Consider the following 115,343-nt stretch of genomic DNA (forward strand, 5'->3'; position numbering starts at 1 on the left):
TTTTACAATAATGGATATTTAAAAAACAAAAAACAGCATACCCATTAGCTACCTATTGTTTTTAATGTATTGATATGTAGGTGTTTATTTGTAATTATATTTAAAAAAAATATTGCTAACTAAGAGCGGCAGTTTGGAGAAATCAAAGAAGTTGAGCCTTTCATATTAAGAGGAAACAACGTTCAAGCGTAAGATTTCTTTTACAATAAAATAAAGAATGCCCCGGTAAAAACCGGGGCATTTTTCATGAACTTTAATTTTTTAATTTGTTTATTTTGGTTTTTTTAAAAAATTCATTGATTTTTTTTAGAATGTACCAAATTAATTCCTCTATAATAAATTATGGTATTTGTTTTAATTATTATTTTAGATTGTCAATAATTGGCTTTACTTGGTTTTAATTTGTTATTTTTGTTATTGTATTTACGAAAAACACAATTGAAATGAAAAACACTATATTGAAGTTATATTGTTCTATGTGGATATATATTCATAAAAGAAAAATACACTTAAGGAGGGTCAGAAGCACTTCCAGGAACTTTATGCAAAATATGAGAAAAACGCATAAATGCAAAAAAACAGAAGGAATTCTTCCTGTTTTACAATGAAGAGGATTACAAAAGAACCATGGATTTATAATCAATATTTCAAAATTTTTTTTGTAGAATCATCTGAAGAACCCGTCCCATAAATACCCTTCATTCTTTGAATAAAAAACTACTTTTTATTTTGCTGAGTATTCCGGTAATCATATTATTGAATAATGTGATGTATTCTGTATTTTCTCATGTTAAAAAAGAACTTTATGAAAAGACGAAATACAGTATCACACGGAGTAATTTCAGAAAATCTGAAACCATATGCTTTACAGAAAAAGATCTTAAAGAAGCAGAATGGAAAGAAGAAAAAGAGTTTACACTTCACGGATTTTCATATGATGTCATCAAAATCAATATAGTCAAAGGGAAGAAATATTTTTTCTGTTATATTGATAAAAAAGATGTTATCATCAATTCTCTATTGGACTTTTCAAAAAAACTGGCTGTCAAAAAAACATATTTACGGCTGCAGATAGGCCTTCCCGGTCACAACAAAAATCTGTTTAAAATACCAGGCTCATTTGCCATTGTTGATAGAAAAGAATTCTGTTTTTTTTCAAATTATTTTTCAGAAACAATTTCAAAATATTCCTATCAGCAGGAAAATACTCATTATTTAACCATTATTTTTCCACCACCGGAAATGTGCTCTATAATAAAGAGAATATAATATTAATGGTAACACAAATTTTGAATAATGAAACAATATATATGCATGGCAGTTGTACTAGGCTGTACTCTTGCACATGCTCAGCAAGCACAGGAAGGATCAATTGATGAAGTCAATATCCTTGGAAGAAAAAAGATTAAACAAGAACGTGCAGAATTCAAAAGACACGCACAATCTGTAGAAACCCTCTCTGAAGAAGACCTTAACAGAAATAATCCTGCTGCGATAGATCAGACGTTATCTACAATGCCGGGACTTCAGGTAGATAAAAGAACAAATTTTGGAGGTCAGAGACTTGTATTGAGAGGATATGGAAACGATCAGAAATTTAATAACTGGGGAGTAAAGGCATATTGGAACAACATGCCTTTAACGAATGCCGAAGGAATCACTGTTTTGGATGATGTAGATTTTGCTTATGTAACAAATGTTGAAGTGATCAAAGGCCCGGCAGCAACTATGTACGGCGGTGGAGCAGGTGGAGCTGTCCGCTTCTATACCCGTCCGGATTTTACAAAAGGAGCATCAGTTTCAGAAAATGCGATGTTTGGTGACTTCAAAACCTTTCAGTCAAGAACACAGTTGAATGTCGCTGACGATAATTATTCAGTAAGTGCGGTATACGGACATCTTGAAACAGATGGATACAGGCCCAATGGAGGAGGATTGAAAAACTTTTTCAATGTAAATGGTACTGTAAAATTAAGCAAAAAAGACCAATTAAGTTTCTTTGCAAGCCAGGCTTATTCCTACGAACATACTTCAGGACAAATTTCCTACGATGATTATTACGCAGGCATTGATAATGGAAATCCTGCTTACATCCGGAAAAATTCAGGAACGAAGATAAAATCAACAAGAGTAGGATTAAGTAATACCGTAAGTCTTACTTCAAATTTAAGAAACTATACAACCCTGTTTTACTATAACGCAAATACAGAAAGTGTTTCGGCAGGAGCCTACGGTATTACAAGCGCTCCGAATGTAGGATTGCGTTCCACTTTTACATTAAAGAACGAGTTTAAAGACTTTGAAAACCGTTTAGATTTTGGAGCTGAGATACAGAATTCTGTATCTACTACTTCAAGTTACCGTTTTACCGGGTCTGAAACGGAACCTTTGCAGACAACAGGAATGCCCGGAGCATCTTATTTCAAATACAATAACAATCAATCCACCTATTTTGTCATCGATTATCTTACGTATAAGCCCTGGGGACTTACCTTACTGGCTGGTGTGAGTGGAAACAGAACCAATTATGACAGAAAAGATCTATATGCACTTCCAGGTTTGATCGCTGGTCGTAAGGATCAGTCATTCAACAAAAAATATGACATGGCCTATACCCCTCACTTTGCATTACAGAAAGAATGGAAACACCAGATCTTTAATCTAAGTTATAGTGAAGGATATAATTCTCCTACTGCAGCTTCTTCATTTATTACAGCTACCAATACAGCAAATGATGATTTAAAACCTGAACGTGCAAGAATGCTTGATTTCAGTGTGCATGGGCTTTTGCTCAATACAAAATTAGATTACCGGATTTCTGTATTCAGAATAGAATATTCTGATAAACTTACACAGCTCGTCATTCCTAGCAGCACTACTCCTGGACAAACTTATTGGACGAATACCGGAAGCCAGAAAAATACAGGATTAGAAGTTAGCGTAGGCTATCAGTACAGAACGGATCATTCATTTATTGAGAGAATTGTACCATTTGTGAATCTTTCTTATTATGATGCGAAGTATAAAGATTTTACAACAATTGTTGGAGGAAGAAAGGATAGTTATGATCATAAAACAGTAGTAGGAGTTCCAAGGAATAAATATGCTGTAGGATTGGATATCTTTACCAAACCGGGGTTCTATCTTGTAAATACCTATAATTATCTGGGAAATGTGTACTCAGACTTTAACAATACAAATCTGGTAAAAGGATTTGGGCTGCTCAATTCCAAACTAGGATTTAAAAAATCTTTTAATAAGATTGATTTAGATGTGTATGTAATGGGGAACAACCTTACCAATCAGATCAATTATACCTTCCTGTTCTTAGGAAACAGCATCAATGATTCTGATGTGGGCAATGGCTATCCTAAAGGAGTAAGTACAGATCTTAATCCGGGACCTGGAAAAGCCTATTTCTTCTATGGATTCAATGTTAAATACAGATTTTAAAGCAGTTTTATCACGCATAAACTTGTTTTAGAAATAAAACGCCCTGGTAAAAAGCCTGGGCATTTTTTATGATCTAAATTTTGTAAAATATTAATAAAACCCAACTTGTGAATTGTTAATTTTATTTAATAAAATAAAATTATATAATAACGATATATCAATTTTATATCTTTGTTTAAGAAAAAGCAGAAAATATAAGATATGATTGATAACTCGTTCGCTGTAAGTAAATTTGGCTTTTTAGGTGCTGATTTTTTATCTGAGCTGGAAAAGCATGCTGTTGCCATTGATATAAAAGCAAAAACTGAAATCATAAGAGAAGGGCAGAAAAATAAGTTTGTACCCTTCTTAATAAAAGGTTCTATCAAGGTTTTTACCCTTAATGATGGAAGAGAACTCATCTACTATTATATTAAGCCTAAAGATAGCTGTCTGATGACCTTTTCGTCTATTCTGACAGATTATATCAGCAGGGTATACGCCATTGCAGAAGAAGATTCGGAAGCGATTCTCATTCCCGTATCTATTATGCATGAATGGCTCATCAGATTTCCGGAAATCAATAAGCTCTTTTACCACGAATATGACCGTAGGTTCTCAGAAGTGATGAACATGGTGAATGATGCCGTTTTTCACAGGCTGGATAAGCGTGTTCTGAATTATATCAAACAGCAGATTTCATCCACAGGAAACAATCCTATTAAGATTACCCACCGTGAAATTGCAAGCAGTTTGGGAACTTCAAGAGAAGTTGTAAGCAGAGTTTTGAAAAAAATTGAAAGTGAAGGCGAAATTGTTCAGACTAAAGAAGGTATAAAAGTTCCTGTAAATGAAAATGTTAGGATGATCTAATTTTATTTGTTTGAAAAGTTTATCTCCGTCATTGATAAAAACAATTTGACTGGTGACTTTTATCACCTATTTTTGAATTGAGAACTCGATAAGTTTGTTATATCATAATTTAATTCAAATTGTATATGACAAAAACTCTCTTATTTTTGTCAATATTTTCTTCAGGTCTTGTCTTTGCACAGGAAGACCTGCTGAAAGATATTGACACCGTTAAAACCAATACGGAAACCTCACAACCCGCCTTCAAAGCCCTTCAGATTGTTACCGGACAATCTACAAAACTGGCTGCCAAAAAAGAATGGTACATTATCGTTGCCCATAGATTTGGAGATATAAGCGCAGGATTTAAAGACTTTTTCGGTCTGGATCATGCTTCCACCAAATTAGGGGTTATCTACGGTATTTCAGATGCCGTTTCGGTAAGTCTTTCCAGAGAAACGAATATGAAAACGTTTGAAGGAGCAGTGAAATACAGACTGGTAAGGCAAAATGAAAATTTCCCGGTAGATATTGTGGGGTACAATGTAATGGGTGCCAATACTGAATTGAGTAAAGATACTTATCCACACCTTAAATTCAGCGACAGGCTTTCTTATCTTACACAGGCATTGATCTCAAGAAGGTTCAATGATAAGCTTTCATTGCAGCTTACACCTTCCTTTGTTCATAAAAACCTTTACGAACCTACCATTGAAAACAAAAATCAGTTTCTGGCAGGTTTGGGGGGACGCTATAAAATTTCTAAAAGAGTTTCTGTGAATGCAGAATACTTTGTGAATTTCGACGATCATAGTTTTTATAAAAACCCACTATCATTGGGGGTAGATATAGAAACCGGGGGACATGTTTTCCAGCTTTTATTAACGAACTCCCAGATAAATTCAGATATCGGATATCTTACCAATGCAACAGGAGCATGGGGAAAGGGACATATTTTCTTTGGGTTTAATCTTTATAGAGTTTTTTAATATGAAAAAACGAACATCCTTATTGATATTGTCATCAGCAATTATACTGATGGCTTGTGACAGCAGAAGTTATGAAGAGATTTCTGATAATACACCAATTACTGCACCTGTAAAATATACTGCAGATGTAAAACCAATTGTAGATAACAGCTGTATAAGCTGCCATTCAGCAGGAAGTTTTAAACCGCTGGTTACCTATGATCAGGTGAAAAATAATATAGACGGAATTCTGGACCGTATTCAAAGACCTAATGGAGATCCCGGGAAAATGCCGCAGGGAGGATCATTGTCTGCATCCCAGATCAATATTTTCATCAAATGGAAAGCTGACGGATTAAATGAAAATTAAAATAATTGATATGAAAAAATTAGCATTATTAAGCGTATTACTCCTTTCTGCGGGGTACGCTTCAGCACAAAAATATAGCTCTAAAACTGGAAAATTAACTTTTGAAGCTTCTGTTCCTCTGTTTGATGATATTTTTGCTCAGGATGACAATAATGTTGTCATTCTCAATGCAGACAATGGTGAGATGGCATCGGTTTCAAACGTTAAAAACTTTCATTTTAAAACAAAATTAATGGAAGAACATTTCAATGAAAGTTATGCTGAATCTGCAAAATACCCGAAAACAACTTTCAAAGGGAAGATTGTGAACTTTGATAAAGCAAAACTTACTGCAAGCCCTCAGAAGTATACTGTTCAGGGAACACTAAACTTTCATGGAGTAGATAAAGCTATTACCTCTGCTGCTACTTTATATGCAAAAGATGGTAAGATCTATATGCAGGGCGGATTTGTAGCCAGACCTGTAGATTATAAAGTGACTATTCCTAAAATGGTTACCAAGAAAGTTGCGGAAAATGTCAATATCGAGTACAACTACGTAATGGTAAAACAATGAGAAACATAATCTTGGTATTAGGGATATTCCTGAGTTCATTGTTATCTGCCCAGGATAAGACAAAATCAATATTTGATATTGCCAGAAACGGAACAGTGGCTGAAGTACAGGAATTAATGAAACAAAATCCGGATATCATTAACCAAACTAATGAGAACGGATTTTCACCCCTTATTTTAGCTTGCTACAGAGGAAATAAGGCTGTTGCAGATTTTCTGATTGACAATGTAAAAGACGTCAACTACAAAAGCCGCGAAGGAACAGCATTAGCAGGTCTTGCCATTAAATACAACAAAGACCTGGTAGAGCATCTCCTAAAGAGAAAAGCAGATCCGAATATTGCAGATGAAACAGGATATACCCCTTTATTCTGGGCTGTGAAATCAGGAAATAAAGACCTTGTGGAACAGCTGCTTCAATACAAAGCTGATAAAACAAAAAAAGATTCAATGGGGATGACTCCTTTTGAATATGCATTACAAACCAATAACAAAGAAATTATTAACCTTTTAAAAAATTGATATGAAAAAAACTCTACTAGCACTTAGTTTAGCTCTTGCAAATTTTGCATGGGCACAGTTTTCGTCAGGAACGGTAAATCTACCGGCAACTTCCATGACGGTGAAATTAGATACGACTCCTACCGGAGTAACGATGACTGTGACAGGTGACAGCAACTCTATGATGGGAATTGGTTTTGGAACTACAGGAATGGCTCCGGGTTCAGACGGGTTTATCTACAACTCATCGGCAAACAGGGATTATACATTCATTGGAATGACAACACCTAATGCTGATGCTGCCCAGGACTGGACAGAAACTTCCAATACAGTATCCGGATCTACAAGAACTGTAGTAGCTACAAGATCACTTTCAGGGGGAGCAGGGGATTTTGCTATCGCCAATGCTGCAGGAACAATCAATATTTTCTATTCCCGTAAAAGTGGAGGAACTTCTTTAGGATACCATGATGCAGGAAGAGGATATGCCTCATTAACGATGACAGCTGCTACTTTATCTACCAACGAAATTGCAGCCAACAGCAAGAAGGTAAGCCTTTACCCAAATCCTGCTAAATCAACAGTTAATTTCAAAAACGTTGATAAGATAAAATCCGTTGATATTTACGAAGCAACAGGAAGAAAAGTACTATCCGTAAAACCGGAAGGAGAAAGCATCAGTGTTGAAAATCTGAAATCAGGAAGTTATTATCTTGAAATTCAGCTTAAAGATGGAAGTACATCTTATGAAAAACTGATTAAAGAATAATTTTTTTTAATACCCTAAATATTTAGTAATGAATACCTCTGATTTTTCAGAGGTATCATTTTTTCTTAAAGTCCCTATTTCAGGGAGATTGCTTTAAAATTCATATATTTGTCTATATCCCATTACTTAACAAAAGGCAGTTTCCTGACCTTATAATTTTTACAACCAATGGAATTTAAAACATTAGCCAATATCACAATAGACGAACTTTTATCAGTATTCAATCATTCATTTTCTGATTACGTAATTCCTTTTCATCTTACCAAAGAAGTGCTTGTTGCAAAAATAGCCGCCGAAAAACTGGATATGAATATTTCTGCCGGAGCATTTGAAAACGGAAAACTAGCGGGCTTTATTCTTCAGGCTGAAAAAGTTGAAAATGGTGAAAAGACTATTTATAATGGAGGCACAGGGGTAGTTCCGGAAAGCAGAGGAAAAGGATTGGTGAGAAAAATGTATGATTTTATCATTCCTGTATTGAAAGAAAGAAATGCTAATACATTACTTCTTGAGGTGATTGAGGGAAATCAGCCGGCAATCAGAGCCTATGAAAATTTAGGATTTACAATTGTTCGCAGGCTACTTTGCTTTAACGGAAATATTAAACATGGAAAAGTAAATACTGAAATATCCATAAAAGATCTGAAAATCTTTCAATGGGAGTTACTCTCTTCTTTCTGGGATATTGAACCTTCATGGCAGGGATCTGTTTTCGTATTGGAACCTATGCCGGAAAACTATATCACCTTAGGAGCTTATGACGGAGAAAAATTGGTGGGATATATTGTTTATGGTCCTGTTTCAAGAAAAATATATCAGATTGCGGTAGATAAAAATCATAGAAAACAGGGAATAGGAAAGATGCTTTTCAATGCTATTTTAGAAAAAAACGGTGGACAGGCTGTCGCATTGAACAATGTGGATGATTCTTCAGAAGAGATCAGTAAATTTCTTAGTGAAAAAATAGGACTGAACAATTGGCTGTCACAATTTGAAATGAAAAGACCTATTTAGCAGGTATTAATTTTGATTCAAAAAAAATAAGAGGTTTTAATATACTTTTAATCTCTTAAACTTTTCGGGGAGAAGTATAGGATGTAACTTTGCCGAAAATTTTAAAATAATGAAGCGAGGAATCCATTTTTTACTGCTGCTCATTTCCTTTACGGCTTTTGCGCAACAGGCAAATATTGATACTGCCCAGGTGGTTATACCGGGAAGGCAAAACAGTACGGAAGCACAGTCAAAACCCTATGTGATTATGATATCAACGGATGGTTTCCGTTATGATTATGCCCAGAAATATCATGCAGAAAACCTTTTGAAGCTGGCTAATGGCGGTGTAAAGGCTGAAGCAATGATTCCAAGTTATCCAAGTATTACTTTTCCCAATCACTGGAGTTTAATCACCGGACTTTATCCTTCACATCACGGTTTGATTGATAATTTTTTCTATGATTACAAGAGAAAGGAAACTTACGCAATGAGCAATAAAAAAAATGCTGAGGACGGTAGCTGGTATGGAGGAACTCCGCTATGGGGGCTTGCTGAAAAGCAGGGGATGGTATCAGCCTCTTTAATGTGGGTAGGATCTGCAAGCGATGCAGGAGGAATGAGACCTACTTATTATTATCCTTATCACGAAAAATTTACCCCATCTGAAAAAGTAGAAAAAGTAGTCAGCTGGCTGAAATTACCGGAAGATAAAAGACCCCATTTTATCACCTTATATTTTCCTGAAGTAGATGGAAGCGGTCATCATTATGGACCTGAAGCCAAAGAAACAGAAAATGCTGTTCATCTGATAGACCAGGCTGTTGGTGATCTTGTTCAGAAAGTAAATGGATTAGGCTTAAAAAATGTCAATTTTGTTTTTGTTTCCGATCACGGAATGATCAAAGTAGATGGAGGCACACCTCTGGAAATTCCGGCTATTCTTTTTGATAAAAACAGATTTGATTTTTACAATTCCCAGACATTGTTAAGAGTCTACGTTAAAAATCCTGATGAGGTAAAGGCAGTTTACAAGCAACTGAAAGCGAATAAAACAGATGATTACGAAGTATATCTTGATAAAAAACTTCCTAGATATCTGCACTTTGCAACAAAAGATGATCAATACAACAGAATAGGGCAGATTCTTCTCATTCCGAAAGCTCCGAAAATTTTTCTGGAAAAAGGGAAGAAATCATCGGTTGGAAAACATGGTTACAATCCTAGAGTTGTTCCGGAAATGAAAGCTACTTTCTTTGCCTGGGGCCCGGAATTTAAAAATAATCTTGTGATCAGTGAATTTGCTAACATCAATGTTTATCCTTTGGTTGCTGAAGTCTTAGGATTAAAAATAGATCAGCCTATTGATGGAAAGCTAAAAGTTTTAAAAGAAACCCTGAAAGACAAAAAATAATCTGAAGATTAAAATATAATAGTTAACAAAGTTTCGGCGCACCAAAGGTGCGCCGAAACTTGTTTTATTACTGATTTAGCATTTTAATTCCAGTCTTGAACTTTTATTTCAAGACAAAAGAAATTAAAATCTAGAAGAAAACTCCTTTGCAAAATCTTCTAACTTAACATTTCCTGCAATAGGAGAGCCATGATCAATAAAATCTTTCTGTACAACGCCTGTTCTTATTCCTCTACCCATTTCAACATAAAGCTTAGCCATATCTTCCGGTAATCCTGCCTGAAGCATTCCGTTTAAAGAATCTTCATCGGAGAATTCTACCCATGGAAGTTCAGGTTTATTAACAGAGGTTCCCAGAACTTTAGCAAAATCAGATGCTTTTCTTACATCGCTTACAATATATCTGATGTTATTGGTATTTCCGTCTTTTATCAGTTCTTCGGCGGCTGCTTTGGCAATATCATTAGGATGTACTACGGGTATTTCAATACCTGCAGGATAATTTCCCCCAATGATTCCTGCATTTTGAATTAAAGGAATATCATTGAAGAAATTATTGTAAAAATATCCAGCTCTTAAAAAAGTAAAAGAGGTGTTTTCTACTTCATTGTATATTTTTTCAATATTGTGAAGACCTGCAATCGGGCCATTTTCTACCGGAGATTCTGCGCCTACACTGCTTAGCATTACAGCTCTTTTTACATTCGCCTTTTTTAAAGCTTCAGCATAATTTTTTCCAGCATTGGTTGTATTTTCCACAATCTTATCCGGACTGATTGCTGGAGGAGTCATGACAAAGACAGCATCTGCTCCTTTGAATGTTTGTGTTAAAAAATCAACGTCTGTAATAGATCCTATGGCTGGTGTTGCTCCCAGAGATTCAATATCCTGTTTTCTGGCACTGCTGCTGCTTACTACTGTAATATGGTGCCCCTCGGCAATTAGCTGTTGAGCTAACGGTTTAGCTACATTTCCCAGTGATCCTGTGATTATAATTTTCATAGGTAAAATATTTTTTTATTTCTGGGAACAAAGTTATATTTGTACTTACTTTTATACAAGTACTTACCCTAAAGTATGTAGATATGACAGCCATCAAAGAAAGCTCAACCATTCAGGAGAATAAAAAGACATTACAGGATTGTCCTGTAATGTATGTTATGGAAAGAATTGGAGGATTCTGGAAACCGATTATCCTGTATAATCTTTACACAGGAGAAAAAAGATACAGTGAATTGAAAAAAGCAATTCCTGCAGTAACAGAAAAAATGCTCATTCAGCATTTGAAACAACTTGAATCAGATGGACTCATTATTAGGACAGCAAAACCTGTAGTGCCTCCTCACGTGACGTATAAGCTGAGTGAAGCGGGTAATGAGCTGGCTCCCGTGATTGATGCCATGGCGGCATGGGCTTTTCAGGATATGGAAAGAAATGATCACCAATGTGTCATGGGAAACAAATATATGGCGAATCAGGATCAGAATGATTTTAGTCAAAACCTGAAAAAATAAAAACAGGCTCTTCAATCCGAAGAGCCTGTTTCTGTTAATATCCTATAGAAGAATTATAAAGACTGCATGTCAATAACAAAACGGTATCTTACATCGCTTTTCAGCATTCTTTCATACGCTTCATTGATTTCCTGCATTTTGATCATTTCAATTTCCGAAACAATATTGTGCTCTCCACAGAAATCCAGTAATTCCTGAGTTTCAGCAATACCACCAATTACAGAACCGGCTACAGACTTTCTTCCCAAAATCATAGGAACTGTATTCAGAATAGGTTCTAAACCTCCAAGATATCCTACCAAAACATGAGTTCCACTGATATTTAAAGTAGTTACATACGGATTGATGTCATGTACATAAGGAACCGTGTCAATAATCACATCGAATTTCCCTTTTACAGAATCTATTTGTGCCTCATCTGTAGAAATCACAACATGATCAGCACCCAATTGTTTTGCATCTTCAGTTTTTCCCGGAGTTCTTGAGAATAAAGTAACTTCAGCTCCCAGTCCTTTTGCTAATTTAATAGCCATGTGACCAAGACCTCCCAATCCTACAACAGCTACTTTAGAACCAGGACCTACATTCCAGTGTTTCAAAGGTGACCAGGTTGTAATACCCGCACAAAGTAGTGGTGCTACGGCTGCTAGGTCAAGGTTTTCAGGTACTTTTAAAACATGGTGAGAATCCACAACTACTTTTTGAGAATATCCTCCAAAAGTATGACCTCCCAAATGTTTGTCTTTTCCATTGTATGTTCCGGTGAATCCGTTCAGACAATATTGTTCAAGATCATGCTTGCAGCTGTCACAATGTCCGCAAGAGTCTACAATACATCCCACTCCTGCAAGATCTCCAACTTTAAATTTGGAAACTTCGCTTCCTACCTTTGTAATTCTTCCTACGATTTCATGTCCCGGAACTGCAGGATAAAAAGATCCGCCCCAGTCGTTTCTTGCTGTATGAAGATCAGAGTGGCATACCCCGCAGTATAGAATTTCAATCTCTACATCTTTTGAGGTTACTTCTCTTCTTACAATATTCATTTCTTTCAGATCTGCTGTGGTAGACTCTGCACCATAAGCTTTTACTGTGATTGTACTCATTTTTTATATTTAGTTTATTTAGGTTTATAAATTATGATATTCTTCATCTGTTACAGGCTCCAGCCATTCTACAATCCCGTTTTGGGTATTAGGATTGATAGCAATATGGGTAAACTCACTATCCGGAGCTGCTCCATGCCAGTGAATGATATCAGGAGGAATATTAACAATATCTCCAGGGTTTAAAATTTGAGCAGGTTTTCCTTTTTCCTGATAATAACCTGTTCCTGAAGTTACGATTAAAATCTGTCCGCCTCCATGAGAATGCCAGTTATTTCTGCACCCAGGTTCGAAAATTACATTTCCGATCTGGCAATTCAGGTTATCTTCATTGGATTTCAGAATATGAACCCACGCTGTTCCTCCAGAGAAATAATCCGGAGAAGCTTTTTCCCCTTTTGGAAAAATATTGGTAGTAAAAGTTTCCATAACGGTACAAAAGTCGATACTTTCCGGTAAATCATACTTATACAGATTACCGAATTACTTACCAATTTTACAGACATCATTTCAGTTACAAATGAAAGTGGTAATTTTGAATAGCAATAAAAATATACTTCATGGAAAATCAGGAGGTTGAAATCTATAATACGGTCTCGGAATACAATAAAATGGCGAATCATGAAACCCTGCATCCGTTGGTAAGCATCATTGATTTTTCCAAATCCGATCCTATTTGCCAGTATAGAAGAAAATTTGGTTTTTATACCGTTTTTTTGAAAGATGTGATGTGTGGAGACATGCAGTATGGAAAACACAGCTATGATTATCAGGAAGGGACTTTGGTTTTTATTGCACCCGGACAGACCTATGGAATTTATAATAAAGACCGATTTGTTCAGCCTGCAGGTTTTGCCCTGATTTTTCATCCGGATTTAATCAAAGGGACCAACTTAGGGAAGAATATCAAAGATTATTCTTTTTTCTCTTATGATGTACATGAAGCGCTTCATCTCTCAGAAAAAGAAAGAGAAGTAGTATTGGACTGCTTTAAAAATATTAAGCTTGAACTTGAACAGGCTATTGATAAACACAGCAAATCTTTAATTGTTAATAATATTGAACTATTCCTGAATTACAGTATGCGTTTTTATGACCGCCAGTTTATTACGAGAGACCATATCAATCAGGGAGTCATCGGGAAATTTGAAAATCTGGTAGATGATTATTTGAAATCTGAAAATCCGAAGAATATAGGTTTTCCAATGGTCAATTACTTCGCAGAAAAACTGAATCTTTCCGCCAATTATTTCGGAGATCTTATCAAAAAAGAACTGGGTATTTCTGCACAGGAATTCATCCACAATAAACTTATTGATATAGCCAAAGAACAGATTTTGGATCAGGCAAAAACAATCAGTGAAATTTCCTATGATTTAGGCTTTAAGTATCCACAGCATTTTACAAGACTGTTCAAAACCAAAGTAGGAATTTCTCCGAGTGAATATAAAACGCTGAACTAGTTTTTTCAACACTAATAACACTAATCTTTTCACGAATAACACAATGATGATTTGTGAATATTTGTGTTTAAATAATTAAATTTAAAGAGAAAAGTTTCACAGTTTTAAAGATGACACCAAATCAGCAAGACACCACTATTTTTGAAACCCGTTTCGGAAGAATTTTAGCATTAAAAGAAGAAGGGATTATCAGGGCTAGAAGTATTCGCTATGCCCGTTCTGAAAGATTTAAAAGATCTGTTTCTGTAGAACCCTTATTATCTTCCCTTATTACTTCTCCGGAAAAAACGCCGGTATGCCCGCAGGCTTTAAGTCCGCTCGTGGAAAAAATGATAGGAGCGACACCTGTTGAAAGCTTCGAGGCTGATGAAGCGACACAATATCTTTCCATAACCCGTCCGGAAATTATAGCTGAAAATGAAAAACTCCCTGTTGTAGTCTGGATTCACGGAGGTTCTCATGAAATAGGCTGTGGAGATCTTGCCACCGCTGATCCTGCCGAATGGGTAAAAGAGCAACATATTATTGTAGTTACTGTTTCATATCGTTTAGGACTCTTTGGTTTTTTAGGTGGAGATGAAAACAGACCCGCCAATCTGGGATTGTTGGATATGATTGAAGCATTGAAGTGGATAAAAACCAATATTGCAGATTTTGGAGGTGACGAAAACAATATTACCCTTTTGGGGCAGTCTTCAGGAGGTGATGCCATTGCCCATTTAATGATATCAGAAGGTATAGACGGATTATTTCAACGTTTGATTATTCAGAGTGCTCCTTTGGGATTACGCCATAAAAGACAGAAAATGTCTGCAGAATTTCTAAGAAAAACAGAAGTGCTGAAAGATGAGGCCGATGTTTTGAAAATGATGGATGAGTATGGGAAATTGGTACCCTCTGTTATTAAATATGGTTTGAAAGCAGCGATGCCCTTTGGTATTCAATACGGTCATTTCCCTTTATGCAAAGAGGACAATTCTGTAGAAATGTGGAAAAAAAATGCTAAAAAATACGATGTGTTGATTGGTTTCAATAATGACGAAACTGCCTTTTATCTTAAAACCTCCGAGGCTTTAAATAAATATTTCGGGAAAGGATTTGGTTTAAAAATTATGGATAAAACCGTTGAAAAAACTACAGCACTTATCTATGGAAACCCGGCAAAACAATTTGCTCAGAATTTGGCCGATGCCGGTGGAAATGTTTATCTCTTCAGAATTCATTCAAAATTGAAAGATAATCATATTGGTGCACCTCATTGTATTGATCTCCCTTTGATTTTTGGTAATGAGTCAGCCTGGAAATCGTCCGAACTGCTTAGAAATATTCCCTGGAGCCGTATTTATGAGAATGGTAAAAAGCTGAGAGCGCTCTGGGCTGAATTTGCCCGCACCGGAAAGATATCTGATACCTCAGAAAGACCGGAAATCTTGGAACTGCGAAAGATGTAGCTCCATCCATATCAGCTTATCAAATTTCTAATCTTAACAAATATCCCAACGGAAGACGTAAACATTCCCCTCCCTCGGAGGGGTGGCAAAAATTCAAAGAATTTTTGACGGGGTGGTCAATATATTCATATTTTATCAATGAATTTTATATATTAAATCAGTTTTAGATGTGATATATGTATTCATAATTATAATTTTTAATGTATATTTAATAACTAAACCATAAAAAATAGCAATTATGAAAACAAACAAAGATTTTAAAGTAAGAAAATTGAACCGCCAGGAATTAAAGAGTTTAAAAGCCGGAGATATTAACAGAGGTAAGGTATGCTGTACTTCCAATGAAGACGGTCAATGCTGTGAATGGGCTAAAGATATTTGGTACTGCCAGTATATCTATTGCTAAAATATACCTTCTGATAAAGACAAGGCATAGCTGATCATCTGACCAGGTATGCCTTTTTATTTTTGCTGAAATTTAATCTTATTCAGGAACCCAGACACTCACATTTCCTGCCGGAGCAGGAAAATCTCCCCATCCGTTTTCATCAATGGTTACTTTCTCTTTGAATCGTTTCAACATATCTTTAAATTTTTTTCCGGCATAAAGAGTTCCTACTTCCATAGGTTTATTATAAGAATCTTTATTGCTCAGAACAACCGCACATCCGGTATGTTCATCATCGCCCATCCGTACCCATCCGATGCAGTTGGCATCTTCAAAATAATCATGCTGGTCACCATAGGCATGGTCTTTCCTTGCTTTTAATAACTCTTCAATACCATCTACTTTAGGCATAAATATTTCCTGATCATTGCCTTCTCTGTCTTTATCCACATAATGAGCCCCATAAAGATCCGGGTAAAATACACATGGATAACCATCTTTTCTCAATAAAATAAGAGCATAGGCAATAGGTTTGAACCATGGTTCTACCGGAGCTTCAAGATCCTGCAAAGGCTGCGTATCATGATTGGCTACCAAACTTACAGAATGTATAGGATCTGCCTGGGTAAGAGTTTCGTCAAAAATTCTTCGAAGATCGTAAGAACCTCCTTCTCTGGAGGCTGTATGAAAATTATTCTGCAATGAGCTGTCAAAAAGACTCATGCATCCTTCCGTCACTTCAATATATTTTTGAAGAAGATGAAGATATCCAGGAGCCCAGTATTCCCCAACAGCGAAAATATCTTTTCCGGAATTGGAACGGAGCAGCATAAGCCATTCTTTATAAAAATCAAAAGAAATATGTTTTAAAGCATCCAGTCTCACCCCATCAAAATCGGTCTGGTCAAAATACCATTTAGCCCAATTGTTGAGCTCTTCCCGTACAAAAGGATTCCGGTGCTCAATGTCATTATACATGAGGTAATCGTAATTGCCTTTCTCATCATCAATCATTTCTTCCCAGTCGTTTCCGTATTCTGACTGTATTTTAAAGATATGGGAATCCATACCTTCGGCGTAATCCACACCGCTGAAACAGGTGAAGTTCCATTCAAAATCAGAATATTGTTTTCCTCTTCCGGGAAAGGTGAATTTCGTGTAAGATTCTATTTCGATGACATCAGAAATTACTTTTTCCCTGTTCTCTTCATCTACTTTTACGACTTTAAATTTTTCCAGTTCGTCACCGCCGGCTTTATGCCCCAGAACAATGTCTACAATGACTTGTATATTGTGTTTCTTTAGGGCTTTAATGGCTTTTGTATAATCGTTTTTAGTGCCGTATTTGGTAGGAAGGGTGCCTTTTTGATCAAACTCTCCCAGATCATAAAGATCGTAGGCATCATATCCGATAGAATAACCTCCATTTGTCCCTTTATAGGCAGGAGGAAACCATACAGAAGTAATTCCAAGTTTTGCTAAGTATCCGGCCTGTTTTTCGGCTTCTTTCCACAATTTTCCGTCGCCTTCAGAATACCAATGGAAAAACTGAATCATGGTTGGGTTCATAAATTTGCTGATTTGGTTCATACAAGGTAGCGAAAAAATATGACCTATTCATTTTCGAATTCTTCAAACGGGATTTTTAGTTGAACTGAAACCTGCTTTTTTTCTTCCGTATTCAGTTGGGAGAGAGATAATCCGAGCAGACGTACCGCTTTATCAAAAGGACGAAGTTCCCAAAGTTTTTTTCCGGTATTGTAATACTGCTCGGGAGATGAAAAATAATCTTCCCGGGTTATACTTCTTGTGAAAAGAGAGAAATCTTTATATTTTATCTTTAGAGTTAAAGTTCTTCCGAGAATATTATTTTTCTGTAATCTTTGATGGATTTCCTCTGCAAGACTTTCCAGCTTTTCATTGATCTGCTGTTCATCCAGAAGATCCTCAAAAAATGTTCTTTCCACAGCCACACTTTTCTGAATACGATGAGGTTTTACTTCTGAAGTATGAATCCCGCGTACCACATTGTAATAATGCTGGCCGGACTTTCCAAAAAGCCTTACCAGGTCTTCAAGTGATCTCTTTTTTAAATCTTTTCCTTTATAAATTCCTAAACTAAACATTTTGTTAGCCGTAACTTTTCCAACACCATAAAATTTTTCCACAGGTAATTCTTCCAGAAAATGCTCCATTTTATCAGGATGAATGGTTTTCTGGCCATTCGGTTTATTAATATCAGAAGCTACTTTAGCCAAAAACTTATTGACTGAAATACCAGCAGAAGCTGTAAGGCCGGTCTGTTCAAAAATTTTCTGACGGATTTCTTTGGCGATGAGGTTGGCAGATTCCATTCCTTTTTTATTTTCGGTAACATCCAGATAAGCTTCATCAAGTGATAGGGGCTCTACCAGATCAGTATATTCATAGAAAATTTCCCGGATCTTTTTGGAAATTTCTTTATATCTGGCAAATCGGGGTGGAACAAAAATAAGCTGAGGACACTTTTCTTTGGCTGTCTTACTGGGCATTGCAGAACGCACACCATATTTTCTGGCTTCATAGCTTGCGGCTGCCACTACACCACGATGCTGCCCTCCTACAGCTATTGGCTTGCCTTTCAATGTAGGATTATCATGCTGCTCCACGGAAGCATAGAATGCATCCATATCCACATGAATAATTTTACGAAGAGGCAAAGAAAAATCCATATGCAAAGATATGGATTCCTTTATTTACGGTAAATTTTTTATAGAAAGGAAGTTTGAAGCTGGAGGCTGGAAGTTAATGTTATCGATAGAGGAATTTATGTCTTATTTATTGAAAGTTAATTAAAAAAAATAACGGATTATTCAACGTACTAAGATGACTTCCATCTTCGATTTTCCTGCTTCCATCTTTTTCTATTTCAGTCTCATGGTGAGAAGATGGGGTTCAAAACCTGCTTTTTCATAAGCTTTTATAGCAGATTCATTTTGAGCATATACGTCAAGTCTTATCTCGCTGATTCCTCTCGATTTTGACCAGGCAATAAGTTCATCGGTAATCACTTTATTGATTCCTTTTCCTCTGTGTTCTGGTTTTACATACATAAAGCCCAGATAAGAATATTTCTCAAATTGGTTGTAATATTTTTCTGACTTCTTGATCAGCGCATATCCTGATGCGATGATTTCATTATTCTCTTCGGCAACAATGACGGTGGCTTCCGGAGATTGTATCAGAGACTTTAAATCATAATAATGAATCTCTCCTTCAATCAATGTATTGTTGAAAGGTCTTTCTGCAGTAACAACTCCCTGTTCAAATTCTAAAAGAATTTCTAAATCCTGTTCTGTGGCTTCTCTTGTGATCATGGTGTTCAATATATAAAATTTTAAAACTCATTGAAATCTGATGATTTTCAATGAGTTTTCTATGTTTTTTGGATTAAAATAAATAAATATTATTTTAAAAGTTTGTCTATGGTTTGCTGAAGTTCAGGGTCTTCAGGGGATATTGCATAATATTTTGCAATCGAAGATTTCTGGTCAATCACCATATACCTTGGGATCCAGTTAAGGTCTACATAATTATTAAAATCATTTTTCCATCCGGAAGCAAACCAATAATTTTCTTTGTTTTTCATGTCAAATCTTTCAAGACTTTTTTCAAATCCTTCTTTTGAACGGTCTAATGACAGAAATACAAAATCAATATTCTTATTATTTTCTTCTAATTCTTTAGCTTTTGGAAGAGCATTTAAACAATCTCTACACCATCCTGCCCAAAAATCAATGACTAAAACTTTTCCTTTATGCTGTGCCAGAATCTGTTTGATGGTAATGGTTTTTCCATCTTCATCTTCCAGTTTCTGTTGTAAAGCTTCTTTTGAAAATCCTGTTTTAAGGACTGCAGGCACTTTTTGTGAATAGCTTATTCCAAAAATACCTATCATAAAAATTAATATCAACTTTCTCATCTTGTACAATTTCATTTGTACAAATCTAAACAATGAATTGCAATCTGAGATTGATTTCTTTGGAATTAGTAAAAATTTATAATATTGATGTATTCTATGGGGAAACCACCCCGTCAAAAATTCTGTTGAATTTTCGCCACCCCTCCGAAGGAGGGGAATGTTACGTCTTCAGTTGTAGTATTGGACTATTTTTACTGATAATTTTTAATCAAACCTTTGACAACAGCAATTACGTTGGGCATTGCTTTATTGGCAGCATTCAAAACTTCTTCGTGAGAAACAGCAAAAGCTACATCCGGCCCGCCAAGATCTGTGATGACAGAAATACAGAATACATTCATTCCCATATGTCTGGCAACAATGACTTCAGGAACGGTACTCATTCCTACCATATCACCGCCAATGGCTTTAATCATACCGTATTCGGCCGGAGTTTCAAAAGTTGGTCCTTGTAATGCTACATAAACTCCCTGATGGATTTTAATCTGATGATCTGCAGCAGCTTGTTCTGCTGTAACAATCATTTTTTTGTTATAAGGTTCACTCATATCCACAAAACGTGGTCCAAGCTCGTCAATATTTTTTCCACGTAAAGGATGCTCAGGCATCATATTGATGTGATCTTTCAGAATGACAATATCTGCAACGCTGTAAGCAGGGTTTACGCCGCCGCAGGCATTAGAGAGAATAAGATTTTGAATTCCCAGTAGATGAAAAACTCTTATCGGGAAAGTTACGGTTTCCATTGAATGTCCTTCGTAATAATGGAAACGTCCGCTCATCATCAGTACTTTTTTTCCTTCCAGAAGTCCGTAAATCAGTTTTCCTGTGTGGCCGGCTACTGTAGTTTGCGGAAAATGAGGAATGTCTTTGTACTCTAAAACATGGATCGGTTCTACTTCATTTTGTAATTTTCCAAGTCCGGATCCTAAAACAACTGCAAAATCAGGAGTTTCCTGAATAATATTTTTAATAAAATCTGCAGTCTCTTTAATTTTTTCTAACATAATCTAAGATGATTTGGTTGAATTCTTCTTTCTTATCAATAAGTACATTGATAGGCCAGTAGTAAACAATATCTCTAAGATAGTCAAAAGTTTTCAGACGTACGTAATCTTTCTCTGTGGTTAATATCAGTTTATATTCTCCTAGTTTTTTGTATTCGGCAACGATTTTTTTAATATCATCATCCGTAAAATTATGATGATCTCTGAACTTTAAATGTTTCACCCTTTTTGAGAATTTTGCCAGATGTTCCAGAAGCGGTTTAGGATTTGCAATTCCGGTAATCAGTAAAATATCATAATAATTCAGATTGTTATCCGGAAGCATTTTATCTTTTCCGTACACATTTTCGTCATAGCCGATGGATGAAAAGAATACTTTCTGCCCATAAGAAGGTCTTATTCTTGAAATATAATACCTTTTTGTTTCCTCAGTAAGTTCATCAGGACATTTGCTGACCATAATAATGTTTGCTCGCGAATAACCGGATCTTGATTCCCTGAGATCTCCTGCGGGAAGCAGATAATCTTTGAAAAACGGATCATTAAAATCGGTCATCAGAATATTGAATCCGGCCTTGATTGCCCTGTGCTGCATAGCATCGTCCAATACCAGAACTTCAAGATCCATATCCTCGATTACTTTTTTAGCTCCGGGAACACGTTCTTCCGAAACCGCAATGACAAAACGGTTTTTAAAACGCTCAAAAAGCTGCATGGCTTCATCGCCTACCATTTTGTAGTTACTTTCATAATTGGTTACTTCGTAGCCTTTGGTCAGCCTTCCGTAGCCTCGTGAAAGAACGCCGGTTCTGTAATGTTTGGATAAGAATTGGGCAAGATACATCACCATGGGTGACTTCCCGCTTCCGCCCACAGAAAGGTTTCCGACATTGATTATCGGTGTCTTGAATTTTGTCGACTTAAAAACTCCCAGATCATACATTGTGTTCCGGATACCCGTTACCAAATGATAACCAAGGGAAAAAGGATAAAGGTACCATCTTTTCATACGATTGCAAAAATAGGAATTTTCGTAAGCATTTTGTGTAATATTCTCAAAGACTTTTCAACAAATATTTCGTTAAATTAAAGTATTTTTGTGGAGTTATTACAATACATTGAGATACTTTATTGAATTTTCTTACAACGGAAAGAATTATTTCGGCTATCAGATACAGCCGGATGCCATTTCTGTACAGGAAGAACTGGAAAAAGCACTTTCCACAATTTTAAGGGAAGAGATTAAAACTACAGGTGCAGGAAGAACAGATACAGGCGTTCACGCTAAAAAAATATTTGCCCATTTTGATACGGAAAAAGAGTTGGATGATCAGCTTACACGCAGGCTGAACAGTTTTCTGCCGCCTGATATTTCCATTAAAAGGATTTTTCCGGTAAAAGATGATTTTCACGCCCGTTTTGATGCTACTTACAGAACCTACGAATATTATATCTCACTGGAAAAAAATCCGTTCACACAAGAATCTGCATGGCAGCACTGGAAAAGATCTCTGGATATCAATGCGATGAATGAAGCCTGTAAGATTCTTTTTGAATATGAAGATTTTACCAGTTTTGCCAAATTAAAAACCGACAACAAGACCAATATCTGCAAAATGTACAAAGCAGAGTGGGAGCAAAATGGATCGGAACTGAAATTCACTGTTTCTGCCAACCGTTTTCTAAGAAATATGGTTCGTGCTATTGTTGGCACTATGGTAGAAATCGGGACAGGAAAACTGAAACCGGAAGATCTTCGTAAGGTGATTGAAGATAAAAACCGCAACGCTGCAGGAACTTCAGCACCGGGACATGGGCTGTATCTGGTGGATGTAGGGTATGAATTTTAATACTAAAAAATAAGATGCTGTTACTTCTTTAGCAGCAGTAAGAAAATCATTTGGTTACAAACATATTTAAAACAAACCTCCTGAGTCCTTGGGAGGTTTGTTTTAAGGATGCAGGAGACTTCCGGAGTATTCCGGAAGTCACAAACAACTCTGTTTTAAACCAACGGAGTCCTCTGGAAGTTTGTTTCACTATTGTTTTAAGCCTCCGGAGATGCCGGGAGGTTTAAAACGGGGTTGTTTTACATATAGACCTGTTTAATTTTCCTGTTTAATAAGGGTTCATGATGGCTTAAAGGCCAAAAGATCAGTTTTCCAACAGGTTGAGGCTATTCATTCTATAAATGGCAGGTATCTGAAATTTTCTATGACGATTTGCAAAAGTTGTAAAGGCAGTCCGGTTATAAAGTATTATTTTTGCATAGAATTTTATTTTAATTCTTTCTTTCGATTCGTACAATGAAAAAACAAGATACCTGGGGAATTATAAAAAGGCTGTTCTTTATCGGAATGAAATTTCGTTCTTGGTTCATCCTTACCCTTATTATTTCCATATTCCTTTCTATCGTTTCTACTTACAGGCCTTATCTTACCATGCAGGTGGTGGATAATGATATTACGAAGCTGCATGACAAAGCTTTAATGATGAAACACATCTACATTCTTGTAGGATTGGTGTTTGCTGAAACTGTCTTAAACTTTTTCTTGGTTTATTTCTCAAATTTCATTTCGCAGAATGTGATCAGGGATATCAGAGAGCGTCTGTATGCCAAGCTGATTTACTTCAAAACTTCATTTTTTGATAAAACACCTATCGGGCAGCTGGTAACACGTGCAGTAGGGGATGTAGAGACTATTGCAACGGTATACACAGATGGTTTCCTGATGGTATTCGGGGATATTCTGAGAATTCTGTTTGTACTGATTATGATGTTCAGTACCAATGTTCACCTGAGTTATATTACACTGGCTATTTTACCTTTAATGGTATTAATCACAAGATTCTTCCAGAAAAGGCTGAAAAAAGCTTTTGGGGATGAGAGAAACTGGACAGCCAATCAAAACTCATTTGTTCAGGAGAGACTGGCGGGGATGCCAATTATTCAGGTATTCAACAGACAGGAATCTGAGTTTAAGAAATTTGATGATATCAATATTACCCTGAAAGGAGCATTGCTGAGAACCGTATTTATTTTCTCACTGTTCTTTCCTGTAGTGGAACTTATTTCTTCATTATTCATCGGGTTTATTCTTTTCTATGGAGGATATATCACGATCAGTGCCGGAGTGGTGATTGCATTTATCCAGTATATTTCAATGCTGATCCGTCCTTTGAGACAGATTGCAGACCGTTTCAATAATATCCAGCGAGGAATTGTAGGAGCAGAAAGAGTATTGGGGCTAATGGATGAAGAAAACTCAATGCCGAATAACGGAACGGTGAAGAAAGATCACTTTGCCGGAAAAATTGAATTCCAGAAAGTACATTTTGCTTATGATGAAAAGCAGGAAGTTCTGAAAGGAATTGATTTTAAAGTAAATCCAGGCGAAACAGTAGCAATTGTAGGGGCTACAGGTGCCGGAAAATCGACCATTATCAGCTTGATCACAAGATTGTATGATATCAACTCCGGAAATATTCTGATTGATGATGTGGATTTAAAAGATTATGAATTGTATAATCTGAGAAGCCATATCGGAGTGGTATTGCAGGATGTTTTCCTTTTCCATGGAAGTATTTTTGAGAATCTTGCCTTCGGAGATGACAGTATAACACTTGATAAGATAAAAGCGGGAGCCAGAGAAATTGAAGTAGATCAGTTTATTCAACAGCTTCCTGGTGGATATGATTATGTGGTGAGCGAAAGAGGTTCTTCCATTTCTTTAGGTCAGAGGCAATTGCTGTCTTTCCTGAGAGCCTATTTATCAGACCCGAAAATTTTAATTCTGGATGAAGCTACGTCTTCCATTGACCATGAAAGTGAAAAACTGATTCAGAGAGCAACGGAAAAAATTACTAAAAACAGAACATCTATTATTATTGCCCACAGACTTTCAACCATTGAAAAAGCAGATAAAATTATTGTGATGGAACATGGTAAAATAGTAGAAGAAGGAAAGCACCTTGATCTTTTGGATAAGAACGGATACTATGCCACTTTATACAAAGCCCAGCTTCGCCATGAAGTGGAATTGGAAGAAGAAAAAGAATCATAATCCATTAAGGAATTATAATAAAAAAAAAAGAGAGTCAGTAATGACTCTCTTTTTTTTATTTACATAATTATTTTAACCACAAAAGGCACAAAAGTTTTAAACACTTGTTTTTTTAGATACAAGCTTTATATATAATAATTACGCCTAAGTGTTGTGAAAATCTTTGATTTTCAACTTGTGTGAGCTTTTTTGCAGCATCATGTTGAATTTACTTAAGTGGTAAAGTATTTTAAAATAAAAGCTTTTGTGACTTTTGTGGTTTTGTAATATTTTGGTTGTTTTTATGAATGGATTTTAGAATTTTAATTTTTTAGTAATCACTTTTCCGTCTTCCAGTAAAACTGTTGCGGTGATGATGATGTTTTTCTGATCAACCGGGTATTTGAATTCCGAAGATTTTACATCTGTTTTTCTCATCAGTAATCTTCCTGAAGCATCATAAATATGCACCGAAGAAATTTTCACATTACTTCTCACTGATACGGAATTTTCATCTTTAAAAATAACAGGTGAATTTTTCAATCCTGCATTTTCTACTGCTAATAATCCCTGCGTCTCAATGATTACAGAATAATCTTCTACCTGTCCATATTTCGGAGTATAGCATGCCGTTACCGCTGTTCCGTTGAATTCTCCAATCACTCTCATTCTTAAAGGAGTATTGGTTACAGCACTTGCAGGAGGAGTTACCTGAGCAGTAGCGAACGAACCGTTGGTTACGCCGCTTTGATTAAGAACAAGTTCTGTAGTTTCATTAAACTGACCGTCATTGTTATAATCAATATATGCTTTAATAACATGAGAATTGCTGGTTCCCGGAGCTACAGTAAGGGTTGTAGCTGAGTTTTGAGGAATCGTAGTTTTGGATATTCCTGAACAGTAAGTCCCTGTAAAGTTTTCATAAAAATTATTGGCTGCCTGTTTATAATTGCTTGAATAATTACTGATGCTTCCAAATTTTACAGAAGTAATTCCTATATTAAAGGTGCCTGGATTTGTGATGGTTGCCGGAGTACATGCATTCGTTAATGTTGCACTGTTATTAATAGTAGTTGTAGATGCAACCGGTGAATTGATCAGCGACTGTCTGTACTGTAAAAGCTGGGCAGTAGCTCTGTCCGTTTGCCCTTGTGTAAATAGATTTCTAAAACAGTACGTATATGCCATTACATTTCTCTCCCCACCGTTGTATAGCTGGTTGGTACAAGGATTGATTTGTCCCGTTTGGCATGCCTGAGGAACTGTAGGGTGATAAAGACTCTTCATCGGCTCCGTATCACAAACAAGATCTCCGTCCAGCGTACAATCGTTATTAACAGGGCAATCTCCCGTAGTTTCATTGTATCCCTCGTGGGTATGTCTAAGTCCTAAAGCGTGCCCGAATTCATGCGCTAAAGTTTGTGCATTCACAGCAGAAGCGCTTGTTGCCATAAAAGCGTAATCATTACTTCCTCCCGGATAATATGCAAAACCGTTCAATCCTCCGGAATTGGATGTTAGTTTTTTTACCACATAAATGTTGTAATATTTTGAAGTGTCCCATATTCCCATAGCTGTAATCTCTGAAGCAGTTACGGCATTGGTTGTGTTATCATTATTAACGCCCCCGCTTACATATTTTGGAAGAGATGAAGCATTGATTCTGTTGATCCCATTGGTTGCATTACAGCTAGGATCTTTAGTAGCGAAAACAAATTTTACAGGAAGCATAGCACTTGTTCCTGACATTCCACTGGTAGTGCTTCCTGCAAAAACACCGTTGGTATAATTTACCCATGCAATAATGTCGGCATCAGATTTATTATTGGTAGTTCCCACAGCGCTTCCGTCCCCTACAACGTGTACAACAATGGGAATTTCATACACCTGATTGTTGAGTTTAGAAGCCAACTTTCCGCTTTTGATCATTTTTGATAACTTCAGATTGAAAGCATCGTCCTGAGCTTTCTCTTCCGGATACCTTTCATAATGTTTTTTCATTAATTCATCGGTTCCGCATTCCTGGAATTCCAAACTTTGTGAATAAAAATTGGAGCAGAATGCCCCTGAAATAAGAAGAAATAATAATTTTTTCATAGTATTTTTCATTTAAGAGTTGTGAATTCAAAAATAAATAAAAAATACATATCAATAATTACTGTTTTTTAAAATTACAGAAAACGAAATTCTGAACCGTCTCAAAGGGTGTGGTATGATCTTCTGTAATACACTGAATTTTTTTAAAACTTCTTTCAAATTTTTCTGATAATGACCCTTCGTCATATTGCTGAATATCCAATCCGCTGCATTTCGTAGGACCGTTTTTGGAAAAAGTTCCGAGGATCAGACAGTTCTTCACACTTTTTTCTGCGATGTCAATATATTTTGAAATCTGTTCCGGTGTTGTAAGAAAATGAAAAGCCGCTCTGTCATGCCAGATATCATAAGTTTCTGTGGGTTCGAAAGCAGTAATATCTGTTGCTATCCATTTTACTTTATGGGCCGATTCTCCCAGTCTTTCCTGTGCTTTCTCCAAAGCTTTGGTGGAAATATCAAGTACTGTAATGTTTTTATAACCTTCCTCAAGGAGAAAATCGACAAGATTGCTGTCTCCACCACCAATATCAATGATGCTGGCATCTTTTCCCAATCCGGAAGACCTGATAAAATCAAGCGATGTCTGAGGTTTTTTCTGAGTCCAGCTTACCTGATCCGGATTCTTGGTTTCATAGGCGTTTTCCCAGTGGCTTTTGTTGTCTGAAGATATCATGATTCTTTTAATTGATTATTGATCTCTTCAAATTTATTAATTAATTCATCAAGTTTCCCTTGTTGTTTCTTTATGGTTCTTGGTCTCAGATAAAACCAGTTGAAAGCAATCCATGCCAATGTTACAGCATAGGCAAGAATACCTGATCCAAGAGTCATTCTTGAAGTGTATTCATACATATAAAAGCAAATTCCCAGAAACAGCATGATGAAATACAAGTTGAGTATCGTTGTCTGCATAAACTTCTGCTTGCTTTTTACTACATATAAGCTTTGGAGATATTCATTGTTAGACTGTGTTTGGTCTATTTTGTAAAATACCATAAACATTTTGTTATAGGCAAACAGGAAGATAACCATGGCTAGAATAACCATTACAATCCCGATTTTTGTTGTAATCATTTCAGGCTGATACCAATACCAGATGAAAAGGATGAATAGTGAAGTTGCTATTAATCCAATATTAGTAAGGATCAGCCTGCGCAGATTCTGGTTTCTGAATTTTTTCAGTTTTCCGAGAAGCTCTTCCATATTGGGTTTGTTGGAAGTCTGCTGCTTCCATATGTTTTTGAAATCTATATTAGTAGCCATTTTTTTTAAACTTTTGCGTTAATTTTTCCTTTATCCTGTGAATCTTTACCCTGATATTGGATTCTGAAAGTCCTACGATGTGAGCTATTTCAGCCTGTTTCACCTCTTCCAGTTCCAAGGAAATGATAATTCTGTCTGTTTCAGGCAGTTCCGAAATAAACTGATATAGCATTTGTATCTGAGGTTCCATAGATTCCTGCTTTTTCTCTTCCAGATTGATGGGCAGATCTGTTTTAGCAAATTTCTTTTCCTTTTCAATCTGTCGGAGGCAGTTATTAGAAGCAATTCTGAAAATCCAGGTTCCTATGTTGGATTCATTCCTGAATTTCGGAAGCTGCTGCCAGACGATAATAAATGTTTCCTGAGCAAGATCCTGAGCGAGTTCAGTATCATTCACATATCCCATGCACAGACGGAATATCCTTTGCCAGTAGAGTTCGTATATCTCTTCAAAAACCATTATTTCGCAGATAAAAAGTGAGTAAGCTGATTAAAATACCATTCTTTGTCATCATACATGATGAAATGTAAACCCTTTGAAGCGTACTGCATATTGGTGTTTTTCAGATTTTTATATTGTTCTTCGATCATGGGCTTTAAATTGACAAAATAAGACTCCAGAAGAATAAGAGAAGGACACTGTATATTTTTTATTTTTTCTCTGAGATCGGTATTGGAAAAATCACAATACATTTTAGCGAATGTTTTTCGGTCAGATTTCATGCTCCAATTGATCACGGTTTCCTGCATAGAAGTATCTGCCAGAAGACGTGGCATAGTCTGAGTCTGCATTTTACGGAACTGTTCATCATTCATTGCTGTTAACTGAGTAATGGTGGAGGAGCAGTCATTATTTTCTTTGGATGTAAAATTAGGATCAGCCATTGCTGCAAGACAAGGAAGAGTATCTACAATAACAATTTTACCTACCAGTTCGGGATAGTCAGCCGCGATAGCCAGAGCAAGACCTCCTCCCATGCTGTGTCCGATAATCACAGGTTTGTCAATTTTATTATTCTTGATGTAAGCTGCTATTGCTTTTTCCCAATCCTTAAAGCTGGCATCTGCCTGTGGTTTCGTTCCGGCAAACCCGGCCATTGTTAAAGTATAACAAGTGAAATTTTTTTCAAACTTTGCAGTTGTTTCGTTCCATACATCTCCTGAAGAGGCAAATCCCGGAATAAATAGTAGAGACTGATTTCCTTTTCCGGTTTTCTTTACTTCAAAAGGATATGCTGTTTCCTGTCCGAATATATTGCATACCGCTAAAAAAAATAATATGATGATAAGAAGGAATGTGAATTTTTTCATGATTTCTAAAGTTTTAAGGTTTATTTGTCTTTTAGAGACGAACCCTTTAAAAATGTTACAGTAAAAAATATTTTTTTTCAAAAAAAATATTTTTCCTTCTCCGAAACCCTTATCATCAGGGTGAAATCATATGAAATTTATTTTTATAAAAATTGATAGATGTTATTTGTAGTGGATACAATGATATAAAAAAACACAGGACTATTAATCTAAAATTCTTCCATAAAATCTGCTGATATCAAAATAAAACCCCGGAATTTTATATTTATCTTTTTCAAATTCCTGATAGTCACATTTTCCATTGTGGCTTTGTGATTGGGTTTCCATTTGAAATCTGTTTAAAAGTACATATTCATCGGTAACGGAAATAACATGAAAACCTGTTTCGCATTTCAGTCCATCTCCGGAAGTAAGAACGGTATTTAATAATCCATGGAAATTTCCGGCAATTTTTTCAGCAGTGGCGTCGTCTTTATTTAAATGATACAGGTAGGCGAGATAATTCATGGCACGCAGATCCAGAGGGTTTTCGTCTAAGACATCCAGAAATAGCTGAATCCCCTTAGACAAATCTTTTTGTGAAATACCTTCTCCACGATAATATTTAGAAACTTCCTCAGCCTTTTTCCCGATTTTATAAGGCTGATAGGTTTTCTGAAAAGTATAACCGAAGTAAAGATGGCGGTATTGGCTGCTTGTAAGAAGGGTGTCGTTTTGTTTTAATCTTTTTAATAGTTCCGGATAATAGTATTCTGAATTTTTATCCTCAATATTTTTTTGAATCGCAGCATAATCCGGTGCTTTAAATTCCATTTTCTGAGCATGAAGGAAAGTAAGCAGAATTAAAAAGAATAAAGAGAAAAATGCTTTAATAGTCATGGTTTGTATAAGGTTGTTACAATTTTCTGATGGGTTAAAAATACGGAATATGTATCAATCGGATAATATCGACTGACTATTTATAAAAAAAATAATAAAATATTGTCAAAGTGTTATTTTGTGTTGATAAATTTACTAACTTTATTCGGAATTTAAGAGTTACCCCTGACATTTGAAGGGGTAAATGGAATTTTTAACTAAAAAACTAGAAATATTAATGAGTAGTAGTATCCAAGATGAATTTAAAGTCTTTAAAGACGAATTAAGAAAGTTGAATATCGAAGTACAGAAAGTTGTAAAAGTAGGAAACGGTAGTATGGATTTCCACGAGGTTTTCTACAAATCGCCGAGGTATGAAGAGGTAAAGAGTATATACGTCCAGCGCCATAATCTGGATAGTATGATTGAAAAATTTAAACAGGCCTATCATTAAAAAATAGAACGCGCCGCAGATACTCTGCGGCGCGCGATTTTTATAAAGTTATCAGAAATTAATCTTTATCCAGCGTAGAGGTCTTCCTGGTATCTTTCATTCCGATATAAACAACCAAAGAAAAGAGAATACATCCGGTAATATACCAGTAAAAATATTCTTCAGAACCAATCTTTTTAAACCAAAGTGCAATATATTCTGCCGTTCCTCCAAATACTGCAACTGTGATGGCATATGGCAAACCTACACCAAGCGCCCTGATTTCTGAAGGGAAAAGTTCTGCTTTTACCACTGCATTGATGGAAGTGTAGCCGCTTACAATAATTAGAGCTGCCATAATCATGAAAAATGCACCCCAGATTGAAGTAGTCGTACTCAATGCTGTAAGGAGCGGAACAGTACACGAAGTTCCCAGAATACCAAAACCTAAAAGAAGCGGCCTTCTTCCGATTTTGTCAGATAATCCTCCAAATACAGGCTGAAGACAGGCGAAAATAAACAATGAAATAAATGACACCAATGTAGATTCTTCTTTCGTAAGATGTACGGTATTAACAAGGAATTTCTGCATATAAGTTGTGTAAGTATAAAATGCCAGTGTTCCTCCTAAAGTAAGTCCTACAACGGTAAGCAGCGCTCTTGGATGCTTCAGAAGTTCTTTTACGGTTCCTTTTTTCTTTTCATTCACTTCTTTTTTATTTTCAAAAGCTTCCGTTTCATGAAGGTTGGCGCGAAGGTATAATGCAATGATGGAAAGCATCGCTCCAATTACAAAAGGAATTCGCCAGCCCCATTCTTCAAGCTGAGTTTCAGTCAATAATAATTTCTGTAAAATAAGCTGAATTCCCAATGCTATAAGTTGTCCGCCAATCAGAGTAACATACTGAAAGCTTGAATAAAATCCTCTTCTGTCCTGTGTGGCCATTTCGCTGAGGTAAGTTGCAGAAACTCCATATTCACCGCCAACACTCAATCCCTGAAGTAATCTTGCCAACAAAAGTAATAATGGTGCTAGAATTCCTATAGATTGGTATGTGGGAGTAAGGGCAATCAGTAAAGATCCAAAAGACATCAGAAGAACAGAAAGAGTCATCGCTTTTTTTCTTCCCACTTTATCTGCAATACTTCCGAACATCCATCCGCCGATAGGACGCATTAGAAAACCTACGGCAAATATTCCCGCGGTATTCATCAGTTGGGCATTCAGGTCAGAATCTGGGAAAAATGAATGGGAAAAATAAATAGCAAAGGCAGCATATGCATACCAATCGTACCATTCAACAAGATTTCCGATAGATCCGCCTATGATGGCTTTGATTCTTTGCGCTGTGGTGATTGAGGTTGAGTTCATAAAATGTTTATTTTCCGGAAAAGTTTCTTTAATAATGGCATCCAAGATACAAATTTCAGTAAAAAATAAACCGCTCTGAAAAAGAACGGTTGATCTATTACAAGATTGTATTTTTTAAAATCTATATCCTATTGAAAGTCCGCTTCTGAAGCCAGCCCATGGACCATCCACTTTTATTCTGGCACCATTGGCATTGGTTTCTACCGTATACTTTACAAAAGGAATATCCAGATTTTCAATTTCTTTTTTAAGCTGAGCCTGCATATCAGGAGTCAGTACATAATCTGAGGTCATGGTAAAATCACCTTTTCCGGTTCCATAGTGTGCTCCGGCGATCCAGAAATCCAATACAAGATTCTGGCTTCTGGTCAGAAAAAACTGAACTCCGACCATTAATCCTCCACTGTTTCCATTAGTATCTCCCTGACCTCTAAGAGGGATTTGATACGTAATTGAATTAGGACCATTGTAATCATAATAAAAATCAAAAGTATTGGAAGTAACACTTGAATATCTGTAATACGGTGCAAAATAAAATCCTTTTCCATAGCCCTTTCCGATGTAAAACCTTGGTTCTATTGTAAAGTTAGTCGCTTTTACCCTAAGATTTTGGAATCTTTTCTCATCTTTATCTTTCAGAAAGGCATTGATGAAAGGTACTTTTCCTTCCGGCATGGTTCCGAAACCGATGTTCAGGGAAAACCATTGGTTGATGGCCCGCTCATAAGACAGATTAATGTTTCTGAATGCGTAGGCCGTGACATTGGTTTTGATGATATTCATCTTTTCGGCCGAACTGTTGTCAATTTCCTGAGCTCCCAATACAGAAAACAGGAAGCAGGGAATCAATATGAATACTTTTTTCATGACTCTATATTTTGTGGTGTAAAAAGATACCAGCAAAAAACGGGCTGAATTTAACATAATAATTATAATTTAAAGAAAAATTATTGATAATCTTCTAATAAGTTGTGATTATAAATGTAATAAACATCGGAGAGTGATTGTCCTAATGGTATAATTCTTCCTCAGACATGAAAAAAATTATATATACCATCTTTTTCCTTTGCGGCACTTTAGTATTTTCACAGGAGAAGAAAGATGATACAGCCGATGTAGCACCTACCAAGGAGATTCAGGAAGTTATTTTGAAATCACAGCGCAAAAAACAGTTTGCGGATAAAGCTGTGTATACTTTTGATAAAGAAGCACTGGAAAAAGCACGATATGCAAAAGATTTATTGAGCACTCTTCCTGAATTACAGCTGGATCCTGTTGCCAATACGATTACCAGTACAAAAGGTGGGACTACCTTGTTTCTTATCAATGGTATTGAAGCTACAGACATGCAGATTAGGAGTGTTGCTCCCAGTGAGGTTGTGAAAGTGGAGTATTATGATATTCCGCCAGCGAGGTGGGCAACGAGAGCAGATACGGTGGTTAATATTCTGACAAGGTCTACAGAAACAGGATATGTTTTCGGGGCTGATGTTTCTGCTGCTTTAAATACCGGATTTGTGAATGGCTCTGCCTACGCCAATTATACTAAAGGAAAAAATAATTTCGGACTGGAATACTCTCTGAATCTTAGAGATTACAATGACAGAAGGGTCAACAGTATCTATGATTATCAGTTGAATGGAAAACATTACCGTTCTGATGAAAACAGAACAGATCATTTCGGATATACTTTCCAGAATGTGGCCTTGCGTTATACCAGGCTTGTTCCGGATGATTATGCTTTTCAGGCTAAGCTGAATATGGATATTTTCAGCAGGTTTTCAAAAGGAGTGGGGCAGAGTGTCTTTACTGAGGATAACCTGATGGAAGAGCATAATATGTTTAAAAATAATGGCTCAGACTACGTTATTCCTAAGCTGGATCTTTATTATTCTAAAAAAATCGGTGAAAAAGATGAGGTGAGTATTAATGTGGTAGGCTCTCATTATACAACCAATACAACGGAAACAGCTAAAGAATGGATCATAGGTTCAGGATTGTCAGTATACAATAATGATATGCTTCTGAAAGCCAGGCAAACAAGTCTGGTTGGAGAGCTTGCCCACGTTCATGATTTTAGAGCCGGAAAACTTTCTTCGGGATACCGTATTTCGAGATCTTCTATTTCTAATGACCTGAATAATCTTGCCGGATATTCTCAATATAATGTCACTTATCTGGAGCAGTATTTTTATACAGAATTTGCCGGAAAATTTGATAAATTCAGCTATCGTATCGGAGCGGGGCTTACCAATATTCACAACAAAAGTGCAGAGAATACTTTTGATGAATGGACTTTCACTCCAAAGGTTATTTTAGCGTATCAGGTTAAAGGAAATCAGAATCTTCGTTTTACCGCAAGTTACAGTCCGATAAGTCCGTGGAGTAATGCTTTGAGTAGTAATGTGGTGCAGCTGGCACCTAATATTGTTCAGCGAGGAAATCCTTTTCTGGAATCTCAGCAGGTCTTTTCTAACAATCTGACTTATTCTTTTAATAATAAATATTTCGATTTTAATGCAGGTTTGTTTTACCGATATACAGATAGGGTGATTAATCAGTATTATGTTCAGGATGATGTATTGGGAGGGTATGCTCTGACGTATGAAAACGGGAAAAACGGACAGAGGTATGGGGTACAGTTAACGGGATCTTATAAGCCTTTTGGAAATAGCCTGCTTGTTATAAAAGCAGTCATCACACCAACTTCTGAAACTGTGAAAACAAGCAAAGGTGCTCTGATTAAAAATGATTATTTAGGAAATTACTTTTCACTTTCTTCGGAATATAAATCGTTCTCAGTACAGTATCAGTTCAATATTCCTGTTTACAGTTTAAGTGGAGCATTTCTTAATACGAATGAAAATCAGAATAATATTTTTATGAGCTACAAACACAAAAACTGGACGTTCTCCACCGGAATGTACTGGATCGGAATGCCTTCGGAATATAAAATGAAAAGTCTGCCGGAAAGTTTGGTTGATTATAAAGTTCATACACAGATTATGAACAACAAATCAATGTTCGTATTAGGATTAAGCTATGATTTCTCCAAAGGGAAGAAGACCGAAATTCAGCGAAAGCTTAATAACGAAACAGCTCCTGCTGCTACTTTTTAAAAATAATTTTGAATGTTAATAAGAAATCCCCGCTCATTTTTAGGAGCGGGGATTTTTTTATTATTTCTTGATGAATTTTGTATTCTTTTTATCTGCGTTATTTTTTCCATTGATCTCAATGAAATAAGAAGCTGGCGGAAGGTCTGAAATCTGAATGTTTCCGGATTGTATCTCTGAAGTTTTAACCAGTTTTCCATCCAGACTGTAGATATTAGCTTTGGAATAATTATCTGTATTTCCTTTGAATCCAATAAAGTCTTTAGCTGGGTTAGGGTAAACCACTAAATTTTCTTTCTTAGTTGCATTGCTGACTGCTAGGAATGTTTCACTTAAAGCCTGTGCACTTGAAGTAGATTGATTAATACCCAATAAAGGAACGCTGATATTTCCATTGGTTGTGCTTAGTAATGCATATCTGTGAGAAGCATTGTAATAAGCATAAGCCGTATTGGTAACTGTTCCGATTGGGTTAGAATAAATGACATCAAAAGATGAATATAAATTAAAGTTCTGAGTATACTTTACTCTAAGAACGTTGCTATATGTCTGGTTGCCTATAATCAAAGTTCCGTATGCATCAGCCTGAGTAGCCAGTGTCCCACTGAACAGTCCATTAGCAACAGATGATGTGAAAGTTCCTTTGGCAGTATCGTTTTGAGCAGGTCCGTAAGCTGTTGGATAATTGTTATAAGTACCGTTATCTACATTAAAGTTTAAAGTAGCCTGTGGATTTACAATTCCTGTAATTTCCAGCTTTGTGGCAGATGCTTTATAGTAAATAGTGTTTGTTCCGTCTACCATTTTAATGGTGGATCCGGGAAATGTTGTGATTTCAGTTGAAGTTGGAACGGAATAAGTTGTTTGTGACGAAGCCCCCATCGTTAGACTTCCGTTTGAAAAAGTAACATTAGCTCCTGTTGCAGAGTTATCTACAGTTCCGTTTAACTGATTGTAATTAACAATATCTCCGGAAACAGGATCGTTGGCTGCTTTTGTGAGTGTAATCTGTGCAGAAAGCATAACAGATGTTCCTAAAAGTAAAAAGAGGATAGATTTTTTCATAATAAACTTTTTGCTAAAGTTAATTAAAAACACAATCCGAATTTTAATTTAATTCGTTTTTAGCCAGATATTTAAGGAAATCGCCGGCTGATAAAATCAGCCGGCGATTCTGTGCGTTAAAAAACTAAATTTTAGTTGCTCATAATCATTTTACGATAAGCGTAAATATCTTCGATAGTCACGACACTCATCCCTTTTTTGATCGCAAAGTCCACAATTTCAGGAAGTCTTGCCATGGAACCATCCTCATTCGTCAGTTCGCAAAGTACGGCATCATCTCCCAGATTGGCCATTTTTACAAGATCTACACTGCCTTCAGTATGTCCACGTCTTTCAAAGACACCCTCTTTTCTGGCAATCAGGGGAAATACGTGTCCTGGACTTGCAATATGCTCTGCCTGGGCATTTGATGCCACAGCTGTTCTGATCGTTGTTACACGATCTTTTGCAGAAACCCCTGATTCTACCCCTTCTCTGGCTTCAATAGAAATCGTGAAAGCAGTTTGATTTTTTGAATTGTTGTTTTCCACCATCGGACGAAGGTTGAGGTGGCGGCTTTTTTCCTCAGAAATGCATAAGCAGACGATACCACTGCATTCGCGGATCAGAAGTGCCATATCCTGTTCTGTAATAGTGGAAGCGGGAAAGATGATATCGCCTTCGTTTTCGCGGTTTTCATCATCTACCAGTAGAATACCTTTTCCCTGTTGTAATGTGTGAAGTGCTTTTTCTACACGTTCTTTGGAGCTAGCTCCGAATTGTTCTAATAATTTTTCCATGTTATTTTACTTTTAAAAGTTAAAATAGTCTTCGGTACATGGAAATGAAATACAACGCAACAAGAATCCATAAGGAATCTTATTGGTCATCTCATTTTCTTCTCCCATCCAGACTTTAACTGTCGGTTCCGGAATTTCACCAGATCAGTCCTTTCAGAAGAAAGGAGTCGCGGACTGTAACCGCCGGTAGGGAATTGCACCCTGCCCCGAAGAAAACTTATACTAAGTTTTGCTGTATGTTGTAATTTAAATTTTTATTTCATTGACTAGTATTTAACGCACAGACCGCTAATTTCGGGAAGTTTTTTGAATTGGAGAAGAAATTTATGACGAATCAGCTTATATTACTTTTCTCTACAGGCACACTCATGATTTTCATTTAAATAAGCAATGGTTGCTCTACACATTTTTTCTAAGGTGTCAATATTAATATCAGAAAGCTTTTTGATGTAAATGCAGGATTTTCCCATTTTAAATTTTCCGAAATCGTCCAATAAATGCTTGCTTTCTTCGGTAGGCGAATAAACATACAGTGAAAACTCTGCTTTACGTGGTGAAAAGCCGATGAGCGGCATATCACCCTCATGTCCGCTTGCATATTTATAATGATAACTGCCAAATCCGATAATGGTTGGTCCCCACATTTTAGGCTCGAATCCTGACCATTCGCTCATCAATTGTATTAATTGAAAGCTGTCCGCTTTCTTTTCATCTTTCTCTACAAATGAATGAATAAAATCAGTTACGTTTACCTCTGTTTCGTGGGTTTTATTTGCTTTAGCCATGATTGTTCGTATTCTTTTAATAAGTTACTGCTTTTTCTAATATGGCTTCAAATTAACCTTTTTAGAATATCAACTAAAAAAATGCGGATAATTTATCCACAGAAGTTATCCACATAATTTTCTATTGTGGAAAATTCACAAAAATCAAAACTTATTTTAATGTATTGAATTATAGTTGATTATGTGTATGTTTTTAATAGCTGAAAAACTTATCCATAGTTTATCCACAACGGTAAAATAGGATATGGAAAGTTATCCACAAATAGTTTAAGATGTGGATAACTGTATGTTTTTAATTTAAATAATTTAAAACCAGAAGATTAATTTAACATCGGTCGGTGTTATGGAATTCTATCTCAGACTTATCCACAAAATTGATGGTTTTATTGCTGATCTTTATAAATATTCCAGAAATTAAAATCCGTCATAGGGGCATCGGTGATTCCAATATTTCTTCCCATTGTTACGATTTGTCCTCTGTGGTAGGTTCCGTGAAGAATTGCATGCTGAATGTATTCGTACTTGGAAAAATCACACTGAAACCATTGGGATTCTATTTTTACATTTTTTGAAAGATCTTCTTCAGATAAGCTTTCCACATAATCTGCCAACATTTGTGAATTGTTTCTTATCGCATTGAAAACATCTTCTTTGTTGGTGGTTTCCGTAGTTTTTGTAAAATCAAAATCATTCTTTTCAGAAATGTGACTCCACCAGTATTCCTGGCTCTGCCAGATGTGGTGTAACGTTTTTAAAATAGTCGGAAAACTTGAAATCGTTTCCTGATTCAGCTGTTCGTCAGACTTTGTGGATAACCAGTCGATGTACTTATTAACTACCCAGTTGTTGTACTGTACGGTTTTGTTAACTAATTCTTTTAGGCTCATGATATTAATATTTATTGGGTTTGAAAAATGGTGTTATAATCCAAAATGCCGGTCTTTATTCGTATTCTCAGGATTGATGAGTGCTTTGTTGCTGTAAGTTGCTGCTTCGAAATCACTAATGTTTACAGAAAGAAAAGAAATGTCGGGTAGTAATTCTGAAAGTCTCATGCTAATCTGTTTGGAAAGATGGGCTTTTTGCTCAGTACTTCGCCCTTGCATAATATACCCGAACACATGCAGGAAATTTTTCTTACCTGTACCTAATCTGTAATATTGATAAGGCTGAAGCCTGACTTTAATATCATTGGGAGCAAACAGACCTGTTGTATTAGCTACGTTATAAACGGCTTCCATTAATTCATCAGGCGGTCTCTGCTGAAGAATATCCTGTGAACAATCTATAATAAAATGAGGCATAAATTATATTTTGTGTTTTGATTTTGTGTAAGTTAAAAATAATAAAAAATATCAATGGATGTTAAAAATAAAAACCGTTCTGTTTTCAGAACGGTTTGAAAACGTGTTTTTTTTACTTTGTAAATGCCGATTTTATGGATTTGATTTTTTGATACTGTATTGTGGTTTTACAATATTTGTCATATCGAGAACAATATCATAAAGACCATCTTCATTGATTGGGAAATCATAGGCAGCAAGGGCAATACTTTTACCATCGTTATTCAGCCCAAGGCTATATCCCCAATCATTATTAAGCCTGAATTTTAAATTGCCCTTATTCAGTTTATAACTTTTCAGGAAATAAATATTAGGGTTTTTAGGATCTGTCTGCAGCGGAATATCTTTCCCGTCCCAGCCGTTCGGAGTTGCATTTCCAATAATTCCCCAGGTAAGATTATTGGTATTTCTTTTTGCCGTTTTTACAGTTCCATCCCAGAAATGAATGACGAGGGTATTTATTTTTCCGTTTTGATCCGGTTGAAATGTACAGGTGAATTTTTCATCCAGCTGAAAATATGTTTTGCTTAATGGTAATAAAGCGTTTCTGGGATAGCCGCCTTCTTTGAAGATCAGTTTTCCATCAGCACTGTTTATATAAAAATTTGAGTTTTCAGTGGAATAAACACCTTCCAGTTTTTTTAAATCCGCTGCACTCACTTTTGCAATGGCTGGAATGTTATAAGGTTTATTGTACAGAATTTTTTCTGCCAGAGGAATAATAAAATCTGTATGTGATAATTCTGAATTTGACATTACTATAAGACAGATATCATCTTCCAATACCCTATAATATCTGCTTCTATAGCCAGGCCCGCCGCCGTCATGACCTACTCGTTTTTTGTCAAAACCAGTCGTGATCTGAAAACCTAATCCATAATGATCCTTAAGATAAGGTGTAAAAGCTTTTTCTATGATTTCTTTTTTCAGAATGGTGTAATTTTTAAGCGCTTCATTGAATTTAAAAAGATCTTCCACGGTAGAATACATGGCTCCTGCACCAAAAGGGTGATCTGTTTTAAAACGTAATGCTTCGTTAGACCCTTTATCAGATAAAAATTCATATCCCCATGCTTTGTTTTCATCAGTCACATTATTGAAATTGAAACCACTGTGATTCATCTTTAAAGGCTTCAGGATATTGTTTTCAATTACTTTATCATAACTCAGGCCTGTTACTTTCTTAATGATATAGCCGAGAATATAATATCCGGAATTGGAGTAATCCCAATCTTTACCAGGAGAAAAATTCAAAGGTTTTGCAGAAATATATTTTATAAATGTTCCCTCATCTACAGTATACTCAGAGTTTGTTTCATTGGGAATTCCTGATGTATGGGAAAGCAGATGGGCAATGGTTATGCTGTCGCCTTTCGGAAAATCAGGATAATATTTGGAGAGTTTGTCATTCAAAGATAATTTTCCCTGTTCTTCCAGTTGAAAAATAACGGTTGCAGTGAACATTTTTGTCATAGAGAATGCCCGGTAAATACTGTTATTGGTATTTTTCTCTTTTTTAGGAGCATTTCTGTAGCCGTAGCTTTTTTCAAAAATAATTTTTCCTTTTTCGGCAATCAGAACGGAACCACTTAGCAAGCCCGCTTTTTCATACGTTGAGAATAAGTGTTCCAGTTGTTTCGATTTCTGTGAAAAAAGAGGATGTACCGAAAGCAATACAGCAATACAGGTTAAAATAAATTTCATGTAATTTTTTTTAAATAAGACACTTTTAAGTGTTGTAATATTACATGGGATTTAAAAAATATTTATTTGAATTAAAATCTTTCGTTAATTATAAATTTAAGGATAAGGTATATCCTGTATTTTAATACCCCATTTTTTTTATTTCATCTACTATTTCACTGGCTTTGGTTTCGGTGATCCAGTCTACAATTCTTGTTTCGTTGCCGTTTTGTATAAGAACAACAGAATAGGTTGAGCCGCTCAGAGAAAAGTGGTAGCGGGTCCCAAATTTATACTTCTCTACCTGAAAATCTTTTACCATAATCTGCCCTATTTCTTTTTTTAGATAGATTCTGGGTTTTGTAAACAACTTGTTTTTATATCGGACTGTTATTTGTTCAGGTTCAATAGTGAGAATTGTTTTTCCAAAAGTATTCCATAGCCAGAAATATAAGAGAAGTATAAAAAAAGCTGCAAAAGGAGTGGCAGAGGAAAAAAAGTTTAAAACAGCATAAAACCCTTGCTCCTGAAGACTTGTAAGAGGAATAATAATCAGAATAATAAAAGAAAGCATCAATAAACCTAAACCCAATACAATGGTAACTGCCCAATTAGGCTTGTTCTTTATTTTAATAGTGATTGGCATTTGTAGAAGTATTTATTATACAGTTTTCCTTTCAAATAATAAGGTCTTCTTAAGCCCGAAATTGTTCATCCTAACCGTTGGTGAATCCAGTTCCCAGGTGGGAAGATTCTCTGAAAGCTGATCTTTTAATTTTACAATTCCAGGAGTTACTTTGTAATCAAATTCATAGCTTTTTTCAAGGGTGATGATTTCCAGTCCGGATTGTCTTTTATTAAAAGGAGAAGGAATAATAAATGAATACACTGAAACTATTTCATTCCATTTTATAAATTCGGTTACATTATTTTGTTTGAAGTAAAATCCATCGTTTGTGTATTGGAAGATTCCGTCAAACTTATGAAGATTGTCCATTTCTTTTTCAAATGACTCATAATCTTTTTCGTCAGGAGAATACAATTTTGCCACTGAAAATATAAGAACTACAAAACACAGGAAAATAATGGCAAATGAAATTTTTTCATCATCAAAAACGGGATAATAAAAAAGAGTAAGGACCAGAATCAGGCTGGCGGCTGCAATTATCTTTTTCATTGAAAATATTACTTATTTTTTTCTTCTTAGCTGAAATACATTTCCTTCAGGATCGGTCCCGTCACAAAGCCAGAAAGGGTAGTCCTGAAAAGTTTTGATGTCTCTCATCCGAACGTTTTTTGAAACCAGATCATTTTTTGCGTCTTTTATATCCATGTCAATATCAAAAACAATTTTGGTATTGTTGTCAAAAATGTGATCTGCTTCTATTTCTTCAAGATACTGATCTCCGATTTTGTGTAAACCAATATAGATACCTCCTGCATCAAGTAAAGCCCATACAGGATCTTCTTCAATTACTTTCAGATTAAAGTTTTCCACATAGAAAATTTTGAGTAACTGCACATCTTTTACATACAAAATAATCGTGCTGAGCCGAACATTCATATCTTCTAAATTTTTAGTTTAAACTTCATAAATAAGCTGTACGACACCGGATTTGAAGACATTGGTCTTGACCAATTTTAGATGTAATCTTTCTTTTAAATCTTCAAAAAGAGGTTTTCCTTTCCCCAGAGCAATCGGATGTACGGATATTCTGTAGGTGTCAATAAGATTGTGCTGAATAAAAGTTTTAATAAGACTTGCACCTCCATACAGCCAGATGTCCTTTCCTCCCTGATTTTTTATTTCTGAAACTTTATCCACAATGTCAGAACTGATAAAAACAGCATTTTCATCTTCTCTGTTTTGACTGGAAAAGACAAATTTATTTTTTGAATGAACTGCTTCCCAAAGTTTTTGTTCTTCCGGATCTGCATTGTCTTCCGGCTGATAATTTCCCCATGCATCATAGCTCACTCTTCCGTAAAAAATAGTGTCTATTCCTGAGAGAAATCCATCAAAATCCATATCATTATCCATAATGCACCAATCGGTTTCTCCGTTGGGTCCTTCAATAAATCCGTCTAAAGTAGCGGCCAAATCTAATATTACTTTTTTCATGTTTATATAATTATGCTGATGTTTATCTATCGCCTTGTTTTATAAAGTGTAAAGTTTGAATAACCTCTAGAAGTTCTGTCTGGCTTTGTTTCGATAGATTTGTCCCATATAGGTTGAAGCTTATTTTTCCTATTGATCCAGTCTTGAGGCTGTCTATATAAATTCCGGTCATTCCTTTTCCAGCTTTTTTAGGCTCTACTATTTTTGCCTTGTATCCATCAATTTTTTTATAGATTATTTTACTTTTAATAAAATCTTCTCTAGTGGCATTTTTATCAATAACAATAAATTCTGTTGTATCCGCATTTGGATTCACTGTTAGAAGTTCGTTGAAATCTTTTCTGCTAATAATCGTTACATCTTCTTCTAATGAATAGGAATAAGGTCCGTAATCGTAAAAAATGGAATCATTATTTTTTGTGACAATGATACCGGCATTGCTATCATAAGAATCCGAGTTTATTTTTTTCCAATCCTTGGGAGCCTGAATTGTAAAGCTGCCAAAGTTCAGTAATTTTGTTTTTTGTGAATTTTCATAACAGCTCAAGAGTATAAAAGAAGTGATAATGAATAAGAATATGTTTTTCATAGTTGGTTATCATTGTTTTTAAAACTTCAGCTTAATTTTTTGTACTTCTGTTGTGTTAGGTTGATCTATTTTGTTTGGCAAAACCCAATTTACATACAATTCTTTATTTTCAACAGATATACTGTCAATACAATAATGTGGAAAAATACTGGAGCATTTTTTCCAGTTTTCTCCCAGGAACTCTTTTTCTTTTCCAACAATATTTTCAGCGACTAATTGATAAGGGAGAGAATCGGTTTCATAAATAACAATACCATTTACCTTGTCATAAGCCATCGTATTTTCGTAAACCTTTATTTCATTACTGTTAAATGGTAAAATTAAATCGGTCCAGGTATCACTTCCATTAGAATGTCTAAGGCACATGTATTGATCATTGCTCCATTGTAAAGATGTTTTATCATCCAGATAATGGTTACTGATGGATTCTGAAGAACGGAAATTCTTTTTTCCATTTGTCCAGCTCAAAAAAGAAGTTGAATCTGTTGCTTTAACGATTCCAAATGTATGTTTCGGGTTGATGGTCTCATTCTTATTTGATGAATGACAAGCTGATATCAATAAATAAAAAGATACTAGAAGGAACAGTTTCATCAGGTTTTTAGTTTTGTATACTGTGTTAAATTAAATTTTAGTACAAAGGTTCTCCATTCATATCCGTGGTAAGAATTTCGCTCATATAATCAAAAAAAGGCCTCATGGCAAGCAAGGTTAGAATCGCTTCTTTTTGAAAACTGTCAGATAAAACTTCCTTATCAGTGAACTTTCTCATCACCAGGAATTGCTTTTTTCTGATTAAATCTATAGATGGATGATTTTTATCAAAACCCCTTGGTGCTGTTTTTACAGAATCTCCTTGAAGCTCTCCAAAATATTTTACAAAAGTTTCGTCCGAGATAATTTTTTCGATTTCTGTACTGCTGATTTCAAACTCTTTACGGATGCGGAGTAGATCTTTGGCCTCAGGACCCCAAAATCCACCGCCTACAAAACTGTTGCCCGGTTCCAGCTGAATATAATATCCACCTCTCAGCATTGGTTTCGAGCGGGAATATCCTACTCCGAAATTGGTTTTATATGGTGTTTGGTCTTTGGAAAAACGAACATCCTTGTAAATCCTGAAAATATGAATTCCTTTCAGTTGATCGTGCTCCTGAAGCTCATTATAAATATGTGTAAAAAGAATTTTGTTTTCTTTCACAATCTGATCAAATTCAGATTTATGTTTTGCAAACCATTCGCGATTGTTATTTTCTTTTAAGTGGGTGAGAAATTCAAATGCTTTTTTCATATGTCTTATTAAATGAGATTATGCTTTTGTCCATTGCAGCTCAATGTATTTCGTACATTGGTTTTTCATATCATCATATCCATCCAGTAAAATTGCCGAACCTCCTTCTTTTATTACTTCTTGTACTATTTTATACGTTTCTTGGGCTTCATCAAGGCCTAGTCCAACTAAATCAAAAATAATATTATTTGTATTTGAAAGAGTAGTATACAATGATAGTAACCGTCTTGGACTACCTGTAAGGGTATTGACTTTTATTTTTTTATTGATCCATTCCGTCTCATAAATTTTTTCGGTATAAAGACTAGCGGGATTTGCATTCTTCTTTAAATATTTTCCAACGGTCATAGGGTAAAAAATGTCTCTAAATTTCGATTCTTTGAAATGTTCAACAAAAGTCATTTTTTTATGGATGATAACATTTTCATGGTATGCCTTACCACAAAATAGATCCTTAAGAAACATTTCCGTTTCATAGAAGTGTGCTCCGTTGGAAAGATTTATAGTAATAATTTCTCCTGCATTTATTGTAAATGGAGGGACGTAAAACAGGTCTGTTTTTATTCCTTTGTTTTCTATGAGCATTTGGATGTTTTTTGTCCAGCCAAGCTTGTCAAATAATAGTTCTTCATATTCTTTGTTCCCTTTGATAACTTTAATAAGATCTTCAGCGTTGTCAGGGATATTATTTCCATATTTTATTTTGTTTCCATAGCGTAACTTATAGTGATAAAGCTCTATTAAATTTGAGGTTTGATCGGCTCTTTTTAAAATTGTATGATCCAGCTTATCTATATTGCTATTTTCATGGATTCGTAACCAATATACTAATTTTGAAATTCCTATCCGCTCAATAATGTTTACTTGATTGAATCTATCCGAAAGACTATCAACTACTTCCTTTGTTCCAAAGACTCTCAGGCAAGGTCTTAAGAATATTCTGTTGAAACTAGGATCTTTATAATGTATTGCTGTTATTAATAGAGTTTCAAATAATTCTCTGTTGAAGCTGTCGTATAAATAAAGCAAGTCAGCTACGAAATATTTGTCTGAAATTTCAATATCACTTTGGAGAAGATTTACTAATTCAACAGTTTGCTGTTCTGATAAATTTTGATTATTTGCTCTGAATTCAGTCAAGACTTCATTTTCCTTCTCATAATCAGGGGCAAAATAGTCTCCAATGATTTTATATTTTTCGAGAGCTTCTTTAATTTCCATATTGAATGTTTGGCAGTGTAAAGTGCTTAGTTTATTTGCTCAAAAACAAGAGTTATATATAATTTTGAATCAGAGACTCTATTTGACTCTGTTTAATGCTATAGCACTTTGATACCCATCTATGGCCTCAAAAACTTCATTCTGATTTTTTGGATCTTTCCAGCCTTTCTTAGCCAGTTCTGCTCTGATCTCTTCCTCCGATTTATTTTTTACCGCATAATAAAATGCAAAATCAACAACTTCTGCAGGAACTCTTTCAATAAGATATTTTGTAAGTGATGCAACTATTCTGAGGTAGGCAAAAATACCTGTTAGCCCAAGTTGTACAACCCAAATGATGATCCAGCCAAACCATCCGAAGTTAATTTTATTGATTGTAAACCCCTGCAAAAATGTTATTTGTATAAAATTCCAAAACCAGATTCTCTCAAGATTATTGGTATTCAGAATTATTTCATACTGAAAATATTCGTTTGACATATAAGTTAATATAATCATAACACCTAAAAGATACTGCAATTTGCTAAAGTCCGTATAATTTGAGAATTTAATTAAGTACTTCATCACAAAAACAAGAACGATTGCCACAAGAAATTCAAAAAGACCAATAAAGTACAATCCTTTTACTGAAAGAAATGCTACCAGAAATCCGGTAATTAAAGAAATGCAAACACCTCCTATAATTGGGAGTGTTATATTGGGTGTTCTTGTTTTTATTGGTTGTGGTAATGTTTCAGGGATTATATAGTCATCCCAGTTTTTTTTCTTTTCTACTTCCTTTTCAATTTCTTTTAATGCTTGTTTATCGAACGTTTTTAATGTTTCCTGATAGGCAAAAATAAATAGTTTAACTCTTTTAGAATTTTTTCCGTTATCCCATATTTCATTACCAAGAGATTCACTTTTTACAGAAATGGAACCGTTATTATAATGAGCGGTAATGATTTCTGTCCACTGATTGCTCATCCAACTTGTCTCTTTATATTTTGCTTCTATATTGTGATCATCTTTATAAACGACATCCCAGTTCAGTTTTTCGAATGTTTTTTCTGCGATGGCAATGAAAAGTGTTTCGTTGACAAGTGTTCTGAATTCCTCTTTATATTTAGGTGTAAAGCCAATGCTGTGTTTTCGGGATATTGTTTCTTCGTAGTTTCTAAAAATATCTTCCATTTGTAATTTTGAGGCCAAGGTTATTGGGGTAATTTTTTTTCGGAAATAAATTTAAATAAAAGATTCGAAGGTCATTCACTTATGATATCTGATTTTTTTTGCATAAGTCTATTTTTTAGAATCTCCTACTATCAATGTTTTTTTATTGTCCTGATTGGTTTTTTAAGCAAGATTATCCCTTTATCCAAAGGAAGAGAAGGGATCTCGCTATCCGAAGTCTCCCGGCTTCGGATTATGTATTTTATTTGCACAAAGTCTTCCGACTTTGCAAAGCAGTTGGATTACCTGAAAATTTTAATCTGCTGCAAAATGCCTTTCTCATCTTTAAAACTAAAAATATAATTTCCAGGTTGTACTCTGGACAGATCTATCGTTTTATTATAATAGGCAAAACCTTTGCTGATCTGCTTCCCATCTGTGGAGTAAACCGTGTATTCAAACTGATTGCTGTTATTTTTATTGCTGATGATAAAACCGTCTCTATGTGCATTGGTATAAACTTTTGTTTCCAACGCACGGTTTTCACTGGTTGTATTGGCGAGTATACTATCACTGATATCTGCTACCTGTATGCTTTTAATCGCTGATTTGGTTATAGACGTTGTACTTCCACCGATGATGTATAATTTATTGTTATAAACTTCCGCTGCAGCGTGTCTTCTGGGAATCATATTGGAAGATAACTGATGGAACTTATTGGTTGTAGTATCAAAATAGGCCAGAAAAGTCTGATTATTATAACCCCCTGCAATGAAAATCTTATCACCCGATACCGCTAATGAATGTCCGGATATCCCGGCAGGCATTGTATATTGATCGGTCCAGCTATTAGTGTTGATATCGTAAACATTGATCAGTCGGGATGAAGTACCATTAAAACCACCAATGACATATAGCTTATCATTCACAATTTTGCCCTTGGCTTCTCTGGCTGTAGGCATATTAGGTAACGGATACCATGTATCTGAAGCAATATCATAATACTGGAATCTGTTAGAAAATACAGTGGTTGCAGCCCCGTTGAGTCCACTGCCGCCGAACACATATATTTTTCCATTATGGATGGCAGAACCTGCATTTCCGGTATAGGAACGATTAACAGCTCCTTTTGTTACTTTATGGGTTTCAAGGTCTACAATTTCAAGATGGCTGTTACCCCAACCGTTAAAAATATAGATTTTATTATCGTAAGTCTCCGAATTAGCAAATTTTTTGGGACTCAGCGTAGCATTGAGAATACTCCACTTATTATCGGTAATATTATATTTCTCGATATAATTGGCGTTGCCACCACTTTCCAGATATCCATTGCTCACATAGATGTTATCATCCACAATGACACTGGTTATGGCACCTCTGCCCACAGACATATTAGCGAGACTTTTAAATTGAAGGGTTTGTGCATGGGTGAACAGTGAACACAAAAATGAAAGGAATAATAATTTTGTTTTCAATGGTATTAGTGTTTATTTTTTTTGATTTTCTTTAATTGAATAGGGTGGTTTAAAGATAAGAAAAAGTTGAAAAGAATTTTCTAAAAAACCTATTACTTCACTCGTGTTCTGTATTCCACTACCAGATGTAGCTACCCCCTTAGGTAAGGGGGTAGAGGGGGTTGCATAAGGGGGTAGAGACCGTTCCTAAAGGGGGTATACCCACTTACCCAAGGGGCTGGAGGTACTTATAGAAGGGGCTGGAGGAAGTATGGAAGGGGGTAGAGACCGTTCCTAAAGGGGGTATACCCACTTACCCAAGGGGCTGGAGGTACTTATAGAAGGGGCTGGAGGAAGTATGGAAGGGGGTAGAGCTGCTTTATTGTCAGAAATCTGATGACTTTGGATGATTTATGATCATAAGAAATCCGAAGACAATAGGCTTCGGATTTTATTTTTTTGCATAAAGGCGGGCTGCTTTTCAAAGCAGGCTTATATTTTTATTTCAAATAGACTTTTTCGAGAAGTTCCACTGATTCTGCTTCAGTTAATGGGATCTTTTTATCGGTATTATTGGTTAGATTAAATGAAATCAGATTGTTGTTTCTAACAGCATAGAGTAAATAGGAAGTCTGGTCCTTGTTATTATTCTGAGGCATGTTTTTTACAATAATTTTCCAGATGATATAATTTTTTTCTTCGTTTCGCTTTATTTCGGAAACTTCAGCTTTCACTCCATTGGAAGAGGCCCAGTAATCATATTCCCATTTGTAAAATGCATTCAGCAATTCTTTTTCTGTTAAGCCTTCTTTATAAAATTCAAATTTTTCAGGCTTTCTTACAGAAATTAATAAACTTATTTTTTCGTCTTTATTGCTTAAGTGAAATTGACCGGATTGTTTAAGTTGATTTTTATATTCCCATTTTCCGGGAATCTCAAATAATTCTCCATTGATTTGAAATGGAGTCTTCTTTTGTGCAAAAGAAGAGGTTGAAACCAGAAAAAGAATAAAGATGGAAAAAAGTTTAATGTTTAATTTCATTTTGAGTATAATTTTCTTGAACGGTGGGTTATTAGTTTTGTTTTTTATTTCTGAATCAACTGTTCCAGTCTGGCCATCATTTCATCTTTTTCTTTCAGCATTCTTTCGTACAGCGCAATTTTTTCTTCGTGTAGTTGCAAAACTTTATCTATAGGATGAAACGAAGGATTATTATTTATACCATTAAGTATAGAGCCATTATCAAATGTATTAGCAATAATATTAACTGCTTGTTCCTCATCCATATTCTCAATAGCTTCCATAGGAACTTTCAGAATCTGGGAAATCTTTTCTAAAATATCCTCTTCAATAGTTTCTTTTTGCTCCAAAAGCGAAACCTTCTTCTGGTTCCAGTCTTCACCAAGATCAAAAGCCAAAGCCTCCTGCTTGATGCCCAACATCTCCCGAAAACGCTTGATATTTCTCCCCTGATGTATTTTTTTGTTTTGCATATTTGTGTACGTTATAGAAACAAATATAAGTAAAAGTTGGGGGATAGGAAATGGGGGAGTGGGGGTATTTTAGATGGGGTGGGGATATAAAGAATCCGAAGTGAGAGACTTCGGATTTTGTTTTATTTAAATATTCTAACAGTATGATCTAAAGTTTATGCCACACGATACAATCGTGCGGTAGCGGGATAGACGGCTATCCGAGGTCTCCTGACTTTGGATTTTGTTTTTTTGAATGTGCAAAGTCGGGAGATTTTGCGGAGCGGGAGTGATTATTATTAAATATGTGTTGACTTCCATAGTTTAATTTCTTCTCTAATTTGGTCTAATTCGTCTTTGCTGTATTCGGCAATACAACCTTGACTTTCATAAAAGTCTATGCTTTCAGGCTTTATTAATATAGCTTCATACTCTCTATTTTCATAAGCTTTCAAGAGTTTTGTATGTGAAGTCATTTGAATAGCTCTGTTTGTTAGCTCATCAATATTTTCATTAGGGTTGTTTTTAATTAGTTCTGCTATTTTACTATTGACAGAATCAGTAAATTCTTGTGCATTATCATTTTCTTTAGCTTTAGATTCTTCAGTTGTTCGAATAATATATACTGCGGAAAGAGTATCTTTAAAGTTTCCTAAAGTTAGTTTTATGGAATTGTCCTTTTCCGTCATCGTTGCCCTAATTGTTTCAACAGAAAATAAATCTGAACTTGATGGGACAGAATCTGTAGAGGAATTCTTCCCTAAAAAGATGGGGTCGTTTTTATGATAAATATTTAGTAGAAATAAAGAAGCCATTGCTCGCAATAAATATCGAATATTTCCTTTATAAATTGTTTTATCATTTCTATTATGCTTTATTGCATTGTAAGCTGAATAGTAATCATCATATCCGTCTTTTGTATATTGAAAAGGAAAAAAATACTTATTCTTTTCATCTTTAAAATACATACTTAGACAAGACATAATTACTGCTTTTTGGTCTAAGTCCCAAGTATTGTGAAGATACTTCAATCTACATCCTGTTGTAATTGGTCTTTTGGAATCAACAGTTGGTGTTTTTTGAACATCTTTATCTTTTCCTCTTGTTAGTTCTTGAATTAGTGCTTCAATCTCTGTGCAACAACGAACTAATAAATCTCCAATTTTTACAGAATACGTTGGTGTTTTAATGTATTTTCCATCTACATCTTTAAGATAATCAAATTGAATATCATCAAAATTTATATTATAAGATAATTCTATAACTTCCTTTTCTAAATTTTTATAAACAGGCCAATATAAATTAATCATTAATTATTTTTTATATTTTAAAATTGTGGTAATGGGTAAGGTATTTTGTTTTCATTCGCAGATAATCCAAATTTATGCATTGTGCTAATGTTATTTTATTGAGGGCTCAAAGCTGAGAAACTTCGCAGAGCCGGAGGCTCTTACTTTGTTATAAATTAGGAATAAAAAGCAATTTTATTTTTGTATATATTTCTTTTCTAATATATCATTTAACATACTATCATATTTATTCAATGATTTTACTTCATTGACTATTAACAATCCGCTTCTCTTTTCAGTGTTATACACACTATCTAGTTCAAATAGCCTAATATAATTACGACCTTTTCTTGAATATCGTTTTGATTTAATAAGAACCATGCCTTCTTTTGAAACGAAACTTATATGCGAATTGATATTATCAAAATAAGGATGAATAATATTAAAGGTACATTTTGAGTAATTTGTATTAATTTTATTTATTGTGTCATATTCTTTCTTTAAGTCAAAATTACAATGATGGCATGCCAGAGCTAAATTTTGTGGTTCAAACATAAATTGAGGATGTGATTTATATCCTTTTGGTGCTATATGTTCCCTTTCTAAGGGGCCACAATGTTTTTCATGAAGTCCGCAATAAATGCAGTATGGACCTTGAATTTTTTCTAATTTAGCCTTAATTTTAGAAACAATTTCATCACGATCTTTCCTCATAATTTTACTTGTATTTTTTATAATTCCTTCCCATTCTCCTCCTGTTAATGGACAAAGCCCATTAATAGTCAACAATTCTTTTTTTAAATATTTGAATTCTTTACCTTCGAGGCTCTGAAAAAAGAAAGGCTTACTTTTCTTTATTCTGGACATACTTTTTAGCTTCTTTAATAATTTTATGTAAAGGATCCCCCGTTGTAAACTCAAACTTATTTATTTTGTCAATATACTTATTTATTTTACCATAGTCTTTTGATCTATTTGATATTAAGGAAAGTAAAGTTTTCAAATCATATTCAAAGAAATGATTTCTAACGGTTGCAACTCCAAAAACTTCATAAAGTATTGCCTCTGGAGACCAACCAAATGGAGTATATTCTTTTAAATCTACAGAAAACTTACCTTCAATATTATTTAGTACAACTACTGAGCTAAAATTTTCTTTCAAATCAGAAAGAATAAAATGTGAATGAGTAGCAATTAGAACGTGGCACCCAGTATAACCATTAAGGAACTTTTTTAATAATTCAATATATTTTAATTGCCATGAAGGATGTAAACTAATTTCAGGCTCATCTATGAATATTATTGAATTTGATTTTAATTCAGGAATTGCTCTGACAAAAGTCATTAATAAACCTATTTCTCCTGTGCTGGAATCTTGAATGTCAAATTGAAAGTCCCCTTTTTTTAAAAGAACAGATTCATATGTCAATAAATTTAATCTTCGTAATAAAGAAATAAATCTAAATTCAGTAAGAAATTTTTCATTCGAATTGTCAGAGTTATTCAAATTTATTTGAAAGAAAAAATCAGGTAATCTGTTATTGCTTTTGTCAGTAAAGATTTTATTATTGGATTTTATGAATTTTACAAAATTTTCTAAAAAATCTAAATCATTAGAATATTTTTCGAGAATTTTTGATTGTTGTCTATAAAAACCTTTGTTTGTTAAATCTTTAAGATATAATTGTAGTGACTCTGATGTTTTTGAATACTTTAAAAATTCAAAATATCTATGATGAGTTGATCCAAATGTCTTTCGTAGAGAAATGGAGATAAAAGGTTCTATCTTTAAAAAATTAAATAATTCTTTGGTTTTACTCAAAAACTGTTTATCATCTAAGTTTTCATTAAAGACATCCATTAAATCATTAATGATAGCTCTTTTGTGAGTGTTGATGCCTTGATTTCTAGCACCTACATAGGAGTAGTTATTATCGGATTTGACATTATGAGGAAACTTATCAAATAAGCTATTAGATATAGAGAGGAGGTGAAGGTCATCTATATTATCAGGAGCATTTTGATTGAGATTTGAAATATAATTTAGCTTATTGTTGTAAAGGTATTCTATTTTGAATATATTTTCTTTTACTTTAATTCTTGGATTAAGCTGTTGTCTCAAAATGTTTAAAATATTAACAAGTAATCTACTTTTTCCCGTAGCATTATTTCCAATTATAACTGTGAAAAAATTTTTTTCAATTTTGTCAACCACTTTTTTACTAATTGGAAAAGATACTTCTCCAATATTAATATTTAGTATTCTGAAGCCTTTAGACATATTGTTTTCCTAATTGATTAGTTTTGATTCCAGATTTACAAATAAAAATATGCAAAATATTTCTATTTGTAAATCTCTACGTTTTAAATATTAAAATAATTTACTAGTATTCCACCACCCTTTGGCATAGCTGGTTCAGCGCTCTTCACTTTAGCTATTTTTAGTGATAACTTTTAAATAATTCCTGTAGCAATTAAAGCACATAATGGTAGAGGGATACTACCATCAATATTAAAGATAACACTGCCCATTGAAGAACTCCCTTGTCTTATATTTTTTCCATCAAAGTTAAATAGAACTGTTCCCATAGAAGAGCTTCCTTGTCGAATATTCTTTCCATCAATATTATATAATGTTGTTCCCATAGATGAGCTCCCTTGACGGATATTTTTCCCATCCCAGTTATACAGGACAGTTCCCATAGATGAACTTCCACTTCTTATATTTTTTCCATCAAAATTTATAACAACAGTCCCCATTGAAGAGCTTCCTTGTCTTAAATTTTTACTATCCCAGTTAAATAAGACAGTTCCCATAGAAGAACTTCCATTTCTGATTTTTCCACTCATAATAATTGTTTTGTTAGATTTTTAAGTTAAAAGTGATTTACTAAATTAAAAAAATGTGAAAGAAATGCCTTACGGGAAACCATAAACAAAAAACCGCCCTACAAGTAGAGCGGTTAGTATATTAATTTGTCTTAGCTTACGCTACTACATCATTCCTGGCATTCCACCACCCATTGGCATAGCTGGTTCAGCGCTCTTCACTTCAGTGATAACACATTCAGTTGTAAGAAGCATTCCAGATACAGAAGCTGCGTTTTCAAGGGCAACTCTTGTTACTTTAGTTGGGTCAATGATTCCTGCTTCAAGCATGTGAACATACTCATCAGTTTTCGCATTATATCCGAAGTCTCCTGTTCCTTCTGCTACTTTAGCAACAATTACAGAACCTTCACCACCTGCGTTAGCAACGATTTGTCTTAATGGTTCTTCTATCGCTCTTTTCACGATTTTGATCCCTGTGTTTTCGTCAGAGTTAGCACCAGAAAGGCTGTCCAGAGATTTAATTGCTCTTACTAAAGCAACACCACCACCTGCAACGATACCTTCTTCTACAGCAGCTCTTGTAGCGTGTAGTGCATCATCTACTCTGTCTTTTTTCTCTTTCATTTCTACTTCAGAAGCAGCACCTACGTAAAGTACAGCAACACCACCAGCTAATTTAGCTAGTCTTTCCTGAAGTTTTTCTCTGTCGTAGTCAGAAGTTGTAGTTTCCATCTGAGCTTTGATCTGAGCTACTCTTCCTTTGATTTTCGCTTCATCACCACCACCGTTTACAACAGTTGTGTTGTCTTTGTCGATCGTTACTTTCTCAGCAGTTCCAAGCATATCTAAAGAGATGTTTTCCATAGTGAAACCTTGCTCTTCAGAAATCACCTGTCCACCTGTAAGGATAGCGATATCTTCTAACATTGCTTTTCTTCTGTCCCCGAATCCTGGAGCTTTTACAGCAGCAATTTTAAGAGAACCTCTTAGTTTGTTTACTACCAAAGTAGCTAAAGCTTCACCTTCAACTTCTTCAGAGATAATTAATAGAGACTTACCACCTTGTGCAATTGGCTCAAGAACTGGAAGCAATTCTTTCATTGAAGAGATTTTCTTCTCCACTAAAAGGATATATGGATTTTCTAGTTCAGCTAACATTTTCTCAGGGTTAGTCACGAAGTAAGGTGACTGGTATCCTCTGTCGAACTGCATACCTTCCACAACATCTACTGTTGTATCGATACCTTTAGCTTCTTCTACAGTGATTACTCCTTCTTTTCCAACTTTTCCGAAAGCCTCAGCGATCAAAGCACCGATCGTCTCGTCATTGTTAGCAGAAACTGAAGCAACTTGCTTTACCATTTCTGTAGAATCTCCAACAGTCTGAGACTGTGCTTTAAGGTTTTCAACAACTGCAGTTACTGCTTTGTCGATCCCTCTTTTAAGATCCATTGGGTTAGCACCAGCAGCTACGTTCTTAAGACCTTCTCTTACGATAGCCTGTGCCAATACAGTAGCGGTAGTAGTACCGTCTCCTGCGATATCATTAGTTTTGGACGCAACTTCTTTTACCATTTGCGCTCCCATATTTTCTACTCTGTCTTCAAGTTCGATTTCTTTTGCAACAGACACACCATCCTTAGTTACGTGTGGAGCACCGAAAGATTTTTCGATTACTACGTTTCTCCCTTTAGGACCTAAAGTTACTTTTACTGCATTAGCCAATGCATCTACCCCTCTCTTTAGAGCGTCTCTTGATTCAATATCGAATTTTATTTCTTTTGCCATAATTTTAAGCTTTGGGCTATAGGCTTTAAGCAATAAGCTTTTTTTACCTTTAGCAATTAATTATTATTTAATAATTTTTTTCTGAGTTGTATAAGTTTTTGTCTGATTAGATTCAGGGTCGCATTAAGTTTTGCTATTTTATCTTCAGAAGTAAATCCCAAATCACAAGAAAGTAAAAGAAGGTATTCCGTTTCGTTTGTGGAACCTATACTTATTTCTAAAAATCTTGCGAATTCTTTGTCTGTGGATCTTCCACAACCTTCTGCGATATTGGTAGGAATAGAAACTGCTGCTCTTCTTATTTGAGAAGTAAGACCAAAAAGCTCAGATTTAGGAAAATTTTCAGAAATAATATAAATTTCTTTTACCAGTTCATGAGAAATTTTCCAGGTATCATATTTTTTGTAGTCTCTCATTGCCTACTGCTTATAGCTTAATGCTTACTGCTTTTACCCAATAATTCCTAATAAATCAGCTTCTCTTACGATTAAGTAATCTTTACCTTCCAACTTCAATTCAGCACCTGAATATTTTCCATAAAGAACTTTATCACCTACCTGAACTGTTGTAGGCTCATCCTTTTTACCAGGACCTACTGCCACTACAGTACCTTCTTGCGGCTTTTCCTTTGCAGTGTCCGGGATAATGATTCCTGAAGCTGTTTTAGTTTCTGCTGCGATTGGCTCTACCAGAACTCTGTCTGCCAATGGTTTAAAGTTTACTGACATAATATATTTATTTTTTAATTATTTCTGTGTTGTAATTCCCTAAATGTATGCCATGAGATACTGATGGCTGAAATGGCAGACTTTTGTTTCCGAATGTGAAAATTTGGCAGAAAAATTATTTCTTACGGGCTGGAAATCCGAAAAGATAACTCGTAGCTACAGGAACTACAAACAAAAGAACGGTAATGGCGGAAACTAAAATTTCCATAGTATGACTGGCTAAAAATTGAGCGAATGCCGTAGCAGGGTAGAAGTGCTCATATAACGATAAACTTAGTTTAATCCCTAAAATAGCAATGACAGCAAAAGCGGCAGTTTCCAGAAAAGGAAATATCTGCATCAGACGAACAAACCACTGTGCGATAAATCTCATGGCTAAAATTCCTATAAATACGCCAAGTGTAATCAGAAGCAGGTTGTCTGAAAAAGCCACTGCAGCAAAAACATTATCTATAGAAAAAGCAAGATCCATGACTTCTACAATAGCAACCGTTGCCCAAAATTGACCCAGCAATCCGATAGAATTTTTATACAGCCAGCTGGATTCTTTGTCAGGATTTTCCTCCGGATTTTCTTCATCATTTGTGTTTTTCATCTTTTTGATAAACCAATCAAAAGAAATATAGAGAAGGTATAATCCTCCCAGTGGTTTTAGCCACCAAACTGAAATCAGTACAGAAGCAAAAATAAGAGCCAGCCCGCGAAACAGGTATGCTCCGAGGATTCCGTATTTTAAAGCTCTTTTTCTTTGATGTTCCGGAAGATCCATAACGATGGTCGCCAGTACTGCAGCATTATCTACAGAAAGAAGGCTTTCGATAAGGATAAGATTGCCGATGATGGCGATCGATTTTGCAGGGTTTTCTAATATGTCATTGAAGAGGTGTGTAAAATCAGGAAATATCATTTTTTAAAGGAATAGAATTTTGGTTAAGTTTTGAAATAATGGCAGCAGAAACTGTAATGCCTATGAAATTGGTAACAGATCTGGCTTCATTCATAAAGCGGTCTATGCTGTATAACAGGGCTAGATCTGTGGTGGGAATTTTTCCAAATCTGCTTAAAGTAAACATCAAGGCAAGGAAGCCCGAACCTGGTACTCCTGAAGCAGTTTTTGAAGCAATTGAAATGGTGATAAAAAGCCAGAAATAATCTTTTATTGTAAGTGGAATATTATAAAACTGGATAAGGAAAATACATGAAATTGAAAGGTAAATACATGCGCCTGCCAGATTAAAATTGTACCCTAGAGGAATAATAAGACGAAGTATTTTCCGGTCATATCCTTGTGATTCCATTTTATCAAAGATCATTGGAAATGCGGTCTTTGAAGAGGAGGTTGCTACCACAAGAATGATTTCTTCTTTGATGCTGATTAAAAAATCCCAAAGGTTAATTTTAAAGTAAGCCGTTATAACACCTAATATCCCGAAAATGAAAAATACACAGGTGAGATATACTGTGGCAACAATTTTACTTAATGGCAGCAAGGTATTGATTCCATATACAGAAATTCCATAAGCGATATTAGAGAAAATGACGATGGGAAGAAAGATGTAAACATACTTGATCAGTTTGAAAAACAGATTTCTTCCCATGTCTATAGCCTTAAGAATGTTATTCTTTTTCTTTGAAAGACCAATCAGAATACCTGCAGTTATTGATATTAAAAGAAAAAGTACATAGTTGCTAATATGTAAAGGATTTGTTGTTCTTGTTAAAAATCTTTCCGGAAGCGCTTTGTGGGAAGAAATCATAATTCCCGTATTGGCTCCCGGTTTTAAAAGAAGTCCGGATCCTATGCCCAATAAAATACTTATGGAAGTGATGATTAAAAAATACAGAACCATCTGGCTTACAATTTTAAAAGCATTTTTGGTGCTGAAAATGTAGCTTACCCCATACGTTACAGCAATAAAAATAACAGGAATAATCAAAACTTCAAGAAGCGTGAAAAAGTAACTGCTTACTGTTTCCAGATGTTTACTGACTTCCGGAAAATAATAACCGGTTAATGCTCCACAGATAATCGCCGTGAACACATACAGAGTAAGGTTTCTTAAATAGGAGTCTGTAAACGTTTTTTGCTTAGAAGGTTTCATCATTCACTTTTTATAAGGTAAGATTACAAAATTCAAAGATATAATCTTATATAATACCAAGAGCCAATGCACTCAGCAACATTACAATTGATGATCCGATAGCCCATTTTAAAGTGAATTTCAGATGGTCAGAGAATTCAACCCCTGCCAGTGAAACCAACAGATAAGTAGATGGTACCAACGGACTTAATAAATGAGAAGCCTGACCCACAAGACTGGCGCGTCCCAAAATATCAGGAGGAATATTCAGCTGGCTGCCTGTTGCTGTGATGACAGGCAATATTCCAAAATAATAAGCATCATTGGTCAGGAAAAAGGTAAGCGGTACGCTGAATACTGCGGTGATGACATTCAGATAGCCACCCCAGGTTTTAGGAACAATACTGATGATACTGTTTCCCATAGCATTCATAATTCCTGTACCATTCAGGATTCCTGTGAAAATTCCTGCACCGAAGATCATTCCTGCTACTGATAAAGCATTTCCAGCGTGTTTTGAAATAATTTTCTGCTGGTCTTTCAGTTTCGGATAATTAATCAGAGAAGCTATACAGAAGGCAATCATAAAGGCAATGCCCAAAGGAATAATATCAAGAATCATAACGCAAAGAAGGATAATGGTCAGGATTAAATTGACAATAATAAGTTTTGGACGTCTTAATGCAGGATCATCTTCACCGGCAATATCCTGTCCGCTGTATTTGGTATATTTTCCATGTTTGCTTATTCTTTTTTTCTCTCGAACTCCCAGAATATAAGCAACAAAAAATACCCATACCAGCCCGATCAGCATGACCGGAATCATAGGGACAAATATTTCAGTATGCCCCAGTTTAAGAGAACTCATTACTCTAGCGGTGGGACCTCCCCATGGTAGAATATTCATAATACCACCTGCGAGCATGATAATACAGGTTAAAACCAGAGGATTCATGCCCTGTTTTTTATAAAGTGGGAGTAATGCTGCCACTACAATAATGTAAGTGGAAGAGCCATCGCCGTCTAAAGAAACTAAAGTGGTGAGAAGGGCGGTTCCGATGGTTGTTTTTACAGGATTATCTCCTACAGCCTTTAATATAACATTGACAAGAGGCTCGAAAAGCCCGGTGTCAATCATCAGACTGAAATACAGGATGGCAAAAATCAGCATAACTCCCGTGAGTGCTATTTCTTTGACACCATTTTTCATCATATCTCCGAGATCAGGCCCGAATCCTGCTACTACAGCTATAAGAACCGGAACCAGGACTAAGGCGGTAAGTGGAGTCATCTTTTTGTTCATGATGAGAATCATGAAGATGAAAATCATTAAAAAGCCAAGAAAGGTCAGCATAGTTTTGTATAAATATTAATGAGGTTATTGTTGTTTCTTTTTTCTCCAGTCAAAGTTGTTTCTGAAGCCTATAAATCCGTAGTTACTTGTTTTTTTGGTTTCCAGCTGATTGATAAAGGCCAGCTCCAAAGCAGAATTTTTTCCTAGTTTTATTCCAAGACCTGCCGTAATACGATTGCTGTCGAAAGGTTCTAATTTGTCAACATTCATTCTTATTTCATTTTTGAGAATACCGTAGAGCTTTTCTTTTTCTCCTTTTTTATTGAAAGGAATTCTAACAGAGATCAGATACCGGATTCTCACTTCAAATTCATCTGGATTGCTGATAAAACGTTCTTCCACCCTAAGCCGGTTGGAAATTGATGTTCTTCCAATGTAATAATCAGCAGTCACCTGCTGGAAAGGTCTTTTTTCATATCTTATCTTTTTGGAATCGTCAGCATTATAAGATTCAAGGATCAAAAACATAGCCCCTGCAGCAGGTTTTATATTTTCCACCACTTCATAATCTACATAAGCATTCACGAGAAAAAGCCTTGTGTCATAGGCAAGATCAAAAGAACGGTATTGAGTAAGTGCGGTTAAAGTACTTTTATCCGTAAGCTTTGCCGACATGAGGTACTGAAACCACATATTATAGTTGTCTTTACTCTGACTGTGTAAAAGGCCGTTTATTAGGCAAAATGATAAAATTAGCGTTAATTGTATATTAAGTTTCATGTAATATTTGATTAATATTGCGGTTTCTCAAATATATTTATTCAGAAGAGCGGGTCTGGTTTTTTTCAATCAATGACAGTTTTTCTCAACGAACTGCATTTTGAGACAAAAAGATATTATATTTGATGCGTTTCAAAATAAGGTATGGACTATGTTTTTAATCATTAATTTTATAATTATATTATTGATTATCAGGATTTTATTTAGTGGTAAAATTCTGGAAAGCCTTATGAAGTACCGTTGGAAGTTTTTGTTGAGGTTTCAGCATATATTTTTCCTTTTTATCTTCATTTTGATGACTTATTTCACCGAAAACTACTTCCTGGATTCCACTCAGCTGGTGATAAGCATTATTTTGAATACCATTTTCAATGTTGGAATTTATTATCTGGTATACTATTATTTGGTTCCCCGATTCTATTTATCCAATAAGTATCCGGAGTTTATTCTCTATGCTTTAATCTGCTTTTTAGTGTCCAGCCTTTTCAGAATTCTGTGGGAGCCTGCCGTTTTTCAGATAGATTTCAACGAAAAGGGCTACCATGTAGGTTTTCTGTATAATGTGTACATTTCGCAGGGAATAATAATTCTTGTGGGTTCTTTTTTGGGAATTACCAAAGACAAATTTTTAATTGAACAGGATGTGATCAGCCTTGGAGAAGAGAAAGATCAGCTTTATCTTGATCTGCTGAAGTCTAAACTGAATCCTCATTTTCTGTTGAATACTCTTAATAACATCTATGCGAACAGTTTTACGCATTCGGAGAAGACATCAGATTCTATTTTGCAATTGAGCAAACTTCTGAAATATATTATTTATGATAGTGGAAAGGAAAAAGTAACGGTTGCCCAGGAGTTTTCTTCCCTGAAAGCGCTTGCTGCTTTGTACCAGCTTAAATACAATAATCAGCTTGATATTGTGATGGATATTGAAGATCAGGAAGAATTTGACATTGCTGAGATTCCGTCTGCTATCCTTCTTACTTTATTTGAAAATGCTTTAAAACATTCAGCAATAGGGGAAGATGCTCACGGTTTTATAAAACTGTTCTGTAAAATTGAGCGGTCTGAACTGTATTTTGAAATTATAAATTCTGTCGGGAAAGTTAGAATTCATCCGGTTGAATCCAATTATCATGGGTTGGGTAATGAAGCAATTATTCATATATTGGAAAAATTTTATATGGATCAGTATGAATTTTATTCCGGACCGAAAGAAAAAGATCAATATAAAATTGCTTTAACAATTACTATCAATGGCTAATCTGACTATCGTTAATGTAGATGATGAATATCCTGCATTGCAGCTTGTAAAACAATATTGCGATCAGCTTGAAGAGGTTGAATTGCTGGCTTCATTTCAGAAACCGGAAGAAGCACTGGCTTTTCTGAAAGCAAATAAAGTAGATCTGGTTGTTTTCGATATCAATATGCCCGGGATCAACGGAGTTGAACTTTTGCAGCAGCTTCCCGATCCGCCACTTTGTATTTTTATTACCTTGGAAACAAAATATGCTGTGAAAGCATTTGAGCTGGATGTTGTTCATTATCTTATAAAGCCTGTAGATTTTGATACTTTTAAAAAAGCAGTCAATAAAGCAAGAGATTTTGTTCAGTTTAAAAACTCAGCCAGCAGCCAGCAGCAGGAAGATTATATTATGTTCAAATCCAATTATGTGATGAATAAAGTTTTCCTTAAAGATATTCTATGGATACAGGGATTCGGAGAGTATATTGTCCTGATGACACCTCTGAAAAAGTATATGATTCTGGATAGAATGTCTAATTTCGAAGAGAAATTTCAACATTTCGGGTTTATCAGAATTCACAAGTCTTATATTGTGTTATCAGAGCATATCAATTCTTATAACTCAGGTCATGTTTTTTTGAAAAACGGAGATGAACTTCCGTTGGGAAGAACTTATAAAAAGAATTTAAAAGAACATTTAGGATAAAAAATAAAGCCGGAAATTTCCGGCTTTATCTTAAATTGTTATCTGATGACAGACTATGGACAATATTGTCCCGGTCCAATCCACAGGATGCATTGTCCTTTGTAATTGTACTCACAGCAAATACGTCCTGCTGCTCCGCCATTGATTGATTTCTGAGCATCTCTGCTTAATAATTTAGCGTTTTTCATAGTTAGAAATATTTTGATTTGTACGTTCCTGAGCATTTAAAGTCAATCAGGATTTTGACATTTGGTGTTTATGGTGATTCAAATATAAAACTTTTTAAGTCAGGTTGTTATGTTTTTTTGTAGACGAAAATAAGATGTTGGTGTTTGATTTCCAGTGATTTATTGAGTTGTTTCTAAATACATTTTTCTTCCTGTCATTTCTATATCCTGCTTTACAATTTTTCTTGTTACAGAATCAATATAATAGGTTACTGTAGTTGATTTATTGCTGATGTCATCATTGGTTTTAACAGCCCAGACAGGTTTTCCTTTATATTCTGTCTTTTGAGTATCCAGAATGTAGGCTTTCATTATACCTTTTTTCTCAGATTTGGGGTTATAATCGAAAATAGAAATCTCAACAGTATAATGTTCTTTCAAAGGAAGATATCTGATCAGTTGGGCATAGCTGCTGCTGTCGAAATAATGATCTGCAGGAATTTCGATCATATCTTTTTTCTGAGATTTCTTATCCAGATAATATCCGGTGACCTTATCTTTTTCAGACTTGAGAACCATGTCTCTCATTGAATTGTAAGAAGAGTGGTAGACTGGGTTGAAATTGGAAGTTTTTACAAGAGTAGAATCCGTCCATTGAGCATCCGGAGCCTGTTTCATTTTTACTATCGTTCTGATAAGAAGATCTGCTTTGTTCAGTTTTTTGATCTCAGTAATAATGCTTCCTATTTCTATTTTTGTGCCTGCATTTTCAGCAAACCATACCGCTTCAGAAGTTTCATCCTGAATGAGTTTTGAATTGATCCCGGAATTTTCAGGAGTAAGTAGCTTCTGGGAAAAAAAATTAGCACTACTTAGTATTAAAAGGAAAAGAATAGTTTTCATGATCTTTTTAATAATAAGTAGTGCTGTATTTGTTAAAAGTTACAACATTTTGATTTTTAACTCTTTCCGGCGGCCTGCATCGGATTCACCTTTCCGGTGGAGCCTCCTCTTACAGAACCCGCTTCCTGTTTTTGTTTAAAGAGCTGGAATTTTGAAGTTTCAGCACCAGATCCGGCACTGGTCCATAAATTATTGGTTGTATCAATATCAGCAGTTTCTCTCATCGGATCAAGCTGAATAGATTTTACTTTCTTATCAAAATAATAGGTTTTGGAAACCTTTTGCTCGTTCAGTCTCCAGATTTGTGCTGCAGACTTGTCATATAATTTTGATCCATCTTCAAAAGTGAATTCAAGGATGATAGGCATTACGAGCCCGCCTTTGTTCACAAAGTCTATCTGGTATCCAGTAATATTCTTGAACTTTTCTTTATCCTTGGCATCTAAAGGAAGACCTGCCTCTGTTTTGATGGTGTATTCCTTATTATTTACTTTTTCCTGACCTCTGTCATATCGGTAATAGAAATCCTGAGCGTCCTTATCACTGTCAACATAGAATTTAATATTCTTGTCTTCTCTGTTTCTGATTTTTGAAAGGTCTTCAAAACTGTTTACCAAAGGTTTCTCTACCTGATATTTTACTTCCGCCGCTGCTTTTGGATCTGTTTCAAGGTTTGGAACAGCTACCGTTACTTTATCAATAGCGATATCTACAGGATCTGTACCGTAGAACCACCCTCTCCAGAACCAGTCAAGATCTTCACCACTGGCATCTTCCATTGTACGGAATAAATCTGCGGGTTCAGGATGTTTGAATGCCCATCTTTTAGCATAGGTTTTAAAAGCTTTGTCAAAAAGCTCTCTTCCCATGATCGTTTCACGAAGAATATTCAGTCCTGTAGCAGGTTTTGAATACGCATTCGGACCATACTGAACAATATTTTCAGAGTTACTCATAATAGGCTCCAGCTGATCTTTCGGCAGTTTCATATAATCTACGATCGTCCATGCCGGTCCTCTTTTGGAAGGGAATTTATTATCCCATTTTTCTTCTGTAAGATATTCTGTAAATGTATTCAGGCCTTCGTCCATCCATGCCCATTGTCTTTCATCAGAATTGATGATCATAGGGAAGAAGTTGTGGCCCACTTCATGGATGATTACCCCAAGCATTCCATTTTTTGTTCCTTCAGAATAGGTCCCGTCTTTCTCCGTTCTTCCGAAATTGAAACAGATCATAGGATATTCCATTCCGTTGGCTGCTTCTACAGACTGTGCTACAGGATATGGATAAGGAATGGTAAATTCTGAATAGGTTTTGATGGTATGAGCAACAGCCTTTGTGGAAAACTTTCTGTAAAGACCATAAGATTCTTTTGGATAGAAGCTCATTGCCATTACCTTGTTATTATTTTCAGGAATCGTTACACGCATTCCGTCCCAGACAAACTTTCTGGAAGAAGTCCATGCAAAATCACGAACATCTTTCGCTTCAAAAACCCATGTTTTTCTTTGTTTTGAATGATTTTTTTCGGCTTTTTTAGCTTCATCCAACGTTACAATTTCAATAGGCTCAGCTGCGTTTTCAGCCTTTTTATATCTTGATAGTTGATCAGAGGTAAGCACCTGATCATAGTTTTTACATTCTCCGGTTCCTCCTACAATATGATCGGCAGGAACATTCATAGAAACTTTAAAATCTCCGAAGACCAAAGCAAACTCACCTCTTCCGGTAAACTGATGGTTTTGCCATCCCTGGAAATCACTGTATACACACATTCTCGGATACCATTGTGCCATCGTATACAGATCATTGCCGTCTTCAGGGAAGTTTTCATAGCCACCTCGGCCTCCCATTTTGATTCTGTTGGAAATATTGTAGTTCCAGTCTACTTTGAAAACGAATTTTTCCCCTTTTTTCAAAACTTTAGGAAGATCAATACGCATCATCGTCTTGTTGACGGTATACTTCAAAGGATTTCCTGAAGCATCAGTTACTTTTTCAAGACTTACTCCATAGCCATTGTCTTTCACGGGAAGCTCAGAAACTTTAAGCTGCTGATCTGTGGTGGAAGGACGAAGAACAGATGAAGCGTCGTATCCGGCGTTTCTGATGCTTGAATGTTCATTTTCATCAAGCTGCAGCCAGATATAATCCAGTTCATCCGGAGAATTGTTGTAGTAGGTAACGGTTTCCGAACCTTTCAGATTTCTTTTATCCTCATCCAGATAGGCGGAAATGTTATAATCGGCTCTGTTTTGCCAGTATCCGTGTCCCGGAGCTCCTGAAGCCGTTCTGTAGATGTTGGGTGTTGGTAGAATTGTTCCCAGCTGCTCAAACCTGTTACCATGATTGCTGCCTGGGTTATTCTGAATATTTTGTGCGGTGAAACCTGTATATGCAAATACAGAAATTGAAAGTATAACAACTTTTAGTTTCATAACCGAAAAGGATTTATTAATGATCAAATATAGGAATAAGCTGTTGAAATAATATCAATATTTAACTTTTAAAAAGGAATTCTTTCCAATGTCATTTTTAAGGAAAGAGCAAATACTCCGGAAGAGACAAAAAGAATCCAGTCTTTCTTATTCACTTTAAAAATGTTAAGCAGTATAAACAGAATCATTAAAATAGCAGAAACAATTACAATCTGCCCAAGTTCGAGACCTATATTGAAGCCTAATAGCGGTAATGCAATGCTTTGACTTTTTGCAATCATTACTCTTGCTGTATTGGCGAATCCCATTCCATGAACAAGTCCGAAAATGAGAGCAAGATAATAGTTAGCCCGCATCAGAGTCTGCTTATGGTTTTTCATGATAATATTATCCAAAGAAGTCAGAACAATAGTCAAAGGAATTAAAAATTCAACCCAGTCAGATGGAACTCTGAAAACATCTAGAATACTTAAAGCCAGTGTAATGGAATGTCCTATTGTAAATGCGGTAACCAGAATCAGTATTTTCTTCCAGTCATTATAAGAATACACGGCAATCAAAGCAAGAACAAACAGCTGATGATCTAAGGCATCCAAAGAGATAATATGTTCCCACCCGAGTTGTAAATAAAAAAGAAAATCCTGCATTTTGGTTAAAAAATTTTATATTTTGAATATTTTGTTAAAATTTAATTAATTTAATGTTTGTTTTCATATTTTTACTTTAATAATTATCAATATGGTGAATTATTTGTATATAAAATAAAAATTGTATAATTGTGTATCTAAAAAAATGAAAATGGATATTAAAAAATTATTCTTTACAAAAGTACACATTTCGCCCGGAGCAACGAAGCTTCTGCGAAATGCTACTGTAGCATTTTTGGGGTTGTATTCCTATGCTTTTTTTGGGCAAGTACAAAAATTAGACTCCAGATTTGATATTTTATTGAAAAATAAGGAGAGCATTGCCAATGGAAGAGCTGTAAAAGAATTGGAACGCCCGGATATGAAACTTGATCAACATTTGGTGGTGACTTCAAAAGGAGCACAAACCATGTATTCATGTATTATTTATACTAAAGAACCGGAAAAACTGAAAGCTGACGGTTTTCTGGTACAAAGCCAGCTGCCAACTTTCTCTACAGCGTTAGTTTCCATTGAAGATATTGAAAGACTGATGACGTTATCCTATGTGACTTCAGTAGCTGCACCTGCATTCGATGAACTTCATAATGATGTAAGTAGAGCTCAATCCGGAGCAAGTCTTTTGCAGGATGGAGTTTTTAATAACACGGCTTATAACGGTACCGGTGTCCTAGTAGGGATTTATGACAGTGGAATAGACTGGAAACATCCTGATTTTCGAAAAGCTGATGACCAGACAAAAAGCAGAATTGTTTCCATCTGGGATCAGACATTAACGGCGCAATTTGGAGAGACAACACCTACAGGGTTTTCAACAGGAGTAGAATACACAAGAGCACAGATTGAAGATGAACTGGATGGAACGCCTACAGGCTACGTTCGTGAAAATGATACCAACGGACATGGAACCCACGTTTCGGGTACGGCTGCAGGAAATGGAGCCGCTTTTACTGATAAAAGACACAAAGGATTCTCATCTGATGCAGATATTGTCTTTGTAAAAGGAGGTAACGGATCTTTTCCTACTACCAATACTATCAATGCTTTAACTTATTTCAAAAATGTAGCCACGGCTCTCAATAAACCTATCGTTGTTAATATGAGTATTGGCGGACAGGGAACCGCCCATGACGGAACTTCCAGTCATGAAGTAGCAGCTAACAGTTTTACTACTTCAGGCACGGGAAGAGTAGTCGTTATTTCTGCAGGGAATGATTATGGAGCTAATCTTCACAGAAAAGTGGATATAGCAGCCAATGCAGCACAGACCTATACTTTTACAGTAGCAAGCAATACTTCTGCAGCATCCGTATTTTCATTTATTATGTATGCTAATGATAACTCTCCTGTTACAGCCAAGCTAACAACTCCTGATGGACAGGTATATACCCAAAATATAAGTACTACCACTACTCATAGTATACTGGGAGGAGATCTTACAGCTACGATGTATAATTATTGGGGAAATGATAATAACAAACGATATGTTCAGCTGGTAGTATCCAGAATTTCAGGAACTACGAATGCTCAAGGGAATTATACATTAGAAATTACCAACAACGGAACACAGCAGATCACAACCCATGGCTGGTTGTATAGCCAGGGAGTGGCAACAACATTACAAAACGGAGATAATGAATATATTGTAGGATCACCAGGAAATGCTTCTAATGCTATTACTGTAGCCTCATATATGGGAAGAGCAAGTTGGTATAGCGGAGCAAGCGGTTATTTTACGCTTACTCCACAGGAATCTATCTCTTCATTCAGTTCACAGGGACCAAGAGTGGATGGTGTTCAAAAACCGGAGATCGCAGGTTCTGGTCAGAATGTAATTTCTTCAAGATCCGCTGATTCGGCTCCTGCAGCAACAGATATTATTGCTGGAACTACTTATTATGTGAAAAACCAGGGAACAAGTATGTCTTCACCAGGAGTTGCGGGAGCAGTAGGGCTATTGCTTCAGGCAAATCCTACATTGACTGCAGCACAGGTGAAATCACGTCTTACAGCTAACGCAAGAATGGACGGTGCAACCGGTGCTGTTCCAAACATGAGATGGGGATATGGTAAATTGGACATCTATAAAGCCGTTACTGACGAATTGGGTTGTGTAAAATCTAATTTTGAAACGGTAGGCTATGATGAACCTTATATTATTGCCAATACAGAAGCTAATTATTATTTTGATAATATAGCCCTTGCCGTAAGATATACCCCAACATTAACAGGGAAATTGGGTGGCTTTTCATTTTTAACAGGAACTTCACTCCCTTCAGATATTCCGGTTGATATTCAAATCAGAAAAGTGAATGCCAGTGGGAACCCGGGAGATATTATTGCCACTAAAACCATCACTTCGTGGCTTAATAATACGCAGAAATTTACATGGAACTATGTGAATCTTTCCGATCTGAACGTACAAATGGTTACCGGAAAAGAATTTTATATCGTAGTGAATGGCTTAGGAGGAAGAATTGCCATGAAAGCTGAGAATGCAGTAGTAAATAACAGATCTAAAACTTCTACAGACGGTACTACATGGACATCCAGAACTTTTGATCTTAAAATGAGAGCTGTAGTCTATGAAAATATTGCTGAAGTAAAGAATTTAGCCACTTCCAATCAAACGAAAGCAAATACCGTAGCTAATGGAAACAATTATTTCACCAATGCCTGCCAGCTTATTGCAAGAGTTGAGAAAGAAACAGCAAGTACAGTAACAGGAAATGTAACTTCAAAAGTATGGGTGGATAATGCACAGCCAAACTATGTGGCAAGAAGATATGAAATCAATTCTGATGCAAACACGACTACAGCAACCGGAAAAGTAACTTTATACTTCAAGCAGGCTGATTTTGATGCTTATAACCTGACAACCGGAGTGAAACTACCTACTTCACCTACTGATGTTGCCAATAAAGCCAATCTTCTTATTGAAAAATATACAGGAACAAGTACTACAGGTACCACAGCTTCTTTTGGAGGAACAGCAACTATTATTACTCCTGATATTGCAGATATAATCTGGAATGATACCTATCAATACTGGGAAGTAAGCTTCCAGGCAGCAGGTTTTGGCGGATATTTTGTTAAAACAGGAACTACATTAGGAACAGCAGATGTTAAACTGAATTCAGAAGTGAATATCACTCCGAATCCTGCGAAAGATTTTGTAAATGTAATATTGGGCAGACATTCTAAAGGAGGCGTAACCATTTATGATGTTTCAGGAAAATTGGTAAAAACTGTAAATGTAGATACTAATTCAAGTAAAATTAATGTTTCGGAATTAGTGAAAGGAATTTATCTGTTCACCATTGTACTGGAAGATAATACAAAAATTACGAAAAAAGTAATTAAAGAATAAGACTTCATTATCAAATTCAAATAATAAAGCAGCAGTTTCTATAACTGTTGCTTTTTTTATATTTGCTGTAAAATAAAATTCATGTCACGTAAGTTTTTTTGGAGTTTTCTTTTATTATTAACGATGGTTTTTCAGAGTTTTACAAGCAGTGAAGCTTTTCACCCCTATCATGTAGGTTCTGTAGAAATTAATTATAATTCAAAATCCAGAACATTTGAAGTGACGGGAAGATTCTTCCTTGATGACATGGAAAACGGTCTGGGAAAAAAATATGGAGGAGCTTTTCATTTTAACGATGAAAAATACAAGGCAAAACTGAATGACGCCTTACAGAAATACTGCTCAGAGTATTTCAAATTAAAAGCCGACAACAAATTTTTGAAAGTCAACTATATAGGCTACGAAGAAGATCAGGAATCTGTAAATGTTTTTCTGGAATCTGAACCCGTTGCCACGCCTAAAAAAGTAGTAACTGCAGTAAGTTTTCTTTATAATCTTTTTGATGATCAGATCAATATAGTCCATATCATTGTGAACGGCCAAAGAAACAGTGAAAAACTTACCTATCCTAACCGCTATCTTTATAAGCAGTTTTAAGAATATTAATTTTCCAGCTGAAGTAATGTATTAATCCCTTTTGCATGGGCGAGCAGATCAGGAAAAAAATCATCATAACATTGCTGAAGAAGGTCCTTATTCTCTAAAAAAGCTTCAAAAACGGGAATGTCTTTATCAAGATATTTGGCTTTATTCAGCACATTCTGAATACTGAATTTAATTCCCCAGTCTTCACGGTAATTATAAAGCCAGTCGTCATGCTCCATTTTGACAAGCATTTTTTTGAAATTTTCCGGCAGCCATTGCTCATTGGCATTGAGAGCTTTATAGACTCTGAGGGAATGCGCTTTCCACTCTGTCAAGGAGTTTAGTGAAAGATCTCTGGCTACAAAGTGATCCATAGAAACATCTACAAATGCACCTGCATACAATCTTACCAAAGGAGCAAATACTTTTTTGGCTTCATGAATGGCGGGATGAGAATCGGTAAACGTATCAATAGCTCTGTGCAGTGTAATTCCGTCCTGAATATCTTTCGGAAAAGTAAAACGATCCCTGTTGCGGATAAAATCTTCGAGAAATTGCCCCACGATCTGTCCGTCGGTAAAAGAAAGAAAAGAATGAGCCAGATAATTCATAACTTAAAGGTATGAATTAAATGCTAATGTTGGGAACAATAGTGAATAGTGAATTCGCTTCGCTTGTGAATTTTTATCCCCTCTCAATTGATTATTGATTTGCGTAGCAAAATTGACCACTCACATTTAGAAAAGTCTCTCATGGAAATCCTCAATTTTACTCACTTCTTCTATCTTTATTCCAAATTTTCTTTTTGGAATTTTATTTAGATTGGAAACAAAGATTTTTTCATACCCCAGTTTTTCAGCCTCGGTAATTCTTTGTTCTACCTGTGCTATAGGACGTATTTCACCGCTTAATCCAATTTCACCGGCAAAGCAGTAATGTTCTGAGATGGCAATATCTTCATTTGATGAAAGAACGGAAGCAATGACAGCCAGATCCAGTGCCGGATCATCAGTTTTTATCCCTCCTGTAATATTCAGGAAAACGTCTTTAGCCCCCAGTTGGAAACCTGCTCTTTTTTCCAGAACAGCCAAAAGCATATTCAGCCTTTTGGAATCAAAACCTGTGCAGCTTCTTTGAGGTGTACCATAAACAGCTGTACTTACCAATGCCTGAATCTCCAGAAGCATAGGCCGGTTTCCTTCCAGCGTTACTGCAACAGAGTTTCCGGAAAGTTCTTCAAATTTCTTGGTGATCAGAATTTCAGAAGGATTTTTGATTTCTTTCAGTCCCTGAGAAACCATTTCATAGATACCAATCTCGGAAGTAGATCCGAAACGGTTTTTATTAGCTCTCAACAGTCTGAAAAGGTGATTTCGGTCTCCATCGAAATTCAGAACCACATCCACCATATGTTCCAGAACTTTTGGTCCTGCAATTTGGCCGTCTTTGGTGATGTGTCCTACAAGAAATACAGGAGTATTGTTTTCTTTGGCATATTTGATAATCTCATTGGAGCATTCCCGAATTTGAGATACTGTTCCCGGAGAACTTTCTATCAGCTGAGACTGCAGCGTTTGAATAGAATCTATGATCATAAAATCCGGTTCCAGTTTCTTTGCTTCATGAAGGATTTTCTCCAGTGAAGTTTCTGTGAAAAGAAAACAGTTAGGATTTTGAATATCCGTCAATCTGTCTGCTCTCATTTTAATCTGAGAAGCACTTTCTTCACCGGAAACATAGAAGATTTTTTTCTTCATTTTCAAAGCAAGCTGAAGCAGTAAAGTAGATTTTCCAATTCCTGGTTCGCCGCCAATCAATGTAACAGAACCTAAAACAATTCCACCTCCTAAAACGCGGTTCAGTTCTTCGGAAGGCGTTTTTATTCTCGGCTCTTCACTCGTTTCCACTTCAACAATATTGATAACATGTTGTTTGGTTTTTGAGAAAGGAGGTGTTTTATGAGAGGGTTTTTCAACCACTTCTTCCACCAATGTATTCCATTCTCCACAGTTTTTACATTGCCCGAGCCATTGTGGATATTGAGTTCCGCAGTTTTGACAGAAATATGCTGTTTTCAGTTTTGCCATACTGCGAAGTTATAAAAAAAGCATTTTTATTTCAGGATCTAAATGGATTTAATATTAAAAACTAATACATCCATGGTAGAGATTTCTTTCATATCTTAGCTTCATTCAATTAAAATAGTAATGTAAAATATAATTACAATGAAAAAAGTATTTTTATCTTTCGTATTTGCGCTTTTAAGTGTTGTCGCGTTTGCACAAGGTACCTGGGAAGCAGACCAGATGCATTCTTCTGTCAACTTTAATATTAAGCATATGGGAATTAGCTTTGTACAGGGAAGATTTGATAAGTTTGACGGAAGAGTAGCTACGAGTGGCGCTAGTCTGGATAAGGCAGATTTAAGCTTCTCCGTAAGTGTTGCTAGCATTAATACCGGAGTGAACGTGAGAGACAGACATCTTGTAAGTGAAGACTTTTTTGATGTGGAGAAATACCCAATCATTGAATTTAAAAGTTCTTCTGTAACAAAAGATAAAAACAACAATTATATTGTTAAAGGGAAACTGACTATGAAAGGAGTGGAAAAAGAAATCACTGCTCCGGTTACATTCGGTGGTATTACAAAGAACAAGGACGGAAAAGAAATCATGGGAATTCAGACGAAATTTACAGTAAACCGTCTGGACTATGGAATCAAGTATGATCCAACAGCTGCTGGCATTGCAAAGGATGTTGAAATAACTGCTTACTTTGAACTGGTGAAGCAATAACATTTCAGACCATAAAGTATAAAAAGGTTTTCCATTCAAATGGAAAATCTTTTTTGTTTGTAAAAGTTGATGAAAAGTTCATGAGATCATTAAAGATATTGATTGGGCATGATTTTATTTCTCTGAAAAATAATAAAACAAGCGCAAGGAGCAGTTGAAATTTGGGTGTTAATTTATATACAGAAATCATGATGGTTATAGCTTTGCTTCATTTGCTTATACTCAATACAGATAAAAATTTTTGTCAGGGTTTATGATTGTTTGAAGGGTGTTTTATCATTTTCAAATTGCAAAAGATTGCTTTGTATCTCTTTTTCCCATAACTTTGCACAAACCTAATCTAATGAGTAAAAAGAATACAAAGTACATCTTTGTGACAGGAGGTGTAACTTCATCTTTGGGAAAAGGAATCGTGTCTGCTTCTCTGGGACTATTGCTAAAATCACGCGGTTTTAATGTAACGATCCAAAAACTAGATCCTTATATCAATATCGACCCGGGAACTTTGAATCCTTATGAGCACGGAGAGTGCTATGTGACTGAAGATGGTGCAGAGACGGATCTGGATTTAGGCCACTATGAGCGTTATCTTGATGCTCCTACATCCCAAAACAACAACGTTACTACAGGAAAAATCTACCAGACTGTAATTGAAAAAGAAAGAAAAGGAGATTTCCTTGGAAAAACAGTTCAGGTAATTCCTCATATCACTAACGAAATTAAGCGTAGAATTAAAATGCTTTCCAAGCAGAACTACGATATCATTATTACTGAGATCGGAGGAACTGTAGGGGATATTGAATCTTTACCGTACATTGAAACTGTTCGCCAGTTGAAATGGGAGTTAGGAGAGAAAAACTCTATGGTAATTCACCTTACTTTACTGCCTTATTTGGCTTCAAGTGGAGAATTAAAAACAAAACCATCTCAGCATTCCGTACGTCAGTTGATGGAAAGCGGAATTATGGCAGATGTTTTAGTGTGCAGAACAGAACATAAAATTCCTAAAGATCAGAGAGCAAAATTAGCTCAGTTCTGTAACGTTCCTTTAGACAATGTTATCGAATGTAAAGATCTTGAAACGATCTATGAAGTTCCAATGTATCTTCAGAAGCAGAATTTCGATGATGTAGTATTGAAGGAACTGGATCTGAAAAGTGATAAAGACGCAGATCTTAAAGACTGGAAGAGTTTCCTTAAGAAATTCCAGAACCCTAAGAAAACAGTTGAAATTGCATTGGTAGGAAAATATATTTCCCTTCAGGATTCTTATATTTCTATTGCTGAAGCTTTCAAACATGCAGGAGCAGACCTTGAAACTGAAGTAAAAGTAAGATGGGTATACAGTGGAGATATTACTGAAGAAAATATCAAAGATACGCTGAAAGGAGTGAATGGTATCCTTGTCGCTCCAGGTTTCGGAGACAGAGGAATTGAAGGAAAAGTTCTTACAGCAAAATATGCAAGAGAAAATAAAATTCCAATGTTGGGAATTTGTTTAGGAATGCAGATTATGACTATTGAATTTGCAAGAAATGTTTTAGGACACACGAAAGCAAACTCAATGGAATTTGATACAGCAACTCCTGATCCTGTAATTTCTTTGATGGAAGAACAGAAAAATGTAGTTGACAAAGGTGGAACTATGCGTCTTGGAGCATGGAAGTGTTCATTGAAAAACGGTTCTAAATTATATGATGTGTACGGAAGCAAAAATATTTCTGAAAGACACCGTCACCGTTATGAATTCAACAGTGATTATCTTCAGGAATTTGAAAAGAATGGTTTCCTTGCTACAGGTACAAACCCTGAGACAGGTTTGGTAGAAGCACTTGAGCTTTCTGACCACCCATTCTATGTAGGGGTTCAGTATCACCCGGAATATAAGAGTACGGTAGCTACGCCGCATCCTTTGTTCAGAGCTTTCATCAAGGCTTGCGAAAAGAAATAAGGTAAAATTTTATCATAAACGTCTACCCATAAACTCAGGCTGATTATTCTCAGCTTGAGTTTATTATATAGTAACAACGTAAAGCATAGAGTTTTGATAAAAAAACAGTATTTTTGTCAGCTCAAATTACGTACATCAGTACGTACATGTTAAGTTTAAAATTTTAATATAAAATAAAATGCAACAAAACAACGGAATCGATAAGAAACAAATGATTAGTTTCGCGGTTTTATGCCTGGTTCTCTTCGGCTTTATGTTCTATTTCCAGAACAAACAAGTGAAAGAAGAGGAGTTAAAAGCTCAGCAGCAGAAAACGGAACAGGTAAAAAATGCCGTAAAACAAACTCAGGCAAACAATATCAATCCAAATGTAACTCCTAATGCAATCCAGACAGCAAGCCTTGGAAATAATGAATTGAAAATTGAATTTTCAAGCTTAGGAGGACAGGTTTCTAAAGTAGAGCTTTCAAAGTATAAAGCTTACAACCACAAAACAGACAATGCAGATCAGCCACTTTATCTGATCACTAAAAATAACTCAAACTACGGTTTTCAGTTTAAAGACAAAACGGGAAAGGTTATCAATACTAAAGATTTAGTTTTCTCGCCTACTGTTAATGGAAATGCCGTAACCCTAACAGCAGATTATAATGGTGCTGTAATTCAGTTTATTTATACACTGCTTCCTAAATATACTCTTGATTTCAAAGTAAGAACTCAGGGGCTTTCTAAAATTACTTCGGACAACAAAGCAGATTTCATCTGGGATTATAACGTAAGAAATTTAGAAAAGGGTAGAGCTCAGGAGCAGTCTCACTCAGAATTTTCTTATGCTTTCAATAATTATAAAGACTATGATTATGATGGAAGAACAACAATGGATGAAGAAAAGGAAACCCTTAACTGGATTGGTGTAAAACAGCAGTTTTTCTCTTCAGTAATTGAAGCTAAAAACGGATTTACCCAAAGTAAAGGAAATCAGGAAAATGTTGAAGAAGGAGAATATTTAAAGAAATTCAATTATGAAGGCTTCGTTCAGATGACCGGAAGTGAACTGAATCAGGATTTCACATGGTATTTCATGCCATTGGATTTGCCATTGCTTAAATCGTATGACAAGAACTTTGATGAGATTCTTCCATTAGGCTGGTCATTCATCGGAGCGATGAACCGTTATTTCTTCATGTGGTTATACAGTATTATTGCTGCGTGGGGATTATCAGCGGGTTGGGTGATTTTTGTAATGACGATCATTGTAAAGCTGATCTTATCACCTATTATGTATAAGCAGCACAAATTAAGTGCAATGATGAAGGTTATTCGTCCGGAAATTGATGAGGTGAATGCTAAGTTCAAGGATGCAGATCCAATGAAGAAGCAGCAGGCTACGATGGAGGTTTACAGAAAGGCCGGAGTGAATCAGATGGCAGGATGTTTACCTGCGTTGGTTCAGATTCCGATCTTCTACGCCTTATTCCGTTTCTTCCCGAACTTTATTGATCTTAGAGGACAAGGGTTCTGGTTTGCAAAGGATTTAACGGCTTATGATGATTTGATTAAGCTTCCGTTTAAAGTTCCTTTCCTTGGGGATCACTTGAGTATTTTTGCATTAGCTTGTACAATTGTTATTCTGATCTATACAGTAATGACTTCAGGAAATATGCAGCAGCCTCAACAGGAAGGAATGCCAAATATGAAAGTATTAATGTATATCTTCCCGATTACATTCCTGTTCTTCCTTAATACTTCAGCTTCAGGTCTTTCATGGTATTATTTTGTATCGAATGCGATTAATATCCTAATCATCCTTGTCATTAAATATGTGATTCTGGATGAGAAAAAGATCCATGCTCAAATTCAGTCTAATAAGGAAAAACCAAAAGCAGAAGGTAAGTTCCAGAAGAGAATGAGAGAAATGATGGAGAAGGCTCAGGATCAACAAAAAGCTCAGGAGCAGCAAAAAAATAAGAAGAAGTAATTCTTAACTATAACATAAAAAAGAGAAGCAATTGTTGAATTGCTTCTCTTTTTTTATTCTGGTATTTATTTAGAATGATTTTAAATTTTAAATCAATGTATAAGAATTTAATAATTGAAAATCAGTTGTTTTTAATCATGTCTTAATCATATTTCAGTCTGAAAGATTGTCTGTGATGAGATGTCGGGCCATACTTTATAAGAGCTTCCTGATGCTTTTTTGTAGCATAGCCAAAATTAGTATCCCAACCATATTGAGGATGTTCTTCATGGAGCTGGATCATTAGTGTATCCCTATAGTTTTTAGCAAGAATTGATGCTGCTGCAATAGATAAAACCTTAGAGTCGCCTTTAATAATACACTGATGTGGAATATAATTATAAGGGTGGAATTTGTTTCCATCTACCAAAATGAGTTCCGGGGTTATTGTTAGTTTATCCAGAGCCCGGTGCATTGCATGAATGCTTGCATTGAGAATATTATGCTCATCAATAAAGGAAGGAGGGAGTTCTGCTATGGCATAGTTTTTCACATTATCTTTGATGTAGCCATCCAGGTCCATACGTGTTTTGAAGGTTAGCTTTTTTGAATCATTAACCAGATTTTGCTTAAAATCATCATCTAAAATTACCGCCGCTGCCACTACCGGCCCGCTTAAACATCCTCTTCCCACTTCATCACATCCAGCTTCGATGTAAAGGTTTGACCAGTTTTTTATTAGCTCCATAATTATGTAAATAATAGTTACAAAATTAAAAAAACAAATATAATTAATCCACTACCTGGCGTGATGATTTTGCTAATGTAAAGTGATATGATAAGGAGATTTTTTTTGTAGTTAATTTTTAAATATCTGAAATTGATTTTTTTTGTTAAAAACGATTGATTTTTTGATGATTATGCTATTATTTTTGATTGTTAGTGTTTTTTATTGTTTTTTTGATAGAAAGATAATTATGTGTGAATTGATAATGTTATAGTGTTGTCGTGTTTTTTTTGAATTTATCTCATGATTATTTGTTTGATTTAATTGTTTGTGTGGTTGTTTTGTGAATTTTATGTAAAAATTATCAATTGTAATTTTTATTGTAATCTTTTGAATAATGTAGTCTGATTGTGTTTTAATATTTGTTAAAATCTCGATTTTTAATAAATATTAGTGTTTTATTTCTGTTTTTTTTTGATAATAATTTAAATTTTTATATTTTTTTAAGAAAATGCTTTGTGTTTTTAAGAAAGTTTTACAAATTTGTAGCCTGTAAAAAATAATTGAATTTGATATGAAGAAATTAACTGCGAGTGTATTTGCGGTTGTACTATCGTCATCATTTATGATGGTATCAGCGCAAAACACGAAGGATACTCTAAAGACCAAAAATATAGAGGAGATAGTTGTTACCGGAGCCTTAGGTATCAAAAGAAAGGCTGATGCAGTAACAAATACACAGCAAGTTGTAACGACAAAAGAATTAAATCAGGCGTCTGCACCAACCGCTGTACAGGCGTTGACAGGTAAGGTTTCAGGTTTACAAATCAATTTGACAAATAATGGGGTGGATCCTAGCTATAGAGTTGTCTTAAGAGGTGCTAAATCTATCACGGGTAATAACCAAGCATTAATTGTAATTGATAACGTTATTTCATCTGCTGATATTTTACAGCAGATACCACCAGAAGCAATCGAAAACATTAACGTAATTAAAGGTTTACAGGGAGCTGCTCTTTACGGTCAGCAAGGGGTAAACGGTGTAATTATTGTAACTACAAAAAGAGGTACAAAATCTGAAAAACTTCAGATGACTTTCAATTCATCTATTGATATTTCTAACGTTTTCATGATGCCGAAAGTTCAGCAGAAATACGGGAAAGGAGTTCAGGATGAAGGATGGAGTGATGTAAGCTACGGTGGTACAAACTATGTGCCATGGGAAAACATGTCTTGGGGTGCTGCTTATGACAACCCGGCTATCGGAGGAACTATGATGCCTTCAGGTCTTCCACAAGCAGATGGATCATTTATTTATGAAAAATATGCTCCGGTAAAGAATTTCATGAATAAATTCTTCTCTACAGGAGTTTTGACTCAAAATGGGATTACTGCAACTGCAGGTGGATCTGATGCTTATGTGTCTTTCTCTGCTAACAGAACTGAAAATAATTTCGTAGTTGAAGGTGATAAATTAAGACAAAATAGTTTTATTTTTAAAGCTGGTAAAAAAATTGGAAAATTAAAAATTGATGGTAACATCAACTACATTAATAGAATAGTATCTAATACAAATTCATCTCTATATGATGATATTCTTCAGACACCTACTAATAATAACATTAAGCTTTATAGAAACAGTGGAATTGAAGGATATTATACAGGATATGCTGTAAACCCGTATTGGACTATAGATCACGAAAGATATGACAGACGTAGTGACTATTTTAGTGCTATCCTTGGTTTAGATTATGAATTGAATAAGAATATCAACATTACTTATACTGGTAACCTTACAACAAGAGGGATGACTTATATGAGACATAATGATGGTGCTATTTTTACTAAAACTTATAATCTTCCGGGAGCATCTATTGATGGAGCTACTTTTGGTGATTTAGGACAAGGTGATATTACTTCTTGGTATTATGAAAGTACATCGAAAGAGAGAAATTATTATGGTGACTTAATGATTAACTTTAACTATGATTTATCAGATAAAATCAACTTAAAGCTTAACATTGGTAATAACATCCAGGATAGAACTTACAACGTAACATCTGTAGGTGGAAACAACCTTGATATCCCAGGATGGTACAATATTAAGAACGTTCTTAATCCGGATCCTTTCTCAAGTGCTAATTTGGATAACTATCAAACGAATAACAGAATTATTGCAGGATTTGCCAATTTGGATTTAAGTTATAATGACTATTTGTTCTTAAACTCTACTTTCAGAATTGAGCAGTCTTCAGTAATGTCTACAATACCTTATAACACAGGTAAGAGAACAAACCCTGTTTACCCGTATTATTCTGTAGGTTTGTCTTTTGTTCCTACAAAGGCATTTGCTAACTTAAAAGGAGATATTCTTAACTACGCAAAAATTACAGGTTCATATACAAGAGTAGGTAACACTTCTGCGATTCCTCCATATGCAACTGATGAAATTGGTGTATTCCCAACAGGATTCCCTTTCAACGGATTAAGTTCATATATCAACAACCAGACTCCTACAGCAGTAGATATTAAGCCTGAATTTGTTAATACTTTAGATTTTGGAGTTTCTTTAGGATTCCTTAAGGATAGAGTTAGATTAGATGCTTCGGTTTATCAATCTACAACTGATGATCTGATTACGGCTAAAACAACATCTAGTGCATCTGGTTTAACAAGTGTTCTTGATAACGTAGGTAAAATGAGATTAAGAGGTCTTGAACTTGATTTAGGAATAACACCAATTAAAACAAGAGATTTTACTTGGGATATGAAAGTGTCATATTCAACTTACAGATCTAAAGTATTAGAATTAGCTGATGGAGCGGATGAAGTATCTTTATTGAGCAGTACTGCTGCAGCAGTAGGTATTTTCGCAGTAAAAGGATCAGACTTCCCAGTAATTAAAGGAAGCGCATTCCAAAGAGACGATCAGGGGAGAATTATTGTTGACTCTAAAGGAAATCCTTTAACAACAAGTAATCTTCAGGTTTTAGGAAGAGCTACTCCGGATTATATTCTTGGATTCTCAACTAATATTAAATATAAAGGATTCACTTTATCTGCAATGGGAGACTTTAGAAAAGGAGGGCAATTTGTATCGTTTACGAAAAATTTACTTGCCTTCACGGGAGGTTTAGAAGAATCTGCTGAGTTTGACAGAACACAAGGATATATTGTTCCTAATTCAGTACAGAACACAGGTACAGCGGCAAATCCGGTATATACTCCTAACAATACTCCAGTAGGAGGTGCAGGAACTTATACTAATGTTACTAACTACTTCTCTAGTAGTGCCTATAGATCTGTTGGGGAAAACTTAGTAGTTGATGCAACCGCATTAAAGATCAGGGAGATTGCATTAAGCTACGATATACCAAAATCTGTTTTAAGTTCTACTTTCTTGAATTCATTAACAGTAGGTGTTTACTCAAGAAACCCATTCTTTAAGTATGCGGATAACAATAGAAACTATGCGGATCCGGAAACTGCAAGTACAACAGGGAATGCTGCCGGTTTTGCTTATACAACGCAGTACCCATCAACTAGAAGCTTTGGTGTAAACCTTAAAGCATCTTTCTAAACTTTAATTAATTATTACTTGAAAATGAAAAAATTTAAATATACAATACTAGGTTTAATCGTTGCCTCTATGACGTTGACTTCATGTGATCATTATTTGGATATTAATGAAAACCCAAATAACATCCATGCAGAAGCTATTACTCCAACTTTATTATTCCCTGGTGCTGTTGCTCAGACTTATAGAACACAGGCCACATGGATGAATAGATTTGGTGGGCTTATGATGAACTCTTACGCTGGTAACTCTTATTCTTTTGGATCTCCATTTGGTAATGAGTATACTTTAAATGTTGATAGTTCTTTTTATCCACAGATATGGGATGGTTTATATAGAAACGTAAGTAATTTTGTAGCGATTGAAAAATTTGATAATTCAACGCATAAATATGATAATTATTTAGCGGCTGCAAAAGTGATGAAAGCATTCTATATGCAGACAATTGTAGATTTATATGGTGATGCTCCTTATAGTGAGGCATTTATGGGGCAAGCAAATGCTACTCCAAAATATGACAATGATGAGGAAATTTATAGATCATTAATTCTTGGTATCAACGATGCAATCAATATTATTGATAATGCAAATACTGCAGCGCTTGAATTAGGATCTACTGATGTTGTTTTCCAGGGAGATATGGATAACTGGAAACGTCTTGCTAATACTGTGAAATTAAGAATGTTGGTTAGAATGTCTAAAGTAACAGGTTCTATGGCTACTTTTAGAGATCAACAGCTTCAAACTTTATCAGGTGCAGATTTTGTAGAAAGTGATGTTTTAGTAAATCCTGGATACAGTGCTGCTAATGATGATCAGCAAAGTCCGTTTTTTGGATATTATGTAAGAAACAGTTCCAACTCTCAGTTGCAGAACAATACATTATTTACAGCATCTGAGCACGTTGCAACTTGTCTTAATGGTAACCCATATAATATGACTGATAATGTTTATCAGAAATTTAATGGTATCATTGATGGAAGAAGAGGAAGAATGTTCTCATTGATTTCTTATAATGGTCTTTCAGTTGTTAAAGGAGTTAGACAAGGTGCTACACCGGGTCAGCCTGGAGCTCCAACGGATCTTACTACCGTTTCAAGATTTGGAAATGGTTGGATATTTGGTGCGGGTAGTCCTACTAGTAATGCTCAATTAACATCTGTGGGATCTGCTAAATCTGGTGTTTTAATGAGTCGTGCGGAAAGCGATTTCCTTCAGGCTGAAGCTGCTGTTAGATATCCAAGTGTTTTCTCATTTAACGGACAGGCTAAATTTGAAAGCGGTATCAAAGCATCTTTTGATTACTTATATGCAACAGCTGGTACTTCGGCAACTTATATAGCTGCAATCCAAAGCAAAGTAGGTTTAGGATGGACTGGAACTAATGATAATAAGATCGAGGCAATCATGACTCAAAAATGGTTAGCTACTGCGGGAATTAACCCTACAGAATCTTTCATCGATTATAACAGAACTGGTTTCCCTATTACGCCTATGGCAACTACCTCTGCGAAGCCTAACAAACCATACAGATTGATGTATCCGTCTTCTGAGTACGTAGCGAACTCTGCAAACGTTCCTCAGATTTCAAATGCTCAATGTTTTACTAAGAATCAAACGACTCCATTCTGGAATCAGAACTAATTCTTATAATACAATTTTAATATATTTTACCGCCTTCGGGCGGTTTTTTTTGTTTTAAAACGTAAATATTTCTTTGGCTATGGAAATATGCTTAGCATAGTATCGGTGGTGGGTTTTATCTTTTGTATTTTTAATTTATTGATATTCAATTTGTTTATATTAATAATTAAATTTAAAATATAGATTATATCAATTTAAGTGATTGTTATTATTTCTTAAAAAAAATTAAGTTTTAAATGATGTGTTTTTGTTAAATGTTTTGTTTTTAACTTATTTTAATAATTTATTGATTGTTTTTATTCTAAAATATTGAATAAGTTGCAATTTTTTCACATTTTGCTTTGTGATATTAAGAAAGTTTTACAAATTTGTAAAGTCACAAAAATTAATTTGATATGAAGAAACTAACAGCAAGTCTTCTTGTTTTAGTAATGTCTTCCTCAATTGCTGTTGCTAATGCTCAGCAAAAGAATGATACTATTAAAACAAAAGAAATTGAGGGGGTGGTGGTAACCGCTCTCGGGATTAAAAGAGAGAAAAAATCTCTTGGTTATGCTTCTGAAGAAGTTAAAGCTGCAGAATTAACCGGTGGAACTACCAATACCGGTAACGTAGCATCTCTTCTTTCAGGTAAGGTGGCCGGACTACAGGTAAATACAAACAACAACTTTGGCGGATCTGCAAACCTTTTGATCAGAGGATATAAATCTCTGTCAGGAGGATCTCCACTTATTGTAATTGACGGTTCACCAGTTAATAATAACACTGTAACCGGATCTACATTCGATTATGGTAACTTTCTTTCAGATATCAATCAGGAAGATATCGAATCTGTAAACGTATTAAAAGGTGCTGCTGCATCTGCTTTGTATGGTGAAAGAGGTAGTGACGGGGTAATCTTGATTGTAACGAAAAGTGGACGAGGAAATAACGACGGAAGCTGGGGTGTTACTTTAAGCTCAGGAATTACAGCCGGATTTATTGATAAATCTACTTTCCCTACCTATCAGAAAAAGTATGGAGCGGGTTACGGAGGACAAGCATGGAATGAAGCTGCTGGACCTGGAGGCTACAACTATGCTAACTTTGTGGATGACGCATCTTACGGACCAGCATTTAATCCTAATCAATTGGTATACCAATGGGATTCATTTGATCCTTCTTCTCCCAACTACGGAAAAGCTACGCCATGGGTTGCTGCGAAAAACGGCCCAATTAAATTCTTTGAAACACCAGTCACTTATATTAACACAATAACCATTGAAAAAGGAAATAAAACTTCAAACCTTTCCTTATCATATTCCAATATGCTATCCAATGGTTTAATGCCTAATTCAGAGCTGAAAAAAAATACAATTTCAGCAAAGTTTAATCATGATTTCACAGATAAACTACATGCTTCTGTTTTCACAACTTTAACTTTACAAGACACAAAAGGTCGTAACGAAACAGGATATTCCGACAACGTTGTTACCGGTTTCAGACAGTGGTGGCAGACCAACGTTGATGTATTGGCATTGAGAGATGCTTATGCAAACAATGGAAACAGTAATTTTTCGTGGAACAGATCTACAGCAGCAGATGGAACTCCCCAATATTGGAATAACCCTTATTTCCAGAGATATCAGAATTATCAGTCAGATGACAGAACCAGAATATTCAGTTATGCTCAGTTGAAATATGATGTTTCCAAGAACTTCGGAATCACAGGGAAATTATCTTATGATGATTTACAGATGGTTGTAGAAGAAAGATTAATGAACGGATCCCTTCCTCAGGCGTTTGGTGCTTCACAGCTTAATGTAAGTTCAGGATATGCGAGAACCAATGTAAAAAATACCGAGATCAATTTTGATTTATTTGCGAATTACAAGTTTGATATTACTTCAGATTTAAGTGTTAGCGGTATTGCAGGGGGGAACGTGAGACGAAATCTTATTGACAATATTTATATGAGCACAGAAGGAGGTTTATCGAAACCAGGTCTGTTTGCAATATCCAATTCAGTAAGAACAATACTTCCTCCTGATGAAAATTATGCAAAATGGGTTACTTCGAGTTTATATGCTACAGCATCTTTCGGATATAAAAACTTCTTATTTGTAGATGGTACTTACCGTGTAGACCAATCTTCCAACTTACCAAAAGGAAATAACAGCTATGGGTATCCTTCTGTTACCGGTGCGGTTATTCTATCAGAATTTGTAAAGCAGCCTTGGTTAAGCTTCTGGAAATTAAGAGCTAACTATGCTGAAGTAGGGTCTTCTACTAATAATTTCAGATTGGTAAATACTTTCAAAGCAAGAGGTGAAGGTTTATTTGATCAGCCTTATTTCCTTGCAAACCCGAACTTAAAACCTCAGAGATCTAAAGAAACTGAATTCGGTATGGAAGCTCAGTTTTTCAAAAACAGGTTAGGTTTTGATATCGCCATCTATAAAACCAGAACATTTGATCAGATTATCAACTTACCGGTTTCTTCTGCAACAGGATATAGAACATTTCTTGTAAATGCAGGACAGATTGACAATAAAGGTATCGAAGTACAGTTAAACGGTACACCATTTAAATCAGATAATTTTACATGGGATGTTAACGTAAACTGGTCTAAAAACGAAAATAAAGTTATTGCATTAAATGGTGATTCTCAGAATTACCTGATGGCAAGTTACCAGGGAGGAGTATCTCTTAACGCACGTGTAGGAGAATCTTTTGGAGCTTTGGTCGGATCAGATTATGTATATAACGAGAATGGAGATAAAGTAATTGACCCGGCAACAGGTCGTTATCTTAGAAATAATAACCAGGTTATTGGAAATATCACACCAGACTGGGTGGGAGGTATCAGAAACAGTTTCCGTTATAAAAACTTTACAGTAAGTTTCCTTATTGATGTGAAAAAAGGAGGAGACGTATTCTCTACCGATATGTATTACGGATTGGCTACTGGTCTTTATGCAGAAACAGCTGATTACAGAGAGAGCGGATTGGTACATCCGGGAGTTAATCCAAACGGGAATGTGAATACTACCCCTACGATCAACCCAGGATCTTTTGGTAACGTTGACGGATATAGAAGAATGCCGAATAAAAGATTTATTTATGATGCATCTTACGTAAAACTGAGAGAAGCAAGTATAGGATATAGTCTTCCTAAGTCAATTCTTGCCAATACATCTATTCGTGAGGCGAAAATTTCAATTGTAGGAAGAAACCTTTGGATTATTCACAAAAACTTACCTTATGCAGATCCGGAAGCAGGTACAGGGAATGGTTTAGGGGCTAAAGGTAATTCTATCGGAGTGTTGCCTACTACACGTGATATTGGAATAGATTTAACTTTAAAATTCTAGAAAATGAAAAAATTATTTTTAATTATAGGTTTAGCTTCATTAGCGTTAACATTTACATCGTGTGAAAGAGACATTACTTCACTCAATGAAGATACTAAACACCCAACAGAAGTTCCTTCAGGAGTCCTTTTTGCCAGTGCTGAACATGCACTTCTTGATCAGGTTTTGTCTGCCAATGTAAACCGTAATATTACAAGGTTTTTTACACAGCAGTGGTCAGAAACTACCTATACTGATGAGACCAATTATGATATGGTGACAAGGCCAATCCCAAGAAACCACTATAACCGTATGATGGCATCAGCATCAGCAACAATTAACTCTCCGGGAGTATTATCTGCATTAAGAGATGCAAGAAGATTCCTTGAAAGCGAAGGACTGGACCCTGTTACTAAAAACAATAATATTGCAATGATTGAATTAGTAAATGTCTACGCATGGGCTAATTTAGTTGACACCTATGGTGATATTCCTTATTTCGGAGCATTGAAAGCTACTGCTGAAAATCCTGGAAGTGCGGAAATTCCTTATGATGACGCAAAAACAGTGTATCTTGATCTTATCAAAAGAATTGATGCAGCCGTTGCTATGATTAATACTTCTGGTAGTGGATATGACAAAGATTTGATCTACAAAGGAGACATGACTAAGTGGAAGAAAATGGGTAATTCCCTGAAATTCAGAATGGCTGTAACATTGGCAGATTCTGATCCGGCTTTGGCTAAAAGTTATGCAGAGGCTGCTTACACTGCAGGGCTGTTTACTGATAAAATGGATAATTTCGGACTGCAGACTTTCCCATCAGGATTATTGTCAAACCCAGTTTATCAGGATGTAATTCAATCTGGTAGAAATGACTTTGTTCCTTCTGATATTCTTGTTGATTTCATGAATACTACATCTGACCCAAGAAGAGCAACATGGTTTACAACGGTTGCTGGTGCTTATGTTGGAGGTGTGTATGGTGATCAGAATGTTTTCAGCAGCTATTCTCACTTTACAAATGTTATTTCAGGTGAAAATGCACAGGGCTTTTTATTAGATTTTTCTGAAATTCAGTTCTTGAGAACTGAAGCAGCTGCAAGAGGTTTTAGTGTTGGAGATACTGCTGCTAACTTATATTCTGCTGCAATTAAAGCTTCAATGACTGAATATAATATCAATGATGCTACTGCAAATGCATTTATTGCAGCTAATCCATATAATGCAGCCAATTGGAAAAAATCTGTAGGAGAGCAGGCTTGGATCGCGATGTTCAACAAAGGATTCCAGGCATGGAACTTTGCAAGAAGACTGGATTTCCCTGTTTTCCAAAATCCTGGAGGTTCTGTAGTAGAATCAGTACCGGTAAGAATGCGTTATTCTGATCAGGAGTACCTTCTTAATGCTAAAAATGTGAATGCTGCAGCTTCAAAAATTGGAGGTGATAAAGTATCTACAAAAATATTTTGGGATAAATTTTAATTTAAATAATAATTCTTCAAGCCTATTCATAGGCTTGAAGAATATAAAAACTTTTATATGAGACTTTTTATAGGAATTCTTCTTTTAATGAGTATTGCATCATGCTCTAGTGATGATGACCGTACAGTTGTAAATGAAAATGTAAGTATTAATGGTACATGGAAACCGTATAAGTACGAATTCAAGGGTAAAGAAATCATGCTGAGTGATTGTGAGAAAAAAGGAATAATATTTATTAACCCGGATTTTTCAGGATCTTATGAAAGATATGATGCTTCTTCTTCCGGAAACTGTAATCTGTTTGATTCTTTCGGAGGAAAATGGGCTTTTGATAAAATGTATCAGACATTAACTCTTACTTATGTGGAGTCAGGGGTTTCCAAAACTTTGAAAAAAGAAATTGATTCTTATTCCAATACGGAACTCCGAATTAATGATAGCAGTAAAAACCTGGATACTACCCCTGGAAATGATGAGGCAGTCCTCGTTTTCAGAAAAGAATAAATTTTCTCATTTATCTATAAAAACCGCCAAATGGCGGTTTTTTTTATTTGTAATCAATTTTTTATAGTAAATAGTGAATTGTATTTGGTTTTTAAATTCATATATTACATAAAATCAGTCAGTTGTGGTTGTTTTGTTGTGGTGAATTTTGATCACTTTAATTAAGATATTGAGGTTATTTTTTTTTATTAAATCGTTTGTTTTTAACGTATTTTATTAATTAATTTAATTGTTTTTATATCAATTAATGGATTATTTGTTATTTTATTCAGCTTTAGTTGTTAAGTTGTTAAGAAAAATACAAATTTGCTCCCTAAAAATTAATTTGATATGAAGAAACTAACAGCGAGTCTGCTTGTTTTGGTCTTGTCTTCGTCTGTTGCGGTTGCAAATGCCCAGCAGAAGAAAAGTGATTCCTCAGCACAGACAAAGGAAATTGAAGGTGTAGTGGTAACTGCATTGGGTGTCAAGAGAGAGAAAAAAGCCCTTGGATATTCCTCTCAGGAAGTGAAAGCTGAAAAATTATTTGGAGGAACTACTAACACAGGAAATGTAGCCTCGCAACTTTCTGGAAAAGTAGCTGGTTTGAATGTGAATACTAATTCCAATTTTGGAGGCTCAACAAATTTAGTGATTAGAGGGGTTAAATCTTTACAGGGAAGTAATCCTTTAATCGTAATTGATGGTTCACCAGTAAATAATACATCTACATCTTCAGGTAACGCTAATGGAGGGTTTGATTTAGGTAATGCTTTAGCCGATATCAATCAGGAAGATATAGAATCTGTAAACGTACTAAAAGGTGCAGCTGCTTCTGCATTGTACGGAGAAAGAGGTTTAAATGGGGTTATTGTAATTACAACTAAAAATGGTAAAGGTAAAGAAGATGGATCTTGGGGAGTTACCTTGTCATCATCTGTACAGGCAGGTTTTGTAGATAAATCAACATTTCCTACCTATCAAACCAGATATGGAGCTGGATATGATCCTTCATTTTATTATGGAACAGGAGCTGGTGGAATCAATAATGTTAATTTTGGTGAGGATGCTTCTTGGGGGCCAGCGTATGATCCTAATAAGTTGGTATATGCTTGGGATTCTTATGATCCTACATCTCCAAATTATGGTAAAGCAACGCCTTGGGTAGCTGCTAAAAATGGACCATTAAGCTTTTTTGAAACTCCAATGTCTTTCATCAATTCAATCGCTTTATCCAAAGGTCATAAAGGATTTAATTTCAATTTGACATATGATAATAATATGTCTAATGGATTATTGCCGAATTCTAATCTAAGAAAGAATACTTTATCTACTAAAATAAATTACGATCTAACACCTAAATTACATGCTACAGTTTATTCTACTTTAACTGTACAAGGGACAGTTGGGCGTACTGAAACCGGATATAATGATAACATTGTTACAGGATTCAGACAATGGTGGCAAACCAACGTAGATTTAGTTGCATTACAAAATTCATATAATAACAATATTAACAATCCTACTGCGGCTAATAATTATGGAAATGTAACTTGGAATAGAGCATCTGCAGCAAAAGGTACTCCTGCATTTTGGAATAACCCATATTTCCAACGATATAATAATTATGAGTCTGATGATAGAACCAGAATATTTACGTATGCACAATTAACTTATGATGTTGATTCCCACATTAATATTACAGGTAAATTTACTTATGATAATACCAATTTACTTTTTGAAAGAAGACTGGCTGTAGGGTCATATCCTCAGGCATTTGGAGTTTCACAGAAAAATGTAGGGTCAGGTTATCACAGATATGATTTGACTAGAAGAGAGATCAATTATGATCTTTTTGCCAACTATAAATATGATTTGCTTCCGTGGTTAAACATTAGTGGTATTGTTGGAGGAACAATCCGTAGAAATAATGCAAGTTCATTGGAGGCATCTACTGAGGGCGGACTTATCAAGGCAGGTTTGTATTCTTTAGATAATTCATTAAGACCAGAATTGAACCCAATTGAGAATGTTTCAACTGTGCAGACAAATAGCTGGTATGCAACAGCTTCATTTGATTTTAATAAAATTTTCTATTTAGACGGAACATTCCGTAGAGATGTAAGTTCAACTCTTCCTAAGCAAAATAATAAATATAACTATGGTTCTATTTCCGGATCATTAATATTATCAGAGTTGCTTAAATCTCAAAACTCTATTGTAAATTTCTGGAAAGTAAGAGGAAACTATGCAGAAGTAGGAGGAACTGCTGATCCATATCAATTAGCTCCACAATATTTCACTGCAGGATCATTTAGTGGACAAATAGGAATATATAAACCACAGACAGTACTGCCAAATCAAAATCTTAAACCTCAAAGATCTAAAGAATTTGAACTAGGAACAGAAGTACACTTTTTAAAAGACCGAATTACATTAGATGCTGCTTACTATAATACCCAAACATCTAATCAGATTATTACACCTAATATTTCTTCAGGATCAGGAGTGTTAGCAGCAGCAATTAATGCTGGACAAATTAATAACAAAGGGGTTGAAGTTCATTTAGGTATTACCCCAATAAAAACACAAGATTTTTCTTGGGATGTAGATGCTAACTGGGCTAAAAATACAAGTAAAGTTGTTTCATTAGAAGATGGTTTGAAAGTATATCCATTAGTTAGTTTGGTTGGAGCAACGATTGTTGCTTCTGTAGGAAACCCTTGGGGAGATATCTACGGAACAGATTATGTTTATCTGAATGGGCAAAAAGTTGTTGATCCTACTACAGGGCTATATTTAAAAGAAGATAATAAAGTTATAGGGAATACACAGCCAAAATGGACTGGGGGATTAAGAAATACCTTCAGATATAAAAATATATCTCTGAGCTTCCTGATTGATGTAAGACATGGAGGAGATATCTTTTCATCAGATTTATACTATGGGTTAGCAAGTGGTTTATATCCTGAAACAGCTGTGGATGGTTATAGAACCAATGCCGTTGTACTTCAAGGGGTGAACCCTAATGGCCAGGTAAATACTACTCAGGCTCAGGCAGACGTAACGGGTTATAATATGAATCCAAATGATAGTTATGATTATGCACCAGATAAACGATTTGTTTATGATGGTTCTTTTATAAAATTAAGAGAAGCAAGTATTACCTACTCACTGCCTAAAAAATTAATCGCGAGTACTTTCATGACTGAAGCTAAAATTTCATTAGTAGGAAGAAACCTATGGATTATTCATAAAAATCTGCCTTATGCAGATCCGGAATCAACACAAATGGGAGGTCTTTATTCTTACGGTTCATCAGTAGGGTCTTTGCCAACTACCAGAGAACTAGGGATAAACGTCACATTCAAATTCTAAATATTAATATAATTTATAATTATTATGAACAAAAAGATAAAACATATACTATTATCGGGTGCCTTGGCTTCGTCTCTGTTTGCAACGAACTCTTGCCAAAGTGATATTACTACACTGAATGAAGATCCTAAACATCCATCTGTAGTGCCATCAAGCAATTTACTTGCTACGGGTCTATACCAGGCTTTTTATTATATGTATACTGGTAGTGTTAATTTCAATAATTACAGATTTTTTACACAGCAGTGGACGGAAACAACTTACACGCAGGAAACGAACTATAATTTAATTACCAGAGCACAGCCCAGAGGTCATTTTAACAGAATGTACGTTTATTCTCTGAATAGTTTGAGTCAGGCAATGAAAAATTTGCCTACTGAATTAAATGCAGATGCTGATATCGCAAATAATAAATGGGCTACTTTAGAAATTTCCTCAATATTTGTATGGGAAAATATTGTTGATACTTATGGTAATGTGCCTTATACTCAAGCTTTACAGGCAGAAACAATAAAGTCCCCTAAATATGATGATGCGAAATCTATTTATTTGGATCTTATTAAAAGATTGGATGTAGCTATATCAAAAATTAATACATCCAAAACAAGTTATGATACAGCCGATCTTATTTATAAAGGGAACATGTCCAAATGGCAGAAACTGGCAAACTCTATTAAGTTACGTTTAGCGATGAATCTGGCAGATGTTGATCCTGCTACCTCTAAATCTGTTGCTGAATCTGCTATAGCTAGTGGAGTAATAGATTCTGATGCGGCATCATTTTCATTAGTATTTGATGGAGGAACATTCTCAAATCCTTTATTTGATGATTTAGTGGCATCAGGGAGAAATGACTTTGTTCCTTCTTCAGTAATTGTTACCCCAATGAATACCAACTCAGATCCTAGAAGAAGTTCTTATTTTACTCCATTAACGAATGGTACATTTAAAGGAGGTGTATATGGTTCTCAAAATTCATTTGCTAGTAATTCTCACATAAATCCAAATTTTACTGCAGCAAATGCTCCTGCTAAGCTTTTCAGTTATACTGAAACACAGTTCTTGAAGGCTGAAGCAGCGGCAAGAGGCTATAATGTTGGAGATACTGCAGTTAATTTATTTGCATCAGCATTGCAATCATCTATGACGGAGAATGGGGTGTCATCTGCAGATGCTCTTGCCTATGTAACCGCTCATCCATTAGATGCCACCAACTGGAAACAATCTATTGGATATGAATCTTGGGTTGCAATGTGGAATAATCCTTTTTCTGCCTGGAACTTTGTGAGAAGATTAGATTATCCGGTTCTTCAGACTCCGCCTAACAGCCAGATTGGAGGTGTTCCATATAGAATGTTGTATTCTGATCAGGAATATGTAGTAAACTTCGATAATGTTTCTGCAGCTGCTACAGCAATAGGTGGAGATAAGGCTACTACCAAATTATTCTGGGACAAATATTAACAAAAAAGTTTTTATACTTATATATTCTAACCGCCTTCGGGCGGTTTTTTTATTTCCGTATATTTGTAGCTCAGATTTTAGGCAGGAACATATTGTAAAAATGTTTCAACTATAAGCATTAAAAAGAGAATTTAGAAAAATGAATATTAAAGATATTATAGAACAAAAACTTTCGGAAGTCATTTTAAATGTATACCAGTTAAAAGACATCAAGCTGGAAGTTCAGGAAAATAAAACGGAATTCGAGGGCGACTTTACCATTGTCACTTTTCCGTTGGTAAAACAATTGAAAAAAAATCCTGAGAGCATTGGAGTTGAATTAGGTGAAGCTTTGACAGAAACGGATCTTTTCGAAAGCTTTAATGTTGTAAAAGGTTTCCTTAATGTAAAGGTGAAAAACCAATTGTTTGTGGATAACTTCAGATCCGTAACGAAGAATTTCTCTACTATAGAAAAGAAAAATGCTACGGTAATGGTAGAATATTCTTCACCGAATACCAATAAACCATTGCACTTAGGACACATCAGAAATAATTTATTAGGATTTTCAGTAGCTCAGATTTTAAAAGAAGCCGGATATGATGTGATTAAAACTCAGATCATCAATGACAGAGGAATTCATATCTGTAAATCTATGCTGGCTTGGGAGAAATTCGGGAATGGAGAAACTCCTGAAACTACCAATACCAAAGGAGACAAATTTGTTGGAAACTACTATGTAGAATTTGACAAAAATTATAAAAAAGAAATTGCAGACCTTGTAAGCCAAGGTATAGGAGAAGAGCAGGCTAAAAAAGATGCTCCTTTGATGAAAGAAGCTCAGAAAATGCTTTTGGATTGGGAAAATGGAGATGAAACAGTAAGAGCGCTTTGGGCAGAAATGAACTCATGGGTTTACAAAGGATTCAATGAAACCTATAAAAGATTAGGTGTTGATTTTGACCAGGTTCAATATGAAAGCAATACTTATATTTTAGGAAAAGATCTTATTCAGGCTGGATTAGACAAAGGCGTTTTGTATCAAAAAGAAGACGGTTCTGTTTGGTGTGACCTTACAGATGAAGGGCTTGATCAGAAGCTTTTACTACGTTCAGACGGTACATCTGTTTATATGACACAGGATCTTGGAACAGCAGTTGAACGTTTTAAGCAAAATAATATTCAGAAACTGATCTATACAGTAGGAAACGAACAGGATTATCACTTCCAGGTTTTATTTAAGATTCTTAAAAAATTAGGATATGAATGGGCAGATCAGTTATTCCACCTTTCTTACGGAATGGTAGAGCTTCCTGAAGGTAAAATGAAATCCCGTGAAGGAACTGTAGTAGACGCAGATGACCTGATGCAGGAAATGTATGAAACGGCAAAATCTAAAGCTCAGGAATTAGGAAAATTAGAAAGCCTTTCAGAAGAAGATAAAGAAGCATCTTATGAAACGGTAGGATTGGGAGCATTGAAATATTTCATGCTTAAAGTGGATCCTAAGAAAAAAATGCTTTTCAACCCTGCAGAAAGTATTGATTTTAATGGAAATACAGGTCCGTTCATTCAATATACGTATGCACGTATTCAGTCATTACTGTCTAAAGCAGGTACTTTGCAGACGGAAACTGCTGATATTGAATTAAATCAATCTGAAAAAGAATTGATTATGCAGCTGACTAACTTCAAAACTACAGTAGCCAAATCAGCGGAAACCTTAAGTCCGGCTTTAGTAGCCAACTATGTGTATGATCTTGTGAAAGCATACAACTCTTTCTACCAGAATAACCCTATTCTGAATTATGAAGATGAAAACGTAAAACAATTCCGTTTGAATATTTCAGATATCACAGCAAAGACGATCAAAAAATCGTTAGAATTACTGGGAATCGGAACCGTAAACAGAATGTAATAATAGAAAGCCTCCTGAAAAATTCAGGAGGCTTTTTTGTATATAGGAGTTGTTTAGACTTAAAAAATGTTGAATATATTAAAACCATTAAGAAGGAGTTAAGAAATAAAGTATAGTTAAGATGAATCATTCTGATTTTTAAGCTTAAAGCGAAGCTTATCTTAATACTCTTAACGCCTTAATACAATCTTAATGTTTTAAAAATAAAAGATTAAACAGGTTCGTAAAATAATCTTGCAACTCGCAACCCGAATCTACGTTTTATCATTATCATTACTTTCACCATGCATCTGTTTCAGACTATCCGCATACAACTTCGCAGGAGTCCATCGTGCATGTTTGGAAAGAACTACTTTATATCCTTTTTTGTAAGTGTAAACCTTGGTAAATTCCGCACCGAAGAATATCAGCATGCAGGAATAATTGATCCACATCATAATCAGAATAACAGTTCCGGCAGCTCCAAAAGCTGAAGTTGGTTTTATCTGGTTAAAATAAAGGCTTAATAAAAACTTCCCCAATGTAAATAAAACAGTTGTTAGAAATGCCCCTTTCCATACTGGTTTCCAGCTGACCAAGACATCAGGGAGAACTTTAAACATTAAAGCAAATAAAAGCATCACAAGACCAAAACCAACAGCAAAATTTACCGTTTCTACCAGCATATAGGTTTCAAAACCAAAATATTGAGTGATAATAGTATTAAAAAGGCTGATTAAGGAAGATAAAACCATGGTGATCATCAGAAGGAATCCCAGAATAAGAATCATTCCTAAAGAATTGGCTCTGTCTAATAAGAACTTGACCAGTGCTTTTTTGGGAGCAGCTTCTACTTCCCAAAGTGTATTTAATGTATGCTGTAGTTGAAAGAAAAGAGTAGTAGAACCGAAAACCAATGACCCGACCCCTACAGCTTTCATAAAAATATTCTTTTTGTCAATCAAGGCACCGGCGAGCATCCCTTCGATACTTTTAGCCACATCCGGTCCCATAATTCCGCTGATCTGTGTGCTGATCTGCCCGCGAATAGCTTCTTCACCAAAGAAATTTCCCAGTACCCAGATAATAATGATCAATAATCCGGGGATAGAAAAGATGGCATAATAAGCAAGACTTGCTGAATCTTTTGATGCAGAAGAATTGTTCCATTCCGTAAACGTATCTTTTAGAACTTCCCAGAAAAACTTAACAGTATTGATCATATTAAAAAGGATATCCGATGGCAATATTTAAAACAAGATTATCTTTTCTCCAGCTTGAGTCTCCGAAATTAATTTTATCGAAGGCCCATCTGTCTCCTTTCTGATAGTAAGGAACTCTCAGTGGCATCGCAAGATCCAGTCTCAGAATCAGGATAGAAAAATCCAGTCTCAGACCCACTCCGGCTCCCACCGCAATTTCATTTAAAAAGTCTTTTGAAAACTTAGCTCCCGGTCTCTTATCATCATCATGAAGCAGCCAGATATTTCCGGCATCTACAAAAACGGCAGCATTTAAAAATTTGTAAAGATTGGCGCGGTACTCCGCATTTAATTCCAGTTTGATGTCTCCGGATTGGTCAAAATAAGTACCCGGCTCCAGAGTTCTTGGGTCAAAACTTCCCGGGCCTAATGTTCTCGCACGGAATGCTCTGATGCTGTTACTACCTCCCGAGAAAAACTGTTTGGAGAAAGGAATAAACTCTGAGTTTCCGTATGGATAAGCAATTCCTCCAATAAACCTAGTTGCCAGTGAAGATTTTTCAGTGAACTTATGATAGAATCTGAAATCATTTTCAATCTTTACATACTGGCTGAAAGGAATGCCAAATATTTTCTTTTCCTTATCTTTTTTTACATCGGCTCCGGTTACCAATCCTGTAATATTTCCTGCAAGATCAAGCGTTCCTTTATAATAAACGGTATTGGTCTTTGGAAGCATAGTATTGGTGTACGTGAAAGAATAGGTAGGACCGAAAATTAACTGTTTTTGTACAATTCTCTGCATGGCAGGGTTGTCAGCAGATATTCTATTGTATTCATCAGTAACATTTGCAGGGGAGACTAATGTAATATCAATGACCTTCAGTTCATGCTCTTTTCTGGCATTTTCTTTCCACAAATATCCGAATGATCCGGTGAAGTTATTTAAAGTATAATATTTTGTTCTGTTCTGGAATTCATATCCCAATGTGATATTCGTTCTCGGAACAAATTCACTGGAAGAATGAAAACGGAAAGGCGCTACAATTCTTGGAATTGAAAGCTGTGCATTCGCTCCTGCACGGAAAATATTATTGGCATCCTGAGCACCTCCCATCTGGAAATCAAAAGCTCCGAAGATGGCTGCTTTGAATTGCTCTGCACCTCTGAAGAAATTTCGGTGGGTCCAGTTTAGGTTGAGTTCACTACCTGCATAATTTGCAGAATTGGTTCTTCCTAAAGCTTCCAGACGAAGTGACTGGATTTGTCTTGGTGTTAATAAATAATAGGCATCAAATTTATGACTTAATGAATCTGAAACCACGAACTCATTTTTCACAAATTTAAAGACACCGAGACTGATCAAACGGTTTAGCGTAAGATTATGATTGGAGCGATTATAAAGATCTCCTTTTTTGAAATATAGAGCCCTGTCAAAAATTTTTGGTTTGAATTTATGTTGAGGATCAATGACGTAAATATCATCAAAAGCATATTTGGAAAGAGAATCTTTATTCATCGGAATGCTGTATTTCCCCTCTTTTACATCCTGAATGTTGTAATTAGGAAATACAATAACATTATTAATACTGAATTGCTGGGTTGCTAAATCAGGCGTATTGTCTTTCAGTTTTACGTTAAGTTCAACCTTATGATTTTTGCTTACCGTACTGTCTGCCTGTACGATGATATTATCAGGGTGGAAGTAATAGAAGCCTCTCTCTTTTAAACCATTATCAATTCTTTCTCTTTCTGCTTTGATGACATCCAGATCAAATGGTTTGCCGTTTTTAAGAAACGTTCTTTTTGTTAAACCCTGAATTTCCTGGTTTACCAATGTAGAATCCTTCTGAAATTTTACCCCGTCAATCAGATATCTTGAACCCGGCCTTACGGTATAAATAACCTGAGCTTTTTTGTTCTTAGAAACTGTATCATAAGAAGCTTTAGCATTGAAATATCCTTTGTTTTCAGAATAATTGACAATGATGTCTTTATTGAACTCACGGTCTACATCACCTAGTAAGACGGGCTTTTCACCCATTTTATATTTAAGCCAGTAATTAAAACCTTTATCCTTTTTCGGCTCTTTTGCGATATTATAAAAATACAGCTTGGGACGCATTCCCAAAAATGTAGAATTGGGTTTTGGAGTGAGATTAGCTTCCAGTGCGGCCTGAAGATCTTTTTTTTCTTTTTTGGAAATCGTATCATTTTCAATCTTTACTTTGGCTCCTGTATACAGCATTTGTCCTTCTTTCAAAAACCTTGTGTTGCTGCACGAGACTACTGTGGATGCCATCCCGGAAACCAACAGATACTTACAATATATATGGAACTTATTACTCATTATTTAAATTCTACCACTTGGTTATTTTGATTCTTTTTTGGCTTCTTGTCTTTAGATTTCTGGAAGATCTCACGGAATTTGTCATAATCCAATGTAATAATGAACCCGACTCCGGTCTCTATAATCTGCCCCTGAAGAGCCACCTGATATTCATCCTTACGATAAGCACGCAGCATGTATCTTCCGTCTTTGGAAAGGCTGTAATCCACAGAAACATTACCTGCAATATTGGTCATATTTTCGTTCTGACGTGCCTGACCTTCCAGTCCGAAGTTACTTCCTACCGTTACTTTCAGACGGTCATTCAGTAATTTTTTACTGATATCTACATTCAGGTCGGTTCTTGTGTTTTTCTCTCCACTGGAATAGTCTTCTGTAGAATCCAGACCAAAATTAAGATCAACTCCTTTAATCAGTCCGGAGGCAAGATTATTCAGCTGTTGAGAAAGAATTTTACTCACACTCTGTCTTGCCATGGTTTCTGCAGACATTCCGGCACCACTTTCAAATGGATTTTCTCCGATGAAACGGTTCAGAAGAAGTAAAGCAAATACCTGTTTGTTCATTTCGGATTCCTGAGTTCTGAGCTGGGCGAGTTTCGCATTCACATCCTCAGTTACTGTTGAAGCAACGGAATTATTCTTTTCATCAGTCGTAATGTCAAAAGAGAGCTGAGGTTTCAATAGTTCTCCTTTCATTTTTAATAAAGTATTGAAAGGAATTTTTTGCTTATACTGATTCATCAGTGAAGCTGCTTTTCCGCTGAGCTGCTGCTCTAAAAGATCAATAGGCGGAGCTTCTGTTTTATATACGGCCGTAATATTCATTTGAGCCATAGTAGGCTCACCCGTCCATGTAATCGTGCTGCCTTTCTGAATATCAAATTTACGTTTAAGCAAGCTCACAGAAAGGTCATAGCTTCCTTTTTCCACTTCATAAACTCCTACTAATGTCATTTTTCCGGAAGGGTCAATTCCACCTGTCAGTTCAGCTTCTCCCTGAAGTTTTACAAAATCACCATTTACTTTATCAATAATAATAGAAAGCTTGGCTTCTTTACTGACTTCAATGTTGACGCTCACATCCATTCCTTTGATACGGCTTTTGGAATCAAGAGAATCTGTTTTGATCGTTTTATTTAAAACTACCTGATCCTGATCTATAAACTCTACAATACCGTCTCTTTCCTGTAAAGATGGAGAAGATTGAGGAAGAACAAAGGTAAAGTCCGTGTTGTCTGCCACATTGAGTTTTCCGTCTACTTTAGGAAGATCAAGGTTTCCTCGGATATGAAGTCCGGCATCAATGGCCAAAACACCATACATCATCGCATCGTTTGATTTTTCTGAATTGACAACTTTAAAATCTTTAGCATTTACATTCAGATTAAAGGCAAAATCTCTGTAGGTCTGGGTAAGAACCTGCCCGTCCACAACAAGAGCATTACCGTCTTTGTCTTTGATCTTGAATTTATCAAACTCAATTCCACGGCTGGTAAAATCTATTTCATCACTCAGGTGTCTGAAGTCACTTCCTGTTTTTGCTATTTCTAAGCCTGCATCATTGAATTTTACTTTTCCTAAAATATTGGGTTTGTCAGCAGTTCCTGTGATTTTTAAATTTCCTGAAAGATAGCCTTCCGTATTGGTAATGGCATTCATGGAGAACCCTTGAATACTCTTCATCTGAAGCTGGTTGATGGCCATATTCAGATCAAAAGTACTGGAAGAAGTATTATAATCACCAAGGATTTTTACGTCATTGTTATTTCCGGAAAGGGCGATGTCGGCATTTAAAACATTCGGTGAAGCATTGTTCACTTTTACAGCAAGATTTCCGACAGGACTTCCATACACAATTAAGTCTGAAATATTCAGATCAGAATTGAACGTCATTTTTTTCGTCACATCCCGAAGCTGTGCTGTTCCGTTGATGGTTCCTCTTGCCAGAACAGTATCTTTTTTGATCAATTCTGTAATCGTTTCAATTTTAAAATCTTTCAACGAAATATTTAAAGGACTGCTTGGGCTGTTGCTTTCAGACTGCACCGCAATTTGACTGTTTCCATTGGATAGAATGAAATTATCCGCCAGAATTCCTTTATTGCTGATCTGGATTTTGTTGTTTTCTGCAACATTCCAATCTGTGTAATTGAGCTTTAATCCGTTCGGATTTAAAGATATTTCTGTAGTGTCATTCAGTGATTTTGCATTTCCTGCAATCAGGAACTGGGTAGCCTCTTTCTCGTCTTTTGTAGTGACATTGTATCGGATGGTATTGTCAGCAACATCTCCGTCAATATTGATTTTATTTAAAGAAAAGCTTGAGCTTTTTAAAGCAGCAACATTCAGGCTGTACTGCAATGCCTGATTTTCATTGGTAACTTTTAAAGCTCCCTTTTCAATGGTATTTTCACCATATAATAATCTTGGAATCTGCCCGTCAATTTCAATTTTCTGAGAATCTGCATCATAATTTCCTATAAGATTGATGGTTTCAAAATCTTTCAGATCCGGAACAAATTTTCTGATCAGATCATCATTTTTAATTTTTGCCGTAAAGGTAAAATGCTGCCCCGGATCAATTTTCTGTTTGTTATCCGGTTTCTGGAACTGATAATACTGATTCACGGTTTTCGTTAAAGCACCAAAAATCTGAGTCAGTTTATATTTACCTTTCAATTCTACATCTGCAATCTGAGAATTGAAAATAATCTGTGTAGAATCCTTTGTGGATGAAGCTTTCAGATTCACTTCCTGTACGGGATAAACCTCTTTCGTATCTGAGAACGCGAAATCTTTAAGGTCTAAATATCCATTTAGATTATTCGGGTCTAAGCTGGTGAAATCTCCATCAATTTTTCCGGCAATAATCATTGGTTTTTCATAGAAACCAAGTTTATTGACGTCCAGTTTGATGACTTCTCCGTTCACTTTTACGGTAGGATTTTTTTCATCGTACACTCCGGAAGCGGTCAGCTGTAAACTGGCATTCGGATCTTTTGAATCTAAAATCACATGATAAGCACCTTTATTGATTTTTCCGGTAAGATTCATATTTTGATAACGATACCCTTTGTAGACCGCAGAAGCAACATGCCCTTTTAAGTCTGCATTGGCATTTTTAAAATCAAAACTTTCTCCTTTCGCGGCAATTTGTGCAGTAATAGGACCAATATCTTTATTCTGAATAATTTTTCCTACCTGTATCCCCTGTAAATTTGCTTTTACATCATACAATTCATGATTCTTTCTTCGCATGTCTACCTGTGCGATAATGGCAGCATTCCCCAAAGTAGAGTAGAGGTTAAGATCTGTATTCACTACTTTAGTTGTTCCTTTTGCATTTCCTTTGATGCTGAAATGAGAAGGAAGAGAAATATTGGATGGAATTGTATTTTTAGGAACAAGATTGAATATCGTTTTAGCACTGGAAGAAAATTCCCCGATTCTCAGATCATAATACAACTGATCCGGATTCATGGCATTTTTGATCTTTCCGGATGCCATTACTCTCAATTGATCCAGGCCAGAAACTTTAAGATCCTGAATTAACAGATCATTGACGCTTCCTTTTACATTCGCATTGACATTAAGAATAGCGTTCGGATACTTGTTGAATGGAACCGTATTTTTTAAAGTCGGAACCAGATTCAGAATATCGGAGAATCCTATTTTTGAATCTTTAATATTGGCTGAAATCTTTACAGTACCAAGGTTTGAAGTGAGCTGATCAATGGAGTTATAATTTAAAATAACCTCATCACGCAATATCGTTTTCGGGGTTTGAAGATAAAGATCCTTCAGGTAGGCTTCTTTTTCTGCGTATACAAAATCCGTATTGAATTTCTGGATATCCAGGCCTCTTCCTTCTTTGATTTCTGCCGTATTCACTGTTCCGGCAAAAGTGTTATTCTCCATTTTGAAACTTCTTACCTCCACATTCATTTTTGAAAATTGAAGGTGGTTGAAATCCATTCCCTGTTTAGTCGGAGCAATAGCTGTATTGTTGTAATTAACTTTTACATCATTTAAAACTAATTTTCCTAAGAGAAGTTTCATAGCCTTATCCTGATCGGAAGCTTTGGAAACCTCAGGTTCTTTTGTTGCTTTCGGATTGGCATTCTGAGCAGGAAGATAAAGGTTGGCATTAATATCTGCTCCGGAAAGAAATACATTTGCTACGTTGAATGCATTATTTTCCAGATCCAGTTTATTAACCTTTGTGCTCAGTTCTTTGAATATAACTTTTGCAAATGTTTTGGTGTTTTCATCACCGTAATCAATATCGAAATGAGTAAGCTTGATTCCTCTCAGTCCAATATTCATCGGCTTCTTTTCATTGAGAGAATCTACTTTTTTCTCAACCTTTTTAGCAACTTCTTCTACAAGTCCCTGCTTTAACTTTAATTTTAATCCGTCAAGGTTGATATCATTGACTGCATAATTATTTTTGCTGAGATCAAAAGTCTTAACTCTGGTATCAAAAGACTTAAAGTAGAGTTGAATATCATTCTTCGACTGCTGGTCATTGAAGGTTACCCCAACATCTTTTAAATTGATTTTATCAAGAGAAATAATGAATGGCTTGGAAGGGCTTTCTTCCTTATCTGTGGAAGCAAAAGCATCCATAATATAATCAAAATTGAATTTGCCATCCGGCTTGCGTACCACATTGGCACGGGCTCCTTCCATATTAACAGAAGTAATATCTGCTGTAGAATTGAGGAGTTTCAGCATATGCAGCCCTACATCCAGTTTTTTGACGGCCAAGAGGGTGTCTACATCCTGCCCTTTGAGGTAAAGATTCTCCATGACAAGGCTGTTGGGAAAACCTATATAAACCCTTTCAAGGCTTACAGGAGTTTTAATTTTCTTTTCCAGATAAACAATAAGCTTGTCTTTGATGAAGTTTTGAACGGCAGGAAGCCTTAAGCTTAGGATCAACAGGGTAAGAAGAACCAATATTGAAATAAAGGTTATTGCAATACGCCTTAAAAGTTTTGTGGTGTTGATTTTCAGTTTCAAATGCGAGGTGGTTTCTAACAAAGATAATAATACTATTTTACTTGGTCTTTGTTGTGGTAGCCTTTGTGAATGCAAAAATCCTGCCTTGGCTGTCTTTTTATGGAATTTCTAGTTTGTAGTTGTCAAGTGAATAGTTGAGTAAGACAGCCAAAGTAAGGATTGTTATTTGTAAAAAACGCCCCCTTTTATCATTTTTTAATGTTGAAAAGGTAGTTAGCAAAAATGAAATTCAAATGTTAGTAGTTGTAAAGGGGGCGTGGCATGGTTTATATGATAGATAATAATTTTAGTTGTTCCCGTTTTCCCATTTCACTTCTTCTCCCTGAGGAGCGGCACCACCTTGTGCTGTTGTGATAGGAGCGGTTTCCTGATTTATGTGATAAATATAGGCTGCAATTTTTTCAGCATCTCTTCCGGTAATGGTTCCTTCCTTGATGAAAGGTCTCATGGTTGGATTGTTTGGAGAGCCGTTTTCAAGCATCCAGAATACATTTTTAAATAAGCTTTTTTCTTTTATATTGATCCAGTGGGTATCGGTAAGGTTGGGGCCTATGCCTCCTTTTCCGGCATCACCATGGCAGGTAACACAATTTGTTTTAAAAAGTTCCTGTCCTTCTGCAATATTATCAGCACTGTATTTTGCAGATTCCAGATTGATCTGAGGGGCTGTTTTTTCATACTCTTCAATAGAAGCTAGCATGGTTTTTGCTTCTTTGGTGTACTCTGCTTCTGGATGGGCATAATCTGTGAAAGAAAAGGCAAACAGATACACCGCACAGAAGATACATCCGAACCAGAACAGGCCGATCCACCATTTCGGAAGCGAGTTGTCCAACTCCGTAATTCCGTCAAAACCATGGTCGATAAGAATATCTTTTTCTTCCGTAGCAGTTTGTTTTTTGAAGGCAGAGTTCCATAATTTCTGGTAATACGGAACTTTTTTTTCTTCCAGATATTGTTTTTTCTCTTCCTCGGATAATTTGCTGAAGCTTTGATTTTCTACCAAATCTCCGATAGAGTTCATGATCAGCAGCAGAATCGTAGCGATTAATATCAGCGCCCAGAAAAAAGGAGAAGAAAAATATCCTGAATCACTGGCAAACATTTCAAAGGCCATGATCGTTAAACCTATCGTTGCTGCGATATATATTGAAATGGGGGTTCTCGTTTTCATTGCAGTTTAATTTTAAATGTTACTCTACACTTGCGGTTTGTACCTGTGTTGTTTTGATATCCGTACCTAATCTCTGCAGATAAGCGATCATTGCTACAATTTCTCTTTGCTCAAGCGGTACATAAGCCGATCCTTTGGCTGTTTTTTCTTTTACCATCTGATCTTTTACATCTGTTGCTTCAGAATATATTCTCTGTACAATGGCTTTTGACTGGTTATCCGCCCATTGGTTGGCAGAATCTATCTGCGCTTTTGTATAAGGAACATCGAAGGCATTTTTCATCAGTTTCATTTTATCCACCATTTGTGTTTTGTCCAGTTTATTGGTGATTAACCATGGGAAGCGTGGCATAATAGAACCGGCAGAAGTAATTCTTGGGTTATACATATGTTTGAAGTGCCATGAATCCGGGTTTCTTCCTCCTTCTCTATGTAAATCAGGTCCTGTTCTTTTGGATCCCCATAAGAATGGTCTGTCGTAGACAAATTCTCCCGCTTTGGAATACTGTCCGTTTTTCCCTTCAAATCTTACCACCTCATCACGGAAAGGTCTGATCATCTGAGAGTGGCAGGAGTTACAGCCTTCACGGATATACAAATCTCTGCCTTCCAGCTCCAGTGGAGTGTACGGTTTTACCGCTGAAATTGTCGGAACACTCTGCTTCAGTGATAGTGTCGGAACAATTTCCACCAGTCCGCCGATTGCTATGGTAATGAAAGCTAATACAGAAAGGAGAGTAGGTGTTCTTTCCAACCAAAGGTGTACGCCTTCGCCTTCTTTTCTTGTAGTTCCGATATTGGCTAATGCCGGGGCTTCCGCAGGAACTTCTTTCTGGAATGAACCAGCCTTGATCGTTTTGATAACATTGATCACCATTAAAATAGCTCCTGATAAATAAAGTACTCCACCTAAAAATCTCATTTTAAAGTAAGGAATAATTGCCGTTACCGTATCCAGCCAGTTTTTCCACAATAAGGTTCCGTCCGGATTGAATTGTTTCCACATTAATCCCTGTGTGAATCCTGAAATATACATAGGGACAGCATAGAAGATAATTCCTAATGTTCCCAGCCAGAAGTGCCAGTTGGCCAGCTTTTTAGACCAAAGGGATGTTCTCCACATGATCGGAACCAGGTAATATACCACCCCGAATGCCATGAAACCATTCCATCCAAGAGCTCCTAAGTGTACGTGGCCAATTACCCAGTCGGTATAGTGACCAATTTTATTTAATGATTTTGTTGCTAATAAAGGTCCTTCGAAAGTAGCCATGCCATAGCATGTAACAGCCACTACAAAGAATTTAAGTATCGGATTTTCTCTTACTTTATCCCAGGCTCCTCTTAGTGTAAGAAGACCGTTCAGCATTCCTCCCCATGACGGTGCAATCAGCATGATAGAGAATCCTGTTCCAACTGCCTGAGCCCATGCCGGTAAAGCTGTATATTGCAGGTGGTGAGGCCCGGCCCAAAGGTATACAAAGATCAGCGACCAGAAGTGAATAATGGATAGTTTGTATGAGAATACCGGTCGCTGAGCTGCTTTTGGCATAAAATAATACATCAGACCTAATACAGGGGTGGTTAATACGAATGCTACTGCATTGTGCCCATACCACCATTGTACTAATGCATCTTTTACACCTGCATATACAGAATAGGATTTCCAGCTTGTGAAAGATAACGGAACTTCCAGATTATTGAAGATGTGAAGCATCGCAACAGCAATCCAAGTGGCTATATAGAACCAGATGGCTACATATAAATGTCTCACTCTTCTTTTGGCAATCGTTCCGAACATATTGATTCCGAAAATGATCCATGAAAATGCAATTAAGATATCAATAGGCCATTCATGTTCGGCATATTCTTTAGAAGTATTGATTCCCATAAGGAATGTGATCACTACACTGATAATCATAATCTGCCATGACCAGAAGTGAATCCATGAAAGCGTGTCACTGTACATTCTGGTTTTAAGAAGTCTTTGCATACTGTAGTAAGCACCACAGAAAAAGGAATTACAGACGAAAGCAAAAATTACAGCACTTGTATGAAGCATTCTGATTCTTCCGAAGCCCATAGCTCCCTGGGTATTGATAAGCCCCTGAATATTGCCCGAGGCCAAGCTTTTAATAGTTGTATCGTCCGTACCGAATAAAAATTCAGGCAGTTCAGGATAAAAAAGCATCAATGCAGCTGTAAGCCCAAGCAGAAATCCTACAAGTCCGAATGCGATAGTCGCATAGAGGAATGCTCTGACAATATTATTGTCATAATTAAATTTTTGCGTCTCCATAAATTCCAATAGTGTTTACCGAAGTGATATTTTCTCTGAAAAAAGGTGTATTTTTAGTCCTTTTCTATGTTGAAAATAAATATCATGTAACGTGTGTAATGTTTTGCCAAAGGTATTTATTAACTTTGTTGAAGGCTAATAGCTAATCTTCTAAAATATACCGAAAACTACTAAAACAAAAACGATGAAAGTATGTGGACAAAATATCAGGAAAATACGTAGGAGCAGAGATCTTACGCAGGAGTACATGGCCTTTGAAATGGGGATTTCCCAAAAAGCTTATTCCGATATTGAGAACTCCAAGGTGAAGATCAACCTGGAAATACTGACTAAAATATCAGATATTTTAGACATCAAACCATCTGATATCTGTAGTATTTCGCATAAATGTGGAACAGATGGATATGAAGATAGATATCAAAACCTTTTGGAATACATGAAAAAAAATAATATTTCGGTTCCGAAAGAGTTTTTGTAGACTTTAGTTTTTTCTTTTACATTCAATTTTAATAATAATAAAAAAGTGATCTCCTTCAGCCATTGAAGGAGATCTTTTTGTGTTCAAAAAGTGTGTGTTTCTAGTCTAAGCCTGATAATAATGTCATTGATGGGGAACAAGCAATGGTTTTTCAAATTTATTATAATCAATATAGTATTAATAAATAATTATGTAGATAAAAATTCACATGATTGTGGATAAATATTTACAATAGATTTAATTTTCTATAATATATTTGTCTTAAATATAATGCTGCCCTACTGAATGAAGCTTCTTTACTTTATTTCATTTTTGTTTGTTCTAAATGTCAATGGGCAAAACTATACTACCCAATGGTATAACACGGATAATGGTTTACCCCAAAACAGTATTAAAGATATCGTAAAAGATAGATATGGGTTTATCTGGCTGTCTATGGAAGGTAGGGTGGTACGGTATGACGGAAGTAATTTTGTACAGTATAGAAATTTTACATTCAAAAACTTGAGCTTTGGTGATTTCTTTGGAAGCATAAAAAAGGACAGTATCACTGTTTTTAATGCTTCTGAAAAAGACCTTCTTTTGATTTCTCAAAGAAAACCAGGTGCAGTCTCATCTGATCAAAGTGTTGAGCCGGTAGAAACAATCAATCAAAAAGTATACAAACAGCTTGTCAAAAATAATGTTACCGTAAGATTTATTTCCTATATCGATTCTTACTTTGTCAAGCTAAGTACAGGCTCTTATTATTTTGAAAATAATGGAATTACTTATGTTGATAATAAAAGTAAAAAAAGCACTACAGTTGATCTGAAGTTTTCGCGTAGTAAATTAAGAAAGTTATTCATACATGGAGATTATGTTTTTGTTGCTGATGTTGATAGTAAAAAAATACTTCAATTATATCAGGGAAAATATTCCTATATCAATGCTCCGTCAATTTATATTGATCCTGAAACCAAAATCTATTGGCAGCAGATCACTGGACAGGTATTTATGATCAACCATGGTAGAATATACAGGAGTGTGTTTTCAGACGGAAAGTTGAAACTTACTTACCTGCTGGAGTATAAGGATATTGATAAAGATATTTCTGGAGCAATGTTTTATGATGAGGTAGTGCGGAAACTATACATCGGAAGTTCCATTAATGGGCTTAAGGTTCTAAGTCTGTCTGATTTCTCTGTTTCCAGAAAAAGCTTACCCTATCAGGATGAGGTTTGTTATGCTGCGATTCCTTATAGCGATCATTCTGTGCTGACCCAGGAAGGGATAAGATACTATCCCAATGTTTCAGAAAGAATATTTCCGTCCCCTCAATCTTATGATAAACGATATATCTTGGAGGATAATGCTGGGAATTTGGTGTACAGGGAAAATAACTCTATTCATATAAGGTATAAGCATACAGGATTTGCAAAATATGATTCCATTTCTTTTAAAAATAAAGAAATAGATGGTCTGTATAAAAGTGGAGGATTGTATATGGCATCACTTGTCAGTGGAAAAGAGTCTTACCTCTATCTTTTTAAGAAAGATCATTTTAAAGAGATTGAAAAAATAATCCCTTGTAAAGATAATATTGATGCTGTTTTAAGATATAATCATAATCTTCTTTATCTGGGAAGCAGCGGTGGGATTTATGTTTACTCTCTTACCGGAAATAAAGTAATAAAATTGATAGGAAAAGGTCTTCCTGTAAAACAAATCATCCGGACAAAAGATGGAAATATCTGGTTTACGACTTACAACAGAGGTTTTTATTTGATAAAAGGTCAAAGTGCAGTCAGGATTCCTTCTGATAAAAATGATTTTCTGGCTAATGCCCATTCTTTGCTTGAGGATAAGAAATCCAACTTATGGATTTCGTCCAATAATGGATTGTTTAAAGTCAATAAAAATGTTCTTTTACAATATATAAAGGCTCCGAAAGGAGACATTACTTATTACCGGTATACCAAAAAACAGGGGTTGCTCAACAATGAATTCAACGGAAGTACCAATCCCTGCGCTCATGTATTGAAGGATGGAAATTTTGTATTTCCGTCCATGGAAGGCTTTGTTTTTTTTAATCCAGAAAATGTAAAAACCTATTATCCCAAGTCTAAAAGTATCTATTTGGAAAGAGCAAGAGTAAAAGGGAAAATGATTCAGCTGAAAGACAGGCTCTTTCTGGAATGTGGGTATAAAAATGCAGAAGTTTATATAGATGTTCCTTACTATTCCGATCTGGAAAATATCTATCTGCAGGCTAAACTTTCAGATAATGATGATAGCCCATGGATTAATATTAAAAGTGATAAAACATTTCGGCTAGCCAATATGGAGCCTGGAAATTACACTCTTTGGGTTCGGTTTTTATCTTCAGAAACTGGAAAATTCACTTATAAAACAATTCCTGTAGAAGTAGAAGCCTATTTTTATCAGACTCTTGTCTTTAAAATTCTGATAGCAGCCATTTTTATTTTCATTGTTCTGGTGATTGTGCAGATGAGAACTAATTTTTTAAGACTGAAAAATAAAGCGCTGAAAAATACAATTGTGCATAAAGATAAAGAGCTGCTTGAAACCAATAATAAACTTAAAAGTGAATCCGATTATCAGAAAAAACTGGTAGAAAGTATCAGTCATGATATTACCACACCTGTGAAATTTATTGCCCTTCTTTCACAGGAACTTAATCAGTCTCCGGATCTGAAAACACAGAAAAAATATTTTGACAGCATTTACAAAACTTCAGAACAACTGTATAAGTTCACATTAAGCCTTAAGGAATATACAGAGCTGTACAAGCAGGAAAATAGGACGGAAGAAGAATATTCCGTTTATGATCTTATTGAAACCAAAAGATTGCTGTTTGAAGAAATTGCAGGGCAAAAAAATACATTTATCTACAACTTCTGTGATCACCAACTGAAAATAGTACTCAATAAAAATATTCTTCTTGTAGTTTTCCATAATATCATAGATAATGCTGTGAAAAATACCTCAGACGGAGAAATTACCATCACATCAGCTTTCACAGGATCACATATAGAAGTCAGTATCAGTGATACAGGAAATGGGATGTCTGATGAACAGAGAATCTACTATTCCGGACTTTTTAAGGAAAAAGAAAATAAACATATGATTTTCAAAAATTACGGGTTAGGTCTTCATATGGTTATTCAGCTGCTTATGAAAATTAACTCCGAAATGACTTTTCATAAAAATACTCCGAAAGGAACCATTATTAAAATCCTTATTAAAATATGACAAAAAAAATACTCATTGCAGATGACCATCATGTGGTAAGAATTGGAACAGCTCTGATTCTGGAGAAAAATTTTAATTATGTTGAGGTCGATTTTGCAGAAACCTATGGTGAAGCAAAGCAGAAAATCGAATCGGAAAAGTATGATTTAGTCATTCTTGATATTGAACTTCCCGGAAGTATTCTCAAATCAATGGTTAAAGAAATAAAAGGAATATCTGAGGATACGCTCATATTAATATTTACTTCCTATAAAGAAAATATTGCCTTACAGTATATCGAAGAAGGGGCGAATGGGTTTTTGAACAAACAAAGCGACCCGGGTCATTTTGTTAAAGCTATTGAAGCACTTTTTAAAGATGGATATTATTATACCCCGGAGATCATGAACGAACTGCTGAAAGGAAATAAAAAGAGAACTGCAGTTGAAAATTTATCTGAGCGGGAAATGCAGATTTTTAATCTTCTTGCAAAAGGAAACGGCAACCTTGAAATCGCAAATGCTCTTGAAATTGAAGAATCCACTGTAGGCACCTACAAAAGAAGAGTTTATCAGAAATTAAAAATTTCCAACCTTGTTGAACTTTTGGAAATTTTTAATGAAATACATTAATATCTCAGCAGGTGTTGTCATAAAACCGCTACAATTTTGTGGAAAAATGCGTACAGAATCTGTTCTTTACTTATCTGTTTTTCGCAGTAGGTTCGTATTGTGGAAATTTCGATTAAATAATTCATGGTATTGGATGGTATTCCGCACCCTTTAGATTCTAAAATACGTATTTGTTTATGAAAAAAAAGATGTTTTTCACGGCTTTATTAGCCGGTTTAAATTGTGTTTCGATAAGCGCTCAGGTAGGAAGTGTGGGTATTAATACCGCAAGTCCAGGCAGTAGTCTTACAGTGAACGGCTCATTTGCTGCAACATATAGGGTGGTGACGGCAAGTGGTACTATAGGAGCCAATGATTATTATATTGCTTATAATGGAACTATTAACGGGACATTAACCCTACCTGCTGCAATAAATGGTACAGGCAATTTTGCCGGACGTACTTATCACTTTAAAAATACAGGCGGAGCAACACTTACTATTTCAGCCAATGGTACTGAATTGATTGATGATCAGAATGGAGCCGGCACCGGTGTACCTTCAATTACAGTCCCTTCCGGATACTATGCGTTTTTGGTAAATAAAGGAGCAGTTACCGGTACAACGTGGGAACTTGTTTTAGTTTCAAGCTCAAACAGTATGCCTTCTGTGAATCAGACCTATCTTTTCTCTTCCGCACAACAGAATGCATTTAAACAAACCTGTACTGCTACTACGGGGCCGACATGGCAAAAAACAGAAATAAAGTATAACCAGGGAATGGACATCAATACAGGAAATGTATTGGATTTATCATCAGGAAGATTCAAAGCTCCTGCGGACGGGTATTATATGATCTATGGTTCTGCTCAATTTGATAATTCAGAGATTTCAGGCCAGCCGGGCTTTGCATGGTGTGTATTGTATCTTGTAAAGAATTTTGCAACTACACCAAACAATCAACTTGTACAGAACCTTCATACCAATCCGGGAATTTTTGCGCCCGGTATTGTTTCTGCAGTGGTTCATTTGAATAAAGATGAAACTGTAAGTATGGCTTCAGCTGCTCAGTTAAATGGAGGAGGACCTCAATATCAGGTGACCTCAACTTCCATTTATGGGTACAAAATTGCAAATTAACAGGTTATTGATATACTATAAAAATCGGTTTTAACCTAATGGGTTAAAGCTGATTTTTATAATTATGTTTTGGAGTTCAACAGCATAGATGAAAAATAGAAAAGATGCTTTGTTTTATCACTAATAGACGATTCTCAATTTACCCCATGGAATATGAATTTCTCTGAAAAGTTTTTATATATTTAGCGACCGAATAATTCATTCAATGAGCAACGAAAATAAAACAGGAGAAAACGAGACTTTAGTTAGAGGATTAACAAACCGACATATACAATTAATTGCCCTTGGAGGTGCCATAGGAACAGGGTTATTTCTGGGAATTGGACCCGCTGCAGTACTGGCAGGGCCATCCGTAATCTTAGGCTATGCTTTGGCTGGAATTATCGCCTTTTTTATTATGCGTCAGCTTGGTGAAATGGTAGTTCAGGAACCCGTATCGGGAAGTTTTAGCTACTTTGCCTACAAATATTGGGGGAATTTTCCAGGATTTGCTTCCGGATGGAACTATTGGATTCTCTATATTCTGGTAAGTATGGCAGAGCTCACGGCAATCGGACATTATATCCATTTCTGGTGGCCGGAAATACCTCTCTGGGTTTCCAGTTTATTTTTCTTTGTCGTCATCAATGCGCTGAATCTTGCATCCGTGAAAGTGTATGGGGAAACTGAATTCTGGTTTTCCATCATCAAAGTAGTGGCTATTATTGCAATGATTATTTTCGGAGTTTACCTTTTAATAAGCGGTACAGGCGGAGAAAAGGCGACCATTACCAATCTTTGGAACGATGGCGGATTCTTCCCGAAAGGATTATTTAATAAAACTGAAAACGGATATTCAGGATTATTTTCAGCAATGGCAATGATCATGTTCTCCTTCGGAGGTCTGGAACTGATCGGGATTACAGCTGCAGAAGCAAAAAATCCGGAAAAAACAATTCCACAGGCTACCAATCAGGTGATCTATAGAATTCTTATTTTCTACGTAGGTGCTTTGGTGATTTTATTTGCATTAAGCCCTTGGAGAGATATTACAGAAGGATCCAGCCCGTTTGTAATGGTATTTCAAAATCTGAACGGACTTGAATTCAGTCTTTTCGGTAAAATTATTCAGTTCAATACATTAATTGCTAATGTTTTAAACCTGATTGTTTTAACAGCTGCTTTGTCTGTTTACAACAGTAGTGTGTACAGTAACAGCAGAATGCTTTTCGGATTGGCTCAGCAGGGTAATGCCCCGAAATTCCTGAAAAAGCTGAACAAAAACTCAGTTCCTACCAACGCAATCATTATTTCTTCGTGTTTCGCAGGAATCTGTATTATCATCAATAAATTAGTGCCGGAAAAAGCTTTCGAATACCTAATGGCTTTGGTGGTATCTACGTTGATCATCAACTGGCTGATGATATGCTATACTCACCTGAAGTTTAAAAAATCGATCAATGCAGAAGGAGTTCATTCAAAATTCCCATCTATATTTTATCCAATATCCAATTATATCTGTATTGCCTTTTTGGTTCTGATTTTAGGATTAATGAGTATTACAGGGATGGAAATTCAGGTGATTCTGATTCCGATATGGATTGGATTTTTATTCGTGATGTATAAATTATACAAACCGAAATAACAATATAAAACAGATCTATATATGTTTTGTAAAGGTGAAAATCATTTGATTTTCACCTTTTTTGTTTTTATTTTCAGTAAATTAGGATAGAAAATATGATCATCTGTATTTATTTTCGCTGTATGCATAGAATGTCAATTTAGGACAAGATTTGTTTTTTTGAGAGACCTAATTTTGCACCTGTAAATCATCACAGTCATGAATTTGCAATGTAAAACTTAAAAGAACAAATAGAATGAAAAATGTATTTCTCCTCATCTTATTGCTTCCTTTTTGTGTAAAGTCACAGATTTCTGTGCAGGCATACGGAGGAAATAAAGAGACTGAACTGCTGGGAATTTATAATAAAGATTTCAGTGGAAAATGGAATTATTTTGCTTCAGGAACCATAAGCTATGATTATAATTCCAAAAAAATAACTCCCGAACTCTATCAAAATATTAATTATGGAATTATCAAGAACCTTGGTGTTTCTGCAGGT

The 115,343-nt window shown here is 35.6% G+C and carries 97 protein-coding genes and 1 riboswitch (1 of these 98 cut by a window edge); of the genes, 39 read left to right on the forward strand and 58 right to left on the reverse strand.

All coding sequences use genetic code 11. The features are described 5' to 3' along the window. The first annotated feature begins 705 nt into the window (after positions 1–705). The 10 genes from LKL37_RS11055 to LKL37_RS11100 all read left to right on the forward strand — a co-directional run bounded on the left by LKL37_RS11055 (position 706) and on the right by LKL37_RS11100 (position 9,854). Positions 706–1,269 carry a hypothetical protein gene (locus LKL37_RS11055; protein WP_431610625.1) on the forward strand — a complete coding sequence of 188 codons (564 nt, stop codon included), beginning with the start codon at positions 706–708 and terminating at the stop codon, positions 1,267–1,269. Between the two features lie 45 nt (positions 1,270–1,314). Then, the gene (locus LKL37_RS11060; protein WP_431610626.1) at positions 1,315–3,453 is read left to right on the forward strand and encodes a TonB-dependent receptor; all 2,139 of its coding nucleotides are present in this window, start codon (positions 1,315–1,317) and stop codon (positions 3,451–3,453) included. 201 nt (positions 3,454–3,654) lie between these two features. Next, positions 3,655–4,305, forward strand: a complete 651-nt coding sequence (locus tag LKL37_RS11065; protein ID WP_431610628.1) for a Crp/Fnr family transcriptional regulator — start codon at positions 3,655–3,657, stop codon at positions 4,303–4,305. A 125-nt stretch (positions 4,306–4,430) separates the two neighbouring features. Beyond that, positions 4,431–5,273 carry a DUF5777 family beta-barrel protein gene (locus tag LKL37_RS11070; RefSeq protein WP_431610629.1) on the forward strand — a complete coding sequence of 281 codons (843 nt, stop codon included), beginning with the start codon at positions 4,431–4,433 and terminating at the stop codon, positions 5,271–5,273. 1 nt (position 5,274) lies between these two features. Then, positions 5,275–5,622 (forward strand): hypothetical protein, encoded by a 348-nt coding sequence (locus LKL37_RS11075; protein ID WP_431610630.1) that lies wholly within the window; start codon positions 5,275–5,277, stop codon positions 5,620–5,622. Positions 5,623–5,632: 10 nt separating this feature from the next. Beyond that, positions 5,633–6,178, forward strand: coding sequence for a YceI family protein (locus LKL37_RS11080; RefSeq protein ID WP_431610631.1), 546 nt, complete (start codon positions 5,633–5,635; stop codon positions 6,176–6,178). Beyond that, positions 6,175–6,699: an ankyrin repeat domain-containing protein gene (locus LKL37_RS11085; protein WP_431610633.1), complete on the forward strand. Its 525-nt coding sequence runs from the start codon at positions 6,175–6,177 to the stop codon at positions 6,697–6,699. Before LKL37_RS11080 ends, LKL37_RS11085 begins: the two co-directional genes overlap by 4 nt. A gap of 1 nt (position 6,700) precedes the next feature. After that, on the forward strand, positions 6,701–7,447 hold the full coding sequence (locus LKL37_RS11090; protein ID WP_431610634.1) for a T9SS type A sorting domain-containing protein: 747 nt from the start codon (positions 6,701–6,703) through the stop codon (positions 7,445–7,447). A 168-nt stretch (positions 7,448–7,615) separates the two neighbouring features. Further along, a complete protein-coding gene (locus tag LKL37_RS11095; protein ID WP_431610636.1) occupies positions 7,616–8,461 on the forward strand; it encodes a GNAT family N-acetyltransferase in 846 nt (281 codons plus the stop codon). A 109-nt stretch (positions 8,462–8,570) separates the two neighbouring features. After that, on the forward strand, positions 8,571–9,854 hold the full coding sequence (locus LKL37_RS11100) for an ectonucleotide pyrophosphatase/phosphodiesterase (RefSeq protein ID WP_431610637.1): 1,284 nt from the start codon (positions 8,571–8,573) through the stop codon (positions 9,852–9,854). 123 nt (positions 9,855–9,977) lie between these two features. On the opposite strand, the gene LKL37_RS11105 is transcribed toward LKL37_RS11100, so the two are convergent. Then, positions 9,978–10,856, reverse strand: a complete 879-nt coding sequence (locus tag LKL37_RS11105; RefSeq protein WP_431610638.1) for an NAD(P)H-binding protein — start codon at positions 10,854–10,856, stop codon at positions 9,978–9,980. Positions 10,857–10,939: 83 nt separating this feature from the next. On the opposite strand from LKL37_RS11105, the gene LKL37_RS11110 reads away from it, so the two are divergent. Continuing rightward, positions 10,940–11,368: a winged helix-turn-helix transcriptional regulator gene (locus tag LKL37_RS11110; RefSeq protein ID WP_431610639.1), complete on the forward strand. Its 429-nt coding sequence runs from the start codon at positions 10,940–10,942 to the stop codon at positions 11,366–11,368. A 53-nt stretch (positions 11,369–11,421) separates the two neighbouring features. Here the strand turns inward: LKL37_RS11110 and LKL37_RS11115 are convergent, their stop codons facing one another. Then, positions 11,422–12,474 carry an NAD(P)-dependent alcohol dehydrogenase gene (locus LKL37_RS11115; RefSeq protein WP_431610640.1) on the reverse strand — a complete coding sequence of 351 codons (1,053 nt, stop codon included), beginning with the start codon at positions 12,472–12,474 and terminating at the stop codon, positions 11,422–11,424. Between the two features lie 24 nt (positions 12,475–12,498). Next, entirely contained in the window at positions 12,499–12,903 is a 405-nt protein-coding gene (locus LKL37_RS11120; protein ID WP_431610641.1) for a cupin domain-containing protein, read from the reverse strand. Positions 12,904–13,034: 131 nt separating this feature from the next. Here LKL37_RS11120 and LKL37_RS11125 point away from each other — a divergent pair, with 131 nt between their 5' ends. The 3 genes from LKL37_RS11125 to LKL37_RS11135 all read left to right on the forward strand — a co-directional run bounded on the left by LKL37_RS11125 (position 13,035) and on the right by LKL37_RS11135 (position 15,794). Then, complete coding sequence (locus tag LKL37_RS11125; protein ID WP_431610642.1) at positions 13,035–13,937, forward strand: helix-turn-helix domain-containing protein; 903 nt, start codon at positions 13,035–13,037, stop codon at positions 13,935–13,937. Between the two features lie 110 nt (positions 13,938–14,047). Next, complete coding sequence (locus LKL37_RS11130) at positions 14,048–15,388, forward strand: carboxylesterase family protein (RefSeq protein WP_431610643.1); 1,341 nt, start codon at positions 14,048–14,050, stop codon at positions 15,386–15,388. 238 nt (positions 15,389–15,626) lie between these two features. Further along, complete coding sequence (locus LKL37_RS11135; RefSeq protein ID WP_181416145.1) at positions 15,627–15,794, forward strand: hypothetical protein; 168 nt, start codon at positions 15,627–15,629, stop codon at positions 15,792–15,794. A gap of 78 nt (positions 15,795–15,872) precedes the next feature. On the opposite strand, the gene LKL37_RS11140 is transcribed toward LKL37_RS11135, so the two are convergent. The 6 genes from LKL37_RS11140 to lpxK form a co-directional block, all read right to left on the reverse strand. Next, positions 15,873–17,345 carry an alpha-amylase gene (locus LKL37_RS11140; RefSeq protein WP_431610644.1) on the reverse strand — a complete coding sequence of 491 codons (1,473 nt, stop codon included), beginning with the start codon at positions 17,343–17,345 and terminating at the stop codon, positions 15,873–15,875. A 44-nt stretch (positions 17,346–17,389) separates the two neighbouring features. Next, positions 17,390–18,487, reverse strand: a complete 1,098-nt coding sequence (dinB, locus tag LKL37_RS11145) for a DNA polymerase IV (protein ID WP_431610645.1) — start codon at positions 18,485–18,487, stop codon at positions 17,390–17,392. 192 nt (positions 18,488–18,679) lie between these two features. Continuing rightward, complete coding sequence (locus LKL37_RS11150; RefSeq protein WP_431610646.1) at positions 18,680–19,132, reverse strand: GNAT family N-acetyltransferase; 453 nt, start codon at positions 19,130–19,132, stop codon at positions 18,680–18,682. Between the two features lie 89 nt (positions 19,133–19,221). Next, a complete protein-coding gene (locus LKL37_RS11155; protein ID WP_431610647.1) occupies positions 19,222–19,737 on the reverse strand; it encodes a TlpA family protein disulfide reductase in 516 nt (171 codons plus the stop codon). Between the two features lie 191 nt (positions 19,738–19,928). Continuing rightward, entirely contained in the window at positions 19,929–20,744 is an 816-nt protein-coding gene (locus LKL37_RS11160; protein WP_431610648.1) for a purine-nucleoside phosphorylase, read from the reverse strand. Then, positions 20,728–21,753 (reverse strand): tetraacyldisaccharide 4'-kinase, encoded by a 1,026-nt coding sequence (gene lpxK, locus LKL37_RS11165; RefSeq protein WP_431610649.1) that lies wholly within the window; start codon positions 21,751–21,753, stop codon positions 20,728–20,730. Before lpxK ends, LKL37_RS11160 begins: the two co-directional genes overlap by 17 nt. 88 nt (positions 21,754–21,841) lie before the next feature. On the opposite strand from lpxK, the gene truA reads away from it, so the two are divergent. Next, a complete protein-coding gene (gene truA, locus LKL37_RS11170; RefSeq protein ID WP_431610650.1) occupies positions 21,842–22,594 on the forward strand; it encodes a tRNA pseudouridine(38-40) synthase TruA in 753 nt (250 codons plus the stop codon). A 456-nt stretch (positions 22,595–23,050) separates the two neighbouring features. After that, the gene (locus LKL37_RS11175; protein ID WP_431610651.1) at positions 23,051–24,808 is read left to right on the forward strand and encodes an ABC transporter ATP-binding protein; all 1,758 of its coding nucleotides are present in this window, start codon (positions 23,051–23,053) and stop codon (positions 24,806–24,808) included. A gap of 294 nt (positions 24,809–25,102) precedes the next feature. Here the strand turns inward: LKL37_RS11175 and LKL37_RS11180 are convergent, their stop codons facing one another. From LKL37_RS11180 to LKL37_RS11205, 6 genes are all read right to left on the reverse strand, one after another. Further along, positions 25,103–26,884 (reverse strand): M43 family zinc metalloprotease, encoded by a 1,782-nt coding sequence (locus LKL37_RS11180; protein ID WP_431610652.1) that lies wholly within the window; start codon positions 26,882–26,884, stop codon positions 25,103–25,105. Between the two features lie 58 nt (positions 26,885–26,942). Next, positions 26,943–27,557, reverse strand: coding sequence for a class I SAM-dependent methyltransferase (locus tag LKL37_RS11185; RefSeq protein WP_431610653.1), 615 nt, complete (start codon positions 27,555–27,557; stop codon positions 26,943–26,945). Then, positions 27,554–28,147, reverse strand: coding sequence for a hypothetical protein (locus tag LKL37_RS11190; RefSeq protein WP_431610654.1), 594 nt, complete (start codon positions 28,145–28,147; stop codon positions 27,554–27,556). Before LKL37_RS11190 ends, LKL37_RS11185 begins: the two co-directional genes overlap by 4 nt. Beyond that, positions 28,137–28,607, reverse strand: coding sequence for an RNA polymerase sigma factor (locus LKL37_RS11195; protein ID WP_431610655.1), 471 nt, complete (start codon positions 28,605–28,607; stop codon positions 28,137–28,139). Before LKL37_RS11195 ends, LKL37_RS11190 begins: the two co-directional genes overlap by 11 nt. Then, a complete protein-coding gene (locus tag LKL37_RS11200; protein WP_431610656.1) occupies positions 28,607–29,458 on the reverse strand; it encodes an alpha/beta fold hydrolase in 852 nt (283 codons plus the stop codon). Before LKL37_RS11200 ends, LKL37_RS11195 begins: the two co-directional genes overlap by 1 nt. Before the next feature lie 204 nt (positions 29,459–29,662). Further along, the gene (locus tag LKL37_RS11205) at positions 29,663–30,337 is read right to left on the reverse strand and encodes a DUF4919 domain-containing protein (protein ID WP_431610657.1); all 675 of its coding nucleotides are present in this window, start codon (positions 30,335–30,337) and stop codon (positions 29,663–29,665) included. A 217-nt stretch (positions 30,338–30,554) separates the two neighbouring features. Here LKL37_RS11205 and LKL37_RS11210 point away from each other — a divergent pair, with 217 nt between their 5' ends. Next, positions 30,555–30,770 carry a hypothetical protein gene (locus LKL37_RS11210; RefSeq protein WP_034696179.1) on the forward strand — a complete coding sequence of 72 codons (216 nt, stop codon included), beginning with the start codon at positions 30,555–30,557 and terminating at the stop codon, positions 30,768–30,770. Positions 30,771–30,828: 58 nt separating this feature from the next. On the opposite strand, the gene LKL37_RS11215 is transcribed toward LKL37_RS11210, so the two are convergent. Together LKL37_RS11215 and LKL37_RS11220 are read right to left on the reverse strand one after the other, a co-directional pair. Then, positions 30,829–32,121: an MFS transporter gene (locus LKL37_RS11215; protein WP_431610658.1), complete on the reverse strand. Its 1,293-nt coding sequence runs from the start codon at positions 32,119–32,121 to the stop codon at positions 30,829–30,831. A 114-nt stretch (positions 32,122–32,235) separates the two neighbouring features. Next, on the reverse strand, positions 32,236–32,988 hold the full coding sequence (locus LKL37_RS11220) for a DUF3575 domain-containing protein (protein ID WP_431610659.1): 753 nt from the start codon (positions 32,986–32,988) through the stop codon (positions 32,236–32,238). A gap of 167 nt (positions 32,989–33,155) precedes the next feature. Between LKL37_RS11220 and LKL37_RS11225 the strand changes: the two genes are divergently transcribed. Then, on the forward strand, positions 33,156–35,240 hold the full coding sequence (locus LKL37_RS11225) for a TonB-dependent receptor domain-containing protein (RefSeq protein WP_431610660.1): 2,085 nt from the start codon (positions 33,156–33,158) through the stop codon (positions 35,238–35,240). Between the two features lie 60 nt (positions 35,241–35,300). On the opposite strand, the gene LKL37_RS11230 is transcribed toward LKL37_RS11225, so the two are convergent. The 29 genes from LKL37_RS11230 to LKL37_RS11370 form a co-directional block, all read right to left on the reverse strand. After that, positions 35,301–36,302, reverse strand: a complete 1,002-nt coding sequence (locus LKL37_RS11230) for a T9SS type A sorting domain-containing protein (protein WP_431610661.1) — start codon at positions 36,300–36,302, stop codon at positions 35,301–35,303. Between the two features lie 131 nt (positions 36,303–36,433). Further along, complete coding sequence (gene ribB / locus LKL37_RS11235; protein WP_431610662.1) at positions 36,434–37,081, reverse strand: 3,4-dihydroxy-2-butanone-4-phosphate synthase; 648 nt, start codon at positions 37,079–37,081, stop codon at positions 36,434–36,436. Positions 37,082–37,173: 92 nt separating this feature from the next. Next, positions 37,174–37,299, reverse strand: a riboswitch (FMN riboswitch). A 126-nt stretch (positions 37,300–37,425) separates the two neighbouring features. Continuing rightward, complete coding sequence (locus LKL37_RS11240; RefSeq protein ID WP_431610663.1) at positions 37,426–37,866, reverse strand: DUF1801 domain-containing protein; 441 nt, start codon at positions 37,864–37,866, stop codon at positions 37,426–37,428. Positions 37,867–38,249: 383 nt separating this feature from the next. After that, on the reverse strand, positions 38,250–38,753 hold the full coding sequence (locus LKL37_RS11245; RefSeq protein ID WP_431610664.1) for a DinB family protein: 504 nt from the start codon (positions 38,751–38,753) through the stop codon (positions 38,250–38,252). A gap of 33 nt (positions 38,754–38,786) precedes the next feature. After that, on the reverse strand, positions 38,787–39,170 hold the full coding sequence (locus LKL37_RS11250) for a 5-carboxymethyl-2-hydroxymuconate Delta-isomerase (RefSeq protein WP_431610665.1): 384 nt from the start codon (positions 39,168–39,170) through the stop codon (positions 38,787–38,789). A gap of 132 nt (positions 39,171–39,302) precedes the next feature. Next, positions 39,303–40,913, reverse strand: a complete 1,611-nt coding sequence (locus LKL37_RS11255) for a serine hydrolase (protein WP_431610666.1) — start codon at positions 40,911–40,913, stop codon at positions 39,303–39,305. Between the two features lie 121 nt (positions 40,914–41,034). Then, complete coding sequence (locus LKL37_RS11260; protein ID WP_431610667.1) at positions 41,035–41,538, reverse strand: hypothetical protein; 504 nt, start codon at positions 41,536–41,538, stop codon at positions 41,035–41,037. Between the two features lie 15 nt (positions 41,539–41,553). Continuing rightward, positions 41,554–42,069, reverse strand: a complete 516-nt coding sequence (locus LKL37_RS11265; RefSeq protein WP_431610668.1) for a hypothetical protein — start codon at positions 42,067–42,069, stop codon at positions 41,554–41,556. Positions 42,070–42,081: 12 nt separating this feature from the next. After that, positions 42,082–42,390 carry a hypothetical protein gene (locus tag LKL37_RS11270; protein WP_431610669.1) on the reverse strand — a complete coding sequence of 103 codons (309 nt, stop codon included), beginning with the start codon at positions 42,388–42,390 and terminating at the stop codon, positions 42,082–42,084. 84 nt (positions 42,391–42,474) lie between these two features. Then, positions 42,475–43,014, reverse strand: coding sequence for a dihydrofolate reductase family protein (locus tag LKL37_RS11275; protein ID WP_431610670.1), 540 nt, complete (start codon positions 43,012–43,014; stop codon positions 42,475–42,477). Positions 43,015–43,036: 22 nt separating this feature from the next. Further along, entirely contained in the window at positions 43,037–43,603 is a 567-nt protein-coding gene (locus LKL37_RS11280) for a hypothetical protein (protein WP_431610671.1), read from the reverse strand. Between the two features lie 18 nt (positions 43,604–43,621). Next, entirely contained in the window at positions 43,622–44,197 is a 576-nt protein-coding gene (locus LKL37_RS11285; protein WP_431610672.1) for a hypothetical protein, read from the reverse strand. 37 nt (positions 44,198–44,234) lie between these two features. After that, complete coding sequence (locus LKL37_RS11290; protein WP_431610673.1) at positions 44,235–44,894, reverse strand: DUF2461 domain-containing protein; 660 nt, start codon at positions 44,892–44,894, stop codon at positions 44,235–44,237. An 18-nt stretch (positions 44,895–44,912) separates the two neighbouring features. Then, positions 44,913–46,115, reverse strand: coding sequence for a hypothetical protein (locus LKL37_RS11295; RefSeq protein WP_431610674.1), 1,203 nt, complete (start codon positions 46,113–46,115; stop codon positions 44,913–44,915). Positions 46,116–46,193: 78 nt separating this feature from the next. Next, positions 46,194–47,288 (reverse strand): hypothetical protein, encoded by a 1,095-nt coding sequence (locus LKL37_RS11300; protein ID WP_431610675.1) that lies wholly within the window; start codon positions 47,286–47,288, stop codon positions 46,194–46,196. A gap of 281 nt (positions 47,289–47,569) precedes the next feature. Next, complete coding sequence (locus tag LKL37_RS11305; RefSeq protein WP_431610676.1) at positions 47,570–48,658, reverse strand: Kelch repeat-containing protein; 1,089 nt, start codon at positions 48,656–48,658, stop codon at positions 47,570–47,572. A 563-nt stretch (positions 48,659–49,221) separates the two neighbouring features. Next, a complete protein-coding gene (locus LKL37_RS11310; RefSeq protein WP_431610677.1) occupies positions 49,222–49,764 on the reverse strand; it encodes a hypothetical protein in 543 nt (180 codons plus the stop codon). A 44-nt stretch (positions 49,765–49,808) separates the two neighbouring features. Further along, complete coding sequence (locus LKL37_RS11315; RefSeq protein WP_431610678.1) at positions 49,809–50,216, reverse strand: XRE family transcriptional regulator; 408 nt, start codon at positions 50,214–50,216, stop codon at positions 49,809–49,811. A 278-nt stretch (positions 50,217–50,494) separates the two neighbouring features. Further along, positions 50,495–51,505, reverse strand: a complete 1,011-nt coding sequence (locus LKL37_RS11320) for a hypothetical protein (protein WP_431610679.1) — start codon at positions 51,503–51,505, stop codon at positions 50,495–50,497. Positions 51,506–51,679: 174 nt separating this feature from the next. Then, the gene (locus tag LKL37_RS11325; protein WP_431610680.1) at positions 51,680–52,351 is read right to left on the reverse strand and encodes an HNH endonuclease; all 672 of its coding nucleotides are present in this window, start codon (positions 52,349–52,351) and stop codon (positions 51,680–51,682) included. Further along, complete coding sequence (locus LKL37_RS11330; RefSeq protein WP_431610681.1) at positions 52,329–53,765, reverse strand: AAA family ATPase; 1,437 nt, start codon at positions 53,763–53,765, stop codon at positions 52,329–52,331. Before LKL37_RS11330 ends, LKL37_RS11325 begins: the two co-directional genes overlap by 23 nt. 173 nt (positions 53,766–53,938) lie before the next feature. After that, positions 53,939–54,334, reverse strand: a complete 396-nt coding sequence (locus LKL37_RS11335) for a hypothetical protein (protein ID WP_431610682.1) — start codon at positions 54,332–54,334, stop codon at positions 53,939–53,941. 144 nt (positions 54,335–54,478) lie between these two features. Then, positions 54,479–56,104, reverse strand: a complete 1,626-nt coding sequence (groL, locus tag LKL37_RS11340) for a chaperonin GroEL (protein WP_431610683.1) — start codon at positions 56,102–56,104, stop codon at positions 54,479–54,481. Between the two features lie 56 nt (positions 56,105–56,160). Next, entirely contained in the window at positions 56,161–56,520 is a 360-nt protein-coding gene (locus tag LKL37_RS11345) for a four helix bundle protein (RefSeq protein WP_105702834.1), read from the reverse strand. Positions 56,521–56,553: 33 nt separating this feature from the next. After that, positions 56,554–56,832 carry a co-chaperone GroES gene (locus tag LKL37_RS11350; protein ID WP_034696138.1) on the reverse strand — a complete coding sequence of 93 codons (279 nt, stop codon included), beginning with the start codon at positions 56,830–56,832 and terminating at the stop codon, positions 56,554–56,556. A gap of 115 nt (positions 56,833–56,947) precedes the next feature. Further along, a complete protein-coding gene (locus tag LKL37_RS11355) occupies positions 56,948–57,739 on the reverse strand; it encodes a TerC family protein (RefSeq protein ID WP_431610685.1) in 792 nt (263 codons plus the stop codon). Further along, complete coding sequence (locus tag LKL37_RS11360) at positions 57,726–58,934, reverse strand: cation:dicarboxylate symporter family transporter (RefSeq protein WP_431610686.1); 1,209 nt, start codon at positions 58,932–58,934, stop codon at positions 57,726–57,728. The genes LKL37_RS11355 and LKL37_RS11360 overlap by 14 nt, the downstream gene beginning before the upstream one ends. Positions 58,935–58,980: 46 nt before the next feature. Beyond that, complete coding sequence (locus LKL37_RS11365; protein ID WP_105702831.1) at positions 58,981–60,267, reverse strand: CitMHS family transporter; 1,287 nt, start codon at positions 60,265–60,267, stop codon at positions 58,981–58,983. Positions 60,268–60,291: 24 nt separating this feature from the next. Beyond that, the gene (locus LKL37_RS11370; RefSeq protein ID WP_431610687.1) at positions 60,292–60,900 is read right to left on the reverse strand and encodes a DUF2490 domain-containing protein; all 609 of its coding nucleotides are present in this window, start codon (positions 60,898–60,900) and stop codon (positions 60,292–60,294) included. 382 nt (positions 60,901–61,282) lie between these two features. Here LKL37_RS11370 and LKL37_RS11375 point away from each other — a divergent pair, with 382 nt between their 5' ends. Both LKL37_RS11375 and LKL37_RS11380 read left to right on the forward strand, forming a co-directional pair. After that, entirely contained in the window at positions 61,283–62,251 is a 969-nt protein-coding gene (locus tag LKL37_RS11375) for a sensor histidine kinase (RefSeq protein ID WP_431610689.1), read from the forward strand. Next, positions 62,244–62,942, forward strand: coding sequence for a LytR/AlgR family response regulator transcription factor (locus tag LKL37_RS11380; RefSeq protein WP_431610690.1), 699 nt, complete (start codon positions 62,244–62,246; stop codon positions 62,940–62,942). The genes LKL37_RS11375 and LKL37_RS11380 overlap by 8 nt, the downstream gene beginning before the upstream one ends. A gap of 53 nt (positions 62,943–62,995) precedes the next feature. On the opposite strand, the gene LKL37_RS11385 is transcribed toward LKL37_RS11380, so the two are convergent. From LKL37_RS11385 to LKL37_RS11400, 4 genes are all read right to left on the reverse strand, one after another. After that, the gene (locus tag LKL37_RS11385; protein ID WP_255812661.1) at positions 62,996–63,130 is read right to left on the reverse strand and encodes a hypothetical protein; all 135 of its coding nucleotides are present in this window, start codon (positions 63,128–63,130) and stop codon (positions 62,996–62,998) included. 159 nt (positions 63,131–63,289) lie between these two features. After that, positions 63,290–64,012, reverse strand: coding sequence for a hypothetical protein (locus LKL37_RS11390; protein ID WP_431610691.1), 723 nt, complete (start codon positions 64,010–64,012; stop codon positions 63,290–63,292). A gap of 56 nt (positions 64,013–64,068) precedes the next feature. After that, on the reverse strand, positions 64,069–66,453 hold the full coding sequence (locus LKL37_RS11395; RefSeq protein ID WP_431610692.1) for a M1 family metallopeptidase: 2,385 nt from the start codon (positions 66,451–66,453) through the stop codon (positions 64,069–64,071). Positions 66,454–66,521: 68 nt separating this feature from the next. Further along, positions 66,522–67,100, reverse strand: a complete 579-nt coding sequence (locus tag LKL37_RS11400) for a HupE/UreJ family protein (RefSeq protein WP_431610693.1) — start codon at positions 67,098–67,100, stop codon at positions 66,522–66,524. A gap of 151 nt (positions 67,101–67,251) precedes the next feature. Between LKL37_RS11400 and LKL37_RS11405 the strand changes: the two genes are divergently transcribed. Next, entirely contained in the window at positions 67,252–70,470 is a 3,219-nt protein-coding gene (locus LKL37_RS11405; RefSeq protein ID WP_431610694.1) for a S8/S53 family peptidase, read from the forward strand. Between the two features lie 81 nt (positions 70,471–70,551). Continuing rightward, entirely contained in the window at positions 70,552–71,067 is a 516-nt protein-coding gene (locus tag LKL37_RS11410) for a DUF6702 family protein (protein WP_431610695.1), read from the forward strand. Positions 71,068–71,072: 5 nt separating this feature from the next. On the opposite strand, the gene LKL37_RS11415 is transcribed toward LKL37_RS11410, so the two are convergent. Together LKL37_RS11415 and radA are read right to left on the reverse strand one after the other, a co-directional pair. Next, complete coding sequence (locus LKL37_RS11415) at positions 71,073–71,666, reverse strand: ACP phosphodiesterase (protein WP_431610696.1); 594 nt, start codon at positions 71,664–71,666, stop codon at positions 71,073–71,075. Positions 71,667–71,792: 126 nt separating this feature from the next. Continuing rightward, positions 71,793–73,142, reverse strand: a complete 1,350-nt coding sequence (gene radA / locus LKL37_RS11420) for a DNA repair protein RadA (RefSeq protein ID WP_431610697.1) — start codon at positions 73,140–73,142, stop codon at positions 71,793–71,795. 138 nt (positions 73,143–73,280) lie between these two features. Here radA and LKL37_RS11425 point away from each other — a divergent pair, with 138 nt between their 5' ends. The 3 genes from LKL37_RS11425 to yidC all read left to right on the forward strand — a co-directional run bounded on the left by LKL37_RS11425 (position 73,281) and on the right by yidC (position 77,779). Beyond that, positions 73,281–73,850: a YceI family protein gene (locus tag LKL37_RS11425; RefSeq protein ID WP_431610698.1), complete on the forward strand. Its 570-nt coding sequence runs from the start codon at positions 73,281–73,283 to the stop codon at positions 73,848–73,850. A 343-nt stretch (positions 73,851–74,193) separates the two neighbouring features. Beyond that, a complete protein-coding gene (locus tag LKL37_RS11430) occupies positions 74,194–75,801 on the forward strand; it encodes a CTP synthase (RefSeq protein ID WP_431610700.1) in 1,608 nt (535 codons plus the stop codon). A gap of 178 nt (positions 75,802–75,979) precedes the next feature. Beyond that, the gene (gene yidC, locus LKL37_RS11435; protein WP_431610701.1) at positions 75,980–77,779 is read left to right on the forward strand and encodes a membrane protein insertase YidC; all 1,800 of its coding nucleotides are present in this window, start codon (positions 75,980–75,982) and stop codon (positions 77,777–77,779) included. Between the two features lie 142 nt (positions 77,780–77,921). Here yidC and LKL37_RS11440 read toward each other — a convergent pair whose 3' ends face one another. Continuing rightward, entirely contained in the window at positions 77,922–78,506 is a 585-nt protein-coding gene (locus tag LKL37_RS11440) for a ribonuclease HII (RefSeq protein ID WP_431610702.1), read from the reverse strand. A 553-nt stretch (positions 78,507–79,059) separates the two neighbouring features. On the opposite strand from LKL37_RS11440, the gene LKL37_RS11445 reads away from it, so the two are divergent. The 8 genes from LKL37_RS11445 to argS all read left to right on the forward strand — a co-directional run bounded on the left by LKL37_RS11445 (position 79,060) and on the right by argS (position 95,745). Then, positions 79,060–82,065 carry a SusC/RagA family TonB-linked outer membrane protein gene (locus LKL37_RS11445; protein ID WP_431610703.1) on the forward strand — a complete coding sequence of 1,002 codons (3,006 nt, stop codon included), beginning with the start codon at positions 79,060–79,062 and terminating at the stop codon, positions 82,063–82,065. A gap of 24 nt (positions 82,066–82,089) precedes the next feature. Beyond that, entirely contained in the window at positions 82,090–83,706 is a 1,617-nt protein-coding gene (locus LKL37_RS11450; protein ID WP_431610704.1) for a SusD/RagB family nutrient-binding outer membrane lipoprotein, read from the forward strand. Between the two features lie 395 nt (positions 83,707–84,101). Beyond that, a complete protein-coding gene (locus tag LKL37_RS11455) occupies positions 84,102–87,059 on the forward strand; it encodes a SusC/RagA family TonB-linked outer membrane protein (protein WP_431610705.1) in 2,958 nt (985 codons plus the stop codon). Positions 87,060–87,062: 3 nt separating this feature from the next. Further along, positions 87,063–88,523: a SusD/RagB family nutrient-binding outer membrane lipoprotein gene (locus tag LKL37_RS11460; protein ID WP_431610706.1), complete on the forward strand. Its 1,461-nt coding sequence runs from the start codon at positions 87,063–87,065 to the stop codon at positions 88,521–88,523. Positions 88,524–88,580: 57 nt separating this feature from the next. Beyond that, positions 88,581–89,027: a lipocalin family protein gene (locus LKL37_RS11465; protein ID WP_431610707.1), complete on the forward strand. Its 447-nt coding sequence runs from the start codon at positions 88,581–88,583 to the stop codon at positions 89,025–89,027. 330 nt (positions 89,028–89,357) lie between these two features. Continuing rightward, positions 89,358–92,384, forward strand: coding sequence for a SusC/RagA family TonB-linked outer membrane protein (locus LKL37_RS11470; protein ID WP_431610708.1), 3,027 nt, complete (start codon positions 89,358–89,360; stop codon positions 92,382–92,384). Positions 92,385–92,408: 24 nt separating this feature from the next. After that, entirely contained in the window at positions 92,409–93,848 is a 1,440-nt protein-coding gene (locus LKL37_RS11475; protein ID WP_431610710.1) for a SusD/RagB family nutrient-binding outer membrane lipoprotein, read from the forward strand. A gap of 139 nt (positions 93,849–93,987) precedes the next feature. Continuing rightward, complete coding sequence (argS, locus tag LKL37_RS11480; RefSeq protein WP_431610711.1) at positions 93,988–95,745, forward strand: arginine--tRNA ligase; 1,758 nt, start codon at positions 93,988–93,990, stop codon at positions 95,743–95,745. A gap of 254 nt (positions 95,746–95,999) precedes the next feature. Here the strand turns inward: argS and LKL37_RS11485 are convergent, their stop codons facing one another. From LKL37_RS11485 to ccoN, 5 genes are all read right to left on the reverse strand, one after another. Further along, a complete protein-coding gene (locus tag LKL37_RS11485) occupies positions 96,000–96,947 on the reverse strand; it encodes a YihY/virulence factor BrkB family protein (RefSeq protein ID WP_431610712.1) in 948 nt (315 codons plus the stop codon). A gap of 1 nt (position 96,948) precedes the next feature. Further along, positions 96,949–99,276: a BamA/TamA family outer membrane protein gene (locus LKL37_RS11490; protein WP_431610713.1), complete on the reverse strand. Its 2,328-nt coding sequence runs from the start codon at positions 99,274–99,276 to the stop codon at positions 96,949–96,951. Continuing rightward, the gene (locus LKL37_RS11495; RefSeq protein ID WP_431610715.1) at positions 99,276–104,303 is read right to left on the reverse strand and encodes a translocation/assembly module TamB domain-containing protein; all 5,028 of its coding nucleotides are present in this window, start codon (positions 104,301–104,303) and stop codon (positions 99,276–99,278) included. The genes LKL37_RS11490 and LKL37_RS11495 overlap by 1 nt, the downstream gene beginning before the upstream one ends. A 286-nt stretch (positions 104,304–104,589) precedes the next feature. Next, positions 104,590–105,477 (reverse strand): cbb3-type cytochrome c oxidase N-terminal domain-containing protein, encoded by an 888-nt coding sequence (locus LKL37_RS11500; RefSeq protein WP_431610716.1) that lies wholly within the window; start codon positions 105,475–105,477, stop codon positions 104,590–104,592. A gap of 19 nt (positions 105,478–105,496) precedes the next feature. Next, positions 105,497–107,776 carry a cytochrome-c oxidase, cbb3-type subunit I gene (ccoN, locus tag LKL37_RS11505; RefSeq protein WP_431610717.1) on the reverse strand — a complete coding sequence of 760 codons (2,280 nt, stop codon included), beginning with the start codon at positions 107,774–107,776 and terminating at the stop codon, positions 105,497–105,499. A 184-nt stretch (positions 107,777–107,960) separates the two neighbouring features. On the opposite strand from ccoN, the gene LKL37_RS11510 reads away from it, so the two are divergent. From LKL37_RS11510 to LKL37_RS11535, 6 genes are all read left to right on the forward strand, one after another. Next, on the forward strand, positions 107,961–108,254 hold the full coding sequence (locus LKL37_RS11510; RefSeq protein ID WP_105702796.1) for a helix-turn-helix domain-containing protein: 294 nt from the start codon (positions 107,961–107,963) through the stop codon (positions 108,252–108,254). Positions 108,255–108,539: 285 nt separating this feature from the next. Further along, a complete protein-coding gene (locus LKL37_RS11515) occupies positions 108,540–111,509 on the forward strand; it encodes a sensor histidine kinase (protein ID WP_431610719.1) in 2,970 nt (989 codons plus the stop codon). Beyond that, entirely contained in the window at positions 111,506–112,120 is a 615-nt protein-coding gene (locus tag LKL37_RS11520; protein WP_431610720.1) for a response regulator, read from the forward strand. The genes LKL37_RS11515 and LKL37_RS11520 overlap by 4 nt, the downstream gene beginning before the upstream one ends. A 176-nt stretch (positions 112,121–112,296) precedes the next feature. Next, a complete protein-coding gene (locus tag LKL37_RS11525) occupies positions 112,297–113,238 on the forward strand; it encodes a hypothetical protein (protein WP_431610721.1) in 942 nt (313 codons plus the stop codon). Positions 113,239–113,443: 205 nt separating this feature from the next. Continuing rightward, positions 113,444–114,862, forward strand: coding sequence for an amino acid permease (locus LKL37_RS11530; RefSeq protein ID WP_431610722.1), 1,419 nt, complete (start codon positions 113,444–113,446; stop codon positions 114,860–114,862). A gap of 235 nt (positions 114,863–115,097) precedes the next feature. Then, a protein-coding gene (locus tag LKL37_RS11535) for a hypothetical protein (protein WP_431610724.1) crosses the window boundary here: on the forward strand, positions 115,098–115,343 show its beginning. Its footprint extends 366 nt past the window's final position; the window shows 246 of its 612 coding nt (coding positions 1–246); the start codon lies at positions 115,098–115,100; the stop codon falls past the right edge of the window.

It is taken from the genome of Chryseobacterium sp. 'Rf worker isolate 10', assembly GCF_050753305.1.
GTDB lineage: Bacteria > Bacteroidota > Bacteroidia > Flavobacteriales > Weeksellaceae > Chryseobacterium.

Excerpts from the sequence above, each read along its gene's own strand:
- LKL37_RS11355 (WP_431610685.1), bottom strand. The coding sequence starts at position 57,739 with ATGATATTTCCTGATTTTACACACCTCTTCAATGACATATTAGAAAAC.
- LKL37_RS11080 (WP_431610631.1), top strand. The coding sequence starts at position 5,633 with ATGAAAAAATTAGCATTATTAAGCGTATTACTCCTTTCTGCGGGGTAC.
- LKL37_RS11150 (WP_431610646.1), bottom strand. The coding sequence starts at position 19,132 with ATGATCACAAGAGAAGCCACAGAACAGGATTTAGAAATTCTTTTAGAA.
- LKL37_RS11315 (WP_431610678.1), bottom strand. The coding sequence starts at position 50,216 with ATGCAAAACAAAAAAATACATCAGGGGAGAAATATCAAGCGTTTTCGG.
- LKL37_RS11415 (WP_431610696.1), bottom strand. The coding sequence starts at position 71,666 with ATGAATTATCTGGCTCATTCTTTTCTTTCTTTTACCGACGGACAGATC.
- LKL37_RS11470 (WP_431610708.1), top strand. The coding sequence starts at position 89,358 with ATGAAGAAACTAACAGCGAGTCTGCTTGTTTTGGTCTTGTCTTCGTCT.
- LKL37_RS11335 (WP_431610682.1), bottom strand. The coding sequence starts at position 54,334 with ATGAGTGGAAAAATCAGAAATGGAAGTTCTTCTATGGGAACTGTCTTA.
- LKL37_RS11465 (WP_431610707.1), top strand. The coding sequence starts at position 88,581 with ATGAGACTTTTTATAGGAATTCTTCTTTTAATGAGTATTGCATCATGC.
- LKL37_RS11390 (WP_431610691.1), bottom strand. The coding sequence starts at position 64,012 with ATGAAAACTATTCTTTTCCTTTTAATACTAAGTAGTGCTAATTTTTTT.
- LKL37_RS11130 (WP_431610643.1), top strand. The coding sequence starts at position 14,048 with ATGACACCAAATCAGCAAGACACCACTATTTTTGAAACCCGTTTCGGA.
- radA (WP_431610697.1), bottom strand. The coding sequence starts at position 73,142 with ATGGCAAAACTGAAAACAGCATATTTCTGTCAAAACTGCGGAACTCAA.
- groL (WP_431610683.1), bottom strand. The coding sequence starts at position 56,104 with ATGGCAAAAGAAATAAAATTCGATATTGAATCAAGAGACGCTCTAAAG.
- LKL37_RS11090 (WP_431610634.1), top strand. The coding sequence starts at position 6,701 with ATGAAAAAAACTCTACTAGCACTTAGTTTAGCTCTTGCAAATTTTGCA.
- LKL37_RS11265 (WP_431610668.1), bottom strand. The coding sequence starts at position 42,069 with ATGAAAAAGATAATTGCAGCCGCCAGCCTGATTCTGGTCCTTACTCTT.
- LKL37_RS11125 (WP_431610642.1), top strand. The coding sequence starts at position 13,035 with ATGGAAAATCAGGAGGTTGAAATCTATAATACGGTCTCGGAATACAAT.
- LKL37_RS11485 (WP_431610712.1), bottom strand. The coding sequence starts at position 96,947 with ATGATCAATACTGTTAAGTTTTTCTGGGAAGTTCTAAAAGATACGTTT.
- LKL37_RS11375 (WP_431610689.1), top strand. The coding sequence starts at position 61,283 with ATGACTTATTTCACCGAAAACTACTTCCTGGATTCCACTCAGCTGGTG.
- LKL37_RS11095 (WP_431610636.1), top strand. The coding sequence starts at position 7,616 with ATGGAATTTAAAACATTAGCCAATATCACAATAGACGAACTTTTATCA.
- LKL37_RS11330 (WP_431610681.1), bottom strand. The coding sequence starts at position 53,765 with ATGTCTAAAGGCTTCAGAATACTAAATATTAATATTGGAGAAGTATCT.
- LKL37_RS11200 (WP_431610656.1), bottom strand. The coding sequence starts at position 29,458 with ATGAAAAAATTCACATTCCTTCTTATCATCATATTATTTTTTTTAGCG.
- LKL37_RS11440 (WP_431610702.1), bottom strand. The coding sequence starts at position 78,506 with ATGGAGCTAATAAAAAACTGGTCAAACCTTTACATCGAAGCTGGATGT.
- LKL37_RS11120 (WP_431610641.1), bottom strand. The coding sequence starts at position 12,903 with ATGGAAACTTTTACTACCAATATTTTTCCAAAAGGGGAAAAAGCTTCT.
- LKL37_RS11115 (WP_431610640.1), bottom strand. The coding sequence starts at position 12,474 with ATGAGTACAATCACAGTAAAAGCTTATGGTGCAGAGTCTACCACAGCA.
- LKL37_RS11255 (WP_431610666.1), bottom strand. The coding sequence starts at position 40,913 with ATGAAATTTATTTTAACCTGTATTGCTGTATTGCTTTCGGTACATCCT.
- LKL37_RS11190 (WP_431610654.1), bottom strand. The coding sequence starts at position 28,147 with ATGGCTACTAATATAGATTTCAAAAACATATGGAAGCAGCAGACTTCC.
- LKL37_RS11260 (WP_431610667.1), bottom strand. The coding sequence starts at position 41,538 with ATGCCAATCACTATTAAAATAAAGAACAAGCCTAATTGGGCAGTTACC.
- LKL37_RS11230 (WP_431610661.1), bottom strand. The coding sequence starts at position 36,302 with ATGAAAAAATCTATCCTCTTTTTACTTTTAGGAACATCTGTTATGCTT.
- LKL37_RS11475 (WP_431610710.1), top strand. The coding sequence starts at position 92,409 with ATGAACAAAAAGATAAAACATATACTATTATCGGGTGCCTTGGCTTCG.
- LKL37_RS11100 (WP_431610637.1), top strand. The coding sequence starts at position 8,571 with ATGAAGCGAGGAATCCATTTTTTACTGCTGCTCATTTCCTTTACGGCT.
- LKL37_RS11300 (WP_431610675.1), bottom strand. The coding sequence starts at position 47,288 with ATGGAAGATATTTTTAGAAACTACGAAGAAACAATATCCCGAAAACAC.
- ccoN (WP_431610717.1), bottom strand. The coding sequence starts at position 107,776 with ATGGAGACGCAAAAATTTAATTATGACAATAATATTGTCAGAGCATTC.
- LKL37_RS11285 (WP_431610672.1), bottom strand. The coding sequence starts at position 44,197 with ATGAAACTGTTCCTTCTAGTATCTTTTTATTTATTGATATCAGCTTGT.
- LKL37_RS11425 (WP_431610698.1), top strand. The coding sequence starts at position 73,281 with ATGAAAAAAGTATTTTTATCTTTCGTATTTGCGCTTTTAAGTGTTGTC.
- LKL37_RS11520 (WP_431610720.1), top strand. The coding sequence starts at position 111,506 with ATGACAAAAAAAATACTCATTGCAGATGACCATCATGTGGTAAGAATT.
- LKL37_RS11250 (WP_431610665.1), bottom strand. The coding sequence starts at position 39,170 with ATGCCTCATTTTATTATAGATTGTTCACAGGATATTCTTCAGCAGAGA.
- LKL37_RS11345 (WP_105702834.1), bottom strand. The coding sequence starts at position 56,520 with ATGAGAGACTACAAAAAATATGATACCTGGAAAATTTCTCATGAACTG.
- LKL37_RS11105 (WP_431610638.1), bottom strand. The coding sequence starts at position 10,856 with ATGAAAATTATAATCACAGGATCACTGGGAAATGTAGCTAAACCGTTA.
- LKL37_RS11110 (WP_431610639.1), top strand. The coding sequence starts at position 10,940 with ATGACAGCCATCAAAGAAAGCTCAACCATTCAGGAGAATAAAAAGACA.
- LKL37_RS11180 (WP_431610652.1), bottom strand. The coding sequence starts at position 26,884 with ATGAAAAAATTATTATTTCTTCTTATTTCAGGGGCATTCTGCTCCAAT.
- LKL37_RS11460 (WP_431610706.1), top strand. The coding sequence starts at position 87,063 with ATGAAAAAATTATTTTTAATTATAGGTTTAGCTTCATTAGCGTTAACA.
- dinB (WP_431610645.1), bottom strand. The coding sequence starts at position 18,487 with ATGGATTTTTCTTTGCCTCTTCGTAAAATTATTCATGTGGATATGGAT.
- lpxK (WP_431610649.1), bottom strand. The coding sequence starts at position 21,753 with ATGAAAAGATGGTACCTTTATCCTTTTTCCCTTGGTTATCATTTGGTA.
- LKL37_RS11350 (WP_034696138.1), bottom strand. The coding sequence starts at position 56,832 with ATGTCAGTAAACTTTAAACCATTGGCAGACAGAGTTCTGGTAGAGCCA.
- LKL37_RS11275 (WP_431610670.1), bottom strand. The coding sequence starts at position 43,014 with ATGAAAAAAGTAATATTAGATTTGGCCGCTACTTTAGACGGATTTATT.
- LKL37_RS11490 (WP_431610713.1), bottom strand. The coding sequence starts at position 99,276 with ATGAGTAATAAGTTCCATATATATTGTAAGTATCTGTTGGTTTCCGGG.
- LKL37_RS11510 (WP_105702796.1), top strand. The coding sequence starts at position 107,961 with ATGAAAGTATGTGGACAAAATATCAGGAAAATACGTAGGAGCAGAGAT.
- LKL37_RS11365 (WP_105702831.1), bottom strand. The coding sequence starts at position 60,267 with ATGCTGACCTTTCTTGGCTTTTTAATGATTTTCATCTTCATGATTCTC.
- LKL37_RS11405 (WP_431610694.1), top strand. The coding sequence starts at position 67,252 with ATGGATATTAAAAAATTATTCTTTACAAAAGTACACATTTCGCCCGGA.
- LKL37_RS11225 (WP_431610660.1), top strand. The coding sequence starts at position 33,156 with ATGAAAAAAATTATATATACCATCTTTTTCCTTTGCGGCACTTTAGTA.
- LKL37_RS11205 (WP_431610657.1), bottom strand. The coding sequence starts at position 30,337 with ATGACTATTAAAGCATTTTTCTCTTTATTCTTTTTAATTCTGCTTACT.
- LKL37_RS11220 (WP_431610659.1), bottom strand. The coding sequence starts at position 32,988 with ATGAAAAAAGTATTCATATTGATTCCCTGCTTCCTGTTTTCTGTATTG.
- LKL37_RS11360 (WP_431610686.1), bottom strand. The coding sequence starts at position 58,934 with ATGAAACCTTCTAAGCAAAAAACGTTTACAGACTCCTATTTAAGAAAC.
- LKL37_RS11385 (WP_255812661.1), bottom strand. The coding sequence starts at position 63,130 with ATGAAAAACGCTAAATTATTAAGCAGAGATGCTCAGAAATCAATCAAT.
- LKL37_RS11320 (WP_431610679.1), bottom strand. The coding sequence starts at position 51,505 with ATGATTAATTTATATTGGCCTGTTTATAAAAATTTAGAAAAGGAAGTT.
- LKL37_RS11325 (WP_431610680.1), bottom strand. The coding sequence starts at position 52,351 with ATGTCCAGAATAAAGAAAAGTAAGCCTTTCTTTTTTCAGAGCCTCGAA.
- LKL37_RS11140 (WP_431610644.1), bottom strand. The coding sequence starts at position 17,345 with ATGAACCCAACCATGATTCAGTTTTTCCATTGGTATTCTGAAGGCGAC.
- LKL37_RS11380 (WP_431610690.1), top strand. The coding sequence starts at position 62,244 with ATGGCTAATCTGACTATCGTTAATGTAGATGATGAATATCCTGCATTG.
- LKL37_RS11245 (WP_431610664.1), bottom strand. The coding sequence starts at position 38,753 with ATGAGCCTAAAAGAATTAGTTAACAAAACCGTACAGTACAACAACTGG.
- LKL37_RS11450 (WP_431610704.1), top strand. The coding sequence starts at position 82,090 with ATGAAAAAATTTAAATATACAATACTAGGTTTAATCGTTGCCTCTATG.
- LKL37_RS11240 (WP_431610663.1), bottom strand. The coding sequence starts at position 37,866 with ATGGCTAAAGCAAATAAAACCCACGAAACAGAGGTAAACGTAACTGAT.
- LKL37_RS11280 (WP_431610671.1), bottom strand. The coding sequence starts at position 43,603 with ATGAAAAACATATTCTTATTCATTATCACTTCTTTTATACTCTTGAGC.
- LKL37_RS11500 (WP_431610716.1), bottom strand. The coding sequence starts at position 105,477 with ATGAAAACGAGAACCCCCATTTCAATATATATCGCAGCAACGATAGGT.
- LKL37_RS11175 (WP_431610651.1), top strand. The coding sequence starts at position 23,051 with ATGAAAAAACAAGATACCTGGGGAATTATAAAAAGGCTGTTCTTTATC.
- LKL37_RS11445 (WP_431610703.1), top strand. The coding sequence starts at position 79,060 with ATGAAGAAATTAACTGCGAGTGTATTTGCGGTTGTACTATCGTCATCA.
- LKL37_RS11070 (WP_431610629.1), top strand. The coding sequence starts at position 4,431 with ATGACAAAAACTCTCTTATTTTTGTCAATATTTTCTTCAGGTCTTGTC.
- LKL37_RS11310 (WP_431610677.1), bottom strand. The coding sequence starts at position 49,764 with ATGAAATTAAACATTAAACTTTTTTCCATCTTTATTCTTTTTCTGGTT.
- LKL37_RS11060 (WP_431610626.1), top strand. The coding sequence starts at position 1,315 with ATGGCAGTTGTACTAGGCTGTACTCTTGCACATGCTCAGCAAGCACAG.
- LKL37_RS11210 (WP_034696179.1), top strand. The coding sequence starts at position 30,555 with ATGAGTAGTAGTATCCAAGATGAATTTAAAGTCTTTAAAGACGAATTA.
- LKL37_RS11085 (WP_431610633.1), top strand. The coding sequence starts at position 6,175 with ATGAGAAACATAATCTTGGTATTAGGGATATTCCTGAGTTCATTGTTA.
- LKL37_RS11305 (WP_431610676.1), bottom strand. The coding sequence starts at position 48,658 with ATGTCTGTGGGCAGAGGTGCCATAACCAGTGTCATTGTGGATGATAAC.
- LKL37_RS11395 (WP_431610692.1), bottom strand. The coding sequence starts at position 66,453 with ATGAAACTAAAAGTTGTTATACTTTCAATTTCTGTATTTGCATATACA.
- LKL37_RS11065 (WP_431610628.1), top strand. The coding sequence starts at position 3,655 with ATGATTGATAACTCGTTCGCTGTAAGTAAATTTGGCTTTTTAGGTGCT.
- LKL37_RS11215 (WP_431610658.1), bottom strand. The coding sequence starts at position 32,121 with ATGAACTCAACCTCAATCACCACAGCGCAAAGAATCAAAGCCATCATA.
- LKL37_RS11525 (WP_431610721.1), top strand. The coding sequence starts at position 112,297 with ATGAAAAAAAAGATGTTTTTCACGGCTTTATTAGCCGGTTTAAATTGT.
- LKL37_RS11410 (WP_431610695.1), top strand. The coding sequence starts at position 70,552 with ATGTCACGTAAGTTTTTTTGGAGTTTTCTTTTATTATTAACGATGGTT.
- LKL37_RS11195 (WP_431610655.1), bottom strand. The coding sequence starts at position 28,607 with ATGGTTTTTGAAGAGATATACGAACTCTACTGGCAAAGGATATTCCGT.
- LKL37_RS11370 (WP_431610687.1), bottom strand. The coding sequence starts at position 60,900 with ATGTGGTTTCAGTACCTCATGTCGGCAAAGCTTACGGATAAAAGTACT.
- LKL37_RS11295 (WP_431610674.1), bottom strand. The coding sequence starts at position 46,115 with ATGGAAATTAAAGAAGCTCTCGAAAAATATAAAATCATTGGAGACTAT.
- yidC (WP_431610701.1), top strand. The coding sequence starts at position 75,980 with ATGCAACAAAACAACGGAATCGATAAGAAACAAATGATTAGTTTCGCG.
- LKL37_RS11530 (WP_431610722.1), top strand. The coding sequence starts at position 113,444 with ATGAGCAACGAAAATAAAACAGGAGAAAACGAGACTTTAGTTAGAGGA.
- LKL37_RS11400 (WP_431610693.1), bottom strand. The coding sequence starts at position 67,100 with ATGCAGGATTTTCTTTTTTATTTACAACTCGGGTGGGAACATATTATC.
- LKL37_RS11515 (WP_431610719.1), top strand. The coding sequence starts at position 108,540 with ATGAAGCTTCTTTACTTTATTTCATTTTTGTTTGTTCTAAATGTCAAT.
- LKL37_RS11290 (WP_431610673.1), bottom strand. The coding sequence starts at position 44,894 with ATGAAAAAAGCATTTGAATTTCTCACCCACTTAAAAGAAAATAACAAT.
- ribB (WP_431610662.1), bottom strand. The coding sequence starts at position 37,081 with ATGGAAAAATTATTAGAACAATTCGGAGCTAGCTCCAAAGAACGTGTA.
- LKL37_RS11160 (WP_431610648.1), bottom strand. The coding sequence starts at position 20,744 with ATGTTAGAAAAAATTAAAGAGACTGCAGATTTTATTAAAAATATTATT.
- LKL37_RS11455 (WP_431610705.1), top strand. The coding sequence starts at position 84,102 with ATGAAGAAACTAACAGCAAGTCTTCTTGTTTTAGTAATGTCTTCCTCA.
- LKL37_RS11185 (WP_431610653.1), bottom strand. The coding sequence starts at position 27,557 with ATGATATCTTCAGACAACAAAAGCCACTGGGAAAACGCCTATGAAACC.
- LKL37_RS11135 (WP_181416145.1), top strand. The coding sequence starts at position 15,627 with ATGAAAACAAACAAAGATTTTAAAGTAAGAAAATTGAACCGCCAGGAA.
- LKL37_RS11075 (WP_431610630.1), top strand. The coding sequence starts at position 5,275 with ATGAAAAAACGAACATCCTTATTGATATTGTCATCAGCAATTATACTG.
- LKL37_RS11430 (WP_431610700.1), top strand. The coding sequence starts at position 74,194 with ATGAGTAAAAAGAATACAAAGTACATCTTTGTGACAGGAGGTGTAACT.
- argS (WP_431610711.1), top strand. The coding sequence starts at position 93,988 with ATGAATATTAAAGATATTATAGAACAAAAACTTTCGGAAGTCATTTTA.
- LKL37_RS11155 (WP_431610647.1), bottom strand. The coding sequence starts at position 19,737 with ATGAGAAAGTTGATATTAATTTTTATGATAGGTATTTTTGGAATAAGC.